The organism is Streptomonospora sediminis, assembly GCF_054778995.1.
On record NZ_BAAGYZ010000074.1, the window covers coordinates 1 to 85,170 of the forward strand.

71 protein-coding genes, 1 other RNA gene and 2 pseudogenes are annotated in these 85,170 nt (G+C 71.9%); 32 read left to right on the forward strand and 42 right to left on the reverse strand.

Going from position 1 to position 85,170, the window contains the following annotated elements; translation table 11 throughout:
* Window positions 1-579: pseudogene (locus ACYVD5_RS15060) on the reverse strand (molybdopterin-binding oxidoreductase); the annotation flags it as partial.
* Window positions 580-733: 154 nt separating this feature from the next.
* Between ACYVD5_RS15060 and sigK the strand changes: the two are divergent.
* The gene (sigK, locus tag ACYVD5_RS15065) at window positions 734-1,375 is read left to right on the forward strand and encodes an ECF RNA polymerase sigma factor SigK (RefSeq protein WP_461001666.1); all 642 of its coding nucleotides are present in this window, start codon (window positions 734-736) and stop codon (window positions 1,373-1,375) included.
* Complete coding sequence (locus ACYVD5_RS15070; protein ID WP_461001667.1) at window positions 1,372-2,226, forward strand: anti-sigma factor; 855 nt, start codon at window positions 1,372-1,374, stop codon at window positions 2,224-2,226. The genes sigK and ACYVD5_RS15070 overlap by 4 nt, the downstream gene beginning before the upstream one ends.
* 131 nt (window positions 2,227-2,357) lie before the next feature.
* Here ACYVD5_RS15070 and ACYVD5_RS15075 read toward each other — a convergent pair whose 3' ends face one another.
* Both ACYVD5_RS15075 and acnA read right to left on the reverse strand, forming a co-directional pair.
* A complete protein-coding gene (locus ACYVD5_RS15075; RefSeq protein WP_461001668.1) occupies window positions 2,358-4,637 on the reverse strand; it encodes a serine/threonine-protein kinase in 2,280 nt (759 codons plus the stop codon).
* Window positions 4,638-4,906: 269 nt separating this feature from the next.
* The gene (acnA, locus tag ACYVD5_RS15080; protein ID WP_461001669.1) at window positions 4,907-7,642 is read right to left on the reverse strand and encodes an aconitate hydratase AcnA; all 2,736 of its coding nucleotides are present in this window, start codon (window positions 7,640-7,642) and stop codon (window positions 4,907-4,909) included.
* A gap of 504 nt (window positions 7,643-8,146) precedes the next feature.
* Here acnA and ACYVD5_RS15085 point away from each other — a divergent pair.
* The gene (locus tag ACYVD5_RS15085; RefSeq protein ID WP_461001670.1) at window positions 8,147-8,437 is read left to right on the forward strand and encodes a hypothetical protein; all 291 of its coding nucleotides are present in this window, start codon (window positions 8,147-8,149) and stop codon (window positions 8,435-8,437) included.
* A gap of 92 nt (window positions 8,438-8,529) precedes the next feature.
* Here the strand turns inward: ACYVD5_RS15085 and ACYVD5_RS15090 are convergent, their stop codons facing one another.
* From ACYVD5_RS15090 to ACYVD5_RS15100, 3 genes are all read right to left on the reverse strand, one after another.
* Window positions 8,530-9,462, reverse strand: coding sequence for an LLM class F420-dependent oxidoreductase (locus tag ACYVD5_RS15090; protein ID WP_461001671.1), 933 nt, complete (start codon window positions 9,460-9,462; stop codon window positions 8,530-8,532).
* Window positions 9,463-9,663: 201 nt separating this feature from the next.
* On the reverse strand, window positions 9,664-10,278 hold the full coding sequence (locus ACYVD5_RS15095) for an MSMEG_1061 family FMN-dependent PPOX-type flavoprotein (protein ID WP_461001672.1): 615 nt from the start codon (window positions 10,276-10,278) through the stop codon (window positions 9,664-9,666).
* A 188-nt stretch (window positions 10,279-10,466) separates the two neighbouring features.
* Window positions 10,467-11,699, reverse strand: coding sequence for a class I SAM-dependent RNA methyltransferase (locus ACYVD5_RS15100; RefSeq protein WP_461001733.1), 1,233 nt, complete (start codon window positions 11,697-11,699; stop codon window positions 10,467-10,469).
* A gap of 352 nt (window positions 11,700-12,051) precedes the next feature.
* On the opposite strand from ACYVD5_RS15100, the gene ACYVD5_RS15105 reads away from it, so the two are divergent.
* Window positions 12,052-12,735 (forward strand): potassium channel family protein, encoded by a 684-nt coding sequence (locus ACYVD5_RS15105; protein WP_461001673.1) that lies wholly within the window; start codon window positions 12,052-12,054, stop codon window positions 12,733-12,735.
* Window position 12,736: 1 nt separating this feature from the next.
* Window positions 12,737-13,408, forward strand: coding sequence for a potassium channel family protein (locus tag ACYVD5_RS15110; protein WP_461001674.1), 672 nt, complete (start codon window positions 12,737-12,739; stop codon window positions 13,406-13,408).
* Between the two features lie 63 nt (window positions 13,409-13,471).
* Here ACYVD5_RS15110 and ACYVD5_RS15115 read toward each other — a convergent pair whose 3' ends face one another.
* From ACYVD5_RS15115 to ACYVD5_RS15135, 5 genes are all read right to left on the reverse strand, one after another.
* Window positions 13,472-14,368, reverse strand: coding sequence for a DUF3159 domain-containing protein (locus ACYVD5_RS15115; RefSeq protein WP_461001734.1), 897 nt, complete (start codon window positions 14,366-14,368; stop codon window positions 13,472-13,474).
* Between the two features lie 350 nt (window positions 14,369-14,718).
* Window positions 14,719-15,324 carry a hypothetical protein gene (locus ACYVD5_RS15120; protein WP_461001675.1) on the reverse strand — a complete coding sequence of 202 codons (606 nt, stop codon included), beginning with the start codon at window positions 15,322-15,324 and terminating at the stop codon, window positions 14,719-14,721.
* A 5-nt stretch (window positions 15,325-15,329) separates the two neighbouring features.
* Window positions 15,330-16,172: a carbohydrate ABC transporter permease gene (locus tag ACYVD5_RS15125; protein WP_461001676.1), complete on the reverse strand. Its 843-nt coding sequence runs from the start codon at window positions 16,170-16,172 to the stop codon at window positions 15,330-15,332.
* A gap of 5 nt (window positions 16,173-16,177) precedes the next feature.
* Window positions 16,178-17,161 carry a carbohydrate ABC transporter permease gene (locus ACYVD5_RS15130; RefSeq protein WP_461001677.1) on the reverse strand — a complete coding sequence of 328 codons (984 nt, stop codon included), beginning with the start codon at window positions 17,159-17,161 and terminating at the stop codon, window positions 16,178-16,180.
* Between the two features lie 155 nt (window positions 17,162-17,316).
* Window positions 17,317-18,588: an ABC transporter substrate-binding protein gene (locus ACYVD5_RS15135; protein ID WP_461001678.1), complete on the reverse strand. Its 1,272-nt coding sequence runs from the start codon at window positions 18,586-18,588 to the stop codon at window positions 17,317-17,319.
* Window positions 18,589-18,868: 280 nt separating this feature from the next.
* On the opposite strand from ACYVD5_RS15135, the gene ACYVD5_RS15140 reads away from it, so the two are divergent.
* Complete coding sequence (locus ACYVD5_RS15140; protein ID WP_461001679.1) at window positions 18,869-19,969, forward strand: serpin family protein; 1,101 nt, start codon at window positions 18,869-18,871, stop codon at window positions 19,967-19,969.
* A 158-nt stretch (window positions 19,970-20,127) separates the two neighbouring features.
* Here the strand turns inward: ACYVD5_RS15140 and ACYVD5_RS15145 are convergent, their stop codons facing one another.
* The 3 genes from ACYVD5_RS15145 to valS all read right to left on the reverse strand — a co-directional run bounded on the left by ACYVD5_RS15145 (window position 20,128) and on the right by valS (window position 24,106).
* The gene (locus tag ACYVD5_RS15145) at window positions 20,128-20,868 is read right to left on the reverse strand and encodes a DUF3710 domain-containing protein (protein ID WP_461001680.1); all 741 of its coding nucleotides are present in this window, start codon (window positions 20,866-20,868) and stop codon (window positions 20,128-20,130) included.
* 63 nt (window positions 20,869-20,931) lie between these two features.
* Window positions 20,932-21,405, reverse strand: a complete 474-nt coding sequence (gene dut / locus ACYVD5_RS15150) for a dUTP diphosphatase (protein ID WP_461001681.1) — start codon at window positions 21,403-21,405, stop codon at window positions 20,932-20,934.
* A gap of 118 nt (window positions 21,406-21,523) precedes the next feature.
* A complete protein-coding gene (gene valS / locus ACYVD5_RS15155; protein ID WP_461001682.1) occupies window positions 21,524-24,106 on the reverse strand; it encodes a valine--tRNA ligase in 2,583 nt (860 codons plus the stop codon).
* A 321-nt stretch (window positions 24,107-24,427) separates the two neighbouring features.
* Here valS and ACYVD5_RS15160 point away from each other — a divergent pair, with 321 nt between their 5' ends.
* Window positions 24,428-24,724, forward strand: a complete 297-nt coding sequence (locus ACYVD5_RS15160; protein WP_461001683.1) for a DUF4235 domain-containing protein — start codon at window positions 24,428-24,430, stop codon at window positions 24,722-24,724.
* 81 nt (window positions 24,725-24,805) lie between these two features.
* On the opposite strand, the gene ACYVD5_RS15165 is transcribed toward ACYVD5_RS15160, so the two are convergent.
* The 4 genes from ACYVD5_RS15165 to ACYVD5_RS15180 form a co-directional block, all read right to left on the reverse strand.
* On the reverse strand, window positions 24,806-25,627 hold the full coding sequence (locus ACYVD5_RS15165; protein ID WP_461001735.1) for a hypothetical protein: 822 nt from the start codon (window positions 25,625-25,627) through the stop codon (window positions 24,806-24,808).
* A 315-nt stretch (window positions 25,628-25,942) separates the two neighbouring features.
* Window positions 25,943-26,242, reverse strand: a complete 300-nt coding sequence (locus tag ACYVD5_RS15170; protein ID WP_461001684.1) for a DUF4193 domain-containing protein — start codon at window positions 26,240-26,242, stop codon at window positions 25,943-25,945.
* A gap of 502 nt (window positions 26,243-26,744) precedes the next feature.
* A complete protein-coding gene (locus tag ACYVD5_RS15175) occupies window positions 26,745-28,028 on the reverse strand; it encodes a sensor histidine kinase (RefSeq protein WP_461001685.1) in 1,284 nt (427 codons plus the stop codon).
* The gene (locus ACYVD5_RS15180) at window positions 28,025-28,678 is read right to left on the reverse strand and encodes a response regulator transcription factor (RefSeq protein WP_461001686.1); all 654 of its coding nucleotides are present in this window, start codon (window positions 28,676-28,678) and stop codon (window positions 28,025-28,027) included. Before ACYVD5_RS15180 ends, ACYVD5_RS15175 begins: the two co-directional genes overlap by 4 nt.
* Window positions 28,679-29,393: 715 nt before the next feature.
* Between ACYVD5_RS15180 and ACYVD5_RS15185 the strand changes: the two genes are divergently transcribed.
* The gene (locus ACYVD5_RS15185; RefSeq protein WP_461001687.1) at window positions 29,394-29,561 is read left to right on the forward strand and encodes a hypothetical protein; all 168 of its coding nucleotides are present in this window, start codon (window positions 29,394-29,396) and stop codon (window positions 29,559-29,561) included.
* 231 nt (window positions 29,562-29,792) lie between these two features.
* Here the strand turns inward: ACYVD5_RS15185 and ACYVD5_RS15190 are convergent, their stop codons facing one another.
* The 4 genes from ACYVD5_RS15190 to ACYVD5_RS15205 form a co-directional block, all read right to left on the reverse strand.
* The gene (locus ACYVD5_RS15190) at window positions 29,793-30,644 is read right to left on the reverse strand and encodes an inositol monophosphatase family protein (RefSeq protein ID WP_461001688.1); all 852 of its coding nucleotides are present in this window, start codon (window positions 30,642-30,644) and stop codon (window positions 29,793-29,795) included.
* Window positions 30,645-30,736: 92 nt separating this feature from the next.
* A complete protein-coding gene (locus ACYVD5_RS15195; RefSeq protein WP_461001689.1) occupies window positions 30,737-32,770 on the reverse strand; it encodes a S9 family peptidase in 2,034 nt (677 codons plus the stop codon).
* 309 nt (window positions 32,771-33,079) lie between these two features.
* Window positions 33,080-34,117 carry a ferrochelatase gene (locus tag ACYVD5_RS15200; protein WP_461001690.1) on the reverse strand — a complete coding sequence of 346 codons (1,038 nt, stop codon included), beginning with the start codon at window positions 34,115-34,117 and terminating at the stop codon, window positions 33,080-33,082.
* A 75-nt stretch (window positions 34,118-34,192) separates the two neighbouring features.
* Entirely contained in the window at window positions 34,193-35,200 is a 1,008-nt protein-coding gene (locus ACYVD5_RS15205; protein ID WP_461001691.1) for a hypothetical protein, read from the reverse strand.
* A gap of 561 nt (window positions 35,201-35,761) precedes the next feature.
* Between ACYVD5_RS15205 and sepH the strand changes: the two genes are divergently transcribed.
* Window positions 35,762-37,054, forward strand: coding sequence for a septation protein SepH (gene sepH, locus ACYVD5_RS15210; protein ID WP_461001692.1), 1,293 nt, complete (start codon window positions 35,762-35,764; stop codon window positions 37,052-37,054).
* Between the two features lie 179 nt (window positions 37,055-37,233).
* Here the strand turns inward: sepH and ACYVD5_RS15215 are convergent, their stop codons facing one another.
* Together ACYVD5_RS15215 and ACYVD5_RS15220 are read right to left on the reverse strand one after the other, a co-directional pair.
* Window positions 37,234-39,117, reverse strand: coding sequence for a PH domain-containing protein (locus ACYVD5_RS15215; RefSeq protein WP_461001693.1), 1,884 nt, complete (start codon window positions 39,115-39,117; stop codon window positions 37,234-37,236).
* Between the two features lie 68 nt (window positions 39,118-39,185).
* Window positions 39,186-39,647: a PH domain-containing protein gene (locus ACYVD5_RS15220; RefSeq protein WP_461001694.1), complete on the reverse strand. Its 462-nt coding sequence runs from the start codon at window positions 39,645-39,647 to the stop codon at window positions 39,186-39,188.
* A 278-nt stretch (window positions 39,648-39,925) separates the two neighbouring features.
* Between ACYVD5_RS15220 and ACYVD5_RS15225 the strand changes: the two genes are divergently transcribed.
* The 3 genes from ACYVD5_RS15225 to ACYVD5_RS15235 all read left to right on the forward strand — a co-directional run bounded on the left by ACYVD5_RS15225 (window position 39,926) and on the right by ACYVD5_RS15235 (window position 42,667).
* Window positions 39,926-40,912 carry an ATP-binding cassette domain-containing protein gene (locus ACYVD5_RS15225; protein ID WP_461001695.1) on the forward strand — a complete coding sequence of 329 codons (987 nt, stop codon included), beginning with the start codon at window positions 39,926-39,928 and terminating at the stop codon, window positions 40,910-40,912.
* Entirely contained in the window at window positions 40,909-41,739 is an 831-nt protein-coding gene (locus tag ACYVD5_RS15230; protein WP_461001696.1) for an ABC transporter permease, read from the forward strand. The genes ACYVD5_RS15225 and ACYVD5_RS15230 overlap by 4 nt, the downstream gene beginning before the upstream one ends.
* Window positions 41,740-41,875: 136 nt before the next feature.
* Window positions 41,876-42,667, forward strand: coding sequence for a sporulation protein (locus ACYVD5_RS15235; RefSeq protein WP_461001697.1), 792 nt, complete (start codon window positions 41,876-41,878; stop codon window positions 42,665-42,667).
* A 195-nt stretch (window positions 42,668-42,862) separates the two neighbouring features.
* Here ACYVD5_RS15235 and ACYVD5_RS15240 read toward each other — a convergent pair whose 3' ends face one another.
* A complete protein-coding gene (locus tag ACYVD5_RS15240) occupies window positions 42,863-46,141 on the reverse strand; it encodes an AfsR/SARP family transcriptional regulator (RefSeq protein ID WP_461001698.1) in 3,279 nt (1,092 codons plus the stop codon).
* Window positions 46,142-46,504: 363 nt separating this feature from the next.
* Between ACYVD5_RS15240 and ACYVD5_RS15245 the strand changes: the two genes are divergently transcribed.
* From ACYVD5_RS15245 to ACYVD5_RS15255, 3 genes are all read left to right on the forward strand, one after another.
* Window positions 46,505-47,083, forward strand: a complete 579-nt coding sequence (locus tag ACYVD5_RS15245; protein ID WP_461001699.1) for a YbhB/YbcL family Raf kinase inhibitor-like protein — start codon at window positions 46,505-46,507, stop codon at window positions 47,081-47,083.
* 471 nt (window positions 47,084-47,554) lie between these two features.
* A complete protein-coding gene (locus tag ACYVD5_RS15250; protein WP_461001700.1) occupies window positions 47,555-50,107 on the forward strand; it encodes a hypothetical protein in 2,553 nt (850 codons plus the stop codon).
* A 400-nt stretch (window positions 50,108-50,507) separates the two neighbouring features.
* Window positions 50,508-52,877, forward strand: coding sequence for a bifunctional SulP family inorganic anion transporter/carbonic anhydrase (locus tag ACYVD5_RS15255; protein ID WP_461001701.1), 2,370 nt, complete (start codon window positions 50,508-50,510; stop codon window positions 52,875-52,877).
* A gap of 85 nt (window positions 52,878-52,962) precedes the next feature.
* On the opposite strand, the gene ACYVD5_RS15260 is transcribed toward ACYVD5_RS15255, so the two are convergent.
* The 6 genes from ACYVD5_RS15260 to ACYVD5_RS15285 form a co-directional block, all read right to left on the reverse strand.
* On the reverse strand, window positions 52,963-53,100 hold the full coding sequence (locus tag ACYVD5_RS15260) for a hypothetical protein (RefSeq protein WP_461001702.1): 138 nt from the start codon (window positions 53,098-53,100) through the stop codon (window positions 52,963-52,965).
* Window positions 53,101-53,624: 524 nt separating this feature from the next.
* Window positions 53,625-54,009: RNase P RNA component class A (gene rnpB, locus ACYVD5_RS15265), an RNA gene on the reverse strand.
* 134 nt (window positions 54,010-54,143) lie between these two features.
* A complete protein-coding gene (locus ACYVD5_RS15270; RefSeq protein WP_461001703.1) occupies window positions 54,144-55,358 on the reverse strand; it encodes a bifunctional RNase H/acid phosphatase in 1,215 nt (404 codons plus the stop codon).
* Between the two features lie 162 nt (window positions 55,359-55,520).
* A complete protein-coding gene (locus tag ACYVD5_RS15275) occupies window positions 55,521-56,264 on the reverse strand; it encodes a zinc ribbon domain-containing protein (protein WP_461001704.1) in 744 nt (247 codons plus the stop codon).
* 82 nt (window positions 56,265-56,346) lie between these two features.
* The gene (locus ACYVD5_RS15280) at window positions 56,347-57,186 is read right to left on the reverse strand and encodes a Nif3-like dinuclear metal center hexameric protein (RefSeq protein ID WP_461001705.1); all 840 of its coding nucleotides are present in this window, start codon (window positions 57,184-57,186) and stop codon (window positions 56,347-56,349) included.
* 162 nt (window positions 57,187-57,348) lie between these two features.
* Window positions 57,349-57,780, reverse strand: coding sequence for a hypothetical protein (locus tag ACYVD5_RS15285; RefSeq protein WP_461001706.1), 432 nt, complete (start codon window positions 57,778-57,780; stop codon window positions 57,349-57,351).
* 46 nt (window positions 57,781-57,826) lie between these two features.
* Between ACYVD5_RS15285 and ACYVD5_RS15290 the strand changes: the two genes are divergently transcribed.
* The gene (locus tag ACYVD5_RS15290) at window positions 57,827-58,687 is read left to right on the forward strand and encodes a deoxyribonuclease IV (RefSeq protein WP_461001707.1); all 861 of its coding nucleotides are present in this window, start codon (window positions 57,827-57,829) and stop codon (window positions 58,685-58,687) included.
* A 120-nt stretch (window positions 58,688-58,807) separates the two neighbouring features.
* Here the strand turns inward: ACYVD5_RS15290 and ACYVD5_RS15295 are convergent, their stop codons facing one another.
* Complete coding sequence (locus ACYVD5_RS15295; protein ID WP_461001708.1) at window positions 58,808-59,404, reverse strand: DUF7144 family membrane protein; 597 nt, start codon at window positions 59,402-59,404, stop codon at window positions 58,808-58,810.
* A 341-nt stretch (window positions 59,405-59,745) separates the two neighbouring features.
* On the opposite strand from ACYVD5_RS15295, the gene ACYVD5_RS15300 reads away from it, so the two are divergent.
* Window positions 59,746-60,081: a hypothetical protein gene (locus ACYVD5_RS15300; RefSeq protein WP_461001736.1), complete on the forward strand. Its 336-nt coding sequence runs from the start codon at window positions 59,746-59,748 to the stop codon at window positions 60,079-60,081.
* 116 nt (window positions 60,082-60,197) lie between these two features.
* The gene (locus ACYVD5_RS15305) at window positions 60,198-61,052 is read left to right on the forward strand and encodes an abortive infection family protein (protein WP_461001709.1); all 855 of its coding nucleotides are present in this window, start codon (window positions 60,198-60,200) and stop codon (window positions 61,050-61,052) included.
* Window positions 61,053-61,104: 52 nt separating this feature from the next.
* Here the strand turns inward: ACYVD5_RS15305 and ACYVD5_RS15310 are convergent, their stop codons facing one another.
* A complete protein-coding gene (locus ACYVD5_RS15310) occupies window positions 61,105-61,533 on the reverse strand; it encodes an NUDIX domain-containing protein (RefSeq protein ID WP_461001710.1) in 429 nt (142 codons plus the stop codon).
* Entirely contained in the window at window positions 61,530-62,300 is a 771-nt protein-coding gene (locus ACYVD5_RS15315) for a GntR family transcriptional regulator (protein ID WP_461001711.1), read from the reverse strand. The genes ACYVD5_RS15310 and ACYVD5_RS15315 overlap by 4 nt, the downstream gene beginning before the upstream one ends.
* A 291-nt stretch (window positions 62,301-62,591) precedes the next feature.
* On the opposite strand from ACYVD5_RS15315, the gene ACYVD5_RS15320 reads away from it, so the two are divergent.
* The 13 genes from ACYVD5_RS15320 to ACYVD5_RS15380 all read left to right on the forward strand — a co-directional run bounded on the left by ACYVD5_RS15320 (window position 62,592) and on the right by ACYVD5_RS15380 (window position 73,243).
* Complete coding sequence (locus ACYVD5_RS15320) at window positions 62,592-62,828, forward strand: helix-turn-helix domain-containing protein (protein WP_461001712.1); 237 nt, start codon at window positions 62,592-62,594, stop codon at window positions 62,826-62,828.
* Between the two features lies 1 nt (window position 62,829).
* Complete coding sequence (locus ACYVD5_RS15325; protein WP_461001713.1) at window positions 62,830-63,288, forward strand: hypothetical protein; 459 nt, start codon at window positions 62,830-62,832, stop codon at window positions 63,286-63,288.
* Window positions 63,285-63,479 carry a hypothetical protein gene (locus tag ACYVD5_RS15330; RefSeq protein ID WP_461001714.1) on the forward strand — a complete coding sequence of 65 codons (195 nt, stop codon included), beginning with the start codon at window positions 63,285-63,287 and terminating at the stop codon, window positions 63,477-63,479. The genes ACYVD5_RS15325 and ACYVD5_RS15330 overlap by 4 nt, the downstream gene beginning before the upstream one ends.
* Complete coding sequence (locus ACYVD5_RS15335) at window positions 63,476-63,883, forward strand: hypothetical protein (RefSeq protein ID WP_461001715.1); 408 nt, start codon at window positions 63,476-63,478, stop codon at window positions 63,881-63,883. The genes ACYVD5_RS15330 and ACYVD5_RS15335 overlap by 4 nt, the downstream gene beginning before the upstream one ends.
* On the forward strand, window positions 63,883-65,094 hold the full coding sequence (locus ACYVD5_RS15340; protein ID WP_461001716.1) for a hypothetical protein: 1,212 nt from the start codon (window positions 63,883-63,885) through the stop codon (window positions 65,092-65,094). The genes ACYVD5_RS15335 and ACYVD5_RS15340 overlap by 1 nt, the downstream gene beginning before the upstream one ends.
* Window positions 65,094-65,351 (forward strand): hypothetical protein, encoded by a 258-nt coding sequence (locus tag ACYVD5_RS15345; RefSeq protein ID WP_461001717.1) that lies wholly within the window; start codon window positions 65,094-65,096, stop codon window positions 65,349-65,351. Before ACYVD5_RS15340 ends, ACYVD5_RS15345 begins: the two co-directional genes overlap by 1 nt.
* A complete protein-coding gene (locus ACYVD5_RS15350; protein WP_461001718.1) occupies window positions 65,344-65,727 on the forward strand; it encodes a hypothetical protein in 384 nt (127 codons plus the stop codon). Before ACYVD5_RS15345 ends, ACYVD5_RS15350 begins: the two co-directional genes overlap by 8 nt.
* Before the next feature lie 71 nt (window positions 65,728-65,798).
* Window positions 65,799-67,823 (forward strand): P-loop NTPase family protein, encoded by a 2,025-nt coding sequence (locus tag ACYVD5_RS15355; RefSeq protein ID WP_461001719.1) that lies wholly within the window; start codon window positions 65,799-65,801, stop codon window positions 67,821-67,823.
* Window positions 67,824-68,088: 265 nt separating this feature from the next.
* On the forward strand, window positions 68,089-68,223 hold the full coding sequence (locus tag ACYVD5_RS15360) for a hypothetical protein (RefSeq protein WP_461001720.1): 135 nt from the start codon (window positions 68,089-68,091) through the stop codon (window positions 68,221-68,223).
* Window positions 68,224-68,227: 4 nt separating this feature from the next.
* Entirely contained in the window at window positions 68,228-68,350 is a 123-nt protein-coding gene (locus ACYVD5_RS15365; protein WP_461001721.1) for a hypothetical protein, read from the forward strand.
* Between the two features lie 105 nt (window positions 68,351-68,455).
* Window positions 68,456-71,122, forward strand: coding sequence for a hypothetical protein (locus ACYVD5_RS15370; RefSeq protein WP_461001722.1), 2,667 nt, complete (start codon window positions 68,456-68,458; stop codon window positions 71,120-71,122).
* Window positions 71,119-72,390 carry a tyrosine-type recombinase/integrase gene (locus ACYVD5_RS15375; protein ID WP_461001723.1) on the forward strand — a complete coding sequence of 424 codons (1,272 nt, stop codon included), beginning with the start codon at window positions 71,119-71,121 and terminating at the stop codon, window positions 72,388-72,390. Before ACYVD5_RS15370 ends, ACYVD5_RS15375 begins: the two co-directional genes overlap by 4 nt.
* A gap of 199 nt (window positions 72,391-72,589) precedes the next feature.
* Window positions 72,590-73,243, forward strand: a complete 654-nt coding sequence (locus tag ACYVD5_RS15380; protein WP_461001724.1) for an AAA family ATPase — start codon at window positions 72,590-72,592, stop codon at window positions 73,241-73,243.
* A 307-nt stretch (window positions 73,244-73,550) separates the two neighbouring features.
* On the opposite strand, the gene ACYVD5_RS15385 is transcribed toward ACYVD5_RS15380, so the two are convergent.
* Window positions 73,551-74,195, reverse strand: coding sequence for a hypothetical protein (locus tag ACYVD5_RS15385; RefSeq protein WP_461001725.1), 645 nt, complete (start codon window positions 74,193-74,195; stop codon window positions 73,551-73,553).
* 82 nt (window positions 74,196-74,277) lie between these two features.
* Window positions 74,278-75,504 (reverse strand): VLRF1 family aeRF1-type release factor, encoded by a 1,227-nt coding sequence (locus tag ACYVD5_RS15390; RefSeq protein WP_461001726.1) that lies wholly within the window; start codon window positions 75,502-75,504, stop codon window positions 74,278-74,280.
* 335 nt (window positions 75,505-75,839) lie between these two features.
* On the opposite strand from ACYVD5_RS15390, the gene ACYVD5_RS15395 reads away from it, so the two are divergent.
* On the forward strand, window positions 75,840-78,257 hold the full coding sequence (locus ACYVD5_RS15395; protein WP_461001727.1) for a Tex family protein: 2,418 nt from the start codon (window positions 75,840-75,842) through the stop codon (window positions 78,255-78,257).
* A 98-nt stretch (window positions 78,258-78,355) separates the two neighbouring features.
* On the opposite strand, the gene ACYVD5_RS15400 is transcribed toward ACYVD5_RS15395, so the two are convergent.
* The 6 genes and pseudogenes from ACYVD5_RS15400 to ACYVD5_RS15425 form a co-directional block, all read right to left on the reverse strand.
* Window positions 78,356-79,453 carry a DUF2157 domain-containing protein gene (locus ACYVD5_RS15400; protein ID WP_461001728.1) on the reverse strand — a complete coding sequence of 366 codons (1,098 nt, stop codon included), beginning with the start codon at window positions 79,451-79,453 and terminating at the stop codon, window positions 78,356-78,358.
* Between the two features lie 130 nt (window positions 79,454-79,583).
* Window positions 79,584-80,681: a fatty acid desaturase family protein gene (locus ACYVD5_RS15405; RefSeq protein ID WP_461001729.1), complete on the reverse strand. Its 1,098-nt coding sequence runs from the start codon at window positions 80,679-80,681 to the stop codon at window positions 79,584-79,586.
* A gap of 285 nt (window positions 80,682-80,966) precedes the next feature.
* On the reverse strand, window positions 80,967-82,010 hold the full coding sequence (gene pdxA / locus ACYVD5_RS15410; RefSeq protein ID WP_461001730.1) for a 4-hydroxythreonine-4-phosphate dehydrogenase PdxA: 1,044 nt from the start codon (window positions 82,008-82,010) through the stop codon (window positions 80,967-80,969).
* 207 nt (window positions 82,011-82,217) lie between these two features.
* Window positions 82,218-83,528 (reverse strand): 4-hydroxy-3-methylbut-2-enyl diphosphate reductase, encoded by a 1,311-nt coding sequence (gene ispH, locus ACYVD5_RS15415; RefSeq protein ID WP_461001731.1) that lies wholly within the window; start codon window positions 83,526-83,528, stop codon window positions 82,218-82,220.
* A gap of 32 nt (window positions 83,529-83,560) precedes the next feature.
* On the reverse strand, window positions 83,561-84,601 hold the full coding sequence (locus ACYVD5_RS15420) for a family 2 encapsulin nanocompartment cargo protein polyprenyl transferase (RefSeq protein ID WP_461001732.1): 1,041 nt from the start codon (window positions 84,599-84,601) through the stop codon (window positions 83,561-83,563).
* A 98-nt stretch (window positions 84,602-84,699) separates the two neighbouring features.
* A pseudogene (locus ACYVD5_RS15425) lies at window positions 84,700-85,170 on the reverse strand (Crp/Fnr family transcriptional regulator); the annotation flags it as partial.

Consider the following 85,170-nt stretch of genomic DNA (forward strand, 5'->3'; position numbering starts at 1 on the left):
GTCCGCGCCCGCAGCGCCGGCGCCGCCCGGGGCGTCCGCGGCGTCCTCGCTGTCCGCCGCTGCGGGTGCGCTCGCGCGGACACCCTTACCCCGCGGAGCCGCACGCACGAGCATGCGCAGCAGGACCAGGGCCACCGCGCCGCCCGCCGCCGACGGCAGCGCGTAGACCAGGTCGGCTTCGGGGCGGGTCAGTGCGGCGGCCGCGCCGACGCCGGCCAGCACCGCGATCCCGGCGTCGCCGGTCCACCGGTCCCGCAGCGCCCCGACCCCGATCCCGGCCGCGAAGAGCGCGAGGAGCACCGCGGTGCCCGCGACGAGCAGCGGCCGGTCGGCCTCGCCGACGGTCGCCACCGCGAACTCCTTCAACGGCTGCGGTGTCAGGTCGATGACCGCTTGGCCGACCGCGATCAGCGGGGTGGCCTGGGGCCGGATCAGCGCGCCGGCGATCTCGGCGGTACCCAGTGCCGCGCCGGCGGCCACCAGGCCGCACAGCGCACCGATAAGCGGGCGGGGCCGCTCCTGCAGCGGCTGCGCGGCCGCCGGCGGAGCTGCTGGAGAGGTGCTCTGTTGATCGGACACGCCCCTGCTTCGGAGCGGTTGCACGCAGGGAGACGGCCAACTCGGTAACGAATCGGTTGCGGTGACGGCGGGCACCGTACAACGGGTCGCCGCGGCGGCCCCGGCTCCGAATGAGGATGGAACGATACAACGACGACAGTCGGAGCCGAGGACGGTGGCACGAGTGGAGCAGGCGATTCCAGCGCAGCCGCCGCGCCGGGCGGAAACCGCCGATGGCGCGGCGGACGGCGCGGGCGGGCCCGATGACGAACACCGGATGGCGGCGCTGCTGCAACGCACCGCACTGGGCGACCTGGGCGCCTTCGAGGAGGTCTACCGCGAGCTGTCGGGACCGGTCTTCGGCCTCGTCCGCCGCGTGATGCTGGACCGGGCCCAGGCCGAGGAGGTCACCCAGGAAGTGTTCACCGAGCTGTGGCGCCTGGCCGCCCGCTTCGACCCGGGCCGCGGCGGCGTGCGCGCGTGGGTGCTGACCCTCGCCCACCGCCGGGCGGTGGACCGGGTGCGTTCCGAGCAGTCCTCCTCCGCCCGCATGGAGGTGGCCGGGCGCATGGCGCCGGAGTCGTCCCCGCCCGATGACGTGGCCGAGCAAGTGGAGCACCGGTTGGAACGGGAGAAGGTGCGCCGCTGCCTGCGCCGGTTGACCGATCCGCAGCGCGAGACCGTGCGGTTGACGTACTACACCGGTTACACCCAGCGCGAAGCGGCCGAACTGCTGGGAGTGCCGCTGACCACGGTGAAAGGAAGACTGCGCGACGGGCTGATCCGACTGCGCGACTGCCTGGGGGTGATGGTGTGAGCCTGCCCGATCACGACGTGCACGGGCTGACCGCCGGATATGCGGTCGACGCGCTGAGCGGCACCGAGCGCGAACGCGCCCGCAAGCACATCGAGGAGTGCGCCGATTGCCGGCGCGACCTGACCGAGTTCCACGCCACCACCGTGCGGCTGGCCTACGCCCAGGCCGAGCGCCCGGCCGAGGCGGTCTGGGAGCGGCTGCGGGCCTCGGTGCCCAACGTCCGCCAACTGCCGCCCGAGACCGCCGACTCGCGGCCCGCCGAGGACAGCGGGGGCGCCGAGACCAAGCAAGGGACCGAGGGGGCCACGGCTGCACCGGGCGCCGGCGCAGGAACGGGCGGCGGGGACGGCGGCGCCGAGGGCGGCGGCCGGGTCATCAGCATGTCCGGCCACCGCAAGTGGCGGCGCCGGCTGCCGTGGCTGCTGACCGCGGCCTGCGCAATGCTCGTCCTGGTGCTGGGCGGAACCGTGGTGGCCATGGACCAGCGCATGCAGCAGATGAGCCAACACACCGCAAAGGTCGAGGCGTTGCTGAGCGCATCCGACACCGACATGCGCGAACAGCCGGTCAGCCGGAGCCAGGCCCAGGCGACCGTGTTCACCTCCGAAAGCAGCGACATGGTGATGGTGATGGTCGACGGCCTGCCGCCCGCGCCCGACGGCATGGGCTACCAGATGTGGTACGTCGACAACTCCGGGATGCGATCGGCCGGCATGCTGGAACGCTCCGGCGAGGGCCGTTACTCCGGCATGTCCGGCGACCTCGGCTCAGCCGAGCAACTGGGCATCAGCCTGGAACCGGCCGGCGGCATGCCCGAGCCCAGCGACGAGCCGATGAAGCTGAAGCTTTAGCCCTCGGCCCCTTGATCGGCCGCCGCGCTCGGGTCGGCCTGCCGCGGAACACCGGCACGGCAGGCCGCCCGGGCCGTGCCGATGGGCCGGCCCGGGGGCGCCGGAACGGTTGGCCGCCCGGAAGATGGCCGTCACCCGCCGCACGCTGCGCGCACGGCGCGCAGTTCGGCCCGCATCCGCTCTGCGCCCTGGCCGAGCCGGGCGGCGTGGTCGCGGAGTTGGTGGAAACGCGCCTGCGCAGCCTGCACCGCGGTCGGGTGGCCGTTGCGCGGGCCACTGAACCGGCCGACCACCCCCTGGGCGATCCAGGCCGCCAGCCAGGCCAGCGCACCGGCGACGCACCAGGCCAGAGCCGCATCGGTTTCGCCGGACTGCTCCAGCACCAGCGCAACAACGCCGCCCAGTACCACCATCCACGGGCTGAAGCGCAGCAACCGCCTGATGCGGTACAGCCGGGCCTCGCGGACCCAGCTCGCGGCCGCCGCCTCGCGCTCCCGCTCCGCCTGGACCAGCTCCGCGTTCCACTGGGCGCTGCTCAGGCCGCTGTCGCGAGCCGCGCCCGTCAGCGAGGCCACGGTCGCCGCCGTGCCCGCACGGGCCGGCCCCTGCTCGCGTTCGACGGCGCCCCACAGCGCCTCGTACCACTCCTGGACCTGCGGGTGACCGCCCGCGTCGGGACGCACCGGGCGGTCCGGATCGAACAGCAGTGCCAGGATGAGCGCGGAGTCGACCGCGGCGTGCTGAGCGAGGCGCGGCACGGCCTCCTCCAGCCTGCGGCGAAACACCCCGGCAGCCTGCTCGGCCGCTGCGAGGTCGTCTGCCGTCCGCTGCAGGTCGGCCCGGCCCGGATCGTCGTGCAGCGCCAGCAGGTGCAGCACCTCCGGCCGCGCCAGCATCAGCAACTCGTTGTCCGGCGGCGCCCCGGTGAAAGCAGGGCGGATCCGGGCGAAACGCTCGCGCAGGTCGGCAAAGGCCGCCGGGCGTCCGCGGAAGACCGGCGGCAGGTCCGGGCGCTGCTGGACGATGAACCAGGCGACGGTCCGGTTGGCGTCGCCGGAGCGGCGCCGGAAGATCGACCGGTCGGTAACGGTGTCGCCGATGTCGTCGACCAGCCATGCCCCCAATGCGGCACGCTCCTCCTCGTCACTGAAGACACCGACAGCCGCCGTCCAGTCGGTCTGCATGGCTGCGGCCAAGGAGCCCGGATCCGTGCAGCGGTGCCCGGCGAACCAGTAGGGCGGCACACCCGAACCGCCACCGCGCCCGAGGTCGGCGGGGCCGGGGCCCGCGGGTGGCGGGTCTCCGGGCGCGGGAGTCGGCGTCGGCGTCGGCGATGCCGTGTTCCGGACGTTTCCTGCTGGGGTTTCGGCAACCGGCGCGGACCCGCCTGGTGGGCCGGGCGCCTCTCCAGGGGAACCGGGGGTGCCCGGCGCGAGGTTGGTGTAGAGCAGTGTGCCGGCGCGGCCCTGGTCGCCGGCGGCGGCGCCATCGGTGGCGGTCTCGACCCGGGTCGCACCGTCCCGAGCGCGCTCGACCCGGGTGAGCGTGTCGCGTTCGGCGCGGGTGGCGGCATCCGTCCCCGCGCCGGTGTCCCCCGCCGCGTCGGGCGCGTGCGAGCCCAGCAGCATGTCCAGCAGCGTGCGGGAACCGGGGCGGTTCGCAGCGTCCTTGTCCAAGCACGCGAGTACGACGGGCAGCAGCGGTCCGGCCAGGTCACCCGTGTCCGGTTCGCCGGTGAGGACCCGGGTGGTCCGGGCGGCCTGGGTCGGCGCGGCGAACGCCTCGCGCCCGGTGGCGGCGTAGATCATGACCGCTCCCCAGGCGAACACGTCGACGGCCGGGGTGAGCCGCGCCCCTTCGAGCTGCTCGGGCGCCATGTATCCGATGGTGCCGACGATGCCGCTGGCGGTCATCGACGTGGCCTCGATCGCGCGGGCGATACCGAAGTCGATGACACGGGGGCCGTCGCCGGCGAGCATGATGTTGCCGGGCTTGAGGTCGCGGTGCACGACCCCGGCGCCGTGCACGGCGGCCAGGGCGGTCGCGGTGGCCACGGCCAGCCGGTGCAGGTCGGCGCCGCGCCGCGGGCCCCGGTCGCGTACGTCGGCTTCCAGAGTCGGCCCGTCGACGTACTCCGTGGCGATCCAGGGCTGATCGGCTTCGGGATCGGCGTCCTGGATCTCGGCGACGCAGAAGCCGCTCACCCTGCGCGCCTGGGCCACCTCGTCGGCGAAGCGGCGGCGCATGTCGCCGTCGCCCGCCCAGGTGGCGTGCAGCAGTTTCACCGCAGCCCGGCTCCCGTCGGGCGCCTGGGCGAGAAAGACCTCGCCGAACCCGCCGCGTCCCAACGGCTCGATGAGCCGGTACGGACCGGCGAAGCGGTCGCCGGAACCGGTGCCGCCCTCGCTCATGCTGTCCTTCCCACGCCATGCCGACACGTGCAGGACGACATTATCGGTGCTGCGGTATATCGCAGGACCGGTACCTGCGTTCCGGTTGGCCGCATCCGGCTGGCGGCGCGGTTGTCCCCGGTGGCGGCGCCGGCCGATACGAAATGCCGGATACCGCGAAAACAGGGCCGCCGCCCGTCTGCGACGGACGGCGGCCCTGCTGCTGTACCGGTGTGCTCCCCGCGGCGGACGCCGGGGGCCGTGGCCCCTGCCCGGTGCGGGTGCAGCGCCTACTCGGTGATGAGCTGGCGCAGCACGTACTGCAGGATGCCGCCGTTGCGGTAGTAGTCGGCCTCGCCGGGCGTGTCGATGCGCACGTCGGCGTCGAACTCCACACCGCTGTCGGTGGTCACCTTGACCGTCTCGGGCACCCGGCCCTCGTTCAGCCCGGTGATACCGGTGATGGTGAAGGCCTCCTCACCGCTGAGCCCGTAGGACTCGGCCGAGTGCCCCTGCGGGAACTGCAGCGGCAGCACGCCCATGCCGATCAGGTTGGAGCGGTGGATGCGCTCGTAGGACTGGGCGATGACCGCCCGCACGCCCAGCAGGGCGGTGCCCTTGGCGGCCCAGTCGCGCGAGGAACCCGAGCCGTATTCCTTGCCGCCCAGCACCACCAGCGGCGTGCCCTGGGCGGCGTAGTTCTGCGCGGCGTCGTAGATGAAGGCCACCGGCGCCTCGGAGGCGTTGCCGGCCTGGGTGAAGTCCCGGGTGTAGCCGCCCTCGGTGCCCGGCGCGATCTGGTTGCGCAGGCGGATGTTGGCGAAGGTGCCGCGGATCATCACCTCGTGGTTGCCCCGCCGCGAGCCGTAGGAGTTGAAGTCCTTGCGCTCGATGCCGTGGGCCTTGAGGTACTGGCCCGCCGGGGTGTCGGGCTTGATGGCGCCGGCCGGCGAGATGTGGTCGGTGGTGACCGAATCGCCGAGCTTGGCCAGCACGCGCGCACCCGCGATGTCGGTAACCGGCTCCGGCTCGGCGCCCATGCCCTCGAAGTACGGGGGCTTGCGCACGTAGGTGGAGTCGGCCTCCCACTCGAAGGTGTTGCCCGTGGGCGTGGGCAGCGAGCGCCACCGCTCGTCACCGGCGAACACGTCGGAGTAGGCGTCCTCGTACATGTCCGAGGCGATCGCCGAACCCATCACGTCCTCGATGGCCTCGGGCGTGGGCCAGATGTCGGCCAGGTAGACCGGCTCGCCGTCGGTACCGGTGCCCAGCGGCTCGGTGGTGATGTCGATGTCCATCGACCCGGCCAGCGCGTAGGCCACCACCAGCGGCGGCGACGCCAGATAGTTCATCTTGACGTCGGGGTTGATACGGCCCTCGAAGTTGCGGTTGCCCGACAGCACCGAGGTGACCGCGAGGTCGTTGTCCTGGACGGCCTTGGAGACCTCTTCGGGCAGCGGGCCGGAGTTGCCGATGCAGGTGGTGCAGCCGTAGCCGACCAGGTTGAACCCGAGCTTGTCCAGGTAGGGCGTCAGACCGGAGCGCTCGTAGTAGTCGGTGACGACCTTGGAACCGGGCGCCAGCGAGGTCTTCACCCACGGCTTGCTGGTCAGGCCCTTCTCCACCGCGTTCTTGGCCAGCAGGGCGGCGCCCAGCATGACCGAAGGGTTGGAGGTGTTGGTGCACGAGGTAATCGCGGCGATGACCACGGCGCCGTGGTCGACCTCGGTCTCGGTGCCGTCGGCCAGGGTGACCTGCACGGGGTTGCTGGGACGCTGCCCGTTGTGCGGCTGCGCCGGGGCGTCGGAGGCCGGGAACGACTCGTCGGAGGCCTCGTCGACCGGGTTGGTGACGTAGTTCTGCACATCGCTGCGCCAGGCCGGCTTGGCCGTGGACAGCGCGATGCGGTCCTGGGGCCGCTTGGGGCCGGCGATGGAGGGGACGACGTCGCCCAGGTCCAGCTCCAGGTACTCGGAGTAGACCGGCTCCTGGTCGGTGTCGTGCCAGAGGCCCTGCTCCTTGGCGTAGGCCTCGACCAGGCGGGTCTGGGACTCCGGGCGCCCGGTCAGCTTCATGTAGCGGATGGTCTCCTCGTCGATCGGGAAGATCGCCGCGGTGGAACCGAATTCCGGGCTCATGTTGCCGATGGTCGCGCGGTTCGCCAGCGGCACCGACGCCACGCCGTCGCCGTAGAACTCCACGAACTTGCCGACGACACCGTGCTCGCGCAGCATCTCGGTGACGGTGAGCACCAGGTCGGTGGCAGTGGTGCCCGGCTTGAGCGAGCCGGTCAGCTTGAAGCCGACCACCCGCGGGATGAGCATGGAGATCGGCTGGCCGAGCATCGCGGCCTCGGCCTCGATGCCGCCGACGCCCCAGCCCAGCACGCCCAGGCCGTTCTGCATCGTGGTGTGGGAGTCGGTGCCCACACAGGTGTCGGGGTAGACCTGGCCGTTGCGGACCATGGCCACGCGGGCCAGGTGCTCGATGTTGGCCTGGTGCACGATCCCGGTTCCGGGCGGGACGACCTTGAACTCGTCGAAGGCGGTCTGGCCCCAGCGCAGGAACTGGTAGCGCTCGCGGTTGCGCTCGTACTCGATCCCGACGTTGCGCTCGAACGCGTCGGGGCGTCCGAAGATGTCGACGACCACGGAATGGTCGATGACCAACTCGGCCGGCGCCAACGGGTTGATCTTCGCGGGGTCGCCGCCGAGGTCGCCGACGGCCTCGCGCATGGTGGCCAGGTCCACCACGCAGGGAACCCCGGTGAAGTCCTGCATGATCACCCGCGCGGGGGTGAACTGGATTTCCCGGGTGGGCTGGGCCTCGGGGTCCCATTGGCCCACTGCCCGGATGTGCTCGGCGGTGACGTTCGAGCCGTCCTCGGTGCGCAGGAGGTTTTCCAGCAGCACCTTCAGGCTGTAGGGGAGCCGCTTGGAGCCCTCAACGGAGTCCAAGCGGAAGATCTCATACGACTCTTCGCCAACGCGGAGCGTGTCACGGCTGCCGAAGCTGTTCGCGGACACGGTGTTTGCCTCCTGATCTCGCCACTTTCTCCCGGCATCCTGCCGTAGCGCAGGCGCCGGGACACCACTGAGGCTGCCCTTATCGAGATGGCCCGGACGTGCGGGGGCGCCGCGCCCACGCACACGCCGGCTCCCCCGTTCTACCAGCGATGTCCGCCCCGGCCCGGTCGCCGCGCGTGCGGCACCGGTCGGCGCGTGGCACGGTCGTGACGTGCGGGGGCGGCGGCCGGTGCGGCCTGTCCCGTGTACCACTGCCTCATTTTTTATCTCGATATCAAGGTATCCAACGAATATCTCGACATCAAGTTAACTCTCCGGCGGCTCGTGCGTGAACGTGCCGGAACCCCGCAGCGGTCCCGGCACGTCCAATTACGTGCGCACACGCGGCGATTGGCGAGCGGACACCTGCGGCGGCGCCGCGCCGGCCACCCCGATGCCGGCAGTCGACCGCCAATCGCCAAAACCGACAAGCCACACACCGGAACAACCTAAGGAGCCCCCGCGATGCAGTCACTGCGCGATCTGCTCATCTTCGTCCTCTGCGGCTTCGCGCTGATCGTCTGGGGCTTCATCACACTGCTGTCGCCCGGAGCCGCCGATATCACCTCGGCGGGCTCGCCCTACTGGACCATCCCGCTGGGTGCGCTCATGATCGCCGCCGGGTTCGCCGTCCGGTCGATCGCACGACGCCGCCGCGGCACCGCGGCACCCGGACGGACCGAGACCGAGGCGGCCGCGGCAGGCACCGAAGACGAGTCCCGCGGCCCCGGGGACGCCGCACCGCCGGCGCCATAAAACACAGCCGCAGCGCGGCCGCCCGGCGGCGCCGGCGGGCAAGGCCTCTGCCGGCCGGCACCGCCCGCTAGGCAGCACCGGCCAAAGCGCTCCTAGCGGAGCTGGCGGGCCACCTGGGAGGCGATCAGTTCCAGGTGGTCCAGGTCGGACTGGTCGAGCACCTGCAGGTAAAGCCGCTCGGCGCCGATATCGGCGAACCTGCCGATCTTCTCCACCACCTCGGCCGGCGAACCGGCCAGCCCGTTGCTCCGCAGCTCGTCGGGGTCGCGCCCGATCGCCGCCGCGCGCCGGTTCACCTCGGCCTCGTCGCGCCCGCAGCAGACCACCTGCGCCGCCGAGTAGACCATCGGCTCGCTGCGCCCGGCCGCACGCACCGCGGCGCGCACCCGCTCGAAAGCGGCCCCGGTGTCCTCGACCGAGGAGAACGGCACGTTGTACTCGTCGGCGTGGGCCGCCGCCAGCCGCGGTGTGCGCGTGGGGCCGGTGCCGCCGATCAGCACCGGCGGGCGCGGCGCCTGCTGGGGCTTGGGCAGCGCAGGCCCTTCGGCGAAACGGTAGTGGCGCCCCTCATAGCGGAAGTTCTCGCCCACCGGCGTCGCCCACAGGCCGGTGATGACGTCCAACTGCTCCTCGTAGCGGTCGAACCGCTCCCGGGCCGTGGCCGGGAACGGGATGCCGTAGGCGGTGTGCTCATCCTCATACCAGCCCGCCCCGAAACCGAACTCGATGCGGCCGCCGCTCATCCGGTCGACCTGGGCCACCGCGATGGCGAGCGGGCCGGGATGGCGGAAGGTCGCGGCGGTCATCAGCGTGCCCAACCGGACCCGCGAGGTCTCGCGCGCCAGTCCGGCGAGCGTCACCCAGGAGTCGGTCGGCCCGGGCAGGCCGTCGCCGTCGCCCATGTGCAAAAAATGGTCCGAGCGGAAAAAAGCATCGAAACCAAGGTCCTCGGTTGCCTTTGCGACCGCCAGCTGGGTGTCATAGGTCGCACCCTGCTGCGGTTCGGTGAAGATCCTCAAGCGCATGAGTACATTGTCGTACCGCCGAGCCCAAGGGCGGAACCGAAACGCACGGGGCACTCCCGCCACATCGGCCGCATCCGGCCCGCGCGCCCCAGCGGCAACCGGGGCCGGGGCACCGGGCCGGGCGGGCGACCTGGGACGATCCAGCGACCGCCCCCGCATCGCGGCCGCCGCCGGCCCGCACGGCGGGTCATTGATTCATCCTCAGTACGGGTCGCGGGCCCCGCGCTCGAGGGCGGCGTCGAACACTTCGGCGGGCAGCTCGGACCCGGCCTGGCTGCGGGCGATCCGCCCCCCGCTGGGAACGTCGCCCGGATCCGGCCACTGGGCCGTGTCCCACAGCGACGAGCGGACAAAGGCCCGGCTGCAGTGCAGGAACAGTTCCTCCACCCGCACCTCGACGGCCAACCGGGGTGTTACGCCCCGCATGGCCATCCGCTCCAGGTAAGGGGCTTCGGCGACAATCCGGGCGCGGCCGTTGACCCGCACGGTGTCCCCCGACCCGGGCACGAGGAACAGCATGCCGACCTGCGGGCGCTCCAGGATGTTGCGGAGGCTGTCCAGGCGGCGGTTGCCCTTGCGGTCGGCAAAGGCCAGCGTGTGGTCGTCGAGCACCAGGACGCTTCCGGGAGGGTCGCCGCGGGGCGAGACATCGCAGGATCCGTCCTGCGCCGAGGTCGCCAGTAGGAAGAACGGACTCAGTTCGATGAAACCGCGCGACTCGGCATCGATGTGGGCGATGCCTTTCTCCGCGATGGCCCGCACCGCCGGTTGCACATATTCACGCAGCTCCGCAACCGTTCCGATGGTCTTCGTCATACGTCCTCCCGCGTGGCAGCCGCGACCGGAGCGGCCGTGCAACCAATGGCCGATCGTTCAAGTGACCCGTCAAACCGTGGCCGAGCGCGGCGGACGTTCCGCGGTGGCCGGCCAAGCGGTGGCAGGGGGAGGCGGGGCCGGGGCGGGGGCGGGGGCGACCGCTCCCCCGCCCCGGCCCCGCTCGGCACTCAGGCGCGCTGCAGGACCGCCAGGCACTCCACGTGGTGGGTCATGGGGAACGAGTCGAACGCGCGCAGCTGGACGAGCTCGTAGCCCTCCTCGGCAAAGGCCGCGAGGTCGCGGGCCAGGGTCGCCGGGTCGCAGGAGACATAGGCCACCCGGCGGTTGCGGAGCTCGGCGAGCTGGCGTGCCACCTGGGTGCCCGCACCCGTGCGCGGCGGGTCGAGTACCGCCACGTCGACCCGCATGTCGACCCATTCGCGCAGCTGGGCGCCGACGTCGGCCTGCTGCACCCGCGCCCAGGGCAGATCGCGCAGGTTGTGCCGGGCGTCGCGTACGGCCTCGGCGTCGTCCTCAACGCCCAGGACGCGGCCCTCGGACCCCACCGCTTCGGCCAGGCCCGCGGCGAACAGGCCCACGCCGCAGTAGAGGTCCAGCGCGGTTTCGCCGGGCCGGGGTGCCAGCGCCTCGACGACGGCTTCGGACAGCACGCCCGCGGCTGCCGGGTGCACCTGCCAGAACCCGCCGGCGCTGATGCGGAATTCGCGGTCGCCGACCTGTTCGCGGACGTGGCGCCGGCCCTTCACCTGCTGCACGCGGCCGTTGCGGAACCGGCGCAGTACCGCCGCCGAGGACTTGGGCTCGGGCAAGTTGGGCAGCTTGGCGCCCTCGGCGGTGACCACCAGCGCGGTGTCGCGCGTGGTTCCCGAGGCCACGGCCTCGACCTCGCGGACCTGCGGCCAGTCGAGGTCGGTGACGCCGAGCCCGTCGACCTGCGGGTGGGCGATCCGGCAGTGGTCGACCGGTTCGATCTCGTGCGAACGGTGGCGGCGCAGCCCGGCGCGGCCGGTGTTGTCGACGGCAAAGCGCACCCGGGTGCGCCAGCCCAGACCATCCGGGGCGCCGGGAAGCTCCTCGACCTGCACTTCGCGGTCGATTCCGGCGATGCGGCGCAGCTGTTCGGCGACCACCTCGCCCTTGATGCGGCGCTGGGCCTCAAGCGAGGCGTGCTGCCAGTCGCAGCCGCCGCACTTTCCGGGTCCGGCAAAGGGGCAGGGCGCCTCGACACGGTCGGGCGAGGCCTCCAGCACCTCCATTGCGTCGGCGCGCAGGAAGCGCTTGGTCTCCTCGGTCACCCGCGCGCGCACCAGCTCGCCCGGCAGCGTGTGCCGGACGAAGACGACTCGCTCGTCGTGGCGTGCAACGCACCAGCCCCCATTGGCGGCGCCTTCGACACGCAGTTCCAATTCAGCGCCGGCGAGCCCGGACTCCGGGGACTCGCGCACGGCGGACTTCGGCGCACGGCTCAATGCAGACGACCTCCGGAAGACGGGGACCATTCGGGCTTCGCGCAGGTGACTCCCCGCGCAGCGCCACCGCCCATCTGCCGCCACTCTAGCCGAGCGCACACACCATCCGTCCCTGCCGCGGGCTGCGGCGGACCCCGCGCCGCCGCACCGGCCGAGCCGCATCGGCCCCGGTCGGACGCTGCGGCGGGGAGCTGCACACCGGCGCTGCGTTGGGTATACCGTCGCCCAGGGGCGCGCGGCAGCCGTGTCCGGCCCCGTGGACAACGGCAGGAGCGGGTGAGCAGTGCACATCGTGATCTTGGGATGCGGGCGCGTGGGTTCGACGCTCGCCCACACACTGGAGGACAGGGGCCACACGGTCGCCGTGATCGACCAGGAGCCCGAGGCGTTCCGCCGGTTGCGCCCGGCCACCGCAAAGGCCGCCGTGCCCGGCGCGGGCCAGGACCGCGATGTGCTGGTCTCGGCGGGCATCGAGTCGGCGTCCGCGTTCGCCGCCGTCAGCAGCGGCGACAACTCCAACATCATCACCGCACGGGTGGCACGCGAGACCTTCGGCGTGGAACACGTCGTGGCGCGCATCTACGATCCCCGGCGCGCCGCCGTCTACCAGCGGCTGGGCATCGCCACCGTCGGCACGGTGCACTGGACCGCCGACACCATCCTGCGCCGCCTCGTCCCCGGCTCCCCCGGCCTGGACCTCGGTCCGCTGTGGCGCGACCCCTCCGGCAGCCTGGTCATGACCGAGGCTCCGCTGGCCCCGCCGTGGATCGGCCGGCGCGTCGAGCAGCTTGAGGGCGCGTTCCCGCTGCGGGTCGCCTACCTGGTGCGGGCCGGGCACATGTTGCTGCCCCGCGGCGACGAGACGCTGCAGGCCGGCGACGTGCTGCACATCCTCGCGCGCGCCGAGGACATCGACCGGATCCAGACCCGCCTCGGCGAGGCGGCCGACGACAGGCAGGGAGACTAGGATGCGCGTCGCGATCGCGGGAGCGGGCAGCGTGGGGCGCTCCATCGCAGGCGAGCTGAGCGGCAGCGGGCACGACGTGCTGCTGATCGACCGCAATTCCCGCGCCATCGGCGTCGACGAGCTGCCGCATGTCGAGTGGCTGCTGGCCGACGCCTGCGAGCTGGCGTCGCTGGAGGACGCGCGGTTGAGCGGCTTCGACGCCGTGGTGGCCGCCAGCGGCGACGACAAGGTCAACCTGGTGGTGTCGCTGCTGGCCAAGACCGAGTTCGGCGTGGGCCGCGTCATCGCCCGCATCAACGATCCCCGCAACGAGTGGCTGTTCAGCGACACCTGGGGCGTCGACGTGGCGGTCTCCCCGCCGCGGATGATGGCCGCCCTGGTGGAGGACCTGGATGTCGAGGAGGACGCCTCGGACGTGCTGAGCGCGCTGTCGCTGCCGCAGACCGACCTGCTGGAGTTCACGCTCCCGGCGGGCACCCCGCACGCGGGCCGCACCCCGGGCGACCTCGCGCCGTTGCTGCCGGAGGGCATCGTGCTGGTGGCCGTGGTGCGCGACGGCCGCGCCCAGGCGCCCGACGCGCAGACGCGGCTGCAGGGCGGCGACGACCTCGTGTTCCTCAGCAGCGCGGAGTCGGTGGACGAACTTGGCGCTCTGCTGGCCCCCGGCTCCTGAGCCGGTGCCGTGCACGGCACCGGTGCGCCGCCAAGCAGACGAGCAGGACTTCTTCCACCGGGCTTAGTCGGCGGCCCGCTGCCCTGACGCCGGGTGCGGGCCGGCGGTGCCGGGCTCGGCCGTGCCGCCGCCGTTGCCGTCGGTCCCGGTCGCGGCCAGGCCCTCGGGGCCGACCGGGGTGCGCCCGCGGGTCAGCAGCCAGACCATGCCCGCGAACGCGGCCACCTGCAGCGGCCACCCCATGGCGATCTTGGAGATGCCCAGTAGGGCGAAGGTGCTGGCCACGCCGTAGCTTTCGGCCGCCCACAGGGGCAGCTGGACCGCCACGCGGATCACGCACGGCAGCACCAGCAGCCAGGTCAGCCGCGAACTGAGCCGCACCACCGCGGGGTTGTGGCGCCAGGCGGTGACATCGCCGGTGACGCCGCCGATCAGCAGTCCCATCGCCGGCCAGCGGATCAGGATGGTCAGGGTCAGCACCACCGCGTAGACGGCGTTGTAGATGATGCCCGGCAGCGCGAAGTCCTCGGCGTCGCCGCTGCGCAGCGCGAAAACCGCGGCGATGCCCATCCCGAAGAGGCTGTTGACCACGAACTGCACCGAGGAGCGCTGGACCAGCCGGATGACGGCCAGCACGATCGCCAGCGCGAACCCCAGACCCAGCGCCAGCTGCAGATCCTCCAGCGCCATGAAGGCGAGGGTGAAGCTCAGGGTGGGGATGGCGGTCTCGACCATGCCGCGCTTGCCGCCCAGGGCCTTGGACAGCTGGCTGCGCACGACCGCCTCGACGGTGTCCTCGGAGACCTCTTTGGCGTTTTCGGCGCCATCGGCCCCATCGGCCTCTTGGGCGCCGTCCGCGGACGTGTTGCCGGTTCCGGCGGAATCGGCGGTACCGGTGTCCGGGCCGCCGGAACCGGAGGCGGAGCCGTCCTGTCCGTCGGGGCCGTCGGGACCGAACAGCACCGCGGAGACCTCGTCCGCCGAGCCCCGCTCGGGCTGCACCGCCGCGGGCTCGGCGCCGCTGCCGCTGCCGGAGCCCGCGTCGGTCTGCGGCCGCCCACCGGCGGAATCGGCGGTATCGGCGGCTCGGTGGTGCTCGGTCATAGGGCTCCAGCTTCCGTCAGGCGGTTACGCCCACCACCCTAGGGCAACGGCTGCGCGATCTTCAGCGGACACGATGGATATGCCCGGCTGCACCCGGTATGCCGTACTGATCGTGTCGCCGGCACCGCCTGCGCCCATGAGTCGGCCGCCTCCGGAACGGACCCGTCCGGAGGCGGCCGCCCCGCAGCGGCGGTCCCGGGCGGAGGTCACCCTCCTCCGCCGCGCTTGTCCACGACCACCGCGGCGAGCAGCAGGCAGCCTGCCAGCGGCAGCAGCGCCGGCGGCACCGCCCAGGCCACCGCGGCCGTGACCGCCAGCGCCACCGCCAGCAGGACCGTTCCCACCGGGTCGGCGCCCGACCGCACAAAGGCCGCGCGGAATGCGCTGCGCCAGTGCCCGCCGGGCCGCCACGCCGCCGCCGCGCGCAGGCCCAGCACCGCAGCACCGGCCGCTGCGGCGGCGCAGGCGGCCAGTACCGCTGCCTCCCCGGGGACCTCGAAGGCCGCCACGACGAGCATGTCGCCGAGCAGCACCGCCACCAGGCCGGCGCAGGCCGCACCGGCCCGCCAGGAACCCGGCCAAGCTGCGCGCAACCGGTTCACGAACTCGCCCGCCCCGGTGGCGCCCTCGCCATCGGTGTGCGCGCGCACGTGGGCGCACCCGGCCGCCGCGGCGGCCGGCAGCGTGACCAGCGCCAGACCGGCGGCCAGGGTGAACACGCCCGCCAGCAGGCACTCGCCGAACAGGGCCGCGCGGGAAACCGCCGGCCGCCGCGGCGGCGCGGGCGGCCGGGCCGTCGGGTCGGCGGGCACCGGCATCACCCCTTCAGCCCGCTGGTGGCCATCCCCTGCACCAGCAGCCGCTGGAACGCCAGGAAGAACAGCACGACCGGGATGAGCGCGATCACCGACATGGCGATCATCGCGCCGAAGTCGCTGGTGCTGGTCTGGTCGGCGTACAGCCGCAGCGCCAGCGGGATCGGGAAGCTCTCGGGGGTGTTCAGGTAGATGAGCGGCGCGAACAGGTCGTTCCAGCTCCAGATGAAGGCGAAGATGGCGGCGGTGCCGAACGCCGGCCGCGACAGCGGGGCGATCACGTGCCAGAAGATGCCCCAGTACCCGCAGCCGTCGATGCGGGCGGCCTGGTCCAGCTCGCGCGGCAACTGGCGCATGAACTGCACCATCAAAAACACGAAGAACGCCTCGGTGGCCAGGAACTTGCCCGCCAGCAGCGGCACGTAGGTGTCCACCAGGCCCAGCTGCTGGAAAATGATGTACTGGGGGATGATGACCGCGTGGAACGGCATCAGCAGGGTGGCGATCATCAGCACGAACATCGTGTTGCGTCCGCGGAACCGCAGCCGGGCGAACGCGTAGGCGGCCAGCGCCGAGGACGCCACCGTGCCGGCCACGGTCAGCACCGCCAGCAGCAGCGAGTTGCCCAGAAACCGCCACACCGGGATGCCCGCCATCCCCTCCAGCGCGCGGCCGTAATTGTCCAGCACCGGCTGATCGGGCACCAGCCCGCTACCGCCGACGATGTCGTGGGTGGGGGTGAACGACGCCCCCGCCACCCACACCAGCGGGTACATGATCAGCCCGAGCAGTGCCAGCGCCAGACCGTGCCAGAGCACGCGGCGGGACCAGGTAGCGGCGGCCATGGATCTCATCGGCCCTCGTCTCCGGAGTAGAACACCATCGTCCGCGACATCCGGAACAGGACCACGACCACCAGTCCCGCTCCGAGGATGAGCATCCAGGCCATCGCCGAGGCGTAGCCCATTTGGTAGTGGGTGAAGGCCTGCTGGTAGAGGTACAACGTGTAGATCAGCGTCGAGCCGGCCGGTCCGCCGGTGCCGCTGCTGATCACGAATGAGGCCGTGAACACCTGGAAGGCGTTGACCGTCTCCAGCAGCAGGTTGAAGAACAGCACGGGCGAGATCATCGGCAGCGTGATGGCGCGGAACCGGTGCCACCAGCCGGCGCCGTCGACCTCCGCGGCCTCGTAGTACTGCCGCGGCACCTGCTTGAGGCCGGCCAGGAAGATCACCATCGGCGCGCCGAACTGCCAGACCGCCAGCAGCACGAGCAGCAGCAGCGCGTAGTCGGGGTTGCCGACCCACCCGCCGGTGTCCACACCGACCGACCGCAGTGCCCGGTCCACCACCGCGTCGTCGCTGAACAGCGCCCGCCACACCAGCGCCACGCTCACACTGGCGCCCAGCAGGGAGGGCGCATAGAAGGCGGAGCGGTACAGGCCCTGGCCGCGGTGCGGCGCCGCAAGCAGCATCGCCACGGCCAGCGCCAGGCCAAGCTTCAGCGGTACGGCCAGCACCATGTAGGCGCCGGTGACGCGGATCGACTGCAGCCACTGGTCATCGGTGAACAGCCGGAGGTAGTTGTCCAGCCCCACCCAGGACGGCGCGGTGAACAGGTTGTAGTCGGTGAAGGACAGGTAGAGCGAGGCCAGCATCGGGCCCAGGGTCAGCACGAGGAAGCCGAGCATCCACGGCGACAGGAAGGCATAGCCCGCGGCGCCCTCCAAGTTGCGCTTGGGCCGGCGCCGGCGGGCGCGCCCCGTCGGGGCCGGGGCTGCTGCGGGCACCGCGGGGCGCTGCCCGCGATCGGTGCCCTGGATGGTCCGGGCCATCTGCGCGGTCTCCTTCCGGCCTGCTCGGCTGGTGCGCTGCTTGGCTGCTTGGCCGTTCAGGTGCTTGGGTGCTTGGGCGCTGCTTCGGGACAGGCCGACAGCGCCGGGCGGGCCGCGCCGGCGGTACCGGCCGACCCGCGCGGGCCCGGTCGGCGCTATGCGGCGCTCAGCGTGCGCTCGGCGAAGGCGACGAACTCGGCCGCGGCGTCGTCCGGGCTCATCTGGCCGTGCTGCACCTCTTCGGCAAGGCGGATGAACTCGGTCTCCAGGGCGCCGGCGCCGGCCGGGGGCGCGGAGGGCGCCTCCTGCAGGTTCTCCATGCGGCCGTCCTCGTACTCGACGACCGCCTTGTCGGCACCCGTGTAGTCGATCGCCTCGCGCTGGGGCGTGGTGGCCGGGATCCCGCGGTTGCCGCCGAAGATCTCGGCGACGCGGGGGTCGTTGACCATGAAGTCGATCAGCTGCGCGGCCGCCTCGGGGTCGGCGGTTCGGGCCGAGGCCGACAGCAGCATGGAGGGCTTGAGGTACTGCCCGGACCGCCCGGTGTCGGTGGGCAGCGGCGCGAGCTCCAAGTCGAGGTCGGATTCCTCGACGTAGCGGGTGAGCATGTTGTCCCAGGTGAACTCCGAGGCCGCCAAGTCGGCGCCCAGCGGGGCGAGCGGCTTGACCTGCTCGGCTTCGGACGCCGGCACAACAGCGCCGTCCCCGCGCAGGTCGGCGGCGCTGTCCCAGAACTCGGCGAGCCGCTCCTCGGTGAAGCCGAGCTCGCCGCCGTCGGTGAACAGCGCCTCGCCCTCCTGGCGCAGCTGCGCCTCCAGCACCCAGATCAGCCCGGTGTAGTCGGCCGCGCCGTAGGGCTCGCCGCCGGTATGCTCGCTGACCTTGCTCAGCGCCTCGTCGTACTCCGCCCAGGTCCAGCCGTCCTCGGGCATGGGCGCGCCCGCCTCCTCGAACAGGGCCGGGGCGTAGGCGAGCGAGAAGGTGTTGCCGCCGATGGGCATCCCGTAGCGGGCGCCGTCGATGACTCCGGCGCTGCTGAGGCCTTCCAGCAGGCCGCCGGTGTCGAGGCTGCCGCCCTCCTGGCTCTTGAGATCGAGCAGCACGCCGCGTTCGCTGTACTCGCGCAGGTAGGCGTTGTCCATCTGCAGCACGTCGGGCATCCCGCCGCCGGCCACCTGGGTGGAAAGCTTTTCCCAGTACGTGTCGTACTCGGAGAACGTCGGGGTGACGGTGATGTCGGGGTGCTCCTTCTCGAACAGGGCGATGGCTTCGCGCATCAGCCCGGCCCGCTCGGCATTGCCCCACCACGCGTAGCGCAGCTCAGGCGGGCCGCTGTCCCCACCGCCGCCGCAGCCCGACGCCACGAGCCCGAGGGCGACCGCAACCGCCGCGGCCGACTTCGCCGCGCCGCCCCTTCGCTTCACCATGGTGGTAACCGCCCTTCTCTGGGCTACTCTGCTACGGATCCGGATGATTGAATCGATTCAAGGAAAGCGCTTCCCGACCAGTCGAACGCTCAGATTAAGCTCCGCGAAACCTCCCGTCAATACTGCTAAGGCATCGGCCGCACGCAGGGGCCGGCCTGCACCGGCGCGGGCACGGCCGTGCAGGCGGCGCCGACCGGTACCGGCGATCCTCCGCGCACCGCGGACGCGGGCGTTAGCCTGGCCGCAGAGCCGGCCCGCGATCCCGCCTGGAGTGAACGCGATGAAGGTGTCCCTGCGCCCCGACCACGTCGACTTCGCGCTGCGAATCAACGCCGCACTGGCCGATGCGGGCCTGGAGGAACGGGCGTGGTCGCCCCTGTCGGTCGCGCGAGCGCTGGGGCTGGTGGCCACCGGCGCCCGCGGCGCCACCCGCCGCGAGTTCGAGAACCTGCTCGGAAGCGGTATCGACGCCGATCTCGCCGCGCTGGACGACGCCATCGCCGACGGGCCCGAACTCGCGTCCTCGACCGGCCTGTGGGTGCGCCGCGACCTCGCGGTGTACCCGGAGTTCGAGGCGGCCGTGCGCGCCCGGCCGGATTCGGCCGTACACACCGCCGACTTCGCCGCTGAGGCCGACCGGGTGCGCCGCGAGGCCAACGCCGAGGTCGCCAAGGTCACCCGCGGGCTCATCGAGGAGCTGCTGCGGCCCGGCGACATACACCCTTCCACGCAAGCACTGCTGCTCAACGCCCTGTGGGTCCGCCTGCGCTGGTCCGAACCGTTCGACACCCGCGCGACCGCGCCCCAACCGTTCCACACGCCCTCGGGCACCCGGCGAGTGCCCATGATGCGCCGCCGCGGGCGCCGCCCCTACGCCAAGGCCGCCGGATGGCAACTGGCGACCCTGCCCGCAGGCGACGACCTCGCACTGGACGTGCTGCTACCCGACTCCCCGGACGAGGGCACCGCCCCCACGGTCCAGGCGCTGTCGGCGCTCTACCGCGCGGCCGCCGCAACCGACGTCGACCTCGTGCTGCCGCGCTTCGAGGTGCGCTCGCGCACGCAGCTCTCCACGACCCTGGCCGATACCGGCCTCTCCACCGCCTTCACCGACCGGGCCGACCTCTCGGGGATCTGCGAACGGCCCCTGCGCATCGACGAGGTCGTCCACGAGGCCGTGCTGCGCGTCGACGAGAAGGGGGCGGTCGGCGCGGCCGCCACAGCGGTGGTGATGCGCACGGTCGCCGCGGTCACCGGAAAGCCCGTCAAGCTGGTCTTCGACCGCCCCTTCGCCTTCGTCCTGCGGCGCCGCACCGCGGTGCTGTTCCTGGGCTCGGTCACCGCACCGCAGGACCCGGGACCGGCCGAGCCTGCGGAGTGACATCGCGTGGCAGCAAGCAGGAGCAGTAGGGAGCACCTGGGCGACGGCCCGCTGTGCGGCGTCGGGGCCAGCGGCGATGATCATGCAGAAATGCCCGTCTCAGCTTTGAAATCCAGGCAAATCTGCATGATCATTGGTGCGCCCACTGACCCGCCGTTCTAGGCACCCGCCTGGCCGTCGCCGGAGCTGCGGCGGTTCTGCTCGGCCGCCTGGGCCATGGACTGCTGGATCTCCTGCGGTACGACGATCGGCAGCATCTCCCGCGGCGGCGCCGGGTTTTCGCCCCGGACCACGACCACCTGCTGGAACAGTTCCTCGACCTCGGCCATCGCCTCGGCCTTGGAGGCGCCCTCGCCGCGGATCACGCCGTGCAGTACCCACCGCGGGCCGTCGACGCCGATGAAGCGCACGCGCTCGCCGAGCCGGCGGCCCTGGTCGTCGGTGCGGCCCGAGACCGGCACGACCGCGCGCAGCTCCGGCCCGAAGGTACCGTCGAAGTCTTCGACCTTGCCGCCCTGCGAGGTCACCTGCGTGCGCAGCTCCTCGCGCATTTCGTCCCAGATACCGCTTGACTTGGGGGCCGCAAAAGGCTGCACCTGCAGCGCCGAACGCTGGGTGCGCAGGGTGACACCGATGATCCGGTTCTGCTGCTGGGCCACGTTCACCTGGATCTCGACACCCGCGCGGACCGGGATCCGCACCGCGCCCAGATCCATGCGCTGGACCTCGGCCGGCGGCTGCTCCGCGGCGTCCCAGGGGCCGTCGACCCGGTGGCGGTCGGCGTCCTTCTCGGGCTCGGGCGGGTCAGCGGGCCGGCCGGGGAAGTCGGCCGCGCCGGTGCCATCGGCAGCTGCGTCGGCGCCCTGACCGGCCTTCTTCTTGCGTCGGCGTCCGAACACGCCTTACACCTCTCCCGCTTCGTCGTCCCCGGTGACTATGGCGCCGGGGCTGCTGATCGTCAACTACTGCGCCGCGTGGCCGCCGGTTGAACCGAAGCCGCCCGTACCGCGCACGGACTCCGGAAGCGTGTCGACTTCGCGGAACTCCGCCCGTTCGACACGCTGGATGACCAGCTGGGCGATGCGGTCGCCGCGGGCCAGTTTGACCGGGGCCTCCAGGTCGGTGTTGAGCAGGGTCACCCGCACTTCGCCGCGGTAGCCGGAATCGACGGTGCCGGGGGCGTTGACAAGGGTCAGCCCGCACCGTGCCGCCAGGCCCGAGCGGGGGTGCACGAAGGCGGCGTAGCCCTCGGGCAGCGCAATGGCGATGCCGGTGCCGACCACCGCCCGATGCCCGGGTTGGACCACGACGTCCTCGGCGGTGACAAGGTCGGCGCCGGCGTCGCCGGGGTGTGCGTAGCCCGGCAGGGGCAGGTCGGGATCGATGCGGCGGATGAGGACCTGGGTCGCGCCGCCGTTGCGGGTCTCACTACTCACACTGAGCGAGCTTATCGCGGTCGGGGGCCTTTCTTCGACGCCCCGGCCCGGCTGCAGACCGGTTGCGCCCCTGGCCCGCCCCCGGTGCGCAACCGGGGCGGGCCGGGCGCGGGATCGGCTACTGCGCGGGGTCCTGCGGTTCGGGCAGGCTGACCTCGACCTGGAGTTCGGTGTCGTCGGTGGCCTCGAAGTCGAGCCGGGCTGCGCGCCCTGCCGCAGCGAGGTCGTCGCCGGCCAGCCGCGCGTGGCCGACGTTCTTGCCGCGCACCGCGACCTGCTCGACCTCGGCGCGCATCGAGAGTTTGGCCTCGGACTTGGCCTTGCGGATCATCCGCAGGACCTCCGAAGCCGAAGCCAGCACCAGCGGGTCGCCCTCGCGCGCGGCGGAGCGGAACTCTTCGGCCGAGGGCCAGGCCCCAGCGTGCACCGAGCCCTCGTGCCACCAGCTCCAGACCTCGTCGGCGACGAAGGGCAAGAACGGCGCGAACAGCCGCTGCAGCGCCGAGAGCGCGATCAGCAGGGCCGCACGCGCCGAGGCCGCGGATTCGGCGGAGGTGTCGTAGGCACGGGCCTTGACGAGTTCCAGGTAGTCGTCGCAGAACTCCCAGAAGAACCGCTCGACCCGTTCCAGCGCGCGGGTGTGGTCGTAGGTGTCGAAGGCGGCGGTGGTGTCGCCGACGACATCGGCGAGCGCGGCGAGCATGGAGCGGTCCAGCGGCTCGGTGACCGCAGCGGGGTCGGCCGCGGTGTCCTCGCCGGCCACCGACAGCGCGAACTTGCTGGCGTTGAGGATCTTGATGGACAGCCGCCGCCCGACCTTCATCTGGCCTTCGTCCAGCGCGGTGTCGGCGCCCAGCCTGCCACTGGCGGCCCAGTAGCGGATGGCGTCGGAGCTGTACTTTTCCAGCAGGTCGATGGGTGTGACGACGTTGCCCTTGGACTTGGACATCTTCTTGCGGTCGGGGTCGAGGATCCATCCGGAGATGGCGGTGCCGCGCCAGGGCAGGCTGCCGTGTTCGAAGTGCGAGCGCACCACGGTGGCGAACAGCCAGGTGCGGATGATGTCCTGGCCTTGGGGCCGGAGGTTCATCGGGAAGACCCGCTCGAAGAGGTCGGGGTCGCGCTCCCAACCGCCGGCGATCTGCGGGCTCAGCGACGAGGTGGCCCAGGTGTCCATGATGTCGGGGTCGCCGGTGAATCCGCCGGGTTGGCCGCGCTGGTCGGGGGTGTAACCCGCAGGGGCATCGGAGCTGGGGTCGATGGGCAGGTCGGCCTCAGCCGGCACCAGCGGGGAGCCGTATTCGGGGTTGCCCTCGGCGTCGAGCGGATACCACACGGGGAACGGCACGCCGAAGAACCGCTGGCGGCTGATCAGCCAGTCGCCGTTGAGGCCCTCGACCCAGTGCTCGTAGCGCGAGCGCATGTGGTCGGGGTACCAGTCGAGTTCGCGCCCGCGCGCCAGCAGGTCGGCGCGTACGCCGGAATCGCGCCCGCCGTTGCGGATGTACCACTGGCGGGTGGTGACGATCTCCAGCGGCTTGTCGCCCTTTTCGTAGAACTTCACCGGGTGGGTTATGGGGCTGGGTTCGGCGAGCAGGTCGCCGGATTCGCGCAGCAGTTCGACGGTGCGTTCGCGGGCGGTGTGCACGGTGGCCCCGGCCAGGCGGGCGTAGGAATCGCCGCCGCCGGCGGCGGCCACGGCCTCGGGGGGATCGGCCACGATGCGGCCGTCCCAACCCACGACCGGGCGGGTGTCGAGTTGGAGTTCGCGCCACCAGGTGACGTCGGTGGTGTCGCCGAAGGTGCAGATCATCGCGATTCCCGACCCTTTTTCAGGGTCGGCGAGGCGGTGGGCCTTGACCGGGACCTCGACACCGAAGACCGGGGTGCGCACCGTGGTGCCGATGAGGTCGCGGTATCGGGGGTCGTCGGGATGGGCCACCAGCGCGACACATGCGGGCAGGAGTTCGGGACGCGTGGTCTCGATGACGACGGGTTCGCCGTCGGCGCGGTGGAAAGCGACCTTGTGGTAGGCACCGGGGCGTTCGCGGTCCTCGAGTTCGGCCTGGGCCACGGCGGTGCGGAAGGTGACGTCCCACAGGGTGGGGGCCTCGGCCATGTAGGCCTCATCGCGCGCGAGGTTGCGCAGGAAAGCGCGCTGGGACGCGGCACGGGAGTCGGAGTCGATGGTGGCGTAGGTGTAGCGCCAGTCGACGCTGAGGCCCAGCCGGCGCCAGATGCCTTCGAAGACCTTTTCGTCTTCGGCGGTCAGCCGGTCGCACAGCTCGATGAAGTTGCGCCGCGAGACCGGCACCTGCCGCTTGGGGTCGGGCTTGGCGGGCGGGGCGAAACCGGGGTCGTAGGCGACCGAGGGGTCGCAGCGGACGCCGTAGAAGTTCTGCACCCGGCGCTCGGTGGGCAGGCCGTTGTCGTCCCAGCCCATCGGGTAGAACACCGTCTTGCCGCGCATGCGCTGGAAGCGGGCGACGGTGTCGGTGTGGGTGTAGGAGAACACGTGGCCGATGTGCAGCGATCCCGACACCGTGGGCGGCGGGGTGTCGATCGAGTAGATATCGGCGCGGGGCCGGGTGCGGTCGAAATGGTAGACGCCGGACTCGTCCCATACGTCGACCCATTTCGCCTCGATACCGTCGAGCGAGGGCTTGTCGGGCACGCGGAAGGCACGAGAGCGGTTGGTCATGGGCCCAATGGTATTGCTTTCGCGCCCCTGATCGTTCCGCTTTCCACAGCCGCCGCGGACCTGCCGCGCGGCCCCCGAGCGCCGCCGCAGCGCCCGCAGCAGAGCGGCCCCGTCGCCGCGCGCGGCGACGCGCCCCGCCGGGCGGCGATCCGGCGGCGACCGGCATGAAAGGATTCCGGACAGGCGCATTCGGCAGTCACCGGGTCGCGGCATATTGGACGCGGCTCGCAAGAGCACCGTGCGCGGCCGCGCGTAATGCGGCCGGCCGCAGGCGGACGCGGGCGCGCGATCCGGACGGCTAGAAGGGAAGCGATCCGACAGATGGCTAAGCAGCAGAAGAGCGGCGAGTTCGCCGCGCAGGTCGTCGGCAGCGTAACGGCGCTGGCGGCGGCCTATGTCGCACGCACGGCGCTGACGTTCGCCTGGACACAGGCCACCGGCAAGGCCCCGCCCACCGAGCCGGAGTCCCCCGACGTCGGCCTGGGCGAGGCACTGGGTTGGGCCGTGGTCACCGGAGTCGGTATGGAGGTCACCCGCGTGCTCGCGGTGCGCGCCGCCTACCGCCGGTTCTTCGATGCGGGGCACCAGAGCGGTGTCGTGGGCATCGACGTCGACTGAGCGGCCGCGCCCGCACCTACGCGCGCCCGCCGGCGGCCTTGCGCCGCTCCGCCGGCGGGCGCGCGTATGCGCTCCGGGACCTCAGGCCTCGTTGCCGCTTGCCAGCTCGGGAGTGGTGTTCGTTTCGAGCCTGCGCTGCCCGGAGTCGGCGGGCAGCCCTTGGCGGCGCAGGTCGGCACGCACGGACTTGGCCAGTGCGCGGGTGGCCGACCGGTTGAGCGTCCCCCCGGCCACCGCACCGGTCAGGTAGGGCCCCAGCGTCGTGAGATGGCGCCCCAGCAGCCGCAGCAGCCGCCGGCGCAGCGCGGCCTTGGCCGCGGCCCCCAGCGTCACCGACAGCGACTCCGCGGCCTGAAGCGGATTGATGCCGCGCTTGCGCGCCCAGGAAGCCAGGTACCCGGTGGTGCGCTGCAGCGGGGATCCGGGCGCGGGTGCGCCGTAGACCTCGTGCAGTTCGGCGATAAGCTTGACTTCGACGGCGGCGACGACAACGGTCTCGGCCACGAGCTGGGCCGGCGCGGTCAGCAGCAGCGGCGGTGCCGTGAACTGCACCGCGGCCAGCGCCCCGCCCGCTGCGCCGACACCGGTGGTGGTGCGGGAGGCGTTGCGCACCATCGCGTCGGCGAGGTCCTCGCCGTCGAGGCCGCCGTGGTGGTGGATCAGGGTTTCGCGGTCGCGCACCGGGATGCGGGGTGCGATCTCGTTGGCGAACACATCGGTCAGCCACCGGCCGCCGGCGGCCCCGCCCGCGCCCGCTGCACGGGCGCGCCCGGCCAGCGCCGCGGTGAGGCGGCCCAGCAGGCCGGCCCGGCGTTTGGAGTCGGCGCCTTCTTCGTCGCCGAGGATCTCGCCGACCAGTGCGCCGATGTCGTCCTTGCCGTCAGCGCCGTCCTTGCCCACCACGGCGAGCCCGGTTCCGGGAGCGGCCGGGCCGGCGGGATCGGTGCCGGATCCTTGCGGTGTATCCCCGGGTTCGGGCCGGGGCGGTTGGGAACCGGTCCCCTCGCGGTCTTCAGCAGTATCCTCGGACACGTCCCACTCCCAAATCCCAGCTTTTTCCCAGCTTCGGTACCGTCCACTTACCAAGCTAAGGGAAGCCGTAAAGCAATACCGGGCAGCCCGGGCGTAAAGGACGATGCGCTCCCGGTGGGCCCGGGAGCGCATCAGTCGCCGCAGCGAAGGCCGATCGAGGCATTCGAGGAAAGGAACACGCCCGGCTCAGGCGGCGCACTCCTTGCACACGAGCTGCCCTTTCCTCTGCTCTGCCAACTGACTGCGGTGGTGCACCAGGAAGCAGCGGGAGCAGGTGAACTCGTCGGCCTGACGCGGAAGCACCCGAACCGCCAGTTCCTCACCCGAGAGGTCGGCACCAGGGAGCTCCATGCCCTCGGCTACCTCGTCGGGGTCGACATCGATGGTGCCGGTGCCCTTGTCGACGCGACGCGCCTGTAGCTCCTGCAGGCTGTCCTCGTTGATGTCTTCGTCGGTCTTACGCGGGCTGTCGTAATCGGTGGCCATTCTGCTAACTCCATCCCCCTCGTTCTATGCCTCGTTGCGCGCTACCAACGCTTGAGAGCCTCGTTTTGTGCCCGAACCCGCTGGAAAGTTCCGCCGGCGTAAGCGGACTATGACCCGGACTATGACCCCTCCCGGTCGCAGTCGCACCGCATAGCAGCACTCGGTGAATTGACCCGGTCGCGCTTCGTCGCGCCGCGGATCCACTCGCTCTCATGTGCTACCCAACACCTGCAGGATTCCGACCTGTTTCCTCGTCTTTCCTCGCACCGGTCGAGCGCGGGTACTCCCCGAGTAGCGAGGTAAGAACATACACGCGAACTCCGGGACTTATTCCCGCAGCGTTCACGCCCGGGAGAGCATACCCACCCTCGGCGCACACACGGACCCGGGGTCGTCGTGTCGTAGAACACGTATAGGTATCATGCCCGCGCCCGCTCCCGCAGGATCTTCGCCGACCCCGTGACCAGCCACCTCAGCGGCTTGCGGGGCCAGGGGTCGGATGCTACCTGCCGCCGGCCGCCGTTGTGTCACGGTGCTCGGCAGGGAAACGGACGGTGACCACCAGGCCGCCGCCCTGGCGCGGCCACACGCTGACCGCGGCGCCGTGGGCGCGCACGACCGAGCGGACGATCGACAGGCCCAGCCCGGCGCTGCGCCCGGACTTGACCCGGTCGCCCGAGGCACGGCGGAAGGGCTCGAACAGGCCCTCGATTTCGTAGCCGGCGATGACCGGGCCGGAGTTCTCGACCTGCACCGCCGGGGAATCCTCGTAGATGCCCGAGCGCACCGTGATCTCGCCCTCGGTGACGTTGTAGCGCAGCGCGTTTTCGACCAGGTTGGCCACCAGCCGCTCCAGCAGCACGGGGTCGCCTGCGACGGGGGCGCTGCGCAGGTCGGTGCGCAGGGTGACGTCGGATTTCTCCAGCTCCTCGGAGAGCTGGCTGAGCACGGACTCGGCAACCTCGCCGATGTCGACCTGGGTGCGCACATCGAGTTCGCGGTCGCTCTTGGCCAGGAACAGCAGGCCGTCGATGAGGCGCTCGTGCCGGGCGTTGGTCTCAAGCAGGGTGCGGCCCACCGTCTTCAGGTCCGCCGAAGCCTCAGGATCGCTGAGGGCGACCTCCAGCAGGGTGCGGTTGATCGCCAGCGGGGTGCGGAGTTCGTGGGAGGCGTTGGCGACGAAGCGGCGCTGGCCGTCGAAGGCGCGGTCCAAGCGCTCCAGCATGCCGTCGAAGGTGTCGGCGAGTTCGCGGATTTCGTCATCGGGGCCGCCCAGGGCGATGCGCTCGTGCAGGGAGCGTTCGGAGAGCCGGCGCGCGATGCGGGTGATCTTGTGCAGCGGCGACAGCGCCCGGCCCGCGACAAAGTAGCCCAGGCCCACCGCCAGCAGGCCCACGATCACCAGCGCGATCACCGAGAACCGGGTGACCTGGGCCAGGACCATCTCGATGAACTCGGTCTTGCGCCGCTGGAGTTCGACGGGGTCGGCGTTGGGCATCGTGAAGTTGAGGTTGTCCAGCAGCCCGGCAACGATGATGTAGTTCAGCAGCACCAGCAGCGATCCGGCCGCGAAGAACAGCATGCCGTAGATCAAGGTGAGCCGGGCGCGCAGGCTGATGTTGTCGGTGAAGCGGTGGACCCCGCCGGTGACCGGCCCCGGCGGTTTCACCGACGGTGCGGTGGGCGCGGTCGACAACCGCCGCCATGTCCCGGTGTCGCCCGGCGGGGTGGGTGCTACCTCGCCCGGCGAAGCCGAGGGGTCGGGACCCGGGTCCTGACCGGTCAAATCCGGTACCCCGCACCGGGGACGGTCTGGATGACCGGTGGCTCCCCGAGTTTCTTCCGCAGTGTCATGACGGTGACACGCACAACGTTGGTGAACGGGTCGGCGTTTTCGTCCCAGGCTTTCTCAAGCAGCCCTTCGGCGCTGACGACCGTTCCGTTGGCCCGCATGAGCACCTCGAGCACCGCGAACTCCTTGGGGGTCAGCGACACGCCGTGCCCCTCGCGTTCGACGGTGTGGTTGGCGGGGTCGAGTTCGATGCCGTTGCGGCGCAGCACCGGCGGGAGCGGCGGAACGGCGCGGCGGCCCAGTGCCCGCACGCGGGCGATGAGTTCGGCGAAGGCGAACGGCTTGGTGATGTAGTCGTCGGCGCCGAGCGTGAGGCCCTCGACCTTGTCCTCGAGTTCGCTGGAGGCGGTCAGCATCAGGATGCGGCCGGTGTAGCTCTGGGCGACCAGGGCGCGGGCGACGTCGTCGCCGTGGACGCCGGGGAGGTCGCGGTCGAGGACGACGACGTCGTAGTCGTTGACGCCGACGTGCTCCAACGCGCTGTCTCCGTCGTATACGACATCGACGGCCATGGACTCGCGGCGGAGTCCGACGGCCACTGTGTCGGCCAGAACCTGCTCGTCTTCGACCACGAGTACGCGCACTGTGAGTTCGTCGTCCTTAGCTCTACTGCGGCCCGGGGTGGGCCGCTGCCGGCGCATCCCCCAACACACCGGCAGCGGCGCTTGTGACCCCCGGCTGCGCTTACCGTTATCGCACCCCGCCGATAAGGATGGAGTAAGCCCCTGCGGCTTGCGCCGCTTGGGCCTGACACCGTTCTACCCGCTGCAAGAGCGGAAACGGAAACCCATCCCCGCGCCGGTCGACAATCCGGCGGCGGATGCGCGGCAACCCGGGGTAGCCGCTGGGGAACCGCTGTACCCGGTGGCCGCCGACCGGGTGTCCGATCGGAGGGCCCCTTGCTGCACGGTTCCCGCATTGTGCGCGGGTGTCGCTGCCGGCGTATCCCCCAACCGCCGGCAGCGACGATCACCCCGCACATCTCGAATCTGACACATCCAGGATAAGAAAGAAGTAAGCCTTGATCCGCCCTGCCGGAATGTGGTGTAGGGCACCACCCGCGGTACAGCCGAGTGTGCCATGCCGGCCCCGTACATGCGCGGACCTGTCCACGGGCCGCGGTCCGCTGGGGCGCCGCAGCGATCACAGCTCGATCACGGGCGTTTGGCCGCAGGCACCGGGTGGGTATGGCAGGTACCCGCGGGTCGCGCCGGTCTCGGCACCGCTGTCCCCTGTCACGATGCAGCCGCGCCGCGGTGGCGTCGCGCTGCACTGGCGCGTTGAAAAAAGTGAGGTGAAATGGGCGAGTTCCGCGCGGAGATCACGGGCCGCATGAAGGAGATCCGCCAGTCGCTCCAGGCGGCGCAGGCTGCTGGAGACGAAGACCTCGCCGACGTTCACATGTCGGAACTCGAGGACCTGCACCGCATCGCCGCCCGCAACGGAGTCGACACCGGCTGCGGGTGATCGCACCATGCCGCTGCGCCGGTTCCGGTATCGGACCGCAGCGGCGCGCATGAAAGGCCGGCTTGGTGGGAGCCGGCCGACCAGCACAGCGGGGCCCGCCGACAACTCACCCGGGCCGCCGCACCCTTCGAACCGCCTCCGGCACGCTGTGCGCGCCGGAGGCGGCGTGTTTTTCCCGTCTTGGCGGCCGGCGGCCGGGGCAAGCCGTGCATGCGCCGCGCAGGGCGCGGGTCAGTCCCGGCCGGCGGCCGGCTCGTCGGTGTCGGCGCCCAGCGGAGCCAGCAGGTCGTGCAGCTCGGCGAAGAGCTCCGGTGCGGCCGCGATCAGCAGATCGGAGTTGGGCGGCGCACCGTGCAGCCCGCCGACCTTGGCACCGGCTTCCTGGACGATGAGTGCGGCCGCTGCCCAGTCCCACTGGTTGAGCCCGCGCTCGTAGTAGGCGTCGGCATGGCCGCGCGCCAGTCCGCACAGGTCGACCGCTGCCGATCCGCCGCGCCGGATGTCGCGGATGCGCGGCAGCACCGCCCGCAGCACCTCGGCCTGCTGTGCGCGCCGCTGTGCGCTGTAACCGAAGCCGGTGATGACCATCGCCAGTTCCAGCGGCACCGCGGGTGGCGCAACGAGGGGTTCGCCGTTGCAGAACGCCCCGCCGCCGAGGGTGGCCGTGTACAGGTCGCCGCGCGCCGGCACCGCGACCGCCCCGGCGACGACTTCGCCGCCTGCCTCGGCGGCGATGGAAACCGCCCACTCCCCGCGCCCGTAGAGGTAGTTGACGGTGCCGTCGATCGGGTCGACGATCCACCGGACATCCGTTGGGCCGGCTCCGCCCGCTCCGCCGGCGCCCTCATCGGCGCCGCCTTCCTCGCCCAGGAAGGAGTCGCCGGGGCGGGCCGCGTCCAGGCGCTTGCGGATGAGGTCCTCGACGTTGCGGTCCATCTGGGTGACCACGTCGGTGGGCGAGGACTTGGTGTCGAGGACACTGATCCCGGCCTGCCCTTCGGCGGCCACCCGCCCGCCCTCCTGGGCGGCCTCTGCTGCGAGGGCCAGTAGCGCGGCCCGGTCCTGCATCGGCATCGTGGACATCGATCCCCCGTTCATGCGGTCCCTTCGTTCCGGGGCGCGGATCGGCGCCCCGCTGTCGGCCCTGCAGGGCCCTGCCCGGTCCGGCCGCCGGATCACACCAGAGGCGGCCGCTGCCAATCCTTGCCCAGGACGTGGTGGTCGAGGAAGGCGAGCACGGTTTCGTACCAGACCTTGATGTTGCCCGGTTTGAGGACCCAGTGGTTTTCGTCGGGGAAGTACAGGAACTTGGCGTCGGCGTCGCGGCTCACCAGGTCCCACCACAGCCGCAGCCCCTCGCCGATGGGCACCCGGTAGTCCTTGTCGCCATGGATGACCAGCATTGGCGTGCGGATGCTGTCGGCGCCGGTGTTCGGCGAGATCCGCCGGTAGCGCTCGGCCTGGTCGGCCGGGGCGCCGAACTCCGCCTCCCAGTCGGCCGGGTAGTCGGTGGCACCGGCGAAGGCCTCCAGCGACCACAGGGAGGCATGGGTGACCACGGCGGCGAACCGGTCGGTGTGCCCGGCGATCCAGTTGGCCATGTAGCCGCCGAATGAGCCGCCCATGGCGGCGGTCCGGGAGCCGTCGATGTCGTCGCGGGAGGCGGTGGCGTCGGTGATCGCCATCAGGTCGGCGAAGGTCGGCGCGCCCCACTCGCCCCAGGCGCGGCGGCGCATCCCGGCCCCGTAGCCGGTCGACAGCGCCGGGTCGGGCAGCAGGACCGCGTAGCCGCGGGCGGCCAGCAGCCACGGGTTCCACCGCCAGGACCATCCGTTGAAGCTCATGTAGGGGCCGCCGTGCACCCACAGGACCAGCGGTGCGGGCGCCGCCGCGCCGGCGCCGGAGGGCAGCGCCAGCCAGCCGCGGATGGGTGTGCCGTCTTCGGCCGCGGTCTCGACCTCGGCGAGGGTGCCGGGAAGCTCCAGCGGCTCCGCGGGCGAGCGCAGCCGCACCGGCTGCCGGCCGCCGGCCCCCGAGGTGTCGTCGATGCGCACGGGGGTGGGCGGCTCGGCAACGGAGTCGCGCAGCGCATAGAGCGCGGTGCCGCTGCGCGCCGGGTTGAGGTGCGTGTAGGAGCCGTCGTCGGCGGTGATGCGGGTCAGGGCGCCGGTGGCGATGTCCACGCGGAACAGCGGGCATCGGCCCTGGTGGTCGGCCGCGAACAGCACGGCCGAGGAGTCGGCCGCCCACACGTGCTCGCGGGGCCACAGGTCGTGGTCGGGCAGCAGGTCGCGGCCCTCTCCGGTCTCCAGGTCGACCAGCCACAGCGTGCAGTCGCGGGGCTCGCCGTCGGGGCCCGGCCGGCCGTCGTAGTCGCGGAGCACGGCGGCGCGGCGGCCGTCGGGCGAGACCGCGGGCGCGCCGAAGTTGTACTCGGGGTCGGCGGCCAGGACACGGCGTTTACCGGTGGCCGTGTCGATGGTGACGACCTGGTCGCGCTGCCGGCCGCGGCCGGCGTAGGAACTCCATGCGGTGACGACCGCGGAGCCGTCGGGGGTGATGTCGGGAGCGTGGCCGTACAGGGCCATGTCCGGTTCGGGGGTGAGGTCGGCCGGCGGGCCGAGGCCCGAGCGGGAGTCGGCGGGCGGCTCGGCGGTGAACAGCCGCGGCCGGGCCGGACCGAGGTCGCGGTCCCAACTGCGCACCGGGAAGGACTCGTGCAGGATGGCGCTGACCCCGGCGTCCTTGCGGGCCTTGCGGGCCTGGGCGTCGGCCTCGGTGCCGGCGGCTCCGGGGTGCACCTCGGAACTGTAGACCACGGTGCCGGTGCCGCGGGCGACCGCCACCGCGCCGAACCCGCCGGGGCGCTCGGCGACGCAGCGGGCCTCGCCGGCTCCCGCGGGCAGCAGCCACAGGGCGGGGGCGTCGGCGGACTCGGTGCTCTCGGGATCGGGGCGTGCCGAGGTGAACAGCAGCGAGCCGTCGGGCAGGAAGGCGGGGGCGGCCTCGCCGGCGGCGGAGCGCGTCAGCTTGCGCGGCTCGGTCTCGCCGGCGGGGTCGATCTCCCACAGGGCGGTGCGGAAGGCGGTCCGGTCGGGGGTGAGCTCGCTGACGGGTGCGACCAGGCGCATCCCGTCCGGCGAGAGGGCAAGGCCGTTTACACGGCGCTCTCCGATGTACTCGGCGAGGTCATACCAGGTGCGAACCACGTCGTGCGACTTCCCCTCTACCCGTCCGCCCGCTCTTTGCAGCGCGTGCGGCTCATTGCGATTCGGTGCACCCGACTGCGGTGCAGTGCGCGGCAATGCGGCGAAATGCGGCAATGTCGCAATGCGGTGCGCGGCGGTTGCAGCGCATTGCGATCCACCGCGGTCCGCTGCAATCCACTGCAGTCCGGCGCAGTGGGCGGAGCCGGGGCCGCTGGCCGGCCGCCCGCACGGCGACCGCCCGTCAACACCGGCATCCACCCCGAATCGACCTTATCGGGCGCGGGTTCCCGCGGCATCGGCCTGCACCGCTCAGCGCTGCCGGCAGCAGCCCTCAGGGCAGTCGTGGCAGGCCGGCAGCGAGGTGAGGCCGAACGGCTCGGTGCCGCCGGCGCGTTCGGCCACAAGCTCGCGGACCATGGTCACGAACCGGGGGTGTGTCCCCGGGCTCAGCGCGCGCACGAAGTGCAGGCCCAGGTCCTGCGCGGTCCGGTGGGCCTCGTTGTCCAGGTCGTACTTGACCTCCATGTGGTCGGACACGAAACCGTACGGGACCACCACGACCGCTGTTGTGCCCTGTTCGGCCAGTTCGGCCAGCCGGTCGTTGACGTCGGGCTCCAGCCACGGCTGGGTGGGCGGGCCGCTGCGGCTCTGGTAGACGAGGTCGTAGGGGTGGTCCGTGTCCAGCCGCTCGGTGACCAGGCGGGCGACCTCGGCCAGCTGGGCGGTATAGGCGCCGCCGGGCCCGTAGGCGTGGCCGGGGGCGCCGCTGGCATCGGCCATGGCGGTGGGGATTGAGTGGGCCGAGAACAGCAGGTGGGCGCCGCTGCGCTGGTCCTCGGGCAGCCGGTCGAGCGCGTCGCGGGTGTGCTCGACCAGCGGTTCGATGAAACCCGGGTGGTCGAAGAACGGGCGGATCAGCTCGATGTCGGGCGCGCCGGGGCCCGCGGCCTCGCGCGCGGCGGCGATGTCGTCGAGGTAGGCGCGGTGGCTGGAGTAGTTGCTGTAGGCGGAGGTGGCCAGCGCCACCACCCGCCGTATGCCGTCCTTGGCCATCTGCGCCACGGTGTCGCTGAGCAGCGGGTCCCAGAACCGGTTGCCCCAGTAGACGGGCAGGTCCACGCCTGCCGAGGCGAAGTCGGCGCGGATCGCCGCGATGAGGTCGCGGCACTGCTGGTTGATGGGGCTTACGCCGTCGTAGAGGTAGTAGTGCTGTCCGACTTCGGCCAGGCGCTCGCGGGGGATGTTGCGCCCGCGGGTGACGTTCTCCAAGAAGGGGATGACGTCCTCGTTGGCCTCGGGCCCGCCGAAGGAGACAAGCAGGAACGCGTCGTAGGAGTCATAGGGCATGGCCCTATCAAACCAGCTCGCCGCGGCGCTCCCATTCCGCCCGCCGACCGCGCGTGTCATCCCGCTGGGGGCCGGTCAGGATGCGGGCCGCTGCCCGGAGAGGCCCTGTCCGGTGCCGCCTGAACCGGCGCCCGCACCGGCTCCGGAGTCCTCGGAGCCCTGTTCCTGCTGCTCTTGCTGTTCCTGCTCCTGCCCGCCGGTGCCGTCCTCTTGCGGCGGGGCGGTCTCGGCGCCGCTCTGCTCGCCGCCGGTGCCGGGCTGCCCGGGGGGCCGGGGCCCGCCGTCCTGCTCCTGTTCCTGCTGCTCCTGCTGCTCGGTGGCTTCGGGGCGGGCCGTGGCGCCGCCGCCGTCCGTGCCGCCGGTCGGGGCGGGGGTGGTCTGCGGTTGCGGATCGGCGCCGCCCTGCTCTCCGGCAGACCCGCCGCCCATCAGGGTGGGTGCCGAGTCGGTGTTGCGGCCGTGGACGGTGTCCGAAAGCGACTGGCCGGAGATCAGCTCGAAGACCAGGACCACGGCCATCACACCGAGGAACACCGCCGCGGCGGGTACCGCCAGTCGGCGCCACCCCGGCCACGCCCGGCGCATGCGCGCAGGCCGACCGCCTGCGGCAGCCGTGCCGGTCCGTCCCGCAGCGGCCCCGCCACCGGGCTCCCCGTCGCCGGGGGGTGTGGCGGCGGGCAGGTGCAGCGCGCGGGTCTCGTCGACCGGGGCGCCGCGATCGCCGCCGGCCGGCGCTGCGTCATCGTCCGCCGCGGCCGGCCGCGTGCCGCCATCGGCCGCGCCGGAGCCGGCGGTGGAACCGCTACCGGTGTCCTGCCGGGCGGGGTCGGCAGAGGAGGAGCGCGCCCCGCCGCGCCCGGCCAGGCCGCGGGCCTTCTCTCGGCTCTGGTTCAGCAGGTGGACGGCCACAGCCGTACCCGCCGTGCTGATGACGCTCATGACGGCGGCGCCGATGACGGTGCCGTAGACGCCCATGTAGGAGGCCGCCGTGGCGGCGGCCATCGTGGCCGCACCGCCCCCGACGAGTTGGGAGACGTTCAGGTCGATGCGCTTGCGGCGGCCGCCGTCGCCCTCTTCGGTCATCTTCCCCCTCTTCGGCCGCACAGCCCCGGTCGGACCGTTGCCGGGGCGGGTGCGCAGAGCGGACGGGTGCGGCGGCGCGCCGGTCGCACCGCCCCCCACTCCCCCGGACACAACCGAACAACCGCCACAGCAGCCCCCTATCTTCCACAGCGGCCCCGAAAACACCCGCATACCGGATTGATCACTTTATTCCGACGCCCGGCATGTCCGGTTGCTTTCTCCGCGCATTGCGCGTATTGCCGCGAACCCCGTGGAACGGGCCGATGACCCGGGCAGACCGGCCCGGTCTGGACTGCTCGGGATACCATCGCCGAAGGGGCGACGGACACGGCGGCGTCCGAGGAACGCTCGCCACGCGGAGGACCCGGTTCGCCTGCAGCGTGCCAAGATGGCATCCGGGAGCACGACGACGCTCGACGGGCGGTCTCACCGCCGCGCCGGAGGGCCACGCAGTTCGGACATGCCGGGCGCGGTATTGGCCGAACACACAGATGCCGATGAGACTGGGATCGTGGGGGATGGCCGAGGACCCACCCTCGACGGGACGCGAAAGGGAGGGCGATGCAAGAGCTTCGCCTCGTCGCCGTCAGCGAGGACGGCACTTACCTGGTATTGGCGAGTGCCGGCCGTGGGACCCGTTTCATGCTGCCCGTTGACGACCGGCTCCGCGCTGCCGTGCGCGGACAGTTCTCCCGGCTCGGCCAGTACGAGATCGAAGTGGAGAATCCGTTGCGCCCCAAGGAAATCCAGGCCCGGATCCGCTCCGGTGAAACAGCCGAGGCGATCGCGGAAATCTCCGGGATCCCCATCGAGCGTGTCCGCTGGTTCGAAAGCCCCGTACTCCAGGAGCGCGAGTACGTGGCCCAGCAGGCGCAGCGGGCCTCGGTCCGGCGCCAGGGCGAGTCCGCTCCCGGTCCCGTCCTGGGCGACCTGGTGACCGAACGCATCGGCGCCCACCAGCTTGAAACCGGCGACGCCGCCTGGGACTCCTGGAAGCGCGAAGACGGCACCTGGCAGCTCCGGCTGCTCTTCCTCGCGGCCGGCGAGGAACGCGTGGCCCACTGGGTCTACGAGCCCCGGCGGCGATCGGTCACACCGGCCGACGACGAAGCCGTGCGCTTCCTCACCCCCGATACCGACGAGCCGCTGGACCTCGGGCCGGGCAGCGCGAACGTCACCCCTTTCATCCCGCGGCGCCAGGGTCCGGGCCCTGCGCCCGAACCCGCGCGGCCCCCCGAACCCGTGCGGCCCGAATCCGCGCGTCCGGAACCCGCACGGCCCGAACCCGCACGGCCGGAACCGGCCCGATCCAGCGCTGCGGCCGAACCGCCGCGCAACGACCCGCCCCGCAACACCCGGCCGCCGGAACCGCCGGTGCAGCCCGAACGCCCGGAACGCCCCGCACGGCCCTCACGCACCCGCATCACGCCCGACCGCACTGCGCCGGCGGCCCGCGACACTCCCGGCAGCGCTCCGCGCCGGCGCGAGGACCCCGCGCCGGCGCCCGAGCCCGCGGCACCTGCGGCGCAGGCCGGCACCGCCGAGGCTCCCGAGCGCCCCGAGCGCCCCGCTGTGGGACGCACCGGTGTGCAGCAGACGCCCGAGCCTCCCGCCGCCCAGCAGCAGACCCCGGCGCCCCACGCGCCCGAACAGCAGCCCGAACGCCAGGACCACACCGCCGCCCGCCGCCAGGAGCCGCCGGTCTCGGCAGCCGCCGCGGGAACCGGCACCGGCACCGGCAGCGCCGCAGGAGGAGCGACCGGCGAATCCGCGCCCCGGCGCAAGAGCCGCGGCCGCCGCGCCTCGGTACCGTCCTGGGACGAGATCATGTTCGGCTCCAAAAAGACCGACTGACCGGGCCACCGGGCCGGCCGCGGTCCGCTCTTTCGATCCGCCGCCTGCGGGCGGGGCGCCGGCGGCGCCCCGCCCGCAGATGTATTTGCAGCCGCCACGGGCGGCGCGGATACGCCGATCAGTCCCCGCCCCGGCCTCCGCTCGTCCGGTCCTCCGGTGCGTACCGGGGACACCGCCGGTCAGCTCGGCAGCTCCCCGCCTTCACCGCCCGGTGCACGGTCGCCTTCGCCCTCTCGCCCGGCCGGGCCGGCGCCGCCGTCTGCGGTCCCGCCGCCGCCCGCTCCGGCCTCGGCCGCCTCACCGGACGCCGCCGGAGCCGCGGGGGCGGCACCGGCGGATCCCGCGCGATCGGCGGGTGCCGCGGGTTCGAGGAACGGGCGCACCATCGCAGGGGTCACGCTGCAGGCGAAGTCCACCGAATCGCCGAACCCGGCGTCGATCGCGGAGTAACCGCCGCCACCGGCCCCCACCGACAGCTCCAGGTCGGCCAGCGCCGCTCGGCGCTGGAACAGCGTCTGCCGCCAGTTCCAACCGATGACGGCGTCGCGCTCCACCACGGCCTGCACCCGCCGCAGCGAACCCGACCGCACACTCACCTGGCGGCCGTCGTAGCCGTGGCCCAGCGCCCGGTAGCGGTCGATCCCCAGCGGCACGCCCAGCACCGCCAACAGCGCCAGCACGACCGCCACCCACACCGGCGCGAAGAAGGCAGCGGCCGCCGCGGCCGCCGCAAACGGTCCCACCGCACGGAACAGCCGCCGCCCCAGTGCCGCGCGCGGGTGGCCGGCGAGCGTGCCGCGGAAGGGGACCAGCGCCCGCTCCACCACGTCCTCGACCTGCCGGCGCGGGCCCGTGGGCATCAGCATCGCCCGTGTCGCCGTCTGGCCCAGTCCGGTGACGATGGCGCGCAGGCGCACCGCCGAGCGGGTCCGCTCCAGCGGGTTGTCGGTCAGTTCGTGGCCGCGGATGCGCCGTGTCTCCAAGGTCACGCTCTGCCGGGTGAACAGCCCGCGCTCGGCGACCAGCGCGTCGCCGCGCCGGCGCAAGGTGAAGCGCCAATGCGTGACGGTGTAGGAGGCCACCGCGAACAGCGGCATGGCCAGCAGCAGCACGAACGCAAGTGCCAACCCCGCCACGACGAGCAGGGACACCGCGGTCCCGGTGGCCCATTCGTAGACCTGGAAGGCCAGGTCGCCGGCGCGCGATCCCGCGGCCCGGCCCATTCCCTGGCCGAGGAATCCGATCAGCGTGGCCAGGGCCACGAACGGCGTCAGCAGGTAGCCCAGGCTCAGCACGGCGTAGAAGTACCAGCTCGGCGGCATGGTGAAGTACACCTCGCCGGCGGTCTCGGAGTCGGCGCCGGGCGGTTCAGGGCCGGACCGCGCCGCCGCCGGGTCCTCCCCGGCGGCCGCACCGCGGGCGGCGCCCTCGGCTCCGGGTTCGTCGCCGCGCAGGTAGGCGCGCCGCCGCAGCAGGACCCGGCGCAGCCGGTCGGCCTCGGCCGCGGTCACCGCGTCGAGCTTGCCCTCCTCGCTGTCCCCGCCCCCGGCGGCGGCGTCGATCTTGACGACGGCCAGGCCCAGCATGCGGTGGAGCAGGTTCGAGGTGATGTCGACGCCGCGGATGCGCTCCAGCGGAATGGACCGCCGCGAGCGGTTGATCAGGCCCCGGCGGATCTCCAGGCGTTCGGCGCCGACCTGGTAGCGGAACGTGCGCCAGGTGACCAGCCCGCTGGCGACCATCAGCACGAGTGCGCCGCCGGCTCCGCCCAGCATCCACGGGTTGAAGCTGTAGGTGCCGGCGATCAGCGCGGCCACGATGGGCACGAGGAAGTTGCGCAGGTAGTTGATGGGCGCGGTGACCAGGGTCAACGCGCTGAGGCGGTACTCGGGCTCGGTTTCGGACGGCCCGAACTCGCTATCGGCGGCGGGGCGCTGCGGGGTCTCCCCGGTGTCCCGGCTGTGCGGGTCGGGCGCCGTGCCGCCGGGGTCGCCGCCGGGGTCGGCGGGGTTTGCGCCGTCGGGGCCGGTCCCCTCGCCCGCGGGCGGGACGTTCTCGCTCATCGGTCTCCTTGGTCGGGCCTGCGCCGGCGGGCGGTACCCGCGGGGCGGGCAGGCGCCAACGGCTCAGGTCAGGTGGCGTCGTTGCGCAGTTCGGCGGCGCGCTCGGCCAATTCCTCGGAGATCCGCCGGGCGTCGGCGGCGTCGAGTCCTTCGATGGTGGAGGATCCGGCGTGCGAGGCGGTCTGCACCTCCAGCGTGGCGACGCGGAACAGCCGCTCCATCCATCCTTGGCGGTGGTCGACCGTCTGGATCCGACTGACCGGAACCAGTTGCCACTGGCGGCTGAACCAGCCGCTGCGGGTGTAGACCACGTCGGCGGTGATCTCCCAGCGGTGCACGCGGTAGCGCCACCTGGGCATGATCGCCGCGCGGGCGGCGGCGTAGACGGCGAAAAGCCCTGGCAGCCACCAGGCGTTGCTCAGCAGCGGGTCGGGCACCCACTCCCACGATGCCAGGCGCAGCCCCCACACCGCGGCGCAGAGCAGCGCCAGCAGGATCGCCGATCCGATCACCGCCTGCAGGGTCCACATCCGCACCGATCTCGGCGAAACACGGTGTGTCGGAGGTCTCAAACGCGTCATCGTGGCCACGGGTTGAGTCTAGACGGCGGGCATTGTCCGGTTCGCGCCATTGCGGGCGTGCCGGGAACCGTCGGGGCGGCCGCGGTGTTGCACCTGCGGGGTCGCTGCCCGGAGCGGCCGCGGGTGCCGCCTTGTCGGCCGCATGTCAGGTGCCGGGGGGCCGGTTATCAGCGGTTTGTCAGTACCGCTCCGGAGACTGAGGGGATGAACGCACATGGGGAGGAACAATGACTGACGCCATCCGAGCGGAGGGTCTGGTCAAGAGGTTCAAGGGGCAGACCGCCCTCGGCGGGGTCGATCTCACCGCACGCACCGGCGCGGTGCTGGGCGTGCTGGGGCCCAACGGCTCCGGTAAGACCACGACCGTGCGGATCCTGTCGACTCTGCTGCAGCCCGATGCCGGGCATGCCACCGTCAGCGGCCACGACGTCGTCCGCGAACCGCACCTGGTCCGCCGCCAAATCGGCCTCACCGGGCAATACGCAGCGGTCGACGAGGACCTGAGCGGCACGCAGAACCTCGTGCTCATCGCGCGGCTGCTGGGCTTCTCGCGCCCGGCGGCGCGCACCCGCACGGCCGAACTCTTGGAGCACTTCGCCCTGAGCTTCGCCGCCGACCGCGCGGTCAAGACCTACTCCGGGGGCATGCGGCGGCGTCTGGACCTCGCCGCCAGCCTGGTGGGCCGGCCGGCGCTGCTCTACCTCGACGAGCCCACCACCGGGCTCGACCCCCACAGCCGCAACGAGCTGTGGGAGGTGGTGCGCAACCTGGTGCACGACGGGGTGACGGTGCTGCTGACCACCCAGTACCTCGAGGAAGCCGACCAGCTCGCCGACGACATCATGGTGCTGGACCGGGGCGAGGTCATCAGCAGGGGAACCCCCGATGAGCTCAAGGCGCGTGCGGGCACCCAGGTGCTGCAGGTGCGCCCGGCCGATCCGGCCGGCCTGCAGCAGGTCAGCGGCATCGTCGAGGCCGTCACCGGATCGGAGGTCCGTTCCGGCGAGGGAGCCGCCAACGCCTCGGTCACCGATACCGCCGTCATGCCCGAGGTCGTGCGCCGCCTGGACGACGCAGGCATCGCCGTGGCCGAGCTGACCCTGCGCAGGCCGAGCCTGGACGAGGTCTTCCTGGCCCTGACCGGGCACACCGCCGAGACCGCCCCCGCCGAAGAGACCGCCGGCGCCGCGGAGACCGAGAGGACACACGCATGAGCACCGTGGAAACGGCGGAGCCGGCCGGCAGCGGCTCCGCCGCTCCCGCTATCACCGAGCGGATCACGCCGCTGTCGACCGTGCAGCACGGCGGCCTGCTGACCTGGCGCAGCCTGCTGAAAATCAAGCGCAACCCCGAGGAGATCCTCGGGCTGACGTTCATGCCGCTGATGTTCGTCGCCCTGTTCGTGTTCGTCTTCGGCGAGGCGATGATGGGCGACTGGCAGGCCTATCGCGACCACATCACGCCGGGCATCATCGCCCAGTCGGTCATCTTCGCCACCATCGGTACCGGCGTGGCGCTCAACACCGATATCGAAAAGGGCATCTTCGACCGGTTCCGGGCGCTGCCCATCGCGCGCTCGGCGCCACTGATCGGCGCCATCCTCGGCGACCTGGTGCGCTACCTGCTCACCGTCGTCATGGTGATCCTGGTGGCGGTGGTCATCGGCTACCGCCCCGAGGGCGGGCTGTTCGGCCTGCTGGCGGCCACGGCCGTGGTCATGGCCTTTGCGTTCGCGCTGTGCTGGTTGTCGGCGTTCATGGGGATGCTGCTGCGCACGCCGATGGCGGTGAACATCTTCGGGTCGGTGTGGATGTTCCCGTTGACCTTCGGCAGCTCGGCGTTTGTGCCCACCGATCAGATGCCGGGGTTCATGCAGACGTTCGCCGAGATCAACCCGGTCACCCACGTCATCAATGCCATGCGCGACCTGCTGGAGGCCAAGCCGGCCGACGGCTCGCTGCTGTGGGTTCTGGTGTGGACCGTGGTGATCACCGCGGTGTTCTTCCCCCTGGCCACCCGGGCCTACCGGCGCCGCGCTTAGGTTCACCCGCTGCCGGGGCCCGTCCGGAGTTACCGGGAACTACCCGCCGCCGCAGTACGTCGAAGCCGTCGCGGTGCAAACGCAGCGCGGTTCCGCCGTGCGGCGGCGGCTCCTCCCTCAACCCCGGAAGGTTCCCATGGGCATTAAGCGAATTCTGGCCGCATTCGGTATCGGCGGCCCGAGCATCGACACGGTCGTCCCCGACCCCCACTCGCGGCCGGGCCGGCAACTGGAGGGCTACGTCGACCTGGTCGGCGGCGAGACCGAGGCCGATATCGACGAGATCGCGATCTCGCTGGCCGCCCGGGTCGAGGTCGAGGCGGGCGATAGCGAGGCCGTGACCACGCGGGAGTTCTCCCGTGTCGCCATCACCGGCCCCTTCCGCCTCAGCCCCGGCGAGCACAAGCGCATCCCGTTCAGCTACCCGGTCTCCTGGCAGAGCCCGCTGACCGATGCGGGCGGGTGGCCGCTACCCAACGCCGTGCTGGGGCTGAGCACCGACGTTGTGATCGGCGGCGCTCCGGACAAGGGCGACCTCGACCCGGTGCGGATCCACCCGCTGCCGGCGCAGGACAAGGTGCTGGAGGCGGTGTCGCGGCTCGGGTTCCAGCTGCTCAAGACCGACGTCGAGCAGGGCTACCTGCGTGGCACCCGCCAGGAGTTCCCCATGTACCAGGAGCTGGAGTACCGCGCGGCGCCGCAGTTCGCCGGCCGGATCAACGAGATGGAACTGTCCTTCGTCGCCGACCCCGAGGGCGCCGAAGTGGTGATCGAGGTCGACAAGCGCGGCGGCCTGTTCACCGAGAGCCAGGACCGCTTTGCCCGCTTCCGCGTGGGCCACAACGAGGCCGCCCAAGGCGGCGACTGGGCGCCCGTGCTCGCCGAAACCGTTGAGTCGATGCTGCAGCGGCGCGGCGTCTTCGGCTGAGGTATTGCGGGTTCCCTGTCCCCGGTGCCGCCCGATCGGGGTCGCTGCGCGGCGGGCAGCGCCGCGGCGGCCGCGGCGGCCGCGGCGGCACCGGGATCGCAGGATGTGCGGGAATCCGTCCCGGATGGTTGTTCGGAGTGCCGGGTTGCCGGGCTGCCCGAGGCCTACCGGGCGGGGCTGGATCCGGCCCCGTTGTCACCAGTCCGCCAGCCAGGCGTCCACCCACCTGCCGACCTCGGCCCGGCCGGTTTCGGCCCCGGCTGCGAAGGCGCGCTCGAACCGGGCCTCGCCCAGGTTCTCGCGGCCGTGCGCGCGGATCCGCGCGACCGCGGGGTCAGCGGTGTTGGCCAGCCCGCGGACCGCCTCGGCGCAGCCCAGCAGCATCGCGGCGCGCTCCGGCCAGTCGGTGTACAGCACCTCGGCAAGCTGCTCGAACACATCGGCGCCGGGCATGCCACCGATCTCGGGAGTCAGCATCCGCCAGGCGGCCGCCGCTGAACCCAGCGCGGCGGCGCGGTCGCCGACGGCCATCGCCGTCCGGCTGCACAACGCCAGCCAGAAGGGTTCGAGCTGGGTGCGCATGACCCCGGTCATCGCGTGGATCTCGGTGGCGATGGCCACTGCGGCATCGTGCGCGGCAGCGTGGTTGCCCGCGGCCCGCTCGACGTCGGCTTCGGCCACCCGGCAGAACACCTTGGTGCCGCTGTCGGCGGCCAGGGCGCGGGCCTCTGCAAGTTCGCGGCGGCTCCGTTCGATGTTCCCGTTCGCCGACAGGTTCACGGCCGCGCGGGCTTTGAAGGTGGCGCGCAGGCCGCTGAGCCCGATCTCCTCGGCCAGCCTGCCGCCCTCGGTCAGCAGCTCCAGCTCAATGCCGAGGTCGCTGAGGTGGTAGAGGCCGGCGGCCACGGTCATCGCGTGAGCGGTCCCCCAGCGGTCGCCGATGGCGCGGAACCGCTCCAGAGCGGCGAGGACGCGGACGCGCCCCTCAGCGCCCCGACCGGAGTGCGCGCCCAGCATGCCGCCGAAGAGTTGGGCCGCGGCGCGCATCCAGGGGTCGTCGCTGTCCTCGGCGACCCGGTCCAGGCGCCCGATGCGCTCTTCGGGCGTGTGGCCGAGCACGCCCAGCAGCATGACGGTCAGGATCAGGCCCGGATACTCCTCGGGCGCCAAACCCGATTCGGCGAGCAGTTCCTCGGCACGCAGCAGCTCCTTGGCGGAGGTCCCTCGCCTTGCGGAGTCGTCGCCCAGCGCGTGGATGGCCAGGCAGTGGCAATAGGCGACAGTGCGGCCCGGGGGCGGGCGCCCGCCGGTCTCGCGCAGGATCTCGCCGCACCAGCGCACCAGGTCCGACCAAGAGTTGGCCATCTGCCAATACCAGCTGGAGACGTACATCAGGTCGAGGGCGAGTTCGACGTCGCGTTCGTCGACGGCCCAGCGCAGTGCCGCGGTGAGGTTGTCGTGCTCGCGGCGCAGCGTGGCCAGCCACGCGAGCTGCTCCGAGCGCCGCAGATGGGGGTCGGCGCTGCTCCACAGCCGCAGGGTGTATCCGGCGTGGGCGCGCCGCGCGGCGGGTTCCTCGCCGCTTTCGGCCAGGCGCTGGGCGCCGTAGGCCCGTACGGTCTCCAGCATCCGGTAGCGGGGTTCGGTGTCGTCGTCCTCGGCGACGTCGACGGTGACCAGGGACTTGTCGACCAGGGCGAACAGCACCGCCCAGATGTCGCGGCCGGTGTCGTCGAAGGCCGCCGAACACACGTGCTCGACCGCGTCGAGGGTGGCGCCGCCGGCGAAGACGGACAGTCGGCGCAGCAGCGCCTGCTCGGGATCGTCGAGCAGCTCCCAGCTCCAGTCGACCACGGCCTGCAGGGTCTGGTGCTGGGGCAGCGCGAACCGGTTGCCGTTGGTGAGCAGCCGGAACCGGTCGAAGAGCCGGGATGCCAGATGTGCGACCGGAATGGCGCGCAGCCGGGCCGCGGCCAGTTCCAGGGCCAGCGGCATGCCGTCGAGCTCGCGGCAGATCCGGACCACGTGTTCGACGTTGTGCTCGGCCACGGTGAATGCGGGGACGACCGCGCGGGCACGTTCGGCGAACAGCCGCACCGAGGCATGGCCCTCGGCGTCTTCAGCGGTGGTGCCCTCGGGCGGCAGGGCCAGTGACGGGACGCCCAGCAGCCGCTCGCCCGCGATGCCCAGGGGCTCGCGGCTGGTGGCCAGCAGGCGCAGACGCGGGCATTGCGCCAGCAGCCGCTCGGCGGCCTGCGCGGTCTCGGCGACCAGGTGTTCGCAGTTGTCCAGGATGATCAGAATGTTGTGATCGCCGAGGAACTCGATGATGCGGTCGAAGATGTTGCCGGTGTTGGCGGGCGCGCCCGAGGACAGCGACATCCCCGTGGTCTCGCCCAGGTTGAGCGCGGACAGCAGCGCGTGCGGGATGTCGGCGCCCGCGCGCAGCGGCCCGAGCTCGACGAACCACGCCCCGCCCTCGGCCAGCCCCGGGTGTTCCTCGACGAACCGGGAGCCGGCCTCGATGGACAGCCGGGTCTTGCCCGCACCGCCGGGACCGATCAGGGTGACCAGGCGTTCGGCGGCCAGTAGGGCGCCGGCCCGGTCGACCTCGTCCTCGCGCGCGATGAAGCTGGTCAGGGTGTGCGGGAGGCGCTTGACGGGGCGCGGCGGCGCAGCGGGGTCCGGCGGCCGGGCCGGCTCGGGCGGTTGGGCCGGCCGGGGCGGCTCGGCCTGGAGCTCGCCGCGCAGCACCTGCAGGTGCAGTTGCTGCAGGTGATCGGAGGGGTCGATGCCGAGGTCCTCGGCCAGCCCGCGGCGCAGCCGGTCGTAGGCGGCCAGCGCTTCGGCCTGGCGCCCCGATGCCGACAGCGCGCGGATGAGCAGCTCGACCGGACGCTCGTCGCGGGGCTCGCGGGCGGCCAGCGCCTCGATGTCGGGCAGCACGTCCGCGCCGCCGCCGAGGTCGAGGCCAAGGGACAGGCGCTCCAGTTGGACGCTGCGGTAGGACTCGGCCAGGCGGGCGGCGACGTCGCCTGCGCCGCCGGGGCCGGCCAGGTCGGCCAGTGCCGGACCGCGCCACAATTCCAACGCCTGGCCGAGCAGCGCTTCGGCGTCCGCCGGGCGGCCCCGGTCGCGGGCGCCGCGCCCGTCGCGGACCAACTGCTCGAAGCGGTGCATGTCGACACTGCCCGGATCGGCCTCCAGCCGGTAGCCGGTCGAGTCGCCGTGCAGCGGCACGGAGTCGCCCAGCGCGCGGCGCAGCCGCGAGGCCAGCGCCTGCAGTGCGTTGCCCGCGCTGTCGGGCTCGGGCTCGTCGGCCCAGATGCCCCTGATCAGCCGCGTGCTGCCAACGGTGCGGCTGGGCGTGAGCAGCAGCAGCACGAGTAGGCGGCGCAGGCGGGTACCGCCGATGGGCAGTACCGCGCCGTCGGCGCTGTGCACCGCCAGTGGACCGAGGATGGAGAACCGCACGGCCCCATGATTGCCGATGCGGGCAACGCCGGTTCAACGGGTTTTCCTCTTTCCCGGTAAAACGTCCTTTTCTCCCGGGGGCGCAGCGGCACCTGCCGCGCCCGGCTCCAGGTGCCGGCGAGGGCGCCGCAACGGCGGCTGCATCGGCATCTGCGGCCGCGGCGCAGGCCGGGGCAGTGCCGGGCGGGGCACCGGAGCGAGCCGGGACGAAAGCACGGGGCGGTGGGCGAACCCATCTCCGCGCCGTCCGCAGTATGGTTCGGAGTACGCCGTGCCGCGCGGCCGGCGCACCGCATGTTCCGCGCCCGCCGCGGGCATCCCGGCACGTGACAAGTCCCGCCGCATCCGTTTCGCAGGAGCCCCATGTTCTCGGTCGAACTCCGTCAGCCCCGATCGCGCCGCGCGGGGACGCGGCTCGCCGCCGCCGCCGGCGCCGTGCTCGTCGCGACCGCGACTGCGGGCTGCGGGAACCTGGCCTCGGGCACCGAGGCCGAAATCAGCGACGAGATCAACCTGACGAGCACGATGATGCAGGCCGACGGGCAGATCCCGAAGCGCTATACCTGCCGCGGCGAGGGGGTTTCACCCACTTTGCAGTGGTCGGGGCTGCCCGATGGCGATATCACCGAATCGTTGGCGCTGGTGGTCGACGCGCCCGAGGAGGCGACGGTCTTCTGGGTGCTTTACGGCCTCGACCCACAGACCGCCGAGCTGCGGCAGAACACCGTGCCCCAGCCGGGCGAGCAGGGGCGCAACAGCACCGGCGGGGCCTCCTACAACCCGCCCTGCCACAAGTCCGACGGCGCGGACGAGATCCGGTTCACGCTCTATGCTCTCGACAGCGAGGTGGAGTTGGCCGACGACGCCCCGCTGGACGAGTCGCTGGGCGCGATAGCCGACCGTGCGGTGGCACGCGGCTCCCTTATGGTTACCAACGGGTAGTGAAATCGCCCACGGCGCCACCAACGACAAAACCTACATTCCAGACATTTGACGCCAGTGCCTGTCCTGTGCGCACTTGCGTAAGCCTCGTCGCCCTCTGCACTCATGCCGCATCTATGCATAAAGTGGGTCCGTGCCCCCCGTTGATTACCTCATGACCGAATCGTGTGAGCGTGGCAACCGGCGCCGCCGCAAGGTCCCGGACTCGGCCGCCATCCCGGGAACCGCGCTCGGCTCCAGGGCCGCGGATGCCTTCGGGTATCCCGCGCGCCGCGCCGCGCGTCCCCATACAACGGGGGTCCCCCAACGGGCCGCGGTCCCCCGAGCCCGCCGGGGCACGTGTCCCGGCTCTCCGGCGGCGCCGTATCGATCACTCGCTCCGGGCGTATCCACACCGGCCGAAACCCTCGCCCCCGCCGGTGGCAGCTCTGACGTCTACCAGGCCGCGGGCCCAAGGGTGGTGCAATCACCATGTCCATTGCGCTAATCGCGATCATCGCCGTCATTGTGGTCCTCGCCGTCCTGTTGCTGATCCTGCTCGGCATGCGGGCGCTCAACGCCGGCAACGCCGACGACGGCTACGACGATGACGACTACGCGGACGACTACGACGACGGCGAGGAACCCGCCGACGACGACCCCGAGCCGCGCTCGCGCGGCCGCGAACGCCGTCCGCGGGCCTCTTCCGCGCCGGGGCGCTCGCGCTCCCGCCGCGGCCGCTCGCCGGCCCGTGACGACGATGCCGACGACGACCTCGCCGGCAACGACTTCTGGTCCAGCCTCTCCGGCGACGACCCCGAGTTCGACGACGAAGAGCGCCCATTCTCCGGCTCCGGCTCCGGCTACGGTTCCAATTCCGGACGGCGCGACACCCGCGCGGAGTCGACCGCCGCGATGGCCGCCGTCGCCGATGACGACGATCCGGACCGCGGCGCCCCCGACACCGCCCCTCCCCCCGCTCCGCCGCGCTCGGCCGACACCGGTTCCCGGCGCGCTCTGGGCGCCGGCGACAGCGCACGCGACCGGGGCGGCCGCGACAGCGCCGCCGAAACCCCTGCGCCCCAAGGCCAGGGCGGTACCACCGATACCTCCGGACTGCGCATGCTGGCGAGTCTGGGCCAGGGCTCCGCACCGGCCAAGGACCCGGCCGGGCCGCCGCCCGCCCCCGACCGCCCCGCAGAGCAGGCTGCCGAGCAGCCCGCTCCCGGGCGTCGGCGGGCCGCCGACCCGCGCGATCCGCTGGACGCTCCCGCTCCCGCTCCCGAGCCCGCCCAGCCCGCCTCTCCGGCCCGGCCCTGGGCTCCGGGCGCTTCCACCGACCCGCTTGCGCAGCCGGGCCGGCAAGGGCAGCCGGGGCAGCAGGCTCCGTTGGGCGGCGCCGAGCCATCCGGTCCCGCTGCATCCGAGCCCGGCTCGTATGCAGCCGACCCGCTCAGCGGTCCCTCCCCGCTGAGCCGCAGCGCACCGGGTCCGGCCGCGCCCTCCGCCTACGACACGGGCTCGCACAGCACCGGCTCCTTCGACACCGGTTCGTACAGCACCGGGTCCTACAGCACGGGCTCTTTCGATTCCGGTCCGGTGCCCGCCGACCGCCCGGCCTACGACACGGGCAGCCACACGCGGCCCCAAGGTCCCGGCTATGCGGGCGCCGCCTCCCCCGGCGCACCGTCCGGCTACGACTCGGGCCCGCACAACACCGGGTCGTACAGCACGGGCTCCTACAACACCGGGTCCTACGGCACGGGGTCCTACGGCACGGGGTCCTTCGAGACCCCCACCTACGATTCGGGCCCCATCGACCGTTCCGCCTACGACACCGGCTCCCACAGCCGCCCCGGCCCGGCGGGCTACAGCGGGGCACCGCAGGCGGACTCCTCGGCCTACGACACCGGCTCCCTCAACCGGCCGACCTACGATTCCGGCCCCATCGGCCGCTCGGCCTACGACACCGGGAACCACAGCCGCCCCGGCTACGAGGCTCCGCCGGTGCCCTCGTCCTACGACACCGGCTCGCACAACCGGCCCGCCTACGACCCTGGCACCGGTTCGCCCTACGACACCGGTTCCTACAGCCGTCCCATCCGCGATTCCAACGACACCGGAGCGCGCGGCGGGCCGGGCGGCGGCGACCCCCTCACCGACCCCGGGTTCGCGCCCTCCACCGCGCCGAGCCCCGGATCCGGATCGCCGATCTGGTCGAGCCTGGACACCGGCTCGCACCAGCGGCCGAATACGCCGCCGACCTACCCCGGCGAGCCCCAGCCCCGCCCCGGTCCCACCGATCCGGTCGGCGCAGGCGGACCGAGCGGGCCCAACAGCCCGGGCGGACCGGGTGGCCCGGGTGGACCAGGTGGCCAGGGCGGTCCCGGTCCGGCGCCGGCGGGCGGATTCGACACGCCGCCGCCCTACGGCACAGGCCAGTTCGCCCGCGACCCCTACGAAAACAGCCCATACGGGGCCCCGCAGCCCGGTGCCCAGGGCGCCCAGCCAGGGGGCCCGGGCGGGCCGGTTCCTCCGGGAGCCGCCCCTGGCGGCGCCGATCCGGGCTACGGCTACGGTGCCCGGCAGGGCGGCGCCCCGTGGGAACAGGCCGCGCCGCCGTGGGGCGGCGGCACCGGTGAACAACCGAGCATGGCGCCGCGGAACGCATACGAGCCGCCCGCCTCCTTCGGCCCCGGACCCGGCGGCCCCGACCCCTACGACAACGGGCTCTACGGCGCTCCGCCGCCCCCGGCCGGCCCCGGCCCGGGACCGCAGGAGGGCTACTCGGGGCTCGGCGGGCCCTCGCAGTACGCTCCGCGCGGGCCCCAGCCGTACTCCGGTTACGCCGATGTGCTCGGCGACTACCCGCCGGGGATGGACCAGTACGGCGGCGGCTACCCGCCGGCGGGACCGGCGGGCTACGACCCGGCTCCGGGTGAATGGCCGCCCTACGGTGCCAACCCCGATCAGCAGGATCCGGAGAACCAGCCGCCGCCCTACGGCCCGGGCGGCTACGGCTACGGCGACGGGCGGTTCCGCTAGGTCGCTACGGCAGGCGAGGGCGGGGTGCGCGAAATCGCGCCCCGCCCTTTTTGCGCCGCTGGACGAGATGCCGCGCCCCCGTCCGGTACGCAGATGCAGGGTTCCCGCTCGCCCCGTCCGCCGGCCCGGCCTGGCCGGCGGGCGAGTACTGCAGGCGAGCACGGCGTCCGTGCTCGCGGCTTTCGGTTTCGGTGCCTCCGGCCCGTTGTCTGCGCACGATCCACCGCAAATTTCGACAATGGTTACCAATGTCACGCCGAACCCGCCTCCGGAGCGCACGCGATTGGCTACCTTTGGTTACGGACGAGGTTCGTTGGGTCATGGGCTCCTTCGCCCGCTAGCCCGCCGCGAGGCCGTGTCCCCAAGAGCGCCATTTCGTTAGCACCCACCGGGGGTATACATGCGTCACGACGCCCAGGGACCACCGACCCCGCCCGGAGAGCAGGCCGCCGGGCCGCTTTCCCGCATCCGCTCCCTGCCTTTACTGAGCAACGTCCCCGGCGACTTCGCCGCCTCACTCGTGGTCTTCCTCGTGGCCGTGCCGCTGTCGCTGGGCATCGCCGTGGCCTCGGGAGCCCCGCTGATCGCGGGAATCATCGCCGCCGTCGTCGGCGGTATCGTCGCCGCGCTCGCCGGCGGCTCGGCGGTACAGGTCAGCGGGCCCGCCGCCGGGCTCACCATCATCGTCGCCGACCTGGTCACCGCCTACGGTTGGCGCGTCACCTGCCTTATCACCCTGCTGGCCGGCCTGGTGCAGATCGCCCTGGGCGCCTTCCGCATCGCGCGGGCGGCGCTCGCCGTCTCGCCGGCCGTCATCCACGGCATGCTGGCCGGGGTCGGCGTCACCATCGCCCTGGCGCAGCTGCACGTACTCCTCGGCGGCGAACCCCAGAGCTCGGCGCTGGCCAACATCACCGAACTGCCGCGGCAACTGCTCGACAACCACACGCCGGCCGTGGCGGTCGGCGTACTGACCATCGCCGTGCTCGTGGTGTGGCCGCGGCTGCCGGGGCTGCGCCGCATCCGCCGGCTGCCGGCGGCACTGATCGCCGTCACCGGCGCCACGGCCGTCGCCGCCCTCGCCGGCTGGCAGGTCGAGCGAGTGGACCTGCCCGAGTCCTTGGGAGCCGCCTGGAACGGCCCGCTGCTGCCCGCAGTGGGCGACTACCACGGCGTCGCCCTCGGCGTGGTGGCGGTCGCACTGGTGGCCAGTGTGGAGTCGCTGCTGTGCGCCATCGCCACCGACCGCATGCACGACGGCCCGCGGGCCAACCTCAACCGCGAACTGATCGGCCAGGGCGCCGCCAACACCGCCAGCGGTGCCCTCGGGGGCCTGCCGGTCGCCGGGGTGATCGTGCGCAGCACCACCAATGCCCGCGCCGGGGGGCGGACCCCCCTGGCGGCCTTGCTGCACGGTGTGTGGATCCTGGTGTTCATCGCCCTGTTCGCACACGCAGTCGAGCTGATCCCGCTGGCCGCCCTGGCCGGGCTGCTGGTGGTCATCGGCCTGCAGATGGTCAACCTCGCCCACCTGCGCGATCTCCGGCGCCACCGCGAGGCCGGCATCTACCTGGCGGCGCTGCTGGCGGTGGTGGTCTTCGGGCTGCTTGAGGGCGTCGTCATCGGATTCGCGCTGTCACTGCTGGTCTCCCTGCGCAGGCTGACCCGGGTGAGCGTGCTCACCGAGGAGCGCCAGGGCCGGTGGCACATCGTCGTCAACGGTTCGCTGACCTTCCTGGGCGTGCCGCGCGTCGCCCATGTACTGCGGACCGTGCCCAGCGGAGCCCACGTCGACCTGGACCTGCACGTGGACTTCATGGACCACGCCGCCTTCGAGTCGATCCACGCCTGGCGCTTGGACCACGAACGCACCGGCGGCAGCGTCGATATCGACGAGGTGCACGAGAACTGGTACGAACAGCGCACCGGGCAGACCCCGCCCGTCGCCAAGACCGCACCCGGCGGCTTGGCACGGTCGTGGGCCCCTTGGGGCATGCGCGGCAGGTTCGACCCCGCGGCCGCGCCCTCGGGCCTGCTGCTCACCGGCGCGCGGGAGTACCACGCCAGCACGGCCGGGCGGATGCGGGCCCTGATGAGCCGGCTCGCCCACCGCCAGCAACCCAAGGCGCTGTTCATCACCTGCGCCGACTCCCGGGTGGTGCCCAACCTCATCACCGCCAGCGGCCCGGGCGACCTGTTCACCCTGCGCAATATCGGCAACCTCGTACCGCAGTGCGGCGGCGGATCCGGCGACGACTCCGTTGGCGCCGCCGTCGAATACGCGGTCACCGTGCTGGAGGTGCCTTCGGTCGTGGTGTGCGGGCACTCCCACTGCGGCGCGATGAAGGCGCTGCTCGAAGGTGCCGACGAACCCGACTCCGAGCTGGGGCAACTGGGGCGCTGGCTGGCCCACGGCGGCACCAGCGTGGCTCGGGCCGACCTCGGCACCGCGCACTGCGAGCCCGCTCCCGAGGCGATGCGCCGCCTCGCACAGGCCAATGTGGTCCAGCAGCTGGAGAACCTGCTCACCTATCCGGCGGTGCGCCGGCGCGTCGAACAGGGGCGGCTGGAGCTGTCGGGGATGTACTACGACCTGGAGTCGGCCCAAGTGCACGTGCTCGACACCGAGGACGGCGCATTCGTCCAGGTGCCGGCCGGCGACGACACGGCGGTTCAGCCGGGCGCGGCGCCGGAAACACCGAAGGCGCCCGCCGCCGGCGCCGGCTCCGGAGCCGAAGGCGTCCGGGCCGCCACACCCAGCGGATCGTAGGAGCGGGTCGGACCGTGCGCACCCCTTCGGGGCCGGCGTGCCGCCAACCGGCGGACGCCGCGCCCCGCGGGGGCAGCGCCCCGGCTCAGTCGTCGCCCTTCCAGTTGTCGTCGTCGCGCCCGTCCTGCTGAACCTCAGAGGAGTGGTAAAGGGCGAACGCGACGATGACGATGATCGCGACGATCGGCAGGGCGAACAGGGCTATCACCCAGGACGTGGACAAGGCAGCTCTCACCGGAACCCGACTCGCAACGGCACGGACGCACTTGCACGCCCGCATACGACCCCGCGCGGCTCCTCACGGGGAACGACTTTGACCTTCCCCAATCTATCGCCGGCGAAGTGCCCGTTCGCCCGCGCACGCCTGCCGCAGCGGCTTTCGCGCACCCCGGGGCGTGTTGGGTGGGTCCGTCCGTAGCGAGCGGCGCACTCGTGTGTGCCGCAAGCTCCGCAGAATCGCCTCCCCTACTGTGCGGGCTCCGCAAGCTCCGCAGAATCGCACAGCGGGGGCCCAGCGGGGGCCCAGCGGGGGCCCAGCGGGGGCCCAGCGGGGCCCAGGTGGTTCCCCTGTCCCTACCCGAGACGGCCGCGCAGTAGGGCAGCGACCCACCAAACACGCCCTGGTTCACCGGCGCAACGGAAACGCGTGGACGGCGGAGACGGCGCGGCCGCCGGGCGCGCACCTGCATGGGGCCGGACCGCAAACCGGAACACCGGCCCTGCAGCCGCGGACAAGTGCAGGTCAAGGGGAAGAGTCGGCCGGTAAGCCGGATTCTGTCGGTCCGCGTGGCGGACCGGGCGGCCATCCATCTGGGACTGCCGTTGCCGGCAGCCTCGGTGCGGTCTACCCGCGGATATCGGGCGGGCAGCCCTCGAACATCCGCGCAGGGGGCCGAAGCCCCCCTTTTGACCTTGCTCCGGGTGGGGTTTACCGAGCCGACCGGATCGCTCCGGCCGCTGGTGGTCTCTTACACCACCGTTTCACCCTTACCACCGCTGGGCGGTGGCGGTCTGCTTTCTGTGGCACTTTCCCGCGGGTCGCCCCGGGTCGGTGTTACCGACCACCCTGCCCTGTGGAGTCCGGACTTTCCTCGACACCGCAGAGCGGTGCCGCGACCGCCTGGCCGACTCTCCCCTTACCGGACATTGTATCGCGCTGTGTGCCCGGTCAGGGCGGGATCGGCTCGGGGCCCCAGGCACCGTCCCCCGGGCGCGCGGACCGTCAGCCGGACGTACCGGTCATGCCGGTCATGCGAGTCATGCGGATCAGCCCGGCATGCCGGCCAGGTGGCCGGTGTCGTTGAGGGAACGCACCAGCATCGGGCCGTCGCTGAAGCAGTCGATCCGCGACAGGCAGCCCACATCCAGGTGCATCCGGTACAGCGCCTCCGGCGGGGCGAGCAGGGCCTGCTGCAGCAGGATCTTGATCGGCGTGACGTGGCTGACCACCAGTACCGTACGGCCGGCGTGGCGCGCCAGCAGTTTCTCGCGCGCCTCGGCGACGCGCTCGGCGACGGCCGCGAAGCTCTCGCCGCCCTCGGGCGCCGCGCCCGTGTCGGCCAGCCACCGCTGCAGCTCCTCGGGGCGGCTGCGCTGGACCTCGCCGAAGGTCATGCCCTCCCAGGCGCCGAAGTCGGTCTCGCGCAGGCCTGGGTCCTCCTCCAGCGGCAGCGACAGCTCGGCGGCGATCGGCCCGGCGGTGTCGCGGGCACGGCGCAGCGGCGAGCAGACCACCGCGTCGATGCCCGCCGATACCAGGTGCCGGGCTGCGGCCCGGGCCTGGGCGTGCCCGGTTTCGGTAAGGGCGATGTCGCCGGCACCGGCGAAGCGCCGCTCGGCCGACATCGGGGTCTCGCCGTGGCGCAGCAGTACGAGCCGGGTCGGCGCGGTGTCGGGCGCGGCCCATCCGGTGGCGCCGGGCGCGGTTCCTCCGGCGGTGCCCGCGGCCCGCGCGGAGCCGCCCTCCGCGGTGTCCGCGGCTGCGGCTGCGCTGCTTTGCACTGCGCCGCCGTCGGCCGCCGGCCCGTCGGCAGGTCCGCGGTCGGCGCCCAGCCGCACCGGCCGGCCTTCGGCCGCCGCGTCCATGGCTTCGTTGGCGAGAGCGTCGGCGCTGGTGTTTTCGGCCCGGGGAACCCAGGTGTAGGCGACCTGCGCGAAACCGGCGGCCTTGGCGCGGGCCTCCTCGACGAGCGGGCGCAGGTCGGCGTGCTTGACCCGCCACCGGCCCGACATCTGCTCGACCACGAGTTTGGAGTCCAGCCGCGCCTCCACCGACGCGTCCGGCGCGATCCCCTCGGCTGCGGCCAAGCCCGCGATCAGGCCGCGGTATTCGGCGACGTTGTTGGTGGCCACTCCGATGGCCTCGGCGATCTCGGCCAGCAGCTCACCGGTCGCCGCGTCGCGGACGACCGCGCCGAACCCGGCCGGTCCCGGGTTGCCGCGCGATCCGCCGTCGGCCTCGATCACCAGTCGCCGGTCCATGTCCCCGTCCCCATCTGCTCTGTCCGTGCCACCAGCTGCCATTGCGTATCGTCTGCGCCGAACGGTGCGGCGCCGCCGCGCGTTGCGCCCGCGTGCCCGCTCGGGTCCCGGCGGCGCGCCTGCGGCCGCCCCGAGCGCGCCGCACGAGCGCCGCCGAACGTGTTAGATGCCGGAGTCGCCGGTGCGGATGAGGATGCGGCGGCAATCGTCGCAGCGGATGACGTCGTCGGCCGGCGCCGTGCGGATCTCGCCGAGTTCGGAGGTGCTCAGCGCGAGCTTGCAGCCTTCGCAGCGCCCGTAGCGCAGCGCAGCGGCCCCGACACCGTCGTGCTGGTCGCGCAGCTTGGTGTACAGCGCCAGCAGGTCGTCGGGGATCTCGGCGGCGACCCGCTCGCGCCGGGTGAACTCGCCGGACCGGTCGGCGTCGATCTCGGAAACCGCGGTGGAGCGCCGCTCTTCGGCGGCGTGGCGCTCGCTCTCGGCCGTATCCAGCTCCTTGCGCAGTTCGGCTTCCTCGGCCTCTGTGTGCTCGCGCCGCTCCATCACCTCCAGCACGATCTCCTCCAGCTCGCTCTGGCGGCGCTGCAGCGAGGCGATCTCGGACTGGAGGTGCTCCAGGTCCTTGGGCGAGGAGACCTGGCCGGAGTCGAGCCGCTTGGAGTCGCGGTCGGCGCGCGTGCGCACCTGGTCGACGTCGGACTCGGCCTTGCGCTGCTCGCGGTCGAGGTCGGACAGCGCCGTGGTCAGGACGGCGCGCCGGTCACGCAGCTCGCCGATCCGGGCGTCGAGCCGCTGGACCTCCGCGTTCTCGGGCAGGTTGCGCATGCGGTGCGCGAGCTGGGCGAGTCGGCTGTCGATCTCCTGGAGATCGAGAAGGCGAATCTGGTGGGCCGGTTCTGCTTTCACTTGGGTTCAAGGCTCCTTTGCCTGCAGGGGAGGCGGCGCGGCGCTGGGCAGGGCATGGGCCGCGGCCTCAGCGTTCATCCACTCACAGTGCCAGCGACCAGGCGTCTGTGACGGTCGCGGATACGCGGGTCTCCACGTTAGCCCGTTCAGGCCCCAGCGCGCTCACGAGCCGGGCGGCGCCATCGGAGAGCCAGGGCCACTCGCTCGCCCAATGCGCGGTGTCGACAAGGGCGGTGCCGCCGTGTTCGGCGAACTCCGAGGCGGGGTGGTGGCGCAGGTCGGAGGTGAGGTAGACGTCCACCCCGGCGGCGCGGGCGCGGTCCAGCAGCGAGTCGCCGGCCCCTCCGGAGACCGCGACGCGCTGGACGGGGCGCTCGGGGTCGCCGCTGACGCGGATGCCGCCGGCGGTGCGGGGCAGCCCCGCTGCGGCACGCTCCGCGAACCGGCGCAGCGGCACGGGTTCGGCCAGCGCGCCGATCCGGCCGATCCCGCGGCGCCCGGCGGGGTCGGCGGGATCGGGGTCGAGCGGGGTGAGCGGGCCGGGCAGGCCAACGGCCGCGGCCAACGCGTCGGAGACACCGGGAGCGGCGGTGTCGGCGTTGGTGTGAGCGGTGTAGAGCGCGGTCCCGGCCGAGATCAGCCGGTGGATGAGCCGGCCCTTGGGCGTGGTGGCGGCAACACCGGTGACTCCGCGCAGCAGCAGCGGGTGGTGGGTGATGATGAGGTCGGCGCCCCATTCCAGGGCCTCCTCGACCACCCCGGCCACCGGGTCCACGGCGAACAGGACGCGGCGCACGGGCTGGTCGGGATCGCCGCACACGAGTCCCACGGCATCCCAGGACGCCGCCCAGGAGGGGTCGTAGAGCCCTTCGAAGGCGCGTGTCACATCGTGCAGGCGAAGGGTGGCAGGCGTTTCGGTCACGCACCGTACTTTAGGCCATGCCCGGCGGGCCGGCAGCGGATCCCGGCAGCGGACTCAACGCCGCCATCCGCGGCATGTGCCGGGCACGCAACACCGGCGGCCGAGCATAGGCGTGTGGCAGTGCGTGCGCGTCCTGCAGCCAACGGACGTGCGCGAGCTCGCCTACGGGCTGCTCACCGAGCCGGTGGCCGCGGGCCGGGCGGTGGTGCCGGCCGCGTACACCCCGACCGCGCCGGCCAGGGCGCCGAGCACCAGCCAGGCCGCGATCGCGCCCGGCAGTGCGGGATCGCCGCCCCAGGCGGGCACCGCCAACAGCAGATAGCAGACCAGCCCGATCACGGCCGCCAGGCCCGCCCGCGGCACCTTCGCCAGCCGCAGCAGCCACCAGCCCACCAGCGGGGTGGCGACCAGCCGCACTGCAAAGGCGCCGATGCCCAGGCCGATGTTGGCGCCGATGACGGCGTCGGCGGTGAGCGTACCGATCAGTTCCGCCGCGCTGTAGACGGCCAAGCCGACACCCGCGGTGGCCGCGCAGCCGATGGCGGCGCCGCGCAGGATCCGGCGCCAGTCGGGCGCGAAGCGACTCGTTGACACGCCTCCATCATGCCCGGTGCGGTAAGGCCCTAAGCTGAGCACAGCCATGACTGAACTCGCCGAATCGCCCATTGGGGCCCACGTACCCGTTGCCGGCGGCCTGGCCACCCGCGGGCTCGCCTACGCCGCCGACATCGGCGCCGAGACCGTGCAGGTCTTCGTCTCCAACCCGCGGGGGTGGGCCACCACCCCCGGCAACCCCGCCGAGGACGCGCTCCTGCGCGAGCGCACCGATCTGCCCGTGTTCGTGCACGCCAACTACTTGATCAATCTGGGCGCGCCCGACGAAGGGATCGCCGAACGTTCGCTGGCCTCGCTGGAGCACGCCCTGCGGCGCGGCGCCGCCATAGGTGCGCGGGGCGTGGTCGTGCACACCGGCTCCGCGGTGCGCGGCGGGCGCGGCGAGGGCCTCGCGCGGATGCGCTCGCGGCTGCTCCCGCTGCTGGAGGAGTTGGGCGGCGACGTCCCGCCGGTCCTGCTGGAGCCGATGGCCGGGCAGGGCCAGGTGCTGTGCGCGACGGTCGACGACCTCGCCGCCTACCTCGCGGCGCTGGACTGGCACCCGCGCGCCGGGGTCTGCCTGGACACCGCGCACGCCTTTGCCGCGGGCCACGACGTCTCCAGCCCGGCGGGCATGAACACCATGCTGGACCGGTTCGCCGAGGTCGTGGGCGGCGAGCGGCTGCAGCTCATCCACGCCAACGACTCCAAGGAACCCTGCGCCAGCAGCAAGGACCGCCACGAGAACATCGGTGCCGGCCACATCGGTTCGGCACCCTTCGGCGCGTTGTTCACCCACCGGGTCAGCGCGGGTGTCCCGGTCATGTGCGAGACCCCGGGGCCGGTCAAGCCGCATGCGGCCGACGTGGCAACGCTGAAGGACCTGCGCAGCGCGGCCACCGGCTGAAGCCGGCGCGCACAGCCCGACCGCAGCCCGGGCCCGGTCGCCGCGTCCGGCGTCCGGGCCCGGCAGGCGGATCGCTCGTCCGGGTGTAGGGCCGGTACCCGGGTGTTGCTCCGCCCGTTGTCAGCTCATCGGCTGTTCGTGCTTGCCGGGGCGGGTCCCCGGCGGCCGCTCCATGGCGGCTTGGCGCGCTTCCTGGGTGCTGGCCCCGCCTGCGGAGCGCTCGCTTTCGCGTTCGCCCGCACCGGTTTCAGCGGAGCGCTCGCCTCCGGCACCGGTTGCGGCGGGAGCGGCCTGGGCGTCGGCGCGGCCGGCCGCGTAGGCGTCAGCGGTCTCCGGCTCCTCGCGGTCGGGCCAGCCGGCGGTCAGCCCGTAGACGATGAGCACGTCCACGGCGAAGACCACCAGGGACCACACCGGGTGCGCGTCAACGAACGCGAGCTGGGCGAACGCGTTCACCGCCGCGAACACCACACCCGCGGCCCGGGCCCACATCCGCCCCGACATCACCGCGGCGCCAGTGGCGACCAGTACGATCCCCCAGATCCCAAGGATGATTCCCCAGGCCAGGAAGCTGAAGACGAGTATCTCGCCTTCTGCGGCAACGAAGTACTCGGGTACGGCCATGGCGACAATGCCTTGCACGATGTTCACAGCGCCGGCCACGAACAGCATGGTGGCGGCGAAGATGCCCCAGCCGTTCGCCCTCGATCGCTTCATGTCGTGCTCCTCCCCCAGCACGAGGCGCGAGTCGCAGCGCCAAGCGCCGCCCGCCCCTCTTTGTCAGCACTCGATCTGGCCTTACGATGCACGACACAGATCGTGCGGATCCATACCTGACTGACAAGGGTCGGGTAAAACAGCACAAAAAACGCATGCCCTGGTCGGCTGCGCTGCCGGGGCCGGCGTCGGCACGGCCGAGGGCGGGCGACCGTGGGTCAACCGTGGCGCCGGTCCGGATACGGACGCACAATGGAAACGAAAGTGCGGGTCTTGCGGGACAATCGGCGCGCGCGTTGCGCCACAATGAGAGTGACGCACATCGGAGGGCGGTGCACGATATGGAGCCGGTCAGCTTTGTAATGGGGGCGGCCATCGCTCTCGGCGGGGTGATGATCGGCCGCATGATCCCGCGGCGCAACCAGCAGCCCGCCCCGCCGCCACCCCAACCCGCCGTGGCCACCAAGTCCAGCACTCCCCAGCCCATCTGCGGCTGCGGCCACCATCTGGTCTTCCACGACCAGGAGACCAAGATGTGCCAGGCGCAGGTGGTCATCCCCGGCCGATGGGTGGGCGAACGGGGCGGCACGTACCGGCAATGCATGTGCCAGGGCTACCGCGGCCCGGTCCCGCTGGACGAGTACTACGCTCCCGACATCATCAACGGCGACAACTGAACTGCGGTCGGTCCGCGTAGGACCGCTGGAGTCCAGGGGTGTCCGTCGGCGTTAGGTCCCCTGGTAGGCACCCCCGAGCAGACGCCACCCACCCCCTTACACCGGGAGAGCAAGAGTTGACCGAGTTGATCGGCCGCACAACGCGGGGCATCTTTCGGGACCTGATGACCGGAACCACTGTTGGCGAGATAGGGGCAGCATTCCAAGACGAAGGGTTTGCACCTAACCCCGATTGCTCCTATGAGGACTCGAGTATCCGGCGAATCACGACTCAGACATACCTCGAATCAGTGGACTGGCGCGACCCAAATCACGTGAGCCGCGTATTGCGTGTATTCGATCGCCTGCTGGATGATTACCCGCTCGGGGAATTACCCCAGAAATTTTGGAAGTCGCTGCGCCGCGACGGCTACACACAGGACAGGGAAAGTGGACAAATTAAGTCCATAGGCCCGCAATTCTCTACCGAAAATCTTTCGGGCCTGAAAGATTCAGCTGCAATTCGCGAGCAACTCGATCGCATTCAGCGCGCACTATCCGACGATCCCGCCCTTGCCATAGGCGGCGCAAAAGAACTCATCGAAAGCACTGCTAAGGTAGTTCTTCTTGAGCGCGATAAACCCGTCAACACACGAGACGATCTCCCCGCCCTCGTCCGCAAGGCGCAGGATGCGCTGAAGCTTCATCCAGCTGCCCATACGCCTGGACCGGATGGCGATGAAGGCGTCAAGAAGATCCTAGGAGGCGTTTCAAGCATCGCGACCGGCGTCGCAGAACTCCGCAACCGCGGCTATGGAACAGGCCATGGGCCAGCCACCACGCGTACAGGATTGAGTGCCCGCCATGCGCATCTGGCTGTCAATGCCGCATTCACCTGGTGCCAACTGATGCTCGATACCCTTGCCGACCCTACGGCACCTTGGCGCAGGGATGCATCTCCTGACGGCAGGCGTGGGAACGCTGACGCATAGAGGTAGAGTACGCGTTATCCTCCCGAGACTTACCGAACAGGATAAACTAGCACTACATGAGACGCGACCCGTCGTGTTCGCGCACAAACGGCCCATTATCACTAAAGGCATCTGCAATCCGAATGGCACGCGCTTCTGGCGCTGCAACAACGGCTTCATCGAGCGTCAGCCAATGAACTAGATCAGCCTCATCTGTGCATTGGGCGCTGCCTCCCACAGGGCGACAGCGGAAAGCGAGTGAGACCACTCCGAGGACCATATTCTTATAGACGCCGATGAGCCGTTCTGGCTCGACTTCGACCCCGGTCTCCTCCAGAACCTCGCGGACTACCCCAGCCGCCGGTGCCTCGTTCAGTTCAAGAACTCCGCCTGGCGGAACCCACCGGCCGTCGTCTGCCCGCTTGATGACTAGAACCTTGCCGTCGTCTCGGACGACGACTCCGGTGACGCTCACGCTGTGGCGTGGCAATTCCTCGCTCACGCTTCACTCTCCTGAGCCCATGCGTAGCTGAGCTTCCACTGCAAAGCGGCGAGGACGTTGAGGCACGTCTCAACCGGCCGGTCCGCTGCATCGAAGGCCGTGCGGAGCACGGTGAACACCGGCTGCGCGATCGCGATGTTGAGGAAGTCCGCCTCGACCTCTGAAGCCCCCCGGACCTCGATGTCCTCGGTGAATCGCACAGGACCGAACCCGCGTTCGGCGATCCGTGCGTACATGCCGCTGGGCCCGGTATCGGGCATGGCTATGTCAACGCCCCCGGCGACGTCCATCGGGATGTAGGACGTCGCGAGCTGGATCGGTCGGCTGCCGGCGAACATCTGGCGCTTACGTACCAGCGTCTCGTCCGCTTCCGCCAGGTCCAGGACTTCGGCGATGTCCGGGGGAGGAAGTACTGCCTCGCACTGCACAAGCTCGGTATGCGGCTTCAGGCCGGACTTGGCCAACTCCTCCGCGTACGAGCTTCCGGACGGCTCACTGCGATAGTCCTTGTCGATGCGTCGCACCCGCTTGACGGTGGGAACCTCAAGGACGACCGATCCCCGGCCGTGCTCGGTGCGGATCCAGCCCTCCGCCTGCAGCATCGCCATTGCGCGGCTGATCGAACTCTGATTCAGCCCGTACTCACGAGCAAGCTCCGGTTGACTTGGGAGAGTCGTGCCGGCGGGATGGTCACCGCGCTTGATGGCTTCGCGAAGACCCTCCGCGACCTGCTTATACCGCGCACGCGGCTGTTCAAGGCCGGGCATGTTCGCACCTCCGACATATGTAGAGTCCTGCCCTTACCGTATCGATTCCGCTGGCCTCGCTTCTGAGCTGCCTGAACCACCGCCGCAAGAACATATGTCATATGTCTTGACGCTTATGCAATAAGTTCCTACAGTCGTGACTGCAAGCCAGCGGACGTCCACGGACGTTCGCGAACATGCGCCCCCGTTGCCGTTCGCGCAACACGAGGCCACACACCAAAAAGCGGCCCTGGTTCGCACCGCCAAGCACAACACCAGGGCCGCACTCCCAAGGAAGGAGCACTGTCCATCATGACGCAGGTCGCAGCTACCGCAACCCCGGACAAGTCCTTGTACTACCTCGATGAGGTCATGCACAAGCTGTCGTTGGGCCGCTCCCAGCTCTACGAGGAGATGAACGCCGGACGCTTGCGCTTCGTCAAGGTCGGCCGGGCGCGCCGGATTTCGGCGACAGCCATCCGCGACTTCGTCGCCCTGTTGGAGAACGAAAGCACCACCGGCCGCCTGAACGCCGCGGAGGTGAGCTGACATGGAAGCCAATACACGGGTGTCCAGCGGCGATGAGCACGAGCCCAGCCAAGAATCGGCCGTCGACTTGGCCACCCTGCTGTTTTTGAGTGATCTCGCCCGCCGACGCCAACTGCTCTCCGCCCGCGACCTGCAGCGGCTTGGAGCCAGCGTACTGTCCCGTCTCATTGCGACCGACCTGCCGACCGTCACGTGGCACGTACGCAACACGGCGGGGTGCTCCGATCTCATCGTCAAAGAGCCCCACCTGTTCCCACTCGTCGACGGCCAGGCCAACTCGCACGCCGCCGTGCGCGATTGGGCGGCCCGTCTCGGCGTCCCGGTGCAGCTCGACTTCGGTAATACGCCTACCGCCCGCGCCACGGTTGATGGTGTCGGTGTGTGCGTCTGGTGTGCCCCTGATTACCGGGACGACATCACCGCCGACGCGTCCGCCTCCAGTGAGGAGGGCGCCACGTGAGCCCGGCCATCGCCGTCGCGCTGATCTTCGGCGCTGCCGTCGGCGCGGCCGCCCTGGACACCTACCTCAAGTTCGCCAAGCGCGCGCGCCGCGGCCGGTCGGCACTGCGCGCGCTGCGCCGACTGCGCCTCGTGCTGACCACCCGACCCAAGCCAGTGAACCGCCGGCCCCGGAAGGGAGCCCGCCGATGAGCACCGACCTGGACACCGCCGTCGAGGAGGTCCGCACCGAACTAGGGCGCGCCGACTCCAAGGCGTCGATGCTGCTGGCGCTGACCGGCGCCGCGGCCGCGATCGTGGCCACCAGCCCGCTGATCACCACCGAGACCGCCGGCGCCTGGCTGGCGCGCGCCGGCCTGGCGGTGCTCGTCACCGCCGTGGTCGTGCTGCTGCTAGTGGCCCGCCCCCGGCTGCGCAGCGCCCCGTTCATGCACGCGGCCGCCGGCGCCTGGCGGCCGGAGACCCCGCGCGAGCGCATGAGCGCTCTGTCGGCCGTGGCGCGCAGCAAGTTCGTGCGCATCCGCCTGGCCGTGGACCTGATCGTCGTGGCGGTGCTGCTGATCGGCGCCGGTATCTGCTGGGAGGTGATCTCCTGATGGCCCGCAAGCAGCAAAACCCTGCTCCGGTGGATGGTGCCGTGGTCGAGCGGCTGCGCCAGCAGGTGCAGGCCGCCAAGGCGTTGGCGTCGGTGCCCGACCAGGATCTATTGGCCGACCCGCGGCTCAACCCGCATACCCGCGACCAGGCCGACGAGCTGACCGCCCAGCGGCTGAGCATCGCGCTGGAGCTGGAGCACAAACGCCAGATGCGCCGGGCCCGAGAGGACGATCGCGTCGAAGAGGAGGCAGCCCGCGCTGCTCAGGCGGTCGCGGCCGCGACGCGCGCCACCGAACCGGCCCGCTCCGTGCTGAACCTGACCCGCAGCCGCGGCCGGTACGTGGCCGGCGCCCTGGGCGCCTCCATCGTGCTGTCGATCGGGTCGGCAATGGGTCTGGAGGCGTGGGTTCAGTCGACCTGGCCCACCGCGCCGGACGGTATCGGCTACCTGGGCGAGATCGCGCTGACGGGCATGGCCACCGCGGCCATCGCCTGGCGCGGAAAGCTCGCCCAGGCCCAAACCACGCTCGACAGCACGCAGGACCGGCTGTTCGCGGCGATGATCGCCGTTCCGCTGCTGGCCTCGATCGTGGGCTCCACAGCCGGGTCCGGCCCGGTCGGCGCCGTGTGCAGCATCGGCGCTGCGTTGTTCGCGTGGTTCGGCTACCTGGTCAGCGTCACCGGTTCCACGGCCGTGGACCAGGCCATGGGGCGCATGCGCGCCCGCACCACTCCCGCGGCCACCGTCGTCACCGAGGACACACCGCAGGCCGCCGCCGCCGACGACGACGACGACGAGGCCACGCTCGCGCAGTCCGGGATCGGTGACATCGAGAACTGGCTGTCGCAGGGCGACACCGAAAGCGACAGCGCGGCCGGTGCTGTCGCCTTGCTGCCGCCTCCTGACCCCGACGACCCCGGACCGGACGGCACGTCGGGCGCGGCCCCCGCGTCCGATGCGACACCCGGTGACCAGGAACGACCGGCCCAATGCGACACCGATGCGCCAATGGGCGACAACCTGTTCTCCCGCACCCAGCGGTTGCTGGCGCATCACCCGCACATGAGCGCCGCGGAACTGGCCGAGGAGCTGGGCTGCTCACGCGGCCACGCCGGAAAACTCGCCCGCCAGGCCCGCGATGCGGCAGCCGACGCCGCACCGCAGGCGGCAGGCGACAGCCCGGGCGACACCGCCCCCGGGGAGCGGTGATGGATCCACGCACCCGCCTGGCCGCCATCGCCGGCGTGATCGGACGGACGGTGCTGTGGCTGGACGCCTACACCGCCGCCTGCCTGGACCGGCGCCCCGTCATGAAGTCAGCCGAAGATCTCGCCGCCTGGTTGGGCCGCACGTGGCGCCGCTGCGCGGCCGATGCCCGCACCCGCCGCCACGGCCCTGGCCGCGGTCTCATCGCCGTCGTCATCACCCGCCCCGCACACCCCGCAGAGAGGACCCGCAATGACTGACCGTTCCGACGCCATGAAGAGCGCCGACGCCTTCAAGGACCTCGCCGAGGTCGAGTTCGACAACGCCTCAGACATCCAGGCGTACCTGAAGCGGGTCCGGGATCTCAGCAAAACCTTCGCCGTCGAGCTGGAGTTCGCGGCCGAGGACCTGGAGGCGCGGCTGCGCGCGGTGCCGCCGGCCTCCGAGGAGGACACCGGCGTGGTCATGGCGCGCAAGGCGATGCGCACCGCCAAGCACCTCAAGCGCTCCGCGGAGGCGGCCCGCAACGTCGGCACCAGCGCCTCGAAGACCTGGGGCGCGCTCAAGACGCACTTCGAGGACCAGATGGGCGGGCGCAAGGAGAAGACCCGCAAGACCATCGACCTGGAGTCCTGACCCCGCACCGCACCGGGAGGGGGCGTACGAGGCGCCCCCTCCTGCCACTACCACCCGAGAGAGAGGATCCCGTGGACGAGATCACGCTGTGGGAGAAGGCGGACAAGCCGAAGAAGAAGCAACAGGGCGGCCCGGGTGCGGGCGCCTACGTGCGGCCGTGGGCCATCGGCGCCGCGCTGGTGCCCGCGGGCATGACGGCGCACTGGCTGTGGGGCGATGCCGGGGCCAGCACGGGACTGGCCGCCGCCGCGATCACCGCCGCGGGCGGGGCCACCACGTGGCTGACGTGGCGTCTGACCCGTGCCCGCACCTGGTACACCGCCGTGATGGCCACCGGCGCCACCGGCGGCGTCACCGCGTGGATGAGCCTGGCCACCGTGGCCGGCACCGGGCGCCCGGTGCTGGACATCTTGATCGTGGGCGGCGGGGCGCTGGCCGGGCTGTCCAACGTCCACACCTGGGCGCGCGGGCAAAGCGGTCCAAAGAAGGAGTCGGCGTTCGACAAGCCGCTGCCCACGTGGGAGGAGGTGGCTGAGGTGGTCGGCCTCAAGGGCACCTCGATGCGGGTCACCGAGGACTCCGAGGTGCGCCGCGTCGGCAAGGTGGCGCTGCGCCCCGGCGACACTGTCGACTCACTGCAGCGCGCCCTGGGAGCCCTGGCATCGGCCATGCGGCTGCCGCGGCAGGCGGTGCGGGCCGTGGAGGACCCCGACGACTGCTCGCAGGCTGAGGTCACCATCGTGCGGCGCGACGTGCTGCGCGAGGCCATCGACTGGCAGGGGCTCGATTCCGCGCAGGTGGGCGCCTCGATCGCGGATGCGCCGCTGCGCCTGGGCATCTACGAGGACGGTGCGGAGTTCACCGACGACCTAATCGACCACCACACCCTGACCGTGGGCATGAGCGGTGCGGGCAAGAGCGTCTACGGCAAGCTCAAAGCCGTGCAGGTCGCTGCCCGCTCCGACGCCTGCGTGCTGGCCATCGACCTGGCCAAGGGCCGCCAGACTCTCGGCCCGATCGAGTCCGCGCTGCTGTGGCCGGCCTACGAGCGCGGCAGAGCCATCGCGATGCTGCATGCGCTGAAGGCGGCGGTCAAGGCCCGCGCCGACTACCTCGCCGAACGCGGTCTGGAGAACTGGGAGGCGGGCTGCGGTCTCACCTTCCTGCATGTCCTCATCGAGGAGGCCGCCGAAGTCTCCGAGGTCGACAGCGTGGTCCAGGTGCTGCGCATCGCCCGGTCCGCCGGCATCCACGTGGAGATGAGCCTGCAGCGCGGCACCTGGACGAACCTCGACACCGACGCCCGCGCGAACTTGGCCAGCCGCATCTGCCTGGGGGTGGCTGCCGACCGCGACGCCGAATTCGTGCTGCCCGACGAGGTGACCGAGGCGGGGGCCGCGCCCGAACGATGGGCCGACCGGCAACAGGGGTGCGCCTACGCCGCCGTGAAGTCCCAGCCGGGCGAGCGGCACGCGGTGCCGCTGCGGTTCCTGCGCTCCACCAACGCCCAGCTCAGCGAAGCCGCGGCACAGTGCGGCGACCAGGACGCCAAGCTCGACCCGATCACCCGCACGGCGTTCGGCGCCGCCTACGCCCGCTACCTCGCCGAAGGCGCCGGCGAATCCGCCGCCGTCGAGGCATCCGCGCCGGAGAAGACCACGACCCGGCGCGCCCGCGCCGACGCAGCCGAGCAGGAGTCTCCCGCCATGATCGAGGACACGGCCGCTGACGTGGCGGACGAAGCGATGTTCACCACTCCCGACCCCGACCCCGACCTGGCCGCCGACATCGACGATCCGATCGAGATGCCGGCCGGGGCCGACCTGGGCGGTGCGCCGCCGCCGCGCAGCCGGGAGAGCGCCGAACAGGCCCGCCAGCGGCTGGACGCCCAACTCAGCCTCTGGGCGGACCAGGGCCACACCGAGTTCCGCGCACCGGAGCTGCGGGCCGCGCTCAAGGACGGCCAGGGGCTGGACCGCGGCCGCGGGTGGGTGCTCAAGGAACTGCGCCGCCTGGAGGAGGCCGGCCGCATCCTCCACCACGACGGCGGGGTCTACGAGATCACCGAGGACGACCGCGAACTGGTCCCGGCCTGACCCGGCAGGGCTGTCACACGGGGGTGTCACACCTGGTGTCACACCCCCTGTCACACCGGTGTGACAGCCCTCTGACCTCCAACCCCCCACGACGCCGGGGGGCGGGGTGACACCCCTGCCCCGCACCCCGTTGGTGCCTCTGCCGCCCCACCCCACGACCGGGTGGGGCGGCAGGGGGGACCGACCGGTCCGACACAACAAAGCCCCGACCGGATATCTGCCAGGACGCCCGGCCGGGGCGCACCCCAGAGAGGATGCGATCCCGATGCTACGACGTCTACTCGATGCGATCGTCCGTGCCGCCCCTACATGCTGCGGACAACCCATGCAGCCCGGCACGGGCATCGGCTCCGTGGGCGGCTGGTACTGCGTCGTCAACCCCAACCACACCAAGGGGTGACGGCATGCTGCGGGAACTGCTCAAGAACATCGTCCGCGATCTGACCTACTGCACAGGGTGCGACGGCTGGTACAACCCGGCCGACCCCGCGGACTGGCAGCGGCACAAGCACTGCCCAACGAAGTAAGAGCAATGACCACCGCCAACTGATCGACACGACGCGCGGCCGCAGGCTCGCACCGCCACGCACAACGCCTGCGGCCGCGCACCACAACCAAGGAAGGAAGCGCACGTGACTGCTCACGAGCGACTTGCCGACCGGCTGATGGAGCTGGACAGATACGTGGACTCCGCGGGCGGCAAGGCTCAGTGCCCCGCCCACGAGGACCGTCTTCCGTCGCTGTCCATCTCACCGGCCAAGAAGTACCAAGGCGTGGTGATCAACTGCCACGCGGGATGCGCTCAGGACTCCGTTCTCGACGCGCTCGGTTGGAGCAGGGCCGACCTGCACGATGAGCCACCGGAGCGGCGCCGTTCCAAGTTCGACGTCGTGGCCGAATACGAATACGTCGACGAACAGGGACGCCTGCTGTTCGTGAAGGAGCGCCGCGAACCCAAGGACTTCCGGTGCCGCAAGCCGGACGGCAGCGGCGGCTGGCTCTGGAAGCAGGCGGTCGAGCGGCGCGTCCTGTACCGGCTTCCCGAGGTCGTCGCGGCCGTAGCCGCGGGCCGCACCGTCTTCGTGGTCGAAGGCGAAAAGGACGTCCACGCCATCGAGCGGGCCGGCGGTGTCGCGACCTGCAATTACGACGGAGCCGCCAAAGAAGGCCAGCGCACGAAGTGGCGCCCGGAATACAGCGAAGTCCTTGCAGGTGCCGACGTGGTGGTGGTCGCCGATAAGGACGCACCGGGCTATGCCCACGCGCGGAGCATCGCCGGCGCGTTGGCCGGGCGCGCCGGGTCCCTAGCCGTACTCCAGGCCCGCGCCGGAAAGGACTTCTCCGACCACATCGCGGCCGGATACGGCCTTGGCGACCTGGTGCCCGTCGACGTGCCGGAGCCGGCGCCGTCCCCCGCGGCGACCGACGGCGGGAACGACGACGGTGACCAGGAAAGTTCGTCGGTCGCCGCCCAATTGGTCGACCTGGCGGTACGCCGCTACGAGCTGTTCATGTCCGAGGACGGGCGCCCCTATGCGGTCGAGACCGACGGCCCCAACATCGCTCTGCCGCTGCGGGGAAAAGCCGGCCTTCGGGCGCGACTCGCCGACGTCTACGCCTATGAGAGCCGCGGCCGTGTCCCATCGCAGTCGGCTCTCACCGACGCCACGATGGTGCTGGAGGGCAAGGCAGGGCGGGCAGAACAGCGCGCTCTGTCGCCGCGCGTGGCCGCCTACGGCGACGGAGTCGTGGTCGACCTGGGCACTCCAGACGGCAGGTGTGTGGTCATCGGGCCGGAAGGTTGGGAGCGCCGCTCGCGCTCGCCGGTGACCTTCCGGCGTTCCCAGATCATGCGGCCGCTGCCCGATCCGACCCGCGACGGCGACGGCCTGGCCAAGCTGCACGACCTGCTGAACATCGACCACGACGGGTTCCGGCTGCTTGCAGGGTGGCTGGTCGCCGGGCTGATCCCCGACATCCCCCATCCCATCCTGACGTTCACCGGCGAGCAGGGCACCGGAAAGTCCAACGCGGCCAAGGCCGCGGTCAACCTGCTGGACCCGTCCGGTGCGCCCAAGCGGCTGCCGCCGCGCGACATGAAGGCGTGGTCGACCCAGGCGTTCAACTCGTGGGCGATCTGCCTGGACAACGTCTCGCGTATCCCCGAGTGGCTCTCAGACACGCTGTGCATGGCCGTGACCGGCGCCGGGATCCCGGAACGGGCGCTCTACAGCGACGACGACCTGATCGCCCTGGAGTTCCGCCGGGTGCTGGCGATGACCACCATCGACGCCGGCGCGCTCAAGGGCGACCTCGCTGAACGCATGCTCACGCTCGAACTCCAGCTCATCTCGGACCAGGCGCGCCGGGAGGAAGCCGAGATCGAACGCGCCTACAACGAGGCGCATCCGGCAATCCTCGCGTCCCTGTTCGACCTGCTGGCACAGGTCCTCAAGGCGCGGCCCGATGTGCGTCTGGAGCGCAAGCCGCGCATGGCGGACTTCGCCCGCGTACTGGCCACCCTCGATGAGCTCAACGGCTGGAACAGCCTCCAGACCTACACCGCCGGCGCCCAAGACGTCGTCGCCGATGTCCTGGAGGGCGACCCGTTCGGCTCTGCCCTGCTGGCCATGATGCGCGGCCGGGAAGGCGCCTGGGCCGGCACGGCCGGGGAGCTCCTGGCCGAACTGGACCGCCACGAGGGGCGCGACTCCCCTGACACCAAACCCAAGGCTCGCCCCAAGGGCTGGCCGACCAACCCGCGGGCCGCCGCCGGCGCGCTCAAGCGCGTCGCGCCTGCTCTGCGCGCCATGGGCGTCAACTACAGCACGAAACGCGAGAGCGGCACCGGCAACCGCATGCACGTCCTCACCTCGGCTAACGAGAGCGCGTGCGTTCAACCGTCACGACCGTCACGACCGTCACGACCGTCACAGGACAGCCTCCAAGCAGCGGAAACGCCTGTGACGGTTGCCCAGGCGCAACCGTCACACCTCAATTCCCAACCGTCACAGGCTGACCACGCCTGTGACGGTCACGAGGGACGCTGTGACGGTCGCTGTTCCCGACCGTCACAGCCGCACAAGGCGGCTGACCAGGATGGACGGCCCGAGGGTGACGGTCGTGACGGTCGTGACGGTTCGTTGCAGCAACTCTCGCCGAACCACCCGAAGGCGCCATGCAGGCAATGCCATCGCCCCCATTGGTCCGCCGATGGATCGCCCTTCTGCATCGACTGCCTGACACCCACATCACGCATCATCGCGGAGCCCTCCACACCCGAGAAGACCCACGCGTGACCAGCATTGTCGGCTCGCACCGCCAGCACAACGCCGACGCCACCACCAAGGAAGGACTGGACAGCATGACCGATTCCGAGGGCGCACCGAAGAAGAGCCGCGGCCGCCGCGGCGAGGGCAGCATTCACTGGGATGAGCGCAAGAAGTGCTACGTCGGCTCCATCTCACTGGGCTACGACGCGATCGGAAGGCGCCGGCGGCCCAAGGTCTACGGGGCGACCAAGACCGAGGTCCGCAGCGGTATGCGCAAGCTCCGAAACGAGGCTGAGGCCGGAGCCAAGACGTCGGCCCGGTACACCGTCGCCGATGCCGTTAACGACTGGCTTGAGGCTCCCAACAAGCGGCGTTCGGCGGACACCGTCGAGCAGTACCGGAGCCTGGCGAAGGTCCACCTGCTCAACTCGATCGGGCGGCTGAAACTCCGCGACCTGGAAGCGGACGACATCGACGAGTGGTTGGCGGACCGCGCGGAGCGGTTGGCGACATCCGTCGTCAACCGGCTTCTGTGGATGCTTCGTGCGGCCATCAAGCATGCCTTGCGGCGCGGGAAGGTGATCCGCAACGTGGCCGACGTCGTGGAAGCGCCCGAAGGCCAGCAGGGACGCCCCAGTAAGGCCCTCAACCTCGCCCAGGCGCGAGCGCTGCTGGCCGCCGCTCGGGAGTACGCCCTGCACGCCTACATCGTCGTGTCGCTGACCACGGGTATCCGCACCGAGGAGGCGCGGGCGCTCCGATGGGAGCACGTAGATCTGGAGGGCGATCCCGGAGCCGCCCCGCCGGTACCGCCGTTCATCGCCGTATGGCGCTCCGATCGCGTCGGAGGCGAAACCAAGACCCGCAAGAGCAAGCGGACGCTCGCGCTGCCGGCGCTCGCCGTGAACGCTCTGAAGCAGCGGAAGGCGGAGCAGGAGAGGGAGCGGGCGGCAGCCGGGAGCCAATGGGTAGAGAACGGTCTTGTGTTCTGCACCGGCCTCGGCAAGCAGTACAGCCGGTTCCACGCCTACAAGCTCTTCACACCCATCGTGAAGCGCGCGGGCCTGGAAAACTGGACGCCGCGGGAGCTGCGGCACAGCTTCGTGTCGCTGATGTCGGCGGACGGCGTTCAGGTCGAGGACATCGCACGGCTGGTCGGCCACTCCACCACCCTCACCACTGAGACCTACTACCGCCGGGAACTGCGACCGGTGATCACGGAGGGGGCGGACCGGATGGACATCATTCTGGGAACGGAGACGACCCCCTCGGAGACGGATTCCGACGCCACTTAGGCACCCTCATAGGCTCCCGGCGGGACCGGATCCACGCTGTACCCTGGGACTCATGTCTTACCGGCAATGCATGTGCCAGGGCTACCGCGGCCCGGTCCCGCTGGACGAGTACTACGCCCCCGACATCCTCAACGGCGACTCGTGAGGGGTTTCCGCCGGCGGCAGCACCGCGGTCGCACGCAGGAATCCGCCGCCCGCGGTGGATAGGCACCGAGCCGGGCTCCCCGCACCCGGCGCGAGCGGTGCCACCGGTGCGGCCGTGTGGGTGGTCGCCGGAGCACCGGGCGCAGGCAAGTCGACCGTGGCCGCCCACCTGCTGGAGCGGCTCGATCCGGTGCCGGCGCTGCTGGACAAGGACACCCTGTTCAGCGGGTTCGTCGCCGAGGTCCTCGCGGCGCACGGCCGCTCCTACGGCGAGCGCGAGGGCTCCTGGTACGACGAACACGTGAAGGTGCACGAGTACGGCGGGATGACCGCCGCCGCCGCGCAGATCCGCGCGGCCGGCTGCCCGGTGATGCTGGTGGCGCCGTTCACGGGCCAGATCCGCAGCCCTGACCGGTGGCGGAGCTGGGTCGCCGAACTGGGCGGCGACCCGGTGCGCCTGGTGTGGGTCGCCAGTGACGGCGCGACCCTGCGCGCCCGCATCGGCGGGCGGGGGCGCTCGCGCGACACCGGCAAGCTCGACACCTTCGATGCCTTCGTCGCACGTGTGCGCCCCGGCGAGCCGCCACCCGTCGGACACCTCGCGGTCGACAACCGCCTCGGCGCCGCCCCACTGTCCGACCAGGTCGCGGCGGTACTGCGGCGGGCCGCCCGACGCACTGATGATCATGCAGGAACGCCTGGATTTTAACGCTGAGACGGGCATTTCAGCACTATCGTCGCAAGCCGGCGGACGGTATGGCGGCGGCGCCGGCGGGTAGACGGACGGTATGGGGATCGGAACCGTCGAACTCATCATCATTGCGCTGCTCGTCATCGGGATTCCGACCATCTTCGTGACCGTCGCTGCCCTGATGAGGCGGCGCTACCGCCGCAGCCGCCGCTGACACCGGATGCTTCCCGGCGCAACCGGCCGGCGGCCCGCGGTGTCCCGTGTGCCGCCCGCCGCCGAGCATGCGGCGCCCCCTGGTCAAGCGCCGCTGTCCGGCGCCCCCTCCTCAGCCGCCGGCCGGCACCACGCGCTGCAGCAATCCCCAGGTGAAATCGGCGACGTAGCGGCCTCCTGCCGCCGCAGGCCCGCGGCCCCCGCCATGCGGGGCTGCTTGTTCTTCCCGCTCCGGTGGGCCGCCCGGCTCCTCCGGGGCGGTGAAGGCCATGCGCCATCGCGAGGGGGCGGTGCCCTCCATCGGCACGGCCGGCGGGAACGCGCGGGCCACGTCCTCGACCACGCAGGACCAAGGGGCCAGCTCGCCGACGCTGCGCGGCCGCGGCGCGGGGGCGTCGTCCGAGCGCACCAGCCACTCGTGCAGCAACGGCCCGCCGGCCAGCGTGACCACCTCGTAGCGCAGCTCGGGCCACAGCGGCACCGGCCAGCGGTACACGGCGCAGGCGAGGTCGCCCACCGTGCGCCGCCCGGAGGTTTGCGGTGGGCCCAGCAGGCGTTCGTAGCGGGTCAGCCCCTTCGGCGCGCGGGCCGAGCGCAGCAGGGCCTGCCACCGCCGGTTCGCCTCGCGCATCTCGGTGCGCGAGGCGCCGAGTTCGTACCTGGCCTCGTCGACCAACTGGGGCTGGAAGTCGGCCATGCGCCGCAGCAGGACGAGCTGGAACTCGCGCGGCCCCATCTGCCCCGTCAGTGCCGCCACCGGCAGGCCACCTCCCGCAACGGGGTGCCACTTCCGGCGGCGGGGGAGGATGGGCCAAGCCCGGCCCACCCGCCCATCGCGGCTACCAGCGCAGCAGCGCGGCCACTCCGTCCTCGGCCGCCAACACCGCGGCGGCCTCGGGCGGCAGCAGCGTGACCTCGGCGCCGGAGGTGAAACCCATCTCGATCATGCGCTCGCCCAGGTCGGGTTCCTCGGCCATTGCGGTGCCGGCCTGCCCGGGCGGCAGTTCACCATGAGGGTAGTACTGCCCGTCGGGTGCGCGCTGGCCGCGCAGCTCGCGGGTGCCGTCGAGGACGAGGTGGGCGACGCGGTTCTCGCGGAAGGCGCCGAGGGTGTCGCTGACACCGATGGCTCCCGGCCCGCCGGAGTGTGCGGCACCGCGCGCCTGCTCGGCGAGCGCGCGGCAGCGCCGTCTGCGGTCCTCCTCCAGTTCGGGGCGCGCCAGCGCCGCGATCTCGGCGAGGGAAAGGTGTTCGGCGACCCGGTCCAGCAGGATGACGGCGCGGCGGCCCGGCGAGGCCGCAAGTCCCTTGCGGACGACGTCGATGAGCCGGCCGTCGCCGGTGACCACGACCGACTCCCAGCCGTACTCGTCGGCGATGGCGGAGATGCGCGGCCGCAGCGAGGACAGGTAGCGCAGCAGGTTGTCCTCGACCCGGCGGTCGAAGCGGTCGATCTGGCCTGTGGCGCGCGAAGCGCTGCCCACAGCACCGGTGGCGGCGGGGGCGCGCGTGCTGCGCCAGTCGTCGGTGTCGAGTTGGAACGCCAGCCGGTCGACCTCGCTGGCGACGCCGAAGCGCAGGTCGGTGATGCGCACCCCTTCGTGGGAAACCGCCAGGACGCCGGCGGGCGCGCCGAATGTCAGTGCGCCTGCCAGCGGACGCAGGTAGGGGCGCGGCTGCAGTACCGCGCAGTCGTCCAGCGGCATCTGCACACTGAGCGTGTGCACCTCGTTCCGGCTCACGGGGGCGAACAGCGCGCGGCCCACACCGAACTCCCCCGAGTCGAGCAACCCCTCGATTTCGGGTTGGAGCTGTTCGAGCCGCGCCAGCACGGCGGTCTTGCGCTCTCTGCCGCCGTTACCGCCGTTGGCGCCGTTTCCGGAGTTACCGGAGTTACCGGAGACTTCGCTGCGCAGCGCGCTGAGGGCGTTGCCGACCGCCAGGCGCCAGGCCGGCGAAGCCGATTTGTCGCGCGGATCGGCGGTCGCGTAAACGCTCAATACGCCCATATCGTCATTAATGGCGGCCAGGTCTCGAACCGACGTCGGATCCATGATCACGCTCATCCCGCCCATCTTCGATATGTCCTTGCGGTCCAATCGAAATACTGCTTCCTCTCTAACAGGAGATCAGCAGCCCGTTCAACAGCCGGTCGCCGGTCGGTAACCCGCAGGGCAAGAAGAAGCAATCGCGTGGCCGCTTCCACGCGGCCGGACACCCGGGTGCCCGGCGCAGCAGGCGGGCCGCTCGGGGAATTCCGCGGCGCCCGCCGCGGGCATGCCGCAGCACAGCGGCGAGCGGATTTCCGGGCACCCCGGCGCGGGCGCACCGGTGTGACAACTGCGGCGCCGCCCAGGACAATGCACCGGGTGAACATGAGCGAGAAATTGGACCAGCCAACGTGACGATCAGTATCGACCAGCGCATCGCCGAGGAGATCGGCGTCAGCCAGCACCGGGTGACCGCGGCCGTCGGCCTGCTCGACGGCGGGGCCACCGTCCCGTTCGTCGCCCGCTACCGCAAGGAGGCGACCGACGGGCTCGACGACGCCCAACTGCGCCACCTGGAAGAGCGCCTGCGCTACCTGCGCGAGATGGAGGAGCGCCGCGCCGCCATCCTGGAGTCCATCCGCTCCCAGGGCAAACTGGACGAGGCGTTGGAAGCACGCATCAACGCGGCCGACTCCAAGGCCCGGCTTGAGGACATTTACCTGCCCTATAAGCCCAAGCGCCGCACCAAGGCCCAGATCGCCCGCGAAGCCGGCCTGGAGCCGCTGGCGGACCTGCTGCTGGGCGACCCCGGCCAGGACCCGCAGGCCGCCGCTGCCGCATACGCCGACCCCGCCGGCGCCGGCGACTCCGGCAACGGGGTCGCCGACGCCGCCGCAGCTCTGGAGGGCGCCCGCGCGATCCTCGTCGAACGCTTCACCGAGGACGCCGACCTGGTCGGGGACCTCCGCGAGCGGCTGTGGTCGCGCGGCCGGCTCGCCGCCCGGGTCCGCGAGGGGCGCGAGCAGGACGGCGCCAAGTTCTCCGACTACTTCGACTACGCCGAGGCGCTGACCGAGCTGCCCGCCCACCGGGTGCTGGCCATGTTCCGCGGCGAGAAGGAAGAGGTGCTGGCCCTCACCCTGGAACCCGAGGACGACCCCGATGCCGCCCCCGGCGCGCCCGGCCCATACGAGCGGGCGATCGCCGCCCGCTTCGGCATCGCCGACCGCGGGCGCCCGGCCGACAAGTGGCTGGCGGAATCGGTGCGCTGGGCCTGGCGCACCCGCGTGTTCGTCCGCTTGGACATCGACCTGCGCATGCGGCTGTGGCAGCAGGCCGAGGACACCGGCGTGAGCGTGTTCGCCGCCAACCTGCGCGACCTGCTGCTGGCCGCACCCGCCGGCACCCGCTGCACCCTCGGGCTGGATCCGGGGCTGCGCACCGGTGTCAAGGTCGCCGTGGTCGACGCCACCGGCAAGGTCGTGGCCACCGACACGATCTACCCGCACGCGCCGCAGCGGCGCTGGGACGAGGCGTTGGCCAAGCTCGGCAAACTGGTACGCGAGCACGGCGTCGACCTGGTCGCCATCGGCAACGGCACCGCCTCGCGCGAGACCGACAAGCTCGCCGGAGAGCTGGTCAAGCTGATGGGCGCCGGCAAGCTGACCAAGGCCATGGTCTCCGAGGCCGGCGCGTCGGTCTACTCGGCCTCGGCTTATGCCTCACAGGAGCTGCCCGACCTGGACGTGTCGCTGCGCGGCGCCGTGTCCATCGCCCGCCGGCTGCAGGACCCGCTCGCCGAACTCGTCAAGATCGACCCGAAGTCGATCGGGGTCGGCCAGTACCAGCACGACCTGTCGGAGACCAAGCTTTCACGGTCGCTGGACACGGTCGTGGAGGACTGCGTCAACGCGGTCGGGGTCGACGTCAACACGGCGTCGGTGCCGCTGCTGGCGCGCGTTTCGGGCATCAGCTCGTCCGTCGCGCAGAACATCGTCGACCACCGCGACAGCAACGGCCCGTTCACCGCGCGCTCCGCGCTGAGCAGGGTGCCGCGGCTGGGTCCGAAGGCGTTCGAGCAGTGCGCCGGGTTCCTGCGCATCCGCGGCGGCGACGACCCGCTGGACGCCTCCAGCGTGCACCCGGAGTCCTACCCCGTGGTGCACCGCATCCTCGAAGCGACCGGCCGCGACGTGTCCTCGCTGATCGGCGACGGCGCGGCGCTGCGCGCGCTGAGCCCGCAGGACTTCGCCGGCGCCGGGTTCGGGCTGCCCACGGTCACCGACATCATCGCCGAGCTGGAAAAGCCCGGGCGCGACCCGCGGCCGGAGTTCACCACCGCCTCGTTCAAGGAGGGCGTGGAGACACTGGGCGACCTGCAGCGCGGCATGATCCTGGAAGGGGTCATCACCAACGTGGCGGCCTTCGGCGCGTTCGTCGACGTGGGTGTGCACCAGGACGGGCTGGTGCACGTGTCGGCGATGGCCAAGAGTTTCGTCAGCGACCCCCGCAACGTGGCCAAGCCCGGCGACATCGTGCGGGTCAAGGTGATGGACGTCGACACCGACCGCAAGCGGATCTCGTTGAGCATGCGGTTGGACGACGACCCCGAGGCCGGTGAACGCGGCGGCGCCAAGAGCGGCCGCGGCGAGCGCGGCGGAGGTGGCGCCGGCAAGGACAGCGACGGCGGCCGCGGTGCGCGCCAGGAATCCGCGAAGGGCCAGGGCGGGCGCCGCAACGAGCGCGGCGGCGGCAAGGACACCGGTGGCACGAGCGGTGCCATGGCCGAGGCGCTGCGGCGGGCCGGGTTGGACAAGGGCGCCGGTTAGCCGGGCCGCTGCCGGGCCGGGCCGCCGGGGCCGGTAGGCCGCCGGGCCCGGCGGCCGGGCCCGCGGATTCGGGCCCGCCCGGTAGCGGCTACGCCGGCCTAATGCCCGCTGGAGTCCGGCCCACCGGACCGCGGTGCGCCGGTGCCGAACGGCCCCTGGTCGGGTGCTCCGGTCGGCGCCGGGCCCGCGTCCTGTGTCCCTGCGGCGGCCGGCGCGCGGTCGGCCCTGCGCCGGTGCAGCATGATCCCCAGCCAACTGGCCACCAGCAGGACCGCGCCGACCAGCAGCAGCATGGCCGCCGCCCCGATCGCGCCGTCGGTCACGTCCCAGACCAGCTCCGGCACGCCGATGGTGAATCCCAGGATTCCCAGTACGAGCAGCACCCCGGCGCGCTCCCGGCTGTAGTAGGCGATGCACACCGCGGCCACCAGCAGCGTGGCCGAGTAGCCGACCTGGCTGTGGCCGCCCCAGGAGAGCATGGTCTGGCCGGCCCCCAGCGCCAGACCGGCGCCCAACCCCATACCCAGTCGGCGCTCCGCCACGGCTCCCAGCGACGACAGCAGCACCCACACCGCACCCAGGCAGAGCCAGGCCGCGCCCACGACCAGGCTGGAGTCGTCGTAGTCCAGGTCCGGCACCTCGTCGACGAGCGTGCCGACCAGGGCGATGCTCATCGCCCAGGCCACCACGTGGCCCACGGCCGAGGGCAGCGCCGCGTAGCCGGCGGCGGCGATCGCCAGGCCCACCAGGAACGGCGCATAGTAGGGGCCGTCGTCCAGAAATACATCCAGGGAGACGGCCGCGGCAAAGGCGGCCACCGCCGAGGCGAGTGCGAGCAGCACCCCGGCGATGCGGCGCCGGACGTTGGCCACGTCGTTGCGGCGGCCCCGCATCCGGTGCGGCCCGCCGGCCATGAACACCGCGGCGCCGGCCGCAGCGACCGCCACCAGCGCGAGCAGCGCGATGCGGGCGCCGTCGGAGAGCTCCTCCCAGGAGGTGGCCGCCAGGGCCACCGCTCCCGCGAACACCAGACCGCCGCCGATATAGCCCGCGATCTCCATCCAACGCACCCGCCCGCGCTCGGGTGCGGCCGCATCCAGCGCCGCCCGCACCTCGCCGGCCTGCGCGTCGGAGATGACGCCCCGGTCGACGAGGCCGCGCAACGCCGCGTCGCGGGCGGGTTTCGACTCGCTCACTGCTATCGCCTCCTGGTCCGACGCTGCCGGGCCCTCCCGGCGCCCCCATCCCATCGTGGCTGCTGCGTTCGGCGCATGAGTACACCTACTCAAGTACTCAACGACCGCGGCGCGGCGCCGGACCGCGGGCTCACCCCTGCGGCGTGGCGGCGGCACGGCGCGGCCGGCGCAGCGGCTCCCCCGCGTGGTGCATGTGGGCCAGGGCTTCGCCGTGGGAGCGCAGGAAACCGGTCTCGTGGTAGGACAGGCCGATCTCGGCGCAGAAGTCGCGCACGATGAGGCGGGCCCGGCTCAGGTGCGGCGAAGGCATGCTCGGGAACAGGTGGTGCTCGATCTGGTAGTTGAGTCCGCCCAGCGCCACGTCGGTGACCACGCCTCCGGTGACGTTTCTGGAGGTCAGCACCTGTTTGCGGAGGAAATCGGGTTTGTCGCCGGCGGTGAGGGTGGGCATGCCCTTGTGGTTGGGCGCGAAGATGCAGCCCAGGTAGATACCGAACAGCGCCTGGTGGATGACCAGGAACAGCACCGCGCGTCCCGGCGAGAGCACCGTGAACAGCGCGCCGAGGTAGAGAACGAAGTGGGTGCCCAGCAGCACCGCCTCCAGCCACCGCAGCCGCATCCGGGGCCGGAACAGCGAGATGACGCTCTGCACGTGCAGGTTCATGCCTTCCAGCGTCAGCAGCGGATAGAACAGCACCGCCTGCCACCGGCCGATGAACCGCGCCGGGCCCGAGGCGTTCTCGGCCTGCTCGTGCGACCACACCAGCAGGTCGGGGGCAACGTCGGGGTCGAGGTCCTCGTGGTTGGGGTTGGCGTGGTGGCGGGTGTGCTTGTCCTGCCACCAGCCGTAGCCCATACCGATCGCCAGGTTTCCGGCGATCCGGCCGGCCGCCTCACTGGGCGCCCGGGTGCGGAACACCTGGCGATGGGCCAGATCGTGGGCGAACAGGCCGAACTGGCCGAAGACAACGGCGAGGTAGACGGCCACGGCCATCTGCCACCACGAATCCCCCAACAGGAAGAACGCCGCCCATCCGGCGGCGAACAGCACGGCGAGCACACTGCCCCGCGCCGCGTAGTAGCCGGGGCGGCGGCGCAGCAGGCCCGCCTGCTGGATCCGCTGCGATAACGCGGCAAAGTCGCTGGCTGGCCGGGCCGCCCCCTGGGATTCGGGGGTCCGTGCGGCGCCGGACGGGGGGTCCTCAGCGCTCAGTCCGGTCGTTGACATGGTGGTGTCCTCCACGCTCGGGATCCGCTGCCGGGGCCTTCGCCCGGCAGGGCTCGGCGTGGTGCAGGGCAGAGGGGACCGTCCTGGATGCTGGCCATCTGGGGGGCTCGCCGCGCACCGCGCTCGTTCCGGTTCCGGTACCGGCTCAGGCCGCTACCGAAATCAGTACATTCAACCTAGGCGATCCCGGACACCCCAACGAGAGTGCCCTCGTGTCAGCCGCAGTGGAGGTAGCACCACCCCCGCGGGTTCAGCGGTCCGGGCGGCGGCGTGCGCCCGGACCGCTCAAGAGCCGTACTCGGCGCGGATACGGTCGGCGAAATGCGAGAACTCGCAGGCGTGCAGGAACGCCGAACGCATGGTGCCGGGGTCGGCCGCACCGGTGCCGGCGATGTCGAAGGCGGTGCCGTGGTCGACCGAGGTCCGCAGGATCGGCAACCCCACTGTCACCGAGATCGTGCCGTCGAAGTCGAACGTCTTCGCGGCAATGTGGCCTTGGTCGTGGTACTGCGAGAGCACCCCGTCATAGCGGTCCTGGAGCAGTTGGTGGAAGACGGAATCGGCGGGGACCGGACCGGTGACATCGGCACCCGCGGCGCGCACCCGCTCCACGGCGGGTGCGAGGTAGTCGATCTCCTCGGTGCCGAAGGCCCCGTTCTCGCTGCCGTGGGGGTTGATCGCGGCGACCGCCAGCCGCGGTTGGTCGTGGCCGAACACCCGGAGCGCGGTCAGCGCCTCGCCGATCGCCGCCACCTGCTGGTCGGCGCCGACCTGGTCCAGCGCCTTGCGCAGCGATAGGTGCCGGGTGGCGAAGAAGATCTTCTTGCCGCGCACCACGAACATGGTGTTCTGCCGGGAGACCCCGGTGAGCGCGCCCAGCATCTCGGTGTGGCCCAGGTGCTCGCTGCCCGCCGCCCAGATGGCCTCCTTGTTGATGGGGCCGGTGACGATCCCGGCGACGCTGCCCCGCATGGCCGCACGGGTGGCGGCCTCGACCGCCTTGACGGCGGCCGCGCCGGCCCGCGGGTCGACGGTCCCCCAGGCAAGCTCGGCCGCGCCCGGCTCGCCGATGTCGAAGCAGTCGATCACGCCGTCGCGTTCCTCGGGCAGGTCCCACGAATCCAGCGCGCGGATCCGCACGTCCAGACCGCACACCTCGGCCGCGCGGCGCAGAACGGCGGCCTCGGCCACGACCACGCCGCGGGCCGAGGCGGTGGTGCCCACCTCGCTCAGCGTGCGCACGGTGATCTCGGGACCGATCCCCACCGGGTCGCCGACGGTGACGGCCAGCGCGGGGCGGCCGTTCAGGGGAGCGGCGGTTTCGGACATCTCGTTTCCCTCCAGGAGACGGACCGGCCGAGCCTCGGCCACCGGTTCGGCCGCGAACCCGGCCGACGGTTCGGCCGACGGCTCGGCCGCTGTGCCGGGCTGTTTCGAGCCTAGCCGCCGCCGGAAACCCGGTGCGGCCGCGGGCCGGCTGCGCGGTCCGTACCACAGCGGGGCGGCAGCGGCGGCGCGGCCGGCCGGGCCGAGCGGTCAGGACCGCCGGACCGGCGGCGGCAGGGTGAACCGGACGGTCTCGCGGGTGGTCGCGCGCTCGTGCACGGTGAGCGGCCCGAGCCCGCCCAGGTTCGCGACCACGGCCTCGACCAGTCCCGGCGGCGCCGAGGCCCCGGCCGTCAACCCGATCGTGCCCGCCCCGGCGAGCCATTCCGGGCGGATGCCACCGGTGTCGTCGATGAGGTGGGCCGGGGTGCCGCACCGCCGGGCGAGTTCGACCAGCCGCTGCGAGTTGGACGAGTTGTCCGAGCCCACCACCAGGACCAGGTCGGACTCCTCGGCGATCGCCTTGAGCGAGTCCTGGCGGTTGGTGGTGGCGTAGCAGATGTCGTCGGATGCGGGACCGCGCAGCGCCGGAAAGCGGGTGCGCAGGGCGTCGACGACCTCGGCGGCCTCGTCGGCGGCCAGTGTGGTCTGGGTCAGATACGAGACGCGTTCGGGGTCGGCGACCTCCAGCGCGGCAACGTCGCCGGGGGTCTCGACCAGCACGGTGCTCTCGGGCGCTTCGCCGAGGGTGCCTTCGACCTCCTCGTGGCCGGCGTGGCCGACCAGCACGACGGTGTCGCCGCGTGCGGCGAAGCGGCGGGCCTCGGCGTGCACCTTGGTCACCAGCGGGCAGGTGGCGTCGATGGCTTCGAGCCCGCGGTCGCCGGCCGCCCGGTGCACCTGCGGCGAGACGCCGTGGGCGGAGAACACGACGGTGGCGCCCGGGGGCACCTCGTCGAGTTCGTCGACGAAGACCGCGCCGCGGGCTTCCAGGTCGGCGACGACGTGGGTGTTGTGCACGATCTGCTTGCGGACGTAGACGGGCCCGCCCCACTGCTCCAGTGCCTGCTCGACCACCTCGATGGCGCGCTCGACTCCGGCGCAGAAGGACCGGGGGGCGGCGAGCAGGACGGTGCGCGGCGTGCCGGCGACGGCCAGGAAGGCCTCCAGCGCCTCGCGGGCGGCGCGGTCGGCCGCCGGGTCCCCGGCGCCCGCGGCCGCGCCCAGGCCGGCCGGAGGGTCGCAGCCGGGGATCACCGCGGTGCGGCCTTCTGCGGGGCCGCCGCTGGGGACCGCGCCCCGAGCGGGTTCCGCCGCGGTGCGGCCGGCCGGCGGTATTGCGAGCGCACCGTGCTCGGTCCGCATGCCGCGGCGGCGGAGCTCGCCCGACAGCAGGGCGGCCGCGGGGCAGGCGATGCCGGGGCCGTGCCCGGTGGCCAGGCGGTCGGCGACCAGGACGGCGCCGAGCTCCGGTGGGCGGGTGCTGCCGGGTGCCGTTGTCGGGCTTGCGGTGTCGGACATGTGTGCTGTGCCTCCTCGGTTCGGCGCGCGCATCAGTGGTCGCGGCGGGTGGCCAGGCGGGCCAGGGCCGTGAGCTCGGCCGCTGGGGCCGGTGCGGCTGCGGCCGCGTGCAGGTGGCCCAGCGCACGCTCCAGCAGCGCCGCGGTTTCGCGTTCGGCCCAGGCCCGCCCGCCGGCAAGGTCGACCAGTTCGGCGGCGCGGACCAGGTCGGCGCCGCCGAGTGGTTCCTCGCGGGCGAGCAGTGCCGCCAGTTCGCCGGATTCGGCGGAACCGGAGTCGAGGGCGGCCACGACCGGCAGCGACTTCTTCCGGTTGCGCAGGTCGGAGTGGACGGGTTTGCCGGTGAGTGCGGGGTCGCCCCAGATACCGAGCAGGTCGTCGGCGATCTGGAAGGCGAGCCCGAGCAGTTCACCGAACCGGCGCAGGTCCTCGGCCTGCTGCGGTGCGGCGCCGCCGAACACGGCCCCGAGCGCGCAGGCCCCGCCCAGCAGGGCGCCGGTTTTGGCCTCGGCCATGGCCCGGCATTCGGCCGGGCCCACGTCGGCGCGGCGTTCGAAATCCATATCGGCGCTCTGGCCCTCGATGAGCCGCTGCACGACCGCGTTGAGCCGGCGTACCGCGGCGCCGGTGGCGGGGTGGTCGCCGGCGGCCAGGGTGTCGAAGGCCAGGGAGAGCAGCGAGTCGCCGGCCAGGACGGCGTTTCCGGTTCCGAAGATGCTCCAGGCGGTGGCCCGGTGCCGGCGGGTGGTGTCGCCGTCCATGACGTCGTCGTGCAGCAGGGAGAAGTTGTGCACCAGTTCGACGGCGACGGCGGCCGGGACCGCGTCGTCTCCGCCGCCGCCGGCGGTGCGGGCTGCGAGGAGGGCGAGCGCGGGCCGGAGGAGTTTCCCGCCCGCGCCGCCCACCGGGTTGCCGCGCTCGTCGCGCCAGCCGAAGTGGTATTCGGCGATCTGCCGCGGCGCGGGGGGAAGTGCTGCGACCGCCGACCGCAGGGCGGGATCGACGCGGTCGCGGACACCGGCGAGCACCTCGGCCGCCGGCCGGCCGCCCGTTGACTCCTCGATTGCCACCATGAGGCGGGATCCTCTCGTTACGTGGCCGGCCCGGATGGGGTCGGCATGTATGTGGTCGGCCCGTGCGGGTGGTCGGTCTGTGCGCGTGGCCGGCTTGTTCAGCGGCCGATCTCGACGTTCTCCAGGATTCCGAGGGCGTCGGGCACCAGCACGGCCGCCGAGTAGTAGGTGCTGACCAGGTAGGAGATGATGGCTTTCTCGCTGATGCCCATGAACCGCACCGACAGCCCCGGCTGGTACTCGTCGGGCAGGCCGATGTGGTGCAGGCCCACCACGCCCTGGTTCTGCTCGCCGGTGCGCATGGCGAGCATGGAGCTGGTGGCGGTGCCGCTGACCGGGATCTTGTCGCAGGGCAGGATCGGGATCCCGCGCCAGCCCGCAGCGGCGTGCCCCTGGTAGGGGACGTTCTCGGGGTAGATGCCGCGGCGGCTGCATTCGCGGCCGAACGCGGCGATGGCGCGCGGGTGGGCAAGAATGAACTCGGTCTTGCGGCGGCGGGAGATGAGTTCGTCGAGGTCGTCGGGGGTGGGCGGGCCGGTACGGGTGGGAATCCGCTGCTTCAGGTCGGC

What these genes read in the sequence shown, in the direction of transcription:
- ACYVD5_RS15095 (WP_461001672.1), bottom strand. Translation starts at nt 10,278, where the DNA reads ATGACGAAGACCATCGGAACGGTTGCGGAGCTGCGTGAATATGTGCAA.
- ACYVD5_RS15130 (WP_461001677.1), bottom strand. Translation starts at nt 17,161, where the DNA reads ATGGCCCGGACCATCCAGGGCACCGATCGCGGGCAGCGCCCCGCGGTG.
- ACYVD5_RS15250 (WP_461001700.1), top strand. Translation starts at nt 47,555, where the DNA reads ATGTCCATTGCGCTAATCGCGATCATCGCCGTCATTGTGGTCCTCGCC.
- ACYVD5_RS15315 (WP_461001711.1), bottom strand. Translation starts at nt 62,300, where the DNA reads ATGCCCGGCCTTGAACAGCCGCGTGCGCGGTATAAGCAGGTCGCGGAG.
- ACYVD5_RS15170 (WP_461001684.1), bottom strand. Translation starts at nt 26,242, where the DNA reads ATGGCCACCGATTACGACAGCCCGCGTAAGACCGACGAAGACATCAAC.
- ACYVD5_RS15340 (WP_461001716.1), top strand. Translation starts at nt 63,883, where the DNA reads ATGGCCCGCAAGCAGCAAAACCCTGCTCCGGTGGATGGTGCCGTGGTC.
- ACYVD5_RS15420 (WP_461001732.1), bottom strand. Translation starts at nt 84,601, where the DNA reads ATGGTGGCAATCGAGGAGTCAACGGGCGGCCGGCCGGCGGCCGAGGTG.
- ACYVD5_RS15360 (WP_461001720.1), top strand. Translation starts at nt 68,089, where the DNA reads ATGCTACGACGTCTACTCGATGCGATCGTCCGTGCCGCCCCTACATGC.
- ACYVD5_RS15125 (WP_461001676.1), bottom strand. Translation starts at nt 16,172, where the DNA reads ATGGCCGCCGCTACCTGGTCCCGCCGCGTGCTCTGGCACGGTCTGGCG.
- ACYVD5_RS15215 (WP_461001693.1), bottom strand. Translation starts at nt 39,117, where the DNA reads ATGAGCGAGAACGTCCCGCCCGCGGGCGAGGGGACCGGCCCCGACGGC.
- ACYVD5_RS15075 (WP_461001668.1), bottom strand. Translation starts at nt 4,637, where the DNA reads ATGAGCGAGGGCGGCACCGGTTCCGGCGACCGCTTCGCCGGTCCGTAC.
- ispH (WP_461001731.1), bottom strand. Translation starts at nt 83,528, where the DNA reads ATGTCCGACACCGCAAGCCCGACAACGGCACCCGGCAGCACCCGCCCA.
- ACYVD5_RS15225 (WP_461001695.1), top strand. Translation starts at nt 39,926, where the DNA reads ATGACTGACGCCATCCGAGCGGAGGGTCTGGTCAAGAGGTTCAAGGGG.
- ACYVD5_RS15365 (WP_461001721.1), top strand. Translation starts at nt 68,228, where the DNA reads ATGCTGCGGGAACTGCTCAAGAACATCGTCCGCGATCTGACCTACTGC.
- valS (WP_461001682.1), bottom strand. Translation starts at nt 24,106, where the DNA reads ATGACCAACCGCTCTCGTGCCTTCCGCGTGCCCGACAAGCCCTCGCTC.
- ACYVD5_RS15350 (WP_461001718.1), top strand. Translation starts at nt 65,344, where the DNA reads ATGACTGACCGTTCCGACGCCATGAAGAGCGCCGACGCCTTCAAGGAC.
- ACYVD5_RS15085 (WP_461001670.1), top strand. Translation starts at nt 8,147, where the DNA reads ATGCAGTCACTGCGCGATCTGCTCATCTTCGTCCTCTGCGGCTTCGCG.
- ACYVD5_RS15290 (WP_461001707.1), top strand. Translation starts at nt 57,827, where the DNA reads ATGACTGAACTCGCCGAATCGCCCATTGGGGCCCACGTACCCGTTGCC.
- ACYVD5_RS15300 (WP_461001736.1), top strand. Translation starts at nt 59,746, where the DNA reads ATGGAGCCGGTCAGCTTTGTAATGGGGGCGGCCATCGCTCTCGGCGGG.
- ACYVD5_RS15140 (WP_461001679.1), top strand. Translation starts at nt 18,869, where the DNA reads ATGAAGGTGTCCCTGCGCCCCGACCACGTCGACTTCGCGCTGCGAATC.
- ACYVD5_RS15205 (WP_461001691.1), bottom strand. Translation starts at nt 35,200, where the DNA reads ATGACCGAAGAGGGCGACGGCGGCCGCCGCAAGCGCATCGACCTGAAC.
- ACYVD5_RS15235 (WP_461001697.1), top strand. Translation starts at nt 41,876, where the DNA reads ATGGGCATTAAGCGAATTCTGGCCGCATTCGGTATCGGCGGCCCGAGC.
- ACYVD5_RS15325 (WP_461001713.1), top strand. Translation starts at nt 62,830, where the DNA reads ATGGAAGCCAATACACGGGTGTCCAGCGGCGATGAGCACGAGCCCAGC.
- ACYVD5_RS15245 (WP_461001699.1), top strand. Translation starts at nt 46,505, where the DNA reads ATGTTCTCGGTCGAACTCCGTCAGCCCCGATCGCGCCGCGCGGGGACG.
- ACYVD5_RS15185 (WP_461001687.1), top strand. Translation starts at nt 29,394, where the DNA reads ATGGGCGAGTTCCGCGCGGAGATCACGGGCCGCATGAAGGAGATCCGC.
- ACYVD5_RS15345 (WP_461001717.1), top strand. Translation starts at nt 65,094, where the DNA reads ATGGATCCACGCACCCGCCTGGCCGCCATCGCCGGCGTGATCGGACGG.
- ACYVD5_RS15270 (WP_461001703.1), bottom strand. Translation starts at nt 55,358, where the DNA reads ATGGACCGGCGACTGGTGATCGAGGCCGACGGCGGATCGCGCGGCAAC.
- ACYVD5_RS15200 (WP_461001690.1), bottom strand. Translation starts at nt 34,117, where the DNA reads ATGCCCTATGACTCCTACGACGCGTTCCTGCTTGTCTCCTTCGGCGGG.
- ACYVD5_RS15255 (WP_461001701.1), top strand. Translation starts at nt 50,508, where the DNA reads ATGCGTCACGACGCCCAGGGACCACCGACCCCGCCCGGAGAGCAGGCC.
- ACYVD5_RS15135 (WP_461001678.1), bottom strand. Translation starts at nt 18,588, where the DNA reads ATGGTGAAGCGAAGGGGCGGCGCGGCGAAGTCGGCCGCGGCGGTTGCG.
- ACYVD5_RS15390 (WP_461001726.1), bottom strand. Translation starts at nt 75,504, where the DNA reads ATGAGCGTGATCATGGATCCGACGTCGGTTCGAGACCTGGCCGCCATT.
- sepH (WP_461001692.1), top strand. Translation starts at nt 35,762, where the DNA reads ATGCAAGAGCTTCGCCTCGTCGCCGTCAGCGAGGACGGCACTTACCTG.
- ACYVD5_RS15230 (WP_461001696.1), top strand. Translation starts at nt 40,909, where the DNA reads ATGAGCACCGTGGAAACGGCGGAGCCGGCCGGCAGCGGCTCCGCCGCT.
- ACYVD5_RS15320 (WP_461001712.1), top strand. Translation starts at nt 62,592, where the DNA reads ATGACGCAGGTCGCAGCTACCGCAACCCCGGACAAGTCCTTGTACTAC.
- ACYVD5_RS15110 (WP_461001674.1), top strand. Translation starts at nt 12,737, where the DNA reads ATGCGCGTCGCGATCGCGGGAGCGGGCAGCGTGGGGCGCTCCATCGCA.
- ACYVD5_RS15335 (WP_461001715.1), top strand. Translation starts at nt 63,476, where the DNA reads ATGAGCACCGACCTGGACACCGCCGTCGAGGAGGTCCGCACCGAACTA.
- ACYVD5_RS15220 (WP_461001694.1), bottom strand. Translation starts at nt 39,647, where the DNA reads ATGTGGACCCTGCAGGCGGTGATCGGATCGGCGATCCTGCTGGCGCTG.
- ACYVD5_RS15190 (WP_461001688.1), bottom strand. Translation starts at nt 30,644, where the DNA reads ATGTCCACGATGCCGATGCAGGACCGGGCCGCGCTACTGGCCCTCGCA.
- ACYVD5_RS15160 (WP_461001683.1), top strand. Translation starts at nt 24,428, where the DNA reads ATGGCTAAGCAGCAGAAGAGCGGCGAGTTCGCCGCGCAGGTCGTCGGC.
- ACYVD5_RS15090 (WP_461001671.1), bottom strand. Translation starts at nt 9,462, where the DNA reads ATGCGCTTGAGGATCTTCACCGAACCGCAGCAGGGTGCGACCTATGAC.
- pdxA (WP_461001730.1), bottom strand. Translation starts at nt 82,010, where the DNA reads ATGTCCGAAACCGCCGCTCCCCTGAACGGCCGCCCCGCGCTGGCCGTC.
- ACYVD5_RS15405 (WP_461001729.1), bottom strand. Translation starts at nt 80,681, where the DNA reads ATGTCAACGACCGGACTGAGCGCTGAGGACCCCCCGTCCGGCGCCGCA.
- ACYVD5_RS15295 (WP_461001708.1), bottom strand. Translation starts at nt 59,404, where the DNA reads ATGAAGCGATCGAGGGCGAACGGCTGGGGCATCTTCGCCGCCACCATG.